The sequence below is a fragment of the Paenibacillus suaedae genome (assembly GCF_032337355.1).
Classification (GTDB): domain Bacteria; phylum Bacillota; class Bacilli; order Paenibacillales; family Paenibacillaceae; genus Paenibacillus_B; species Paenibacillus_B suaedae.
On the sequence record NZ_JAVYAA010000004.1, the window covers coordinates 115,343 to 230,685 of the forward strand.

88 protein-coding genes and 5 riboswitches (1 of these 93 cut by a window edge) are annotated in these 115,343 nt (G+C 47.9%); of the genes, 54 read left to right on the forward strand and 34 right to left on the reverse strand.

All coding sequences use genetic code 11. The annotated features are described in order from the left end of the window. The first annotated feature begins 205 nt into the window (after window positions 1-205). The gene (locus RQP50_RS17580; RefSeq protein ID WP_394358414.1) at window positions 206-1,441 is read left to right on the forward strand and encodes a stalk domain-containing protein; all 1,236 of its coding nucleotides are present in this window, start codon (window positions 206-208) and stop codon (window positions 1,439-1,441) included. A 408-nt stretch (window positions 1,442-1,849) separates the two neighbouring features. Here RQP50_RS17580 and RQP50_RS17585 read toward each other — a convergent pair whose 3' ends face one another. Together RQP50_RS17585 and RQP50_RS17590 are read right to left on the reverse strand one after the other, a co-directional pair. Then, the gene (locus RQP50_RS17585) at window positions 1,850-2,680 is read right to left on the reverse strand and encodes an alpha/beta fold hydrolase (RefSeq protein WP_315746219.1); all 831 of its coding nucleotides are present in this window, start codon (window positions 2,678-2,680) and stop codon (window positions 1,850-1,852) included. Then, on the reverse strand, window positions 2,677-3,651 hold the full coding sequence (locus RQP50_RS17590) for a MerR family transcriptional regulator (protein ID WP_315746221.1): 975 nt from the start codon (window positions 3,649-3,651) through the stop codon (window positions 2,677-2,679). The genes RQP50_RS17585 and RQP50_RS17590 overlap by 4 nt, the downstream gene beginning before the upstream one ends. Window positions 3,652-3,839: 188 nt before the next feature. Here RQP50_RS17590 and RQP50_RS17595 point away from each other — a divergent pair, with 188 nt between their 5' ends. Genes RQP50_RS17595 through RQP50_RS17605 form a run of 3 tightly spaced genes read left to right on the forward strand, consistent with a single transcriptional unit; the run spans window position 3,840 to window position 5,031 of the window. Next, entirely contained in the window at window positions 3,840-4,499 is a 660-nt protein-coding gene (locus tag RQP50_RS17595) for a TetR/AcrR family transcriptional regulator (protein WP_083545220.1), read from the forward strand. A gap of 20 nt (window positions 4,500-4,519) precedes the next feature. After that, window positions 4,520-4,696 (forward strand): hypothetical protein, encoded by a 177-nt coding sequence (locus RQP50_RS17600; RefSeq protein ID WP_315746222.1) that lies wholly within the window; start codon window positions 4,520-4,522, stop codon window positions 4,694-4,696. A gap of 59 nt (window positions 4,697-4,755) precedes the next feature. After that, the gene (locus RQP50_RS17605) at window positions 4,756-5,031 is read left to right on the forward strand and encodes a hypothetical protein (protein WP_139295376.1); all 276 of its coding nucleotides are present in this window, start codon (window positions 4,756-4,758) and stop codon (window positions 5,029-5,031) included. A gap of 157 nt (window positions 5,032-5,188) precedes the next feature. Here RQP50_RS17605 and RQP50_RS17610 read toward each other — a convergent pair whose 3' ends face one another. Continuing rightward, window positions 5,189-6,637 carry an alpha/beta hydrolase family protein gene (locus tag RQP50_RS17610; RefSeq protein WP_072730260.1) on the reverse strand — a complete coding sequence of 483 codons (1,449 nt, stop codon included), beginning with the start codon at window positions 6,635-6,637 and terminating at the stop codon, window positions 5,189-5,191. A 299-nt stretch (window positions 6,638-6,936) separates the two neighbouring features. On the opposite strand from RQP50_RS17610, the gene RQP50_RS17615 reads away from it, so the two are divergent. Next, complete coding sequence (locus RQP50_RS17615) at window positions 6,937-11,958, forward strand: SpaA isopeptide-forming pilin-related protein (protein ID WP_315746223.1); 5,022 nt, start codon at window positions 6,937-6,939, stop codon at window positions 11,956-11,958. A 129-nt stretch (window positions 11,959-12,087) separates the two neighbouring features. Then, window positions 12,088-12,178: riboswitch (cyclic di-GMP riboswitch) on the forward strand. 128 nt (window positions 12,179-12,306) lie between these two features. Continuing rightward, complete coding sequence (locus tag RQP50_RS17620; protein ID WP_315746224.1) at window positions 12,307-13,365, forward strand: CAP domain-containing protein; 1,059 nt, start codon at window positions 12,307-12,309, stop codon at window positions 13,363-13,365. A 73-nt stretch (window positions 13,366-13,438) separates the two neighbouring features. On the opposite strand, the gene RQP50_RS17625 is transcribed toward RQP50_RS17620, so the two are convergent. The 3 genes from RQP50_RS17625 to RQP50_RS17635 form a co-directional block, all read right to left on the reverse strand. Then, window positions 13,439-14,152 carry a class D sortase gene (locus RQP50_RS17625; protein ID WP_315746431.1) on the reverse strand — a complete coding sequence of 238 codons (714 nt, stop codon included), beginning with the start codon at window positions 14,150-14,152 and terminating at the stop codon, window positions 13,439-13,441. A 107-nt stretch (window positions 14,153-14,259) separates the two neighbouring features. Further along, window positions 14,260-15,177, reverse strand: a complete 918-nt coding sequence (locus RQP50_RS17630; protein ID WP_315746225.1) for an NAD(P)/FAD-dependent oxidoreductase — start codon at window positions 15,175-15,177, stop codon at window positions 14,260-14,262. 75 nt (window positions 15,178-15,252) lie between these two features. Beyond that, window positions 15,253-15,540, reverse strand: a complete 288-nt coding sequence (locus tag RQP50_RS17635; protein WP_028533490.1) for an alpha/beta-type small acid-soluble spore protein — start codon at window positions 15,538-15,540, stop codon at window positions 15,253-15,255. Window positions 15,541-15,703: 163 nt separating this feature from the next. On the opposite strand from RQP50_RS17635, the gene RQP50_RS17640 reads away from it, so the two are divergent. The 8 genes from RQP50_RS17640 to RQP50_RS17675 all read left to right on the forward strand — a co-directional run bounded on the left by RQP50_RS17640 (window position 15,704) and on the right by RQP50_RS17675 (window position 24,112). Further along, window positions 15,704-16,816: an SGNH/GDSL hydrolase family protein gene (locus RQP50_RS17640; protein ID WP_072730254.1), complete on the forward strand. Its 1,113-nt coding sequence runs from the start codon at window positions 15,704-15,706 to the stop codon at window positions 16,814-16,816. A gap of 212 nt (window positions 16,817-17,028) precedes the next feature. Beyond that, on the forward strand, window positions 17,029-17,787 hold the full coding sequence (locus RQP50_RS17645) for a glycosyltransferase family 2 protein (protein ID WP_315746227.1): 759 nt from the start codon (window positions 17,029-17,031) through the stop codon (window positions 17,785-17,787). A 5-nt stretch (window positions 17,788-17,792) separates the two neighbouring features. Then, window positions 17,793-18,566 (forward strand): glucose-1-phosphate cytidylyltransferase, encoded by a 774-nt coding sequence (gene rfbF, locus RQP50_RS17650; protein WP_315746228.1) that lies wholly within the window; start codon window positions 17,793-17,795, stop codon window positions 18,564-18,566. Further along, entirely contained in the window at window positions 18,563-19,651 is a 1,089-nt protein-coding gene (gene rfbG, locus RQP50_RS17655) for a CDP-glucose 4,6-dehydratase (protein ID WP_315746229.1), read from the forward strand. The genes rfbF and rfbG overlap by 4 nt, the downstream gene beginning before the upstream one ends. Next, on the forward strand, window positions 19,648-20,877 hold the full coding sequence (locus RQP50_RS17660) for a class I SAM-dependent methyltransferase (RefSeq protein WP_315746231.1): 1,230 nt from the start codon (window positions 19,648-19,650) through the stop codon (window positions 20,875-20,877). The genes rfbG and RQP50_RS17660 overlap by 4 nt, the downstream gene beginning before the upstream one ends. A 3-nt stretch (window positions 20,878-20,880) precedes the next feature. Beyond that, window positions 20,881-21,792 carry an NAD-dependent epimerase/dehydratase family protein gene (locus tag RQP50_RS17665; RefSeq protein ID WP_315746232.1) on the forward strand — a complete coding sequence of 304 codons (912 nt, stop codon included), beginning with the start codon at window positions 20,881-20,883 and terminating at the stop codon, window positions 21,790-21,792. A gap of 152 nt (window positions 21,793-21,944) precedes the next feature. Next, window positions 21,945-22,628: a response regulator transcription factor gene (locus RQP50_RS17670; protein WP_072730249.1), complete on the forward strand. Its 684-nt coding sequence runs from the start codon at window positions 21,945-21,947 to the stop codon at window positions 22,626-22,628. A gap of 38 nt (window positions 22,629-22,666) precedes the next feature. Then, window positions 22,667-24,112, forward strand: a complete 1,446-nt coding sequence (locus RQP50_RS17675) for a sensor histidine kinase (protein ID WP_394358408.1) — start codon at window positions 22,667-22,669, stop codon at window positions 24,110-24,112. A 164-nt stretch (window positions 24,113-24,276) separates the two neighbouring features. Here RQP50_RS17675 and RQP50_RS17680 read toward each other — a convergent pair whose 3' ends face one another. Further along, window positions 24,277-28,839: a S8 family serine peptidase gene (locus tag RQP50_RS17680; RefSeq protein ID WP_315746234.1), complete on the reverse strand. Its 4,563-nt coding sequence runs from the start codon at window positions 28,837-28,839 to the stop codon at window positions 24,277-24,279. Between the two features lie 348 nt (window positions 28,840-29,187). Here RQP50_RS17680 and RQP50_RS17685 point away from each other — a divergent pair, with 348 nt between their 5' ends. After that, window positions 29,188-29,946: an exodeoxyribonuclease III gene (locus RQP50_RS17685; protein WP_315746235.1), complete on the forward strand. Its 759-nt coding sequence runs from the start codon at window positions 29,188-29,190 to the stop codon at window positions 29,944-29,946. A 99-nt stretch (window positions 29,947-30,045) separates the two neighbouring features. Here RQP50_RS17685 and RQP50_RS17690 read toward each other — a convergent pair whose 3' ends face one another. Continuing rightward, window positions 30,046-30,816, reverse strand: coding sequence for an AraC family transcriptional regulator (locus tag RQP50_RS17690; protein ID WP_315746236.1), 771 nt, complete (start codon window positions 30,814-30,816; stop codon window positions 30,046-30,048). A 279-nt stretch (window positions 30,817-31,095) separates the two neighbouring features. On the opposite strand from RQP50_RS17690, the gene RQP50_RS17695 reads away from it, so the two are divergent. Further along, window positions 31,096-31,548 carry an SRPBCC family protein gene (locus RQP50_RS17695; RefSeq protein WP_072730245.1) on the forward strand — a complete coding sequence of 151 codons (453 nt, stop codon included), beginning with the start codon at window positions 31,096-31,098 and terminating at the stop codon, window positions 31,546-31,548. A gap of 50 nt (window positions 31,549-31,598) precedes the next feature. Here RQP50_RS17695 and RQP50_RS17700 read toward each other — a convergent pair whose 3' ends face one another. After that, window positions 31,599-32,369: a YheC/YheD family protein gene (locus tag RQP50_RS17700; protein WP_072730244.1), complete on the reverse strand. Its 771-nt coding sequence runs from the start codon at window positions 32,367-32,369 to the stop codon at window positions 31,599-31,601. Window positions 32,370-32,502: 133 nt separating this feature from the next. Between RQP50_RS17700 and RQP50_RS17705 the strand changes: the two genes are divergently transcribed. Beyond that, window positions 32,503-33,477: a CapA family protein gene (locus RQP50_RS17705; RefSeq protein ID WP_315746237.1), complete on the forward strand. Its 975-nt coding sequence runs from the start codon at window positions 32,503-32,505 to the stop codon at window positions 33,475-33,477. A gap of 91 nt (window positions 33,478-33,568) precedes the next feature. Here the strand turns inward: RQP50_RS17705 and RQP50_RS17710 are convergent, their stop codons facing one another. Next, on the reverse strand, window positions 33,569-35,383 hold the full coding sequence (locus tag RQP50_RS17710; RefSeq protein ID WP_315746238.1) for a hybrid sensor histidine kinase/response regulator transcription factor: 1,815 nt from the start codon (window positions 35,381-35,383) through the stop codon (window positions 33,569-33,571). Window positions 35,384-35,725: 342 nt separating this feature from the next. Between RQP50_RS17710 and RQP50_RS17715 the strand changes: the two genes are divergently transcribed. After that, complete coding sequence (locus tag RQP50_RS17715; protein ID WP_083545217.1) at window positions 35,726-36,913, forward strand: serine hydrolase domain-containing protein; 1,188 nt, start codon at window positions 35,726-35,728, stop codon at window positions 36,911-36,913. A 156-nt stretch (window positions 36,914-37,069) separates the two neighbouring features. Here the strand turns inward: RQP50_RS17715 and RQP50_RS17720 are convergent, their stop codons facing one another. Beyond that, on the reverse strand, window positions 37,070-37,486 hold the full coding sequence (locus RQP50_RS17720; protein ID WP_315746239.1) for an Lrp/AsnC family transcriptional regulator: 417 nt from the start codon (window positions 37,484-37,486) through the stop codon (window positions 37,070-37,072). A 134-nt stretch (window positions 37,487-37,620) separates the two neighbouring features. On the opposite strand from RQP50_RS17720, the gene RQP50_RS17725 reads away from it, so the two are divergent. From RQP50_RS17725 to RQP50_RS17740, 4 genes are all read left to right on the forward strand, one after another. Continuing rightward, window positions 37,621-38,379, forward strand: coding sequence for an MBL fold metallo-hydrolase (locus RQP50_RS17725; protein WP_315746240.1), 759 nt, complete (start codon window positions 37,621-37,623; stop codon window positions 38,377-38,379). A gap of 270 nt (window positions 38,380-38,649) precedes the next feature. Further along, window positions 38,650-38,886, forward strand: a complete 237-nt coding sequence (locus tag RQP50_RS17730) for a DUF6953 family protein (protein ID WP_021252737.1) — start codon at window positions 38,650-38,652, stop codon at window positions 38,884-38,886. A gap of 127 nt (window positions 38,887-39,013) precedes the next feature. Then, window positions 39,014-39,664 (forward strand): ribonuclease H, encoded by a 651-nt coding sequence (rnhA, locus tag RQP50_RS17735; protein WP_315746432.1) that lies wholly within the window; start codon window positions 39,014-39,016, stop codon window positions 39,662-39,664. Window positions 39,665-39,865: 201 nt separating this feature from the next. After that, complete coding sequence (locus RQP50_RS17740) at window positions 39,866-40,078, forward strand: cold-shock protein (protein ID WP_021252735.1); 213 nt, start codon at window positions 39,866-39,868, stop codon at window positions 40,076-40,078. Between the two features lie 93 nt (window positions 40,079-40,171). On the opposite strand, the gene RQP50_RS17745 is transcribed toward RQP50_RS17740, so the two are convergent. Continuing rightward, window positions 40,172-41,131: an NAD-dependent epimerase/dehydratase family protein gene (locus tag RQP50_RS17745; RefSeq protein ID WP_315746241.1), complete on the reverse strand. Its 960-nt coding sequence runs from the start codon at window positions 41,129-41,131 to the stop codon at window positions 40,172-40,174. Window positions 41,132-41,419: 288 nt separating this feature from the next. On the opposite strand from RQP50_RS17745, the gene RQP50_RS17750 reads away from it, so the two are divergent. Together RQP50_RS17750 and RQP50_RS17755 are read left to right on the forward strand one after the other, a co-directional pair. Next, entirely contained in the window at window positions 41,420-44,482 is a 3,063-nt protein-coding gene (locus RQP50_RS17750) for a copper amine oxidase N-terminal domain-containing protein (RefSeq protein WP_315746242.1), read from the forward strand. A 235-nt stretch (window positions 44,483-44,717) separates the two neighbouring features. Then, a riboswitch (cyclic di-GMP riboswitch) is annotated at window positions 44,718-44,803 on the forward strand. Window positions 44,804-44,908: 105 nt separating this feature from the next. Beyond that, window positions 44,909-44,994, forward strand: a riboswitch (cyclic di-GMP riboswitch). Window positions 44,995-45,055: 61 nt separating this feature from the next. Beyond that, the gene (locus RQP50_RS17755; RefSeq protein ID WP_315746243.1) at window positions 45,056-45,709 is read left to right on the forward strand and encodes an anthrax toxin lethal factor-related metalloendopeptidase; all 654 of its coding nucleotides are present in this window, start codon (window positions 45,056-45,058) and stop codon (window positions 45,707-45,709) included. 76 nt (window positions 45,710-45,785) lie between these two features. Here the strand turns inward: RQP50_RS17755 and RQP50_RS17760 are convergent, their stop codons facing one another. Continuing rightward, the gene (locus tag RQP50_RS17760) at window positions 45,786-50,759 is read right to left on the reverse strand and encodes a MucBP domain-containing protein (protein ID WP_315746244.1); all 4,974 of its coding nucleotides are present in this window, start codon (window positions 50,757-50,759) and stop codon (window positions 45,786-45,788) included. 151 nt (window positions 50,760-50,910) lie between these two features. Further along, window positions 50,911-50,998: riboswitch (cyclic di-GMP riboswitch) on the reverse strand. Between the two features lie 432 nt (window positions 50,999-51,430). On the opposite strand from RQP50_RS17760, the gene RQP50_RS17765 reads away from it, so the two are divergent. The 4 genes from RQP50_RS17765 (at window position 51,431) to RQP50_RS17780 (ending at window position 54,440) form a co-directional block, all read left to right on the forward strand. Next, window positions 51,431-52,354 (forward strand): ABC transporter ATP-binding protein, encoded by a 924-nt coding sequence (locus RQP50_RS17765; RefSeq protein WP_315746245.1) that lies wholly within the window; start codon window positions 51,431-51,433, stop codon window positions 52,352-52,354. Beyond that, on the forward strand, window positions 52,344-53,042 hold the full coding sequence (locus RQP50_RS17770) for an ABC transporter permease (RefSeq protein WP_315746246.1): 699 nt from the start codon (window positions 52,344-52,346) through the stop codon (window positions 53,040-53,042). Before RQP50_RS17765 ends, RQP50_RS17770 begins: the two co-directional genes overlap by 11 nt. A gap of 236 nt (window positions 53,043-53,278) precedes the next feature. After that, window positions 53,279-53,479: a cold-shock protein gene (locus RQP50_RS17775; protein ID WP_005543633.1), complete on the forward strand. Its 201-nt coding sequence runs from the start codon at window positions 53,279-53,281 to the stop codon at window positions 53,477-53,479. Window positions 53,480-53,789: 310 nt separating this feature from the next. Then, window positions 53,790-54,440: a TVP38/TMEM64 family protein gene (locus RQP50_RS17780; protein WP_072730236.1), complete on the forward strand. Its 651-nt coding sequence runs from the start codon at window positions 53,790-53,792 to the stop codon at window positions 54,438-54,440. Window positions 54,441-54,579: 139 nt separating this feature from the next. Here the strand turns inward: RQP50_RS17780 and RQP50_RS17785 are convergent, their stop codons facing one another. Next, window positions 54,580-55,398, reverse strand: coding sequence for a hypothetical protein (locus tag RQP50_RS17785; RefSeq protein WP_315746247.1), 819 nt, complete (start codon window positions 55,396-55,398; stop codon window positions 54,580-54,582). Between the two features lie 339 nt (window positions 55,399-55,737). Between RQP50_RS17785 and RQP50_RS17790 the strand changes: the two genes are divergently transcribed. Further along, window positions 55,738-56,052, forward strand: a complete 315-nt coding sequence (locus RQP50_RS17790; RefSeq protein ID WP_021255722.1) for a YbjQ family protein — start codon at window positions 55,738-55,740, stop codon at window positions 56,050-56,052. Between the two features lie 141 nt (window positions 56,053-56,193). On the opposite strand, the gene RQP50_RS17795 is transcribed toward RQP50_RS17790, so the two are convergent. After that, on the reverse strand, window positions 56,194-56,403 hold the full coding sequence (locus RQP50_RS17795) for a cold-shock protein (RefSeq protein ID WP_021255723.1): 210 nt from the start codon (window positions 56,401-56,403) through the stop codon (window positions 56,194-56,196). Between the two features lie 283 nt (window positions 56,404-56,686). Between RQP50_RS17795 and mug the strand changes: the two genes are divergently transcribed. The 8 genes from mug to RQP50_RS17835 all read left to right on the forward strand — a co-directional run bounded on the left by mug (window position 56,687) and on the right by RQP50_RS17835 (window position 65,868). After that, window positions 56,687-57,202, forward strand: a complete 516-nt coding sequence (gene mug / locus RQP50_RS17800) for a G/U mismatch-specific DNA glycosylase (protein WP_315746248.1) — start codon at window positions 56,687-56,689, stop codon at window positions 57,200-57,202. A gap of 205 nt (window positions 57,203-57,407) precedes the next feature. Further along, window positions 57,408-57,581: a hypothetical protein gene (locus RQP50_RS17805; protein WP_005543625.1), complete on the forward strand. Its 174-nt coding sequence runs from the start codon at window positions 57,408-57,410 to the stop codon at window positions 57,579-57,581. Between the two features lie 190 nt (window positions 57,582-57,771). Then, the gene (locus RQP50_RS17810; RefSeq protein WP_315746249.1) at window positions 57,772-58,224 is read left to right on the forward strand and encodes a MarR family winged helix-turn-helix transcriptional regulator; all 453 of its coding nucleotides are present in this window, start codon (window positions 57,772-57,774) and stop codon (window positions 58,222-58,224) included. A 112-nt stretch (window positions 58,225-58,336) separates the two neighbouring features. After that, window positions 58,337-60,163, forward strand: coding sequence for an ABC transporter ATP-binding protein (locus RQP50_RS17815; protein WP_315746250.1), 1,827 nt, complete (start codon window positions 58,337-58,339; stop codon window positions 60,161-60,163). 67 nt (window positions 60,164-60,230) lie between these two features. Beyond that, complete coding sequence (locus RQP50_RS17820; RefSeq protein WP_394358415.1) at window positions 60,231-62,042, forward strand: ABC transporter ATP-binding protein; 1,812 nt, start codon at window positions 60,231-60,233, stop codon at window positions 62,040-62,042. A 284-nt stretch (window positions 62,043-62,326) separates the two neighbouring features. Next, entirely contained in the window at window positions 62,327-63,526 is a 1,200-nt protein-coding gene (locus RQP50_RS17825) for an iron-containing alcohol dehydrogenase (protein WP_315746251.1), read from the forward strand. Between the two features lie 258 nt (window positions 63,527-63,784). Beyond that, on the forward strand, window positions 63,785-65,422 hold the full coding sequence (locus RQP50_RS17830) for a formate--tetrahydrofolate ligase (RefSeq protein ID WP_072730321.1): 1,638 nt from the start codon (window positions 63,785-63,787) through the stop codon (window positions 65,420-65,422). Between the two features lie 140 nt (window positions 65,423-65,562). Further along, on the forward strand, window positions 65,563-65,868 hold the full coding sequence (locus RQP50_RS17835) for an MTH1187 family thiamine-binding protein (RefSeq protein ID WP_021255730.1): 306 nt from the start codon (window positions 65,563-65,565) through the stop codon (window positions 65,866-65,868). 108 nt (window positions 65,869-65,976) lie between these two features. Here the strand turns inward: RQP50_RS17835 and RQP50_RS17840 are convergent, their stop codons facing one another. The 3 genes from RQP50_RS17840 to RQP50_RS17850 all read right to left on the reverse strand — a co-directional run bounded on the left by RQP50_RS17840 (window position 65,977) and on the right by RQP50_RS17850 (window position 71,016). Then, window positions 65,977-67,794, reverse strand: a complete 1,818-nt coding sequence (locus tag RQP50_RS17840) for a glycerophosphodiester phosphodiesterase (RefSeq protein ID WP_315746252.1) — start codon at window positions 67,792-67,794, stop codon at window positions 65,977-65,979. A gap of 280 nt (window positions 67,795-68,074) precedes the next feature. Beyond that, on the reverse strand, window positions 68,075-69,340 hold the full coding sequence (locus RQP50_RS17845; RefSeq protein WP_072730229.1) for a Glu/Leu/Phe/Val family dehydrogenase: 1,266 nt from the start codon (window positions 69,338-69,340) through the stop codon (window positions 68,075-68,077). Window positions 69,341-69,903: 563 nt separating this feature from the next. Next, a complete protein-coding gene (locus RQP50_RS17850) occupies window positions 69,904-71,016 on the reverse strand; it encodes a citrate synthase/methylcitrate synthase (RefSeq protein ID WP_315746434.1) in 1,113 nt (370 codons plus the stop codon). Window positions 71,017-71,128: 112 nt separating this feature from the next. On the opposite strand from RQP50_RS17850, the gene RQP50_RS17855 reads away from it, so the two are divergent. From RQP50_RS17855 to RQP50_RS17865, 3 genes are all read left to right on the forward strand, one after another. Continuing rightward, the gene (locus RQP50_RS17855) at window positions 71,129-72,004 is read left to right on the forward strand and encodes a LysR family transcriptional regulator (protein ID WP_021255734.1); all 876 of its coding nucleotides are present in this window, start codon (window positions 71,129-71,131) and stop codon (window positions 72,002-72,004) included. 95 nt (window positions 72,005-72,099) lie between these two features. Continuing rightward, the gene (locus tag RQP50_RS17860) at window positions 72,100-72,807 is read left to right on the forward strand and encodes a response regulator transcription factor (RefSeq protein ID WP_315746253.1); all 708 of its coding nucleotides are present in this window, start codon (window positions 72,100-72,102) and stop codon (window positions 72,805-72,807) included. Next, window positions 72,788-73,897, forward strand: a complete 1,110-nt coding sequence (locus tag RQP50_RS17865) for a sensor histidine kinase (RefSeq protein ID WP_072730226.1) — start codon at window positions 72,788-72,790, stop codon at window positions 73,895-73,897. The genes RQP50_RS17860 and RQP50_RS17865 overlap by 20 nt, the downstream gene beginning before the upstream one ends. Window positions 73,898-73,934: 37 nt before the next feature. Here RQP50_RS17865 and RQP50_RS17870 read toward each other — a convergent pair whose 3' ends face one another. Then, a complete protein-coding gene (locus tag RQP50_RS17870; protein WP_072730225.1) occupies window positions 73,935-74,249 on the reverse strand; it encodes a hypothetical protein in 315 nt (104 codons plus the stop codon). Between the two features lie 276 nt (window positions 74,250-74,525). Between RQP50_RS17870 and RQP50_RS17875 the strand changes: the two genes are divergently transcribed. From RQP50_RS17875 to RQP50_RS17885, 3 genes are read left to right on the forward strand one after another with little or no spacing between them, the layout of a single operon-like run. After that, on the forward strand, window positions 74,526-75,488 hold the full coding sequence (locus RQP50_RS17875; RefSeq protein ID WP_315746254.1) for a D-alanyl-D-alanine carboxypeptidase family protein: 963 nt from the start codon (window positions 74,526-74,528) through the stop codon (window positions 75,486-75,488). A gap of 35 nt (window positions 75,489-75,523) precedes the next feature. Continuing rightward, entirely contained in the window at window positions 75,524-76,297 is a 774-nt protein-coding gene (locus RQP50_RS17880; RefSeq protein WP_315746255.1) for an ABC transporter ATP-binding protein, read from the forward strand. After that, window positions 76,269-78,215, forward strand: coding sequence for an ABC transporter permease (locus RQP50_RS17885; RefSeq protein WP_315746256.1), 1,947 nt, complete (start codon window positions 76,269-76,271; stop codon window positions 78,213-78,215). The genes RQP50_RS17880 and RQP50_RS17885 overlap by 29 nt, the downstream gene beginning before the upstream one ends. A gap of 202 nt (window positions 78,216-78,417) precedes the next feature. On the opposite strand, the gene RQP50_RS17890 is transcribed toward RQP50_RS17885, so the two are convergent. Together RQP50_RS17890 and RQP50_RS17895 are read right to left on the reverse strand one after the other, a co-directional pair. Next, window positions 78,418-79,407 (reverse strand): glycoside hydrolase family 130 protein, encoded by a 990-nt coding sequence (locus tag RQP50_RS17890; protein ID WP_021256311.1) that lies wholly within the window; start codon window positions 79,405-79,407, stop codon window positions 78,418-78,420. Between the two features lie 296 nt (window positions 79,408-79,703). After that, a complete protein-coding gene (locus tag RQP50_RS17895; RefSeq protein WP_268626525.1) occupies window positions 79,704-80,744 on the reverse strand; it encodes a LacI family DNA-binding transcriptional regulator in 1,041 nt (346 codons plus the stop codon). Between the two features lie 364 nt (window positions 80,745-81,108). On the opposite strand from RQP50_RS17895, the gene RQP50_RS17900 reads away from it, so the two are divergent. From RQP50_RS17900 to RQP50_RS17945, 10 genes are all read left to right on the forward strand, one after another. Then, entirely contained in the window at window positions 81,109-81,678 is a 570-nt protein-coding gene (locus RQP50_RS17900) for a hypothetical protein (protein WP_315746257.1), read from the forward strand. Window positions 81,679-81,727: 49 nt separating this feature from the next. Then, the gene (locus RQP50_RS17905; protein WP_315746258.1) at window positions 81,728-83,275 is read left to right on the forward strand and encodes a methyl-accepting chemotaxis protein; all 1,548 of its coding nucleotides are present in this window, start codon (window positions 81,728-81,730) and stop codon (window positions 83,273-83,275) included. A gap of 130 nt (window positions 83,276-83,405) precedes the next feature. Further along, window positions 83,406-85,061: an extracellular solute-binding protein gene (locus RQP50_RS17910; protein ID WP_315746260.1), complete on the forward strand. Its 1,656-nt coding sequence runs from the start codon at window positions 83,406-83,408 to the stop codon at window positions 85,059-85,061. Between the two features lie 8 nt (window positions 85,062-85,069). Beyond that, complete coding sequence (locus RQP50_RS17915; RefSeq protein WP_315746261.1) at window positions 85,070-86,911, forward strand: cache domain-containing sensor histidine kinase; 1,842 nt, start codon at window positions 85,070-85,072, stop codon at window positions 86,909-86,911. A 113-nt stretch (window positions 86,912-87,024) separates the two neighbouring features. Next, a complete protein-coding gene (locus RQP50_RS17920) occupies window positions 87,025-88,719 on the forward strand; it encodes a response regulator (protein WP_315746262.1) in 1,695 nt (564 codons plus the stop codon). A 163-nt stretch (window positions 88,720-88,882) separates the two neighbouring features. Next, window positions 88,883-89,839: an ABC transporter permease gene (locus RQP50_RS17925; RefSeq protein WP_315746263.1), complete on the forward strand. Its 957-nt coding sequence runs from the start codon at window positions 88,883-88,885 to the stop codon at window positions 89,837-89,839. A 90-nt stretch (window positions 89,840-89,929) separates the two neighbouring features. Next, window positions 89,930-90,853 carry a carbohydrate ABC transporter permease gene (locus RQP50_RS17930; protein ID WP_021256303.1) on the forward strand — a complete coding sequence of 308 codons (924 nt, stop codon included), beginning with the start codon at window positions 89,930-89,932 and terminating at the stop codon, window positions 90,851-90,853. A 48-nt stretch (window positions 90,854-90,901) separates the two neighbouring features. Next, window positions 90,902-92,371: an extracellular solute-binding protein gene (locus tag RQP50_RS17935; RefSeq protein WP_315746264.1), complete on the forward strand. Its 1,470-nt coding sequence runs from the start codon at window positions 90,902-90,904 to the stop codon at window positions 92,369-92,371. Window positions 92,372-92,829: 458 nt separating this feature from the next. Further along, window positions 92,830-93,042, forward strand: coding sequence for a hypothetical protein (locus RQP50_RS17940; RefSeq protein WP_262866387.1), 213 nt, complete (start codon window positions 92,830-92,832; stop codon window positions 93,040-93,042). Window positions 93,043-93,065: 23 nt separating this feature from the next. Continuing rightward, a complete protein-coding gene (locus RQP50_RS17945) occupies window positions 93,066-93,188 on the forward strand; it encodes a hypothetical protein (protein WP_315746265.1) in 123 nt (40 codons plus the stop codon). A 112-nt stretch (window positions 93,189-93,300) separates the two neighbouring features. Here RQP50_RS17945 and RQP50_RS17950 read toward each other — a convergent pair whose 3' ends face one another. The 10 genes from RQP50_RS17950 to RQP50_RS17995 form a co-directional block, all read right to left on the reverse strand. Further along, window positions 93,301-94,872 carry an FAD-dependent oxidoreductase gene (locus RQP50_RS17950; protein ID WP_315746435.1) on the reverse strand — a complete coding sequence of 524 codons (1,572 nt, stop codon included), beginning with the start codon at window positions 94,870-94,872 and terminating at the stop codon, window positions 93,301-93,303. 290 nt (window positions 94,873-95,162) lie between these two features. Then, window positions 95,163-97,031, reverse strand: coding sequence for a bifunctional metallophosphatase/5'-nucleotidase (locus RQP50_RS17955; RefSeq protein ID WP_315746266.1), 1,869 nt, complete (start codon window positions 97,029-97,031; stop codon window positions 95,163-95,165). A 308-nt stretch (window positions 97,032-97,339) separates the two neighbouring features. Continuing rightward, window positions 97,340-98,392, reverse strand: a complete 1,053-nt coding sequence (locus tag RQP50_RS17960; RefSeq protein ID WP_072730214.1) for a ribonucleotide-diphosphate reductase subunit beta — start codon at window positions 98,390-98,392, stop codon at window positions 97,340-97,342. A gap of 439 nt (window positions 98,393-98,831) precedes the next feature. Further along, window positions 98,832-101,183 carry a ribonucleoside-diphosphate reductase subunit alpha gene (locus tag RQP50_RS17965; protein WP_394358409.1) on the reverse strand — a complete coding sequence of 784 codons (2,352 nt, stop codon included), beginning with the start codon at window positions 101,181-101,183 and terminating at the stop codon, window positions 98,832-98,834. A gap of 763 nt (window positions 101,184-101,946) precedes the next feature. After that, window positions 101,947-102,867, reverse strand: coding sequence for a response regulator (locus RQP50_RS17970; protein WP_072730212.1), 921 nt, complete (start codon window positions 102,865-102,867; stop codon window positions 101,947-101,949). Between the two features lie 15 nt (window positions 102,868-102,882). After that, window positions 102,883-104,136, reverse strand: coding sequence for a sensor histidine kinase (locus RQP50_RS17975; protein WP_083545226.1), 1,254 nt, complete (start codon window positions 104,134-104,136; stop codon window positions 102,883-102,885). Between the two features lie 108 nt (window positions 104,137-104,244). Next, entirely contained in the window at window positions 104,245-104,895 is a 651-nt protein-coding gene (locus RQP50_RS17980) for an amino acid ABC transporter permease (protein WP_072730211.1), read from the reverse strand. Continuing rightward, window positions 104,895-105,566: an amino acid ABC transporter permease gene (locus RQP50_RS17985; protein WP_021262607.1), complete on the reverse strand. Its 672-nt coding sequence runs from the start codon at window positions 105,564-105,566 to the stop codon at window positions 104,895-104,897. The genes RQP50_RS17980 and RQP50_RS17985 overlap by 1 nt, the downstream gene beginning before the upstream one ends. Before the next feature lie 100 nt (window positions 105,567-105,666). Further along, the gene (locus tag RQP50_RS17990; RefSeq protein ID WP_072730210.1) at window positions 105,667-106,473 is read right to left on the reverse strand and encodes a transporter substrate-binding domain-containing protein; all 807 of its coding nucleotides are present in this window, start codon (window positions 106,471-106,473) and stop codon (window positions 105,667-105,669) included. A gap of 31 nt (window positions 106,474-106,504) precedes the next feature. Beyond that, window positions 106,505-107,233 (reverse strand): amino acid ABC transporter ATP-binding protein, encoded by a 729-nt coding sequence (locus RQP50_RS17995; protein ID WP_072730209.1) that lies wholly within the window; start codon window positions 107,231-107,233, stop codon window positions 106,505-106,507. 168 nt (window positions 107,234-107,401) lie between these two features. Further along, window positions 107,402-107,573: riboswitch (M-box (ykoK) riboswitch) on the forward strand. Window positions 107,574-108,198: 625 nt separating this feature from the next. Between RQP50_RS17995 and mgtA the strand changes: the two genes are divergently transcribed. Continuing rightward, on the forward strand, window positions 108,199-110,880 hold the full coding sequence (gene mgtA / locus RQP50_RS18000) for a magnesium-translocating P-type ATPase (RefSeq protein WP_315746268.1): 2,682 nt from the start codon (window positions 108,199-108,201) through the stop codon (window positions 110,878-110,880). Window positions 110,881-111,124: 244 nt separating this feature from the next. On the opposite strand, the gene RQP50_RS18005 is transcribed toward mgtA, so the two are convergent. The 3 genes from RQP50_RS18005 to namA all read right to left on the reverse strand — a co-directional run. After that, on the reverse strand, window positions 111,125-113,704 hold the full coding sequence (locus RQP50_RS18005; RefSeq protein WP_315746269.1) for a transglutaminase-like domain-containing protein: 2,580 nt from the start codon (window positions 113,702-113,704) through the stop codon (window positions 111,125-111,127). A gap of 186 nt (window positions 113,705-113,890) precedes the next feature. Continuing rightward, window positions 113,891-114,916 (reverse strand): carbohydrate-binding family 9-like protein, encoded by a 1,026-nt coding sequence (locus RQP50_RS18010; protein WP_315746270.1) that lies wholly within the window; start codon window positions 114,914-114,916, stop codon window positions 113,891-113,893. A gap of 363 nt (window positions 114,917-115,279) precedes the next feature. Next, window positions 115,280-115,343 carry the 3' end of an NADPH dehydrogenase NamA gene (gene namA / locus RQP50_RS18015; protein WP_072730206.1) on the reverse strand. Its footprint extends 947 nt past the window's final position, so only the last 64 of its 1,011 coding nucleotides appear in the window; its start codon lies off the right edge, out of view; its stop codon occupies window positions 115,280-115,282.

The following is a 115,343-nucleotide window of genomic DNA, read 5'->3' on the forward strand; positions in this document are numbered from 1 at the left end:
TTTGATGTAAATAGAGACTGATTTGCAGATGTGGTGCGACAGGCTTGCGAATGGACTGGAACATTAAGGAAGTACAGGAATTCTATTGAGAAATAAGTTAAAATAGATCCGAATGAGAGAGTAATAGAGCAATCGCTCTCATAATCTTGTAAGAAATGAGGGAGCTTTCTTGAAAAAGCGATTTCTTATCTGTTCGCTGTTGTCTATGCTGTTGACCTCTACGCTGCTTCTTCCGCAGCAAGCAGGCATCGCAGAGGCGGCTGGGAACAGTCAATCTATGAAGACGAAGATTATGCTGGATAACTATCCGCTAGATTTTCAGGCAGAGCCCATTATTGTACAGGGGAATACGATGGTTCCATTCCGTGGAATCGCAGAAGCGCTCGGCATCGAAGTGCTGTGGAATGCGAAAGATAAGACGGTAACGGCGAATCAAATGGCTGCTGATGGGAAGAAGGTAGTCGTTCTGCAATTGAACCAGAAGACAGCCAAAGTGAATGGACAGGCCGTGCAGTTGAATGCAGCGCCGTTCGCCCGTACCGGAACGACCTATATTCCGCTCAGCTTTTTCAGTAAGCAGTTCGGTGCACAGGTATCCTGGGATCAGAAAACGAAAGTCGTCTCCTTGCAGTCACCGCCAAAGAAGATGTACAGTATGGCCTTTTATGCGGTAAAAGCTTTCGGCGAGCGCCAGTATATCCCTCAATTTGATACTGTGGGATTTGGCTGGGCAAGGCTTCAAGAAGATGGAACGATCACAACGAGCGGTAAAGACTTCTATTGGCCCCAAGCTGCAGGAGAAATAACACCTGAGGGGATAGTGGATCAGGCAAAGCAGGAAGGAACTAGTCCGTATCTCATGGTATTTGCTTCAGATCGGAAGAACGAGCTGACGAAAATGCTAGAGGATTCGGCGCTTCGCGATAAGGCGATTACGGATATTGTGCAGCTTGCAACGGACAAAAATTTCTCCGGCATCGTGCTTGATTTTGAAGGGTTGGGCTTGTCTGGAGATATTGGGAAGGCAAAGCGGGACTTTAATGAGTTCGTTACACGTTTGGCCCAGAAGACTAAGGCATCTGATCTCAAGCTCTCTCTTGCGCTTCATCCATTGAATGGAGCCTATCAAGGATATGACTATAAGACATTGGCCACAGTAGCAGATGATCTCATTATTATGGCGTATGAATATACAAAAGGGAATGTACCAGAGCCATTGGATCAAGTAAATGGGGCGATTAAGCTTGCTCTGAAGGAAGTACCGAAGGAGAAGCTGGTATTAGGCATTTCTACTTGGAGTGAGAACGAGAAAACGATTAGCAGCGTGATTGGACTTGCGAAGCGTCATCAACTGAAGGGAACGGCATTTTGGAGATTAGGACTCATTGGGGAATCCTCTAAAGCACAGATCGACAAAAATATAATTCCGTTGAAATCGTAACAGGAAATCGAGCAAGCACTTATCATTTTTTATTGGAATAGAGCGTGTTGTACAACACAATCCTATAAATTCCTTATGGGGGTGTTCCGAAAGTCATGACTTCGGGGCACCCCTGTTTTTAATGATGGGTGTGCTTCCGGCATGTTGTGTTGTATGAAATGCAAGAATGTTGAGCTTAATAGGGCCGATTTCGGGTCAATGCTGCACACTGTGCAACAAGAGCCTTTTTGAGCGGGTCATATTTGTCCTCTGCCACGGAAAAATGCTACATGCTATACAACATAACCTGTCTATTTCCTACGAACAGATTTCGTAAGTTGTATTCTATACAACTTATTGGCATTCTAACAACCAGCGTTACTGTGTGCCTCTCTTGTTACAAGTAGATCTGCTTCCACTTATCATGCCTCATTTGATCTTGTCGATAAAGGAACGAATAGATGCTGCCAGCCGATCAGGGCATTCTTCCATAAGAACGTGGCCGAATCCGTCATATATTTCTGTGCAAATGCCGGGTATTGTCTGTTCATATTGCCGGAACACCCGCATTGGAATCATCTTATCGGTTGAGCCATAGATCAGCATCGTGGGAATGGCGATCTCCGAGGCTCGAGGCGCGATGGCGCCTGTATCGTCGTCAGCCAATGTCTTGGCAATGACATAAGGAATATTCGGATCCTGATAGGGCTTCGTCCAGCTGTCCATAAATGCAGGGGTCATATGCTCCAGTGGCAAACGAATCATCCGAGCAAGCGTACCCGGCTTCAACTGGCGCTTCATCGCCCCACGAAATATACCTTCCATCCAGCCTTTGCGGGCAGCCCATTTCACAGGTGAGGCTACACCGCGGCGGAAGCCGTCGGGAGCGACGAGGGTCAAGCTGCGCACCAGATGAGGAGCCTGCAAGGCTAAGTGTACCGCGATTTCACCGCACATGGAGTGGCCGACAAGATGGACAGAACCGCAGTCTAGCGCTTCAATAACAGTCTGAATTCGCTTAGCTTGTGCTCGTTTGCTGTATGCGGCTGTCCGCGGCTTATCGCTGAACCCAGAACCAAGCAAATCAGGACAGTAGATGCGATATTGTGATGCTAACTGCTCGGCTACGATGCGCCAGCAATAATGATAGGCTGCGGTGCCATGGAGCAGCATGACAGGCTCCTCGTGATTCATGCCATAGGAAGCGATATGTATATGTCCATCAGCAACAGGAATACGCTGTGCATCAACCATGGTCATGTTGATTCACCTCCAGCCGTCCACTTAGATTCACCGGCCATATATGCCAATGTCCGCGCAATCATATGTTGCGCTCGCGCCTGCGGAGCAAGCGATGGATTGAGTGCAGTAACCAGCTCCCACCATTGCTGAACACGCTCTGAAGTCATTGCCTCCCCATGCTCGAGGAAGGAGCGCACTAGATCCAGTGTAATAGGCGGTGTGGATCCGGTGACGAGCGACACGTAATCAAGCGCGGCTTGCTGCATCTTTGTACTGCACTCGTTCTCTCCAGCTTCGATTAGGGCAAGGACTGTGTTCGTAATTGTCACATATTGCTCTCCCCACGGGGAAGGGTCAAGCTGTTGGCTTGATATCGCATCCCAATATGGTTTAAGCTTCTGATTTATTTCTTGGACAAAGGCAGGGTCGTCCAGCATGGCACTCATCCTTGACCATGCGTGAAGCTGATCCTCAGTCAGCTCCTGCTCCTTCGGGACGAACCCAATACAAGCGGTAAGAACTTGCTCTCGCCAACGATCGGGCAGCTGCTTCGCACTTAGTGCATGCTGCATCTTGCTAGCGATAAATTGCTGCCGCTGCCGACTGCTTTTATGGACAATGTCTGCAATGTCGTGCAGATAAGCAAGTGGAGCTCCCCGATGCTGCTGCTCTTGGGCATGAACAAGAATTTGCTTCATTCGTCCTAAATGCTCGATCTGCTGCTCTATAGCCTCCAGCTGCCACTGGATTGAAGTGGACACTGGCATATCATGCTGCAGCATTTGCTTGATTTCCTGAACAGCAAAGCCAAGGTATCGCAGTAATAAGATAAGCTCCAGCTGGGCGATATCTTCATCGTTATAGTAGCGATATCCGGTGGAGTTGAGCTTTGAAGCTGGCAGCAGTTGAATTTCATCATAATAACGAATCGTTTTAACGGTTGCGCCAGTCCGTTTTGATACTTCCCCGATTGAATAGTATCCTTCCATCCTGATGTCTCCCTTCTCTCTATTACGAGTATAGAGTCTCCCGTCACGGGAGAGTCAATCGTTTTCTTGGTAATGGATTCGGGATAGCAGAAAGAACAGACTCAGGAGAACATTGACGGAAGGCTGTGATTATGACATTATACTTATAGATACCAACGGTCGGTATTAAAATGGAGGAGGAAAACAGTATGGCAAGAAACAAATATCCAGAACAGACGCTGGAGCAGATTATGGCGGTATCTGCAAAACTCTTCATGGAAAAGGGTTATGACAAAACGAGTATTCAAGACATTATTAATGAAGTAGGAATGTCCAAGGGAGCGATCTATCATCACTTTACGTCCAAGGAAGAGATTTTGGAGGCGGTTATGAACCAGCGCTCAGATCGTGCAGCAGACATGTTCCAGACCTTAATACAGAGTACTCAAGCACCGAATGCCCGCGAGAAGCTCATTTCCTTATTGGAAGCTCTTGCAGTCGATCACGATGCGCACTCTCTTGATGCTCTCCTATGCTCACAGATCCATAATCCACAGTTTGTCGTAAATGGGATCAAGGATTGCGTACTGCAGGATGCGAAGCAGCTTGCTTCTATTATGAAGCAAGGGATGGAAGATGGATCGATTAGGACGGAATATCCCGATGAATGCGCAGAAGTGTTCTTGCTGCTGTTGAACGTATGGATGAACCCGGTACTGTTCATGCGAGACATCGAGGGAACCATTCGACGTCTCCAATTTCTGCAGCTAATGATGAAGCAATTAGGCGTGGATGTTGTCAGCGACAGCTTGATTCAGAAAGCGATGGAGCAATACAAGAACATGGGGGCTTTCCTGAATGTAGAGTGAAAGAGGAGATGACATTGCAAATGCATGTAGGATTTATAGTTGGATCTGTCATCGCGAGTGTGGTTCTAATAGCGGGAATCATCGGACTCGTGCTGAGCAAGCGGCGTGGCGATACAAGCACTTGGGCAACCTGGGCGGTTCTGTTTGGCGTATGTGCTTTAGCAAGTGCAGTTATTAACTTAGGAATTGCAAAGTGAGAATGAGGGGTGCCTGTGATGAAGATAAGGAAGAAATTGGAGATGGGGAGAGCGTGAAAATGAGAAATAAGAGGCTGCTTGAATCAACGAAGAGGCTGTCCGACAGCACCTACAAGAGAGCAATGAATCAGGCTTATCAAGCTGCACACCCATCTCGGAAGGCGGCATACAGAGGTGCTATAATAAGTGGTGGTATCGGACTGCTGCTGCTGACTGTAGGAGGAGTCGTACTTGGGCTTGGTCAGACGGGATGGGGATTAAGCTTGCTCGGCTCCGGAATTGTGGTTGCAGGTATCAATGTATGGAATGTCCGCCGAATTTCAAGTAAGGGGTAGAACAACTTTTTTTGCACAAATAGATACCAACCGTCGGTATATTACTTATGATTAAATCGGACTCTTACCCTGTAATTGATTTTTTATCTTCATTAGACTGGGGCCGGGAAGGGAAGGAAGACTGCCTTTCCCGGCCTAGTAGCATTACTATTGTGTATCAATGAAACGTAACTTCGGGATATTCACTGCTGGCGCCTTTCATCAGCGCTCCGCCAGTACCCTTCAGGTTCTTATTGAAGAAATCCAGAACATAGTGATTGACGACAGATGCCCCTCTGTACCCATCGATTGTTCCTGTAATACCGGCGTATTGCAGGAGATTCGAATAGAGCTGCAGGTCGGTGAAATTATAATGCTTTGCACCTTCCAATTGAATGATGCTTCCACCGTGCTGCTTTACTTTCTCCATTATGGCAAGCTCTTGTGCAATGATGCTGCTCATCTTCGTATCTGTAATAAGCCCCTTACGCTGCTGCTCCTTCATCTCGGTGAACTTATCAGCCTTCAGGAATAGGGCGGGCTTGTCGGCTAGTCTATTGATGTCTAATTCATAGAGAGAGCCATCCATATTGACCGCCGCCTTGACGCGGGGGTTCGTGTTCAAGACGTTAAATGCGGTCGCGCCCCCGAAGGAATGGCCCATGACACCAATCTTGTCCATGTTGATGGCGCCCGTAAGTGGGCTTGGCATGTGACCAGTATTCAAGCCATCCAACTGGCGAATGACGAAATTCACATCCTCCGTCCATACCGTTCCGATAGATTTGCCTACCGTATAGAAATTATCCATGTTGAAAGTAGTTCGATAGTCTGTATTTGTGCCATCTGGAAACGCTGTAGCTACTGTGCTGTACGGATGGTCGATGGAAGCGACAATATAACCGTGGCTGGCCATCTGTTCGGCTTGAGACACATGAAGCAATCGGGTTGTCCCCATTCCATGATTGATGATTATTAATGGATAGGGAACGGAAGTAGGCTGTACTGCTGCTTCTTCATAGGCATTGCTGCGGATGTACTTCCAATAATCGAATATCGGTTCAGGGAGCCTGATAAATGATGATAATCCCTTTTTATAGGACGCGAGCATCTTTGGATCCTCAGGAAAGACAGGTACGGTCTTCTGCACATTATCTACTTGTGCGGGGTACCAGAATTGCACAAGGATTTTACGTTTATCTCCACCATTCTCTGTATAGATCTCCTCTCGACCTTCATCCGTTAGCGACATCGCAAATGTGCCTACTTGATAGGGGCCCTCCAGTTTCGGCAGCTGAAAAACAGGCAAGCATGACGACAACAAGACGGTCAATGTGATTACGACGCAGGATAGGCCAAATAAAGTATAGCGCACAGATTTCCACAGATTGAACGTGCTAGATGACCGTATACTTTTCCAACATAGACTCCCCGTTACTACGATAGTTAGGTTGTACACGCCGAACATCTGCCATCGATAACCCTCTTGCCACAAGTGCAGCGTGAGAATGGACATGCTGATTGTACTGGCTACGATGCCGGTTAGCCGGGGCAGTTTGTGTGTAAATAGAGTACTTATCAATAATGCAAAGCAAGAGAAAGCCAGCAATATTTCATAGAGCCGCATAACGTTCCTATTCCTCCCGTTCTTCAGAGCGTACTTGCCTCTGTCTATTGAGCGTAAAGGGTGAAGATTAAGGAGAGGTCGATCGTTCGTTTAAAATTCGTTTAAAGAGTGAACCGCGTATGTTTCAGTTTTTGTTCAGAATCATGGATTATTGTGTAAGTAGACTCTCGCCTAATCGTTGAAGCAGAAGCAGCTATACATAGAGCCGGTAAGGAAGGGGGGAGCTGCACTTTATTAACCGATTACGGGAAATGAAGTTGAAGCTCGAACTAAAGCTGAAGAGGTGAATGTTACGAGACATGAAAGAACGTAGAAAGACCTTATATGTATTTTTAGTAATTGCGTTGCTATTAAATCTTGTGTTCCCACCTACTATGGTGAGTGCATTTGATGGATTGCTAGATGATAGTTCTAATCGTACAGCGCAGAGTGTAACAGATGCGACTTACGGGAATGCCCCTAGTGTGACGAAGGCAACTTATGGGGAGATAAATGAAAATATTATAACGAAAGTAACCATAAAGGATAAGGCTGGTAATAATATTACCAAAGTCCGCCCTGATATCGGCGATAAGGTACAAATCATTTTTGACTGGAAGCTTGAGGACGGACATAAGTATGGTACTGGCTCTACATTCAAGTTCAAATTGCCTGATCAATTTGGAGTGGATCGGGAATTAACTGGTGATCTTGAAGGTGGAAGTGATACTGTTGGTACTTACGTTGTAACGAAGAATGGTGAGGTGACATTCACCTTTAATGATGAAATTAATAATGGTCAAGGCCTGGCAGGTTTTTTTGAAGTTTGGCGGGAATTTGACGAAAGCAAATTTGATGGAGGAACCAAGCAAGAAATCAAGTTTGATGATATCGGATTTTCCTTCGTCATTAATTTCAAAAGTAAAAATGAAAGCAATATGACCAAATCTGGCTTACCAGATAAGACGAGGAATCCGAAAAATATCAATTGGAATATCGAACTGAATCGAAACAGTGAAAATATTATAAATGCAGTATTGGGAGATGAGCTTCCAAATGGCTTAGTATTAGACAAATCCTCCATCAAAATATACGAAATAAACGTTCGTCGTGATGGTGGTGAAGCGATAAAGGGAGCCGATGTTACTAACAAGTTTACGATAAATCCTGAGGATTCCAAATTTAGTATTGCTTTTGGCGATATCGATCAGGCTTATCGAGTTGAATATGCAACGATAATTACTGACTTGTCTGGCTATAAAGATGGAACAGACTATCGAACAAAATCATTTAAAAATTCAGCGCAGCTGACAGGAGATACGCTTCCCAAGCCATATGAAGTTACAAAAGAAGTGGAAATTACATTCAGCAAACCGTTAAACAAGAAATCAGTTCATTACGATTCTAGTACACAGACGATTACATGGACAATTGAGTACAACTATAATGAGCGAACCATTGATCAAAAGGATGCGTGGATTAAGGATTTCTTCGATAAGAATAATCTCCAAAAGCTGGATGAAACATCGTTTGTCGTTAAAGAGATGACAATCAAGGATTCAGGCGCAGCTGTGGAGAAATCGGTTCCTGCACTTGAACAAGGGAAAGATTACATCGTCGGACCAACAGCGAACGGTTTCGAGTTGAAATTTAAAAAATCGATTAGCAGTGCCTATAAAATTGAATACAAAACGAAATCTGTTAACCGTGTGTACAACAGCACAGAAGTTACGAATCGTGTGGAAATACATGATGGTACAACAGAAGTTGGAAAACAACCAATTGATCAGGTCATTTTCAGCAAATCTGACGGTATTGTTGACTTTAAGAATAAAGAGGTTACTTGGACATTAACAATTAACTCTGATAGTAAAAAAATGAATAAAGTTAAAATTGAGGACACGTTCAGTACGGATGTATTTGATTTTGTACCAAGCAGCGTTGTAATTGAAGAGGTTGGTACACAGAAGAAGCTGGTAGCAGGGCAAGATTACACCGTAACAAAGACGGCTGCAGGCTTTGAAATTCTCATCGAGAAAATCGAAACAAAGCATAAAATCACATATGCAACAAAGTTTGATCCTAATAAATTCACCAAGGAAGAAATCAACACAGCAAAACTTGTGGATTGGAATGAAAAAGCTCCTCAGGTTCCTTATATCAAAGTAACTGGAAAAGCGAAACCGGATAAATATACGGTTGCAAATGGAGACAAAACAGGCAGCTACAATGCGATAACAAAAGTGATCACATGGCAAATTGACTTCAATTACAATTTAAATGAGATTAAGGAAGCGGTCGTTAAGGACTTTTACACAGAGGGGCAAGATTTTGTAACGGGTTCCTTGAAGGTGTATGAATTAAATCTTAATGGCGGAGAAAATGACGTTAAGCAAGGAACGGAAATCTCCGATTATACGTTCCAAAATGTAAGTGAAAACGGTCAAGACGGTATCGTCATTATCTTCACGAAGAAGCCGATCAATACGGCATATCGTATTACGTATGATACTAGTTTGAAAGGTAAACAGGTATATAAAACTTATAAGAATAATGCCAAAGTGTATGATATGGGCGATGCCGGGAAGAAAGTATTCGAGAAGTCGGCAGAAGTTCCACCGGCATTTGGCGGAGAGTATGTATCCAAGAAAGGCGAGCAAGGGAAAGGTGAGAAATCTGATCTTGCATTATGGAAAGTTTTCATTAACCGAAGCCAGTCCTTTATTGACAAAGGTGCGGTTCTAACAGATACCTTGTCAAAGGGTCACACATTGGATCAAAAATCGATTAAGCTCTATAAGCTTGGAGCGGGAGAGGCAGGAGCACAGACTGGCGGAACACTGGTTGAGCCTCTGGACAGCGTAGCGAAGCTTGAATTTAACGGGCAAACCTTCACGCTTACGTTCCTTGACAGTCTGGAAACATCGTACCGATTGGAGTATCAATCCTATATTGATGCTAATGACGGTGATGTCATTACCAATGATGTGTCTTTTAAGGGGCAAATAGTTGGTCAAGGTAACAAAGAGGCACAAATTCAGGTGAGCCTCTCTGGAGCTGGAGGAGGAGCAATTCCTTCTGGACGCGGTAAATTAATTATTAAAAAAGTAGATGCAAACAATGAAAAAATCACGCTGCCAGGAGTTGAATTTGAACTCTATGATCAATCGGGAACTGTCTTACTAGAGAAATTAGTTACTGATAAGAATGGTGAGGCAACATTTACAGATAAGAGATTTAGAAAATATAAGCTCAAAGAAGTAGAAGCACCAAAAGGGTATTTTATTCAAGGTGATGGTTGGAGCTCTGTTTCGTTCAAAAAAGACGGGCAAATAGAAGTCATCAAAAACACGAAAGGCGTATGGGAATTCGAGTTGACCAAGGTCGATGCGGATTATCCATCCAAGGGGCTGCAGGGTGCCATCTTCAAGCTTCAATTAAAGGATGAACATGACGTGTATCAGGATGTTCCTGGTAGAACGGATGAGCAGACGGATAAAAACGGGAAGCTTAGGCTGAAAGAACTCCAACCCGGAGGCAAATACCAACTTATTGAGGTAAGGGCTCCTGAGGGATATAAGTTGGATTCAAATCCAAAGCCAATACAATTTGAGATTAAAAAGGATCAGACAACATTAGCAACGCGTACGGTTGAGAACACATCACTTCCTGGCTCCATTACTGTAATTAAGAAAGATGAAGCTGGCGGTGCGTTGCTCTCTGGTGCGGAATTTGTCCTTAAAGATGCGAAAGGAAATATCATTGCTACGAGGCAAACTGTTGCAGATGGTATCCTGAAATTCGAAAATTTAAAGAGCGGCACCTACTATTTAATAGAAAAGACAGCGCCAGAAGGGTATGTGCTCAATACTCAGCCCATTACAGTTGAAGTCAAGAACGGAACGGACACACCGATTACCGTCTTGAACAAACTGGTTCCAGGAACGGTGAAAGTCATTAAAGTGGCGGCAGGCACGAATACTACACTCCCTGGTGCAGAATTCCGCATCCTTGATGCACATAAGCAGCTAGCCAAGGATCAAACAGGCAAAGAATTGACACAGTTGGTAACGGATGAACATGGCCAATTGATCATTATGAATCTGAATCCCGGCCAATACTTCGCGCAAGAAACGAGGGCACCGGTAGGGTATGTGTTGAACGGCGATTTATTCGAATTCACAGTAAGCAAGAAGGCAGAACCTGAAGTGAAGGTACCGAATACACGTGAGCCTGAAGTGCCTAAGACCGGAACTGCTAAGTTGGTTAAAGTTGATGTGGCCAATGAAGAAAGTAAATTGCCAGGTGCGGAGTTCCGTTTGCTGGATGCGAATAAGCAGCCAGTCAAGGATCAAGCAGGCGTGGAATTGCCGCTGCTAATCACGAATGAGCATGGCGAAGTCACGATTCCTAACCTGTATCCGGGCAAGTATTATGCAGAAGAAACGAAGGCGCCAGTCGGATATGTGTTGAACACGGAATTAATCGAGTTTGATGTGAACGCTGGCAAGGAAGCAGTAGTCATTGTGCGTAATACACTCGCTTTGCCGCCGACGGGTTCAGTGAAGCTGATTAAGATTGCTTATGACAATAAAGAGAAAAAGCTGTCTGGTGCCAAGTTCCGCCTTCTGGATGCGGAGAAGCAGCCGGTTAAAGATGAGGCAGGAGCAGAGCTTCCGATCTTAACGACGGATACAAACGGAGAAGCATCCCTTCCAGCCTTGAAGCCGGGTAAATACTTCTTCGAGGAGACAGAGGCACCGAGCGGCTATATTCGCAATACTACATGGATTGGGTTCGAAATTACGAGAGGGCAGTTGACTATCGTTACGGTCGAGAATGTTCGTTATACCGATGGAGGGGGAGGGGGCAAGACGGATCCTTATGAACCGTGGGAGCCAAGCAAGCCAGACGACAAGACACCTCCTAAGACAGATCCGAACATTCCAACGGTCCCTGGGCAGATCGTCGATCCTACAGTTCCCAAGACGCCAACAACGCCAACAACGCCAACAACGCCAACAACGCCAACAACGCCTGGAACGACGACTGACCCTGATCAGCCTACGGTACCTGGTGAGACGACAGATCCCGATACAGGAAATACGACGGAGCCGGGTGGAAGCATGGGCAATCCAGACGGTGACAAGGATGATGAAGGAAATCCTGATGATGCAGATCTAGGAGGCAAGACGGATTCGAAGAAGCCGAATCCTAAGCCGGGCAGCAAGCTGCCGCAAACTGGTGAAGAAGCGCCTGCATCGCCAATCGTCGGTATGATTCTCATTACTGCCGCAGCACTCATGTGGATTGCTCGGAAGCGATTATTTGTAAGACGTTGATGTGATGAACCGCCAGGGAGAGTTCCTTGGCGGGTATCCTACTATTCTGTCCACATACAGAAGATTACAATCGTTCAGGAGTGTACAAGCAGTTCTGTTGCATGTTACCATAGACATATAACGGTTACATTTGGATAATGGCAAACCCTCGCGAAAGCAGGGGACGCAAAGCCACGGGTCTAATGCATTTACACAATGCGATGACAGCCGGGTTGCCCTAATTGCGACAATACGAGCGTCTATTTAAGTGCGCCGCCATTAGGGTGGCGCTTTTTTTGTATAACAAGAAGCGCCCCTGGTGTTCATCTCATTCGAGCGGATAACGTCAAAGAATGGGAGATGGTAAGGATGCGGACACGTTGTACGGAAACGACTGACAACAACGCAAACTGGCAAGTAGAAGAAAAACAATCATTGGTAGGCAGCAAGCGAAGAATTGCAATAGGGCTTAGTGCTGCATTGCTGTTCGGCATGTTCATGCCACGGACAACTCTCTATGCAGCGGATGAAACTAGCGGAAGCGGGACTGCTGCATCAGAATTGTTGAATGTACAGGCGGCAGGAGTCAAGGTTCAGGGCATTTCGCTCGGTATGAGTGAGAAGCAGCTCTTCGAGCGGCTGGGCCAACCAGCACGCAAAGACGTAAGCGAGTACGGGTTCGAGTGGTACATCTATAACAAGGATTATAAGCAGTATGTGCAGGTCGGTGTGCTCAACAAGAAAGTTGTAGCTCTATACTCGAATGCTAAGGCTGATTATGGCAGCATTGGATTTGGTTCGACGAAGCAGGAAGTTACAGCAGCCTACGGGTCTTCCATCAGCCGAATTAAGAAAGGCAATACCATCTATAACTACAAGGATAACGGCGGAACATACAGTATGCACAAGGTAGGCGATGCTTATGCGACGGTGTTCTATGATGTGAGTCAGCGCGGCACGGTAACAGCTGTCCAATTCATTGCTGAAGCTGTGGAGTTGTCGTTCAAGGGTTACTTCGGTACGCCTAGCGAGCAATTGCGGACAAGCTTCGAGCAGCAAATATTCGATCTAGCGAACGCAGTTCGCGTACGCAATGGCAAGAAGCCGCTGCAATGGAACGATAAAATCGCAGGAACAGCACGCAAGCATAGCGGTGATATGGGAGAAAGAAGCTTCTTCGATCATAATAATCCGGATGGCAAGTCGCCGTTCGATCGAATAAAGGCAGACGGAATCGTATATAAGTCCGCAGGAGAGAATATTGCCGCTGGCCAGACGAGTGCTATCTTCGTTCATGAGAACTGGATGAACTCGGAAGGGCATCGTGCCAACATATTAGGAGATTATTCGCGAATGGGTGTAGGCGTATTTTTCGGAGGTAAATCGAAAGTCTACTACACGGAAAACTTCTATACGCCACGAAGCTAGCAGGCCGTGGTAAAAAGACGCCTTCAATCCCACAGAAACAGTGGTGTTGGAGGCGTCTTTGATTGTTACGGCGTTATGGAGTCTTCTCCATGACAGCCTTCACAATAAGCCGGTGTGTAGCTGTGTCGATTGGATCACAGGTGATAAGTGTCAGCTCCCGATCCGTTGGATTCTGATCGAGAACGGACAGATCTTCTGGGGTTACGACGGATTTTGATTGCACGGTATACGTGTAGGTCTGATCTGATGTTTCCAATTGAACTTTATCGCCTTTTTTCAACTCATCGAGCCTGTTGAAGTGTCTGCCGAATGTCAGACTGCGATGGCTCGCCAATACAAAGTTGCCGATCTCGCCCGGCACTCGGCCGGGGACAACGATTCCACTTCCAACCTTGAGAGAAGCAGGTGTGGCTCCCTCTACCATAGGCTCTCGCAGATCGATTTTGTCGATAGATATTGCTCCATATACAAGGAGGCCGTCAATGGATTTAGGCTCCCGTTTTTTTGGTGTGATTGAATCGGTTTGTGTCTTGGAGGTAACTTGAATGCTGTCTTGCGGCAAGTTGTCCCACTCAGTAAGGAGCCGAAGCTCCCTTTGTTGTTCGTTGTATTGGTTCCACTTCGGATATAGGATAAGAGCTAACCCAGCAAGGAGAAACAACAGAGCCGTGACACCGAGCAATCGGGACATGATTTGATTCTTCTTCGTAATAAGAGGCACCCCCTTGACGCGGTATGTTCGTGCCTCTATTGTACCGCATGCTGCAATATATTTTCCATGACCCACCAAGACGATGAGATGAGGTTCCTTAGGGAATACGATAGCAGTCAGCAAAACTCAATTGCAGCAAGCAGTTGCCGGAATTCGAGGCCAGCAGCCTAAGGTGGTGAGGATCATTCCTTAGGGGAAGCCTGCTGAAGGATTGCTTTATGCATCCAAATGGCAGCTTGTGAACCTTCCGCCATCGCAATCGTAACCTGTTCCGAATGCACACACACATCTCCTGCCGCCCATACGTTGGGAACATTGGTCATTTTCGTACGTGGATCCACCATAATGTGTTTATTTTCATGCCGCTCTATCCCAAGCTGCTCTGCGAGGGAGGACTTCACCTCATTGCCTCCGAAGGCAACAAATCCACGCTCTCCATCAATGATCCTTCCATCGGAAAGTCTCACGCCACTGAAGATACCTTCTCCCTTACATACTACTTCTTCAATCTGTGCTTCAATTACTTCAATTTGCTGAGCATCCAATTGGTGCATTTGATCAGCAGACAAGGGCTTCTGCTCGTGATTCACATAGACGATGTCACGGGTCCAATACAATAGCGTTAGTGCCATATCAGCTCCGGTAGAGCCAGAACCAAGCACAATGGTTCGCCTACCGCTCACTTCATAACCATCGCAATCAGGGCATACATACACCGTAAGGCCTAGGCAGGGCATGAGATTGGGCAAGGATGGAAGCCGATCCATGATTCCAGTGGCGAGCAGGAGTGTACTTGCTGTGAAGAGGCCGTTCTCTGTTGTCGTCACGGTGAAGCCATGCTCGCCATTAGGTGCGAGACTCGTCACGGTATCTTCAAGCAGATGTATGCCTAACGATGTGGCCTGCCGTTTACCCAAAAGACGAAGCTGAGTACCGGACACTCCCTCAGGCCATCCGAGCACATTATGGTAGGAACGGCATATCGTCGATCTGCCATAACCACTATCGATCACCAGCACGCGGTGTCGGTATCTCCCCAGCTGAATGGCAGCTTGCAGCCCGGCAATGCCGCCACCAATAATAATGCTCTCATAGCACATAAGCAGACACTCCTACCGTTTCTGAATGATTATTTCATGAAATAATGCCTGGCATGCCAAGAAAGAGATCTTATCTTACTTCCCCTGCTGCTTCGTTAAATTCTCCTGAGCAAGGCGAATCATCTCCCGCACCATCGAGCCGCCGATTCGTCCGCCAACGCGACCTGCATCTTCCGTTGACAACTGTCCATTGTACCCTTCTTGCAACGGCACGCCCAGTTCCTTAGCTACCTCATATTTGACATCATTCGGCCGGTTCGGATCTACTGCAAATCCTTCGCGGCGCATGACCTCGGCTTTAAAAGCATTGACACTGTTCTCGGCACCTGTAACAAGCAACTTTCGACGACTTCTTCGGGACATAATGGTGTTCCTCCTGTGTCTTCAAAATAGATACTCTCCATACATTCCCCCTCCCAATCGAAATTATGTAAGAAATGAAGAGGAGTAGGAATATACTATGGAGAAATAATCCAGTGAGTAAGTGTCTGTTTGGGTAAGCACACCATTCGAGAGGAGCTTGCAAATGGATTCGGAATATCAAGATGTACAAGTGAAGGAAGCAGAGTTGACTGTGGAGCAGCAGAGGACGAACACATCCGATGTGGTCTGGCATTCGCCGCTTGAAGCACCGTTTGCCATTGCTGGATTCCACTGGCTGTCTATGGAGGGAAGATATCGGCGACTCCCCATCTCGCCCGAACATAAGATTCCAGAGGGGGTCGAATGGCTGGCGAATCATACAGCAGGCGGTCAGATCCGCTTCGTGACGGACTCTTCGAAGCTGTTCCTGCGGGTGAAGTTATCTGGCCCACACGACATGTATCATATGTCGGCGACGGGGCAGTGCGGCTTCGATTGCTATGTGGAAGCGGATGGACATCTCCACTACCGAAGTACGACGGCAGGATGGAATCCTAGAGATTCTGAGTATGAGTCTGTCCTATTTTTCCGAGATGAAGCACAGAAAAGGCTTGTCGTTCTGAACTTCCCGCTGTATCAAGGGGTAGAGGAGATTATGGTCGGGTTGAAAAGGGATGCCATCGTGGAGTCCCCGCCTGCCTATGAGGATCCAGGCAAGGTTATTGTTTACGGAACCTCCATCACCCAAGGGGCATGTGCCATGCGTCCTGGAATGTGTTACACGAACATTCTTAGTCGAAGAATCAATCGTGAATTCATTAACTTAGGCTTCTCTGGCCATGGAAAAGGAGAGGCCGAGCTAGCTCATATTATTGCATCTATATCCGATCCAGCTTGTCTTATTCTGGACTACGAAGCGAACAGCGTCTCGCCAGAACGATATGCGGAGACACTGCCGCGATTCGTACGGATTTATCGTGAAGTGTATCCAGAAGTTCCGATTCTTATATTATCGAGACTTGCATTCTCCTTCACACGCTTCGATGAGGAGGACTCCAGACTGCATCAAGTGCGCAAGCACATGCAGATGACGCTAGTGGAATCCTTGCGGCAAGCAGGGGATCGTCATATCTACTTCTGTGATGGTGAACAGCTTCTTCCACAGCATGCTCTTGAATGCTTCGTGGACGGCACTCATCCTACCGATCTAGGGTTTGTGCAGATGGCTGATGGACTGGAGCCAGTACTGCGAGAAATACTGGCAAGCAATTCTTAATATAGCCTTACACAATAAGCAGGGAGCTAGTTGCATACGGAATGATTGAGAGGTGGCCCAACCAAGGGCCGCCTTTTTTATCGTATTAGGCGTTGATGGAAGAAGCAGAACCGGACAATGGCGATGAAAAAAGGTATGTATATAGGAACGATTATGAGAGGCTTCTATTATTTGAGATTCATATAGTAATAGGAAAAGGAGGTATGGAAAACATGAGAACTGTAATCTCTCACTTCTACAATGAGGAATATTTACTGCCGTGGTGGCTGAAGCATCATGCTTCACTTTTTGATCATGGAGTTCTCATCAATCGAGGGTCGACGGATCGCTCTGTTGAAATTTGCCGACAATTAGTTCCCCATTGGGAGGTTCGAGATTCCAAAGTCCCTACATTTGACGCAGAACAGGTTGATATAGAGGTTATGGAAATCGAGGAAGAGTGCATGGGCTGGAAAATGGCGTTGAATACAACGGAATTTTTATGTTTCCCTGATAAGAATAAGTTCTTTTCTTCGCTGGATGAGATGGGCAGCAGTATGTACTCTCTTCGTACGATTATGCTAATTGATGACCCTAACTACGGATATGATGAGCCGGATCCAGCCAAGCCTTTAGTAGAGCAGCGCCATCATGGTTTTATTTTGCCTGATACCGGCCGATTCATTCATAAGTACCCTCGGGGTAATTATGCTCCAGGAAGACACTTCTCTTCCCATCCGTTTATCGATTACCCCTTCAATGATAATCCGTATCCAGCCATTGTTATCAAGTTTTTCTATAGCCCATGGACAGAGGAAACACGGCTTCGAAAGTTACAAATTGGACCAACCCTTTCGGAAGGCAGCATTTATCGAAGCATGGGGCTTCAGCATCTCGTTACCCGCGAAGAATTAGAGCGGAGATATAACAGTTATGTGAACCAAACGACCGATTTAAGTCGCCATCCTGATTATCAGCGTCTATGGAGGTGAGCTGTATGAAGGCAGTCATACTTGCAGGTGGATACGGAACGAGAATCGGTGAGGAGACGCAGGTCAAGCCGAAGCCGATGATCGAGATTGGCCCCCAGCCGATACTGTGGCACATTATGAAGCTGTACAGCCATTATGGAATTCGTGAGTTTATCATTTGTCTGGGGTACAAGGGGCACGCCATTAAGGAGTATTTCATCCATTACTATATGCGGCATACGGATTTTACGTTAGATATGGGTAGTAACACTGTTGACTATCATGGGGACAATGCTGTTCCGTGGAAGGTTACACTTATCGATACTGGTGAGGGGACTGAAACGGGAGGACGGATTAAGCGAGTTCAAGCGTATGTTGGCGACTCTACCTTTTGCCTCACCTATGGAGATGGAGTTAGTAATGTAAATATTGCTGAATTGATTGCGTATCATCAATCCCATGGGAAATATGGGACAGTAACGGCAGTTCAACCCCCAGGAAGATTCGGTTCGCTTGCCTTGGCGCAGCAGCAGGTCATCGACTTTACAGAGAAGCCTGCAGGGGATGGCGGCTGGATAAATGGAGGCTTCTTTGTATTGGAGCCTGACGTGTTCCCATATATTCTTGACGATGCTTCCGTATGGGAGACGGATGTATTAACTGAACTAGCACGTCAGGGGCAGCTTATGGCTTATGAGCATCATGGCTTCTGGCACCCGATGGACACAATGCGGGATAAGAAGAAATTGGTGGACTTGTGGGAACGGGGACAAGCGCCATGGAAGGTGTGGCAGGCATGATCAATGAAACTTTTTGGCAGGGAAAGAAGGTTCTTGTTACGGGACATACAGGCTTCAAGGGATCCTGGTTGACGATATGGCTGTCCATGTTGGGTGCGGAGGTTGTCGGATATGCCTTATCACCGAGTACGAAGCCGAATCTGTATGATGCTGCCGATATTCAAGCAGTGTGTAGGCACTCCGTTATCAAAGATGTGAATGATTATTCAGCTCTGCTGAAGGTGATGTCGGAGCACGAGCCGGAGATTGTGTTCCATTTGGCTGCACAGCCGCTCGTACAAGCGTCCTATGAACATCCGGTAAGCACCTTTCACACGAATGCAATGGGAACGGTGTATCTGCTGGAGGCGGTTCGTCATACAGCTAGCGTTCGTGCTGTTATCAATGTAACGAGCGACAAGTGCTATCGCAATACTGGGGAAACGACGCTTTCATTTCGCGAAGAGGATCCGCTAGGCGGTCATGATCCTTATAGTGCAAGCAAGGCATGTGCCGAGATCATTGCAGCAAGCTATCGGGATTCCTATTTTCGCAGCGAGGATGGACAAGGGCCTAGAATGGCTTCCGTTCGGGCAGGCAATGTCATTGGCGGCGGGGATTGGACAGAATCTCGCCTTCTGCCGGATGTAATAAGAGCTTGTTCCGCCTCTGAACCACTGCTTGTTCGGAACCCAAACGCGGTACGACCGTGGCAGCATGTGTTGGAGCCCGTGCACGGTTATCTGCTTCTCGCGGAGAAGTTGTGGGACCATCCGCAATACGCAGATGGATGGAACTTCGGGCCGCTGGAACAGCCAGACACAACCGTTCAAGATATCATTCAAATGGCAGCAGAGATCTGGCAGGTAGACATACAAGTGGTGCTAGAACAAGCAGCCACTCGCTATGAAGCTCCCAGACTATCTCTGGATAGCAACAAGGCAGCACAGCTATTAAACTGGCATCCGAAGTTGTCTATCAGGGAGGCTGTGGCATGGACGATGTCCTGGCATCAGCAGCATCGTGCAGGAATGAATGCTAGACTGCTATCAGAGCGGCAGATCGTCGATTATGTTCGCAGAGAAGGAGGAAGAGAAGGCGAATGAACTCACATTGTCGGATATGCGGTACACAGCTTGTGCATACCTTTATTGATTTAGGACAATCTCCACTTGCAAATGCCTTCCTAACACCAGAGGAATTGGGGAATGCCGAACCCCATTATCCGCTCCATTCGTACGTATGTGATACTTGTTGTCTCGTACAGCTTGATCAGTTCGCGAGCCCGGCTAGTATATTCAAGCATTACTTATATTTAAGCTCCTATTCTACAAGTTGGCTGAAGCATGCAGAACAATATACAGACATGGCGATTCGCAGATTTCAACTGAACGGTGATTCACAGGTCATCGAGATTGCGAGCAATGACGGTTATTTACTGCAGTATTTCCATCAGCAGGGCATACGAACACTGGGCATAGAACCAGCAAGCAATGTGGCTCAACTTGCGAGGGATAAGGGAATCCCGACGAAGGCAGAGTTTTTCGGACAACGACTGGCGGAAGATCTCGTTAAGGACGAGGGGATTAGCGGGAATCTAATCGTAGCGAACAATGTGCTGGCTCACGTTCCGGACGTCCAGGATTTTGTCGCTGGTCTGAAACGGCTGCTCCATCCGGAAGGCACCATAACGATTGAATTTCCGCATGTACTCAATCTTATTCGATATAAGCAGTTCGATACGATATATCATGAGCACTTTTCTTACTTCTCCTTGTTCTCGGCTCAACAGCTATTCTCCATGCATGGCCTCCAAGTAACAGATGTAGAAGAACTTTCTACACATGGGGGGTCATTGCGCTTGTATATCATGCATGAGGACAAGGACAGATTGGCCGCAGCAGCTGTGCAGAAGGTTCTGGAACAGGAAAGGCAGAACGGACTGCATGACTGGCGGGCATATACCGCGTTCGCCCAGCAGGTAGAACAGATGCGGGAGGATATTGTCCGATTCATGATGGAAGCTCGCAATCAAGGCAAGCTGGTAGCAGGTTATGGGGCACCGGCGAAGGGCAATACACTGCTTAATTATTGCGGGTTCCATACGGCATGGCTTCCATTTACGGTGGATCAGAATCCATATAAGCAGGGGCTATATTTGCCTGGTTCGCGAATTCCTATTCGCAGTCCCGAGGAGCTGAAGCGAGTACGTCCAGATTATGTACTTATACTGCCTTGGAATTTGAAAGAAGAGATTATGGAGCAGTGCGCTTATATCCGAGAATGGGGCGGGAAGTTTGTCATCCTTGTTCCAGTGATTGAAGTGGTGTAAAGGATGGATAAAATACTGGTTACGGGCGGCAGTGGGTGGATCGGCGGCTTCGTCGTTCAGATCCTGCTCCAGAAAGGGTATGACGTTCATGCTATATATCGGAGAGCGCATAGAGCGGATCTCTTCTGTACGTGGCATCAGATAGATTTATGGGATGAGGAAGAAGTGAAGGCCCTTATCGAACAGGTAAGACCAACACACCTTATGCACCTTGCCTGGGATGCCATTCCGCCGCAATGTTATACTTCTCTGAGCAACTATAACTGGATGCAATCCAGCAAGAAGCTTATTGATCATTTCATTCAATGTGGCGGACAAAGATTGATCGTTGCTGGCTCTTGTGCCGAATATGAATGGACGCCGGGATTATTGTCAGAGGTCAATTCTTCATTATCAAAGAAGACTTTATATGCGGTATGCAAAAATTCGCTGCGTGCTTGGCTGGGGTCTTATACGGAACAACGGGGGATAAGCAGCGGCTGGGCACGTATTTTTCATTTATATGGCCCTTATGAGCAAGGGAACCGTCTCGTATCTTCCATCATTCGTTCACTGCTGGATGGACGAGAGGCGGCTTGCTCACTAGGCAAGCAGTATCGAGACTTTCTGTTTGTTAAGGATGTGGCGGATGCGCTGGTGTCTTTTCTCTTCAGCAAGGTGGAGGGCGCATTGAATATCGGTTCAGGGAAGCCGGTTCAGGTGAAGCAGATCGCCCTGATGATTGCCAAGAAGTTGGGGCGTGAACGTTTGCTTCGATTCGGGGCACTCCCTGATCCCGTAGATGAACCCTTGTATGTTGGCGCTCATGCTGGGCGTTTGAAGCAGGAATTGCAATGGCAGCCTCAGTATAGTTTGTCGGCAGGAATAGACGAAACGATCGAATGGTATAGGAACATCCAGAAGGATATTCGCTAAATTCACTTGATCGATCTATCGTAGTAGTGAATGGACTCCATGCATTCGCGCAGCCTCAATAAATTTTAAGCGAACGCTCAGCTGCATTTCAGCTAATAATAGGATAATAGAAGGAACAGGGAATATATCGCAGCAGTGAGGGAGAGGCGTGGATGTATCGGAGCAGAGGGATTCGAATTCTCATCGTAGATGATGAACCGAATATTTTACAATTTCTTGAGCTGGGCTTGGTAAATGAGGGGTTCGATGTGCAGGCTGCACAGGATGGCGTGACTGCTGTAGCCCGATTTACTGAGTTCCAGCCTCATGTCGTTATATTGGACGTGATGATGCCGGGGATGGACGGGTATGAGGTGTGCCGTATGCTGAAGAAGTCAGAAGATGTGGCGATTATTATGCTTACGGCGAAGGATGAGGTGGATGACCGTGTGAAGGGCTTGAATCTGGGGGCAGACGATTACATGGTCAAGCCATTCAGCTTCGCTGAGCTATTGGCACGAATTCAAGCACGGATTCGCAATCAGTTCCCGACGATGTTCGGGGGTGTGCAGGTAGGGCCATTCGTGATCGATGACAAGCGCAAGGAAATGAAGTATAGCGGCAGAGTGCTGGCGCTCTCGCCAACGGAGTATGATCTGCTCAAGTTCCTCGTGCTGAATCGTGGCGTGGTATTGAGCAAGTCTGTCATCTTGGATCGGGTATGGGGTTATGACTTTGGGGGAGAGGACAATATTGTCGAGGTGTATATCCGATCTTTGCGGGAAAAGTTGAACGACAAGGAACATCAGTTAATTCGAACGTTGCGTGGAGCTGGTTATCGGGTAGATATCCCATGAGGAATCGATGGCGTTCCGGTCTAGAGAGGATCATAAACTTGTATTCACTACGTACCCAATTGCTGTATCGTTCTTTGCTTGTCATTGCTATCTTGCTGGTGATCGTCGGCATGCTGCAGTATATATTTATGCGCGAGGTTGTGTATCAGAATAAAGCAGCGAGTCTTCAAAGTCATGCAATGAGCATTCCTGGATTCGTCTGGAAGCGGGTGGGACAGTATCATCGTCAGCTTGAACAGTCGGGACAGCGTGTACCCGAACCCTCAATGCCGATGCTGCTTATGTCGGATACCCATGTGGCCTTCATTGATCAAGCAGGAGGCTATCATTCACTGCCGAATGGGCAAGGTGAACTTGCCACCGTACAATTGAATGCTGAGGAGTATGAGAAGGCAAGAAGGGCTCCTCTGGGCAATCCATCCTACCACATTGCAAATGATTCGAACGGAAAAGAACAGTTGGTTGTACTGCATCCCGTCTTATCAGCTCCTGGCAGGGAAATAGGGACGGTACAGATTAGTGCGCCAACGGCTCCGCTTAACGACTTGCTCATGGGGCAGACGCTTACTTTTCTCATGATAGCGGCTATAGCGATGTTACTAGGGGTAATTGTGCTGCTTCCAGTCATCCGAAGGACGCTGCGACCGCTGTCTGCAATGGTGAATACAGCTGAACAAATTGATGCAGGCAATCTGGATAGGCGCTTCTCCACCGCGCAGGGACAATCTGAGGTGGATCGTCTAGCCGATTCCTTCAATAGCATGCTGGAGAGGCTAGAGACTTCCTTCGACGCGGAACGGGAGATGAAGGAGCAGATGCGACGCTTCGTTGCCGATGCATCCCATGAGCTTCGTACACCGTTGACTTCGATCCATGGATTTCTAGAGGTTCTGCTTCGTGGGGCGGCCCAGCATCCCGAACAGCTGCATAAGGCATTAACAAGCATGCATAGTGAGTCGGAGCGACTAAGTAAGCTGATTCATGATTTGCTTCTACTAGCGAAGCTGGATCGAGATGGGGTGCCTTCCATTGAACTGGTTGAAGGATCTCTCGATGGAGTCATTCGCAGCATGGAACCGCAGCTTGTAATGCTGGCAGGGAAGAGAACGGTGGCGATTACGCTAGAGCCTCAGCTGTTATGCAAGCAAGATCCCGATAAGATGAAGCAGGTTGTGCTCAATCTGGTGCATAATGCGGTTCAACATACGGATGAAGAACTAGGGCACATTCACGTCGAGGGTATAAAAAATGAGAATGGAGTTCAGCTATCCGTCTCTGACAATGGGTTGGGTATTGCTCCTGAGCATCTTCCTTATCTGTTCGATCGATTCTATCGCAGCGAAACTTCGCGGAATCGTAAAAGTGGAGGTTCCGGACTAGGTCTGGCTATTACGAAATCAATTGTTGAAGCACATGGCGGAACGATAGACGTTGTTAGCCGAATAGGCGAAGGCAGTACATTTCGGATATGGCTGCCTCGGTAAATGGATATTGGACGGGGCTTATTGGTTGATTATCTAACTTGCCCTGCTTATTGAGCTTCAGTAGCGGTAGGATGGACTGATAATGATTAATTCTATGAAAAAAAGAAGCAGAATCCTCCGCGAAGTGCGTAGGAATTCTGCTTCTTGTACATAGGCCGCTAAGCTTACTTCTGATTCAGTACACGATACAAAATGATGGCTGCTTGTGCACGAGTGGAAGTTCCAGTTGGATTGAACGTATTGTCATCAGAACCTTTGATGAGCCCTTTGCTGACTGCATATGCAACGGCAGCCTTCGCATCTTGTGAAATACGAGCCTCATCCTTGAACCCAAGTGATGCATTCGCTTGGGAGAGATCGGTCTGCAGTGCTTGCGCTAGCAAGACGACCAGCTTCTCGCGTGTGATTGGATTCCGTGCCCCAGGCTCAGCAATTCGCTGCTCCCATGTCTTGCCGTTGTTCGTCAAGCGATCAAGCAAGGAGACAAATTCAGCCTGAGTAATGACATCGTTCGGTTTGAACGTGTCTAAGCTGTCTTTACCATGCAGCAGGTCATGGGCGGCGATTACTTCGATTTCATCCTTCGCCCAATGTGCAGCAATATCGCTAAATGGTCTTACATGCTCTGCGATGGTATAGGTACCGTATTGAGTTGCTTCGAACGTGACCGATTTTTTGTCGGCCGCTTGTGTTCCTGCCAATGTGTATTTCCAAGTGTTAGCCGTATCTTGCGCGAGTGCATAGACACCTGCCCTGCGAGTATCCTTCGCGGCATCTGTCAGCTTGAGTGTAATCCCAAGCGTCACACTCTTCGCATCTTTAGGGCCGCGGATGGTGAGCTTTGGAGAGGTGTAGGTAGCTTCGCCACGCTCTTTTGCGAACCCTTTATCCTTGTGGTCAGACAGGGAAAGCACAAGCTCAATTCCGTTCGAGCCGATAAGATCAGCTGCCGATTTATTCGGGATGATAATATCAAATTCAGTTCCTGACAGGAGCAAGTCCTTGCCTGAATCCTGCAGTTGCATCGCAGTCGACTTGTCCAGCGTGAACGCAACTTCACCGTATTCCTTCATGCGAACATCGCTAATATCGAGTTGAACCTGCTTGGCGTCCTTGTCCTGCAGCAGCTTTTTCACGGCATCTGCATTTATCGCGAACACCGCGTTTGCAACTCCATCCTTCTTCGTCTCCGTCAGTGATCCCGCCTTCAGTTGCTTGCCTGATGGAACCTGAACAGGCGCAGTTGAAGATGCAGAACCCCCTGATAAAGAAGATGAAACTGGCGGCGTTGGCCCTGGAGTCGGAGCTGGCCCTGGACTTGGATCTGGTCCTGGATCCGGCCCTGGCCCTGGATTCGGCTCGGATGGATTGGCGATTTCTATCTTAGAAGATAAGACCTTGTCTATTGGAATTAATTCGTTGTTCTCATTATACAGCAGCACATTTTCAAGGTTAAACCCATAAGTTCCTTCTTGATTGCCAGAGAAGACGAGCGTTGCAATATCGCCCTCTTTCTCAGACGCCCCCCCACTTAGGCTGACGCTGTAATTCAATCTGATCTTGCCTCCAGGTTCTTCAACTCTATCCTCTTTAATGATCAGAGGCGTACCTGGATAGTGCTTATCTTGATAAGTAGCCATCGTAACGCTTGGTTCCACACCCAACAACGTTACCTGGCTGTCATAAGTAAGACTGAATGAAGCAGAGTATACAGCTTCTGTAACGGAATAATTGATCTTGACGTCAAATGGATTTCTAGTCGGCACTTTAGAGCTGCTGCTTCCCGCATAGACGATATCTTTATTGTCGAACACGATACGCTCAGCAATATACCCAAAACCATTTTTTGCAGCGTCATATATCATTAGAATGAATTCATTGCTGCCTGGATTCAACGGAACCTCAATTGCAAATGTTCCATCACTGTTCATCTTGCCGATATGCTGCTTGTCCAATCGATCAAATGCAACTGTGGTAATATATTCATTAATCTTGTCAGGGAATAAATCTTTGAATAAGTCCTTCGTAATTTCCCCTCGGATAAATCCCGTGCCTGGATTCTCTTGGTTCCTGATAAGAGGGGGATCATCCAGAGTAAATTCCGGTGCTTCGCGATCAATAACGAAAAATGATTTCTGGTCTTCAAGCTTCTTATCGTTGATAGATGGAGTGAACTCGTACCGCCCATCCGGCAAGGAGACAGCTTTCCCGCCTTTCCATACCGTTCCATTCCAATTCCGATATCCATAGACACCCGGCTTGTGAAGTTTGCCTTGGCTGTCATAAAAATCGCCCATGTATGTTCCATATACCGCGTCTGTTACTGAAATCTTGAAATCAGCCAGATCTGTTGTTACATCGAAATAAGCATCTGCTGTCTGAGCAGGAGAAAATTTGCCGCCTGGTGAGAAGTACATAGGATCCGCAGTAAGGTTTGTAATTGGTGCAATTCCATAGTTATCCCCAACAAACAGGCTGACAGGAAGGTGCAGCTGGTGATGGGTTGTTTGCTCAGTTAAGGTGATGCTGCCTTCATAGCTGCCGGTAGTATTTTCTGGAACCGTTACCTTAACCCGTAGGCTTCCTGAACCATTTGCAGGTACAGTTACCGTATTCGAGGTGAACTGCAGGTTGATACCTTTGCTTGTTCCGCTCCAGGAGCTGCTGATTGTATAGGTTTGATCCGTATTTGCAATATCCTTAACGACAATTTCTTTGGAGTGGGTGCCTGCTGGAACCAATCCAAAAGATACACTCCCTGTCTCATACGGGATACTTTGGCCATCGCTTGTTGCCTTGGTTGTTGCTTCAACGAGAGCAATGGCTGTAGCTTGAATAACTTGATTGAGATCCACTCGTCCAGCGCCCTGTTCGGTTACGGAGTATAATCTATGATCGCGATCTTCTATGGTTTTAGAATTATTCATCAAGAGAGCTTTCAGTTCGTCTGTTTCTATCTTGTGATGATACTTCTCCAGCAGCAGGGCAGCGGCGCCAGCGATGTGTGGGGCGGCCATACTTGTACCATTATTAGCTTCATAGCCTTTCGACGCATAGTCTCCATCCCACGCTGGTACGGAAGAACGTATCGCAACACCTGGAGCAGTGATGTCTGGTTTAATCATATAGTCCGGAAGAAGAGGCCCGCGGGAGCTGAAGTCCGCTAATAGATCCTCCTCTGGTACGGTATCAAAGGTAACCGTGGTTATCCCTTTATCAATGTTTCTCTTTAGTGCTTGACCCGCAGCTTGTGAGAGGGTGTAGGTAGGAACGTATTGATCTGGTAATTCAAGAGTTGCTCCCAGCTCCCCAGGTTCGTTGTTGAAAATGATAAGCGCTGCAGCTCCAGCCTTCGCTGCATTTATTGCTTTGTCCCGGAAACTAATATCGCCGCGCGAGACGAGCACAAGCTTGCCGGATGCTTTGATATATTTGTAGTCCTCAGGCTTGCCGAGGTTGGCATATACCGCCTCGAATGATGTGTTCTTATCAGTGATTTCTGGTGCATGCGTAGACAGTTTGGCGTACAGCAATTGTTGAATGCCTGGAGCCTGGAAGAAAGGTGTAATCATTGGAGGTGTAGAAGCTCCTACGGATATTGGAAGGTGAGCTCCGCCAGGCGAGCCAAGCGTTCCAGAATTAGGACCTTCGTTGCCTGCTGCCATTACTACGGTTACACCAGCGCGTACTGCATTGTTGACGGCCACTGAATCAGCCGTATAAGCGTTGTTGAATGTTCCGCCTAGCGACAGGTTGATGACGTCCATCTTATCTTTAATTGCTTTATCAATACCAGCAATAATATTCTCTGTATATCCACTGCCGTATGGTCCCAGTACCCGGTATGCATATAAGTCAGCGCCAGGAGCGATGCCTCTGACCCATCCCGTCTTTCCGTTCGGGTTGTTAGGGTCGCCACGGCCCACAATCGTGCCGGCTACATGAGTTCCATGTGATGTATGGTATGGTTTTCCGTTTCTAGGCAGCTTCGAAAGATCAGGGCGGGTTTCCATCGGATCACTGTCGTTATCAACGAAGTCCCAACCACCCTTAAAGGCATCCTTTAAGCTAGGATGGTTATAATCGACACCTGTGTCTATAACCCCAACCTTAATGCCAGCACCCGTGACGCCAATGTCCCATAATACATTCGTACCAATGTAGGGAGCGCTTACATCCATAAGTGGCTTGAATACACCCCCGTCGTCAACAGGTATATTATATTCCAAGTTTGGATAGATGGCTTTCACGTTAGGAAGCTTCGCTAGGCGATCCACTTCATTAGCTGGAATGCTCACGGAATATCCATTGAGTGCGGCCGTATACTCATGGCGGATTACCGCTTTCGAGTTTATCCGGGCTTGCAATTTAAAGGTGTTTTGCTCGAGTTTAATTTTCTTTTCTTGATCGTCAGCAGAAGGAGCAGAGCTTTGCCCTTGCTCCGCTTGGGATAAGGCTACGGGTTCTGTGTTTAATTCGACGATGACGGTTATCGGCTTATTGCTGTCGGACTGAGGAACAAAGTTGTTGCCTGTTTTGGTTGGTGATTCGGGTTGGCCAGGAAGTTGGAGCTGTGGAGACAGGTTGGAATTGACCTTTGGTGTAACCTGTTCTTTCGAAGTAATTTCTTGCGCATAAGTGTGTGATGAGGCTGGGAATAGCATGGCGGCTACCATGGCGATGCTAAGGATTCCCGCTAATTTTCGACGTATCGTATGTAATTTCAAGCTGCAACCTCCCTTTTGAAATGGTTAGTGCTGTGCCTGCGCTCTATCAATGATGCAAACGATCTGAATTCAGACCCCCTTATAAAAGTAATATGACCCATATGTTTCCACTAAGGTTAGTGACTATTTTACCTCACGATTCATAGTTTAAAAATGGGTATTTTGGCCTATTAAAAGAGGTTCAATATAGAAAAATAGTATTATAGAATTTGTTATTGGGCAGAGAATTGTGGTAATTTATCCCAATATACTCTTACTTGATTGGTCTACGGGCCGTACTAGATTATGGTACACTACATAGTATAGTACCATCTAAACTATTGATAGCTAAGCAAGGAGATATAGAAGATGAAGCTTATATCCTGGAACGTGAACGGGTTGCGCGCTTGCGTGAATAAAGGTTTTATGGACTACTTTCAAGAGATGGACGCAGATATTTTCTGTGTCCAAGAGACGAAACTGCAGGAAGGGCAGATTGAGCTTGATCTTGGGGAGGAATATTCGCAGTATTGGAATTATGCGCTCAAGAAGGGATATTCCGGCACAGCTGTATTTACGAAGAAGAAGCCTCTGACGGTTCGCTATGGCATTGAGGAGAATGAGGAGCCGGAAGGCCGCATCATTACGCTTGAATTCGAATCTTTCTTCTTAGTCAATGTGTACACGCCGAACTCGAAGCGTGATCTCTCCCGTCTGGAAGAACGACTAGAGTGGGAAGAGCGATTCCGCGGCTATTTGCAGCAGCTGGATGCGTGCAAGCCGGTCATCGTATGTGGCGACTTGAACGTTGCTCATCAAGAGATCGATTTGAAGAATCCGAAGTCAAACCAGGGCAATTCCGGATTCACAGCAGAAGAGCGGGAGAAGATGACCATCTTACAAAACGCAGGCTTCACAGATACGTTCCGGCATTTCTATCCGGATCGGACGGACGCGTACAGCTGGTGGTCGTACATGCCGAAGGTGCGTGAACGGAATATCGGGTGGCGCATTGATTACTTCCTCGTATCTTCGAGATTGAACGATTTTTTAGTAGATGCTCGCATCGATTCGGACATCATGGGTAGTGATCATTGCCCGGTTCATTTGATAATAGAGGATATATAGCTGGAGAACATAAGCTAGAAGCAGGAATGAAACCATTGGAATTATGAATCAATAACAGAAGGCCGGAGACCCATACAGCGAGGGGAATCCGGCCTTCTCCTATGTTGCGTGAAGAACACGCTTCGTATATTCTTCTGGTGTAGCACCGATGATAGCCTTGAAATCCTTGATAAAGTGGGATTGATCATAGTAGCCAAGATCTATGGATAGTCTCGTCAAATCTTGATAAGAACCGTAGTCGATTGTTTCTGCGGCATCGTGCAATCGATACAGTCGAATGACCCATTTAGGCGTCACACCCACATATTGCTGGAACAGTCTTTGCAGCTTGCGCTTATTCACCTCAAATTGTTCACATACATGATCGACCTTCGTAATATGGCGATCGCCCTGAATACGGTCAATGATGCGATTGAGATAAGCCACGTTGTTGTCTCTAGCGGGAAGATGCGCTAGGAAGAAGGCTTCTGCTGCCGCGGCCATATCCTCATCCTCGTCCTCGGATAGGACAGCCTGTTCAAGTAGACGCGGATCAGCTTGGAACACATCTTCAAGACGCATTGAACGGCCCGTAATCTGGGAGATGGGCAGGCCCGCGAACGGATAAAATCCACCTGGCCTGAATTTGATGCCTAATACCTTTCCCTTGCCCTCCAGACGATGAGAATAGCGGTTCTGCGCAACTCCATAGATAGCCGTGTGACCATGCTCAATGACCATATTAACGCATGGGTTTGGAACAATCCCTTGTTCGTATGGAGGCTGATCGGTTAGATCCCAGCGAATGATCCAGAAGTGCTTAATAACATCACGCAATTGGTCAGAGGGCACATGGCGCGCAAGCGTGAATTTCTGTTCGCCTTGCTTCATGTTCAAAATGCCCATGCTAGGCTTATGGATTGTGGGTTGCATAAGTACGATGCGAATCACTCCCGAAATCAAGATTGAAGGACGATGGACTTGTTGATTGAGCAAGCCCCTGTTATGTGCCAACCGTTACAATGTGCCTAATTCCTGTGGACTGTCGCGTTTTTACAATACAAGCTTACGGGCAATATCTATAATCATAGTAGCAATAGATGGGAATCACCGCAATGCTGCTTAGTCTGGGAACGAGCAGTCAGTCATTTTGCGAAGGAGTGAAGGCAAATGGAAGCATTAAAGTATGAATTTTATATTGGAGCATCGCCTGAGATTGTATGGAATTCGATCGCGTCTCCAGAAGGGACGCGTAAAATTTTCTTCGGCAGTGTACTGAAATCGACCTTTGAAATTGGAGCTCCTTATGAATATGTAGGTCCAGGCAATGAAGGCGACGAGACGGTGCATGTGTATGGGCGCATTTTGGCCTATGAACCGAACAAAGTGTTGAGCTATACAGAGCATCCAGGGCCCTCTTATCGTGAGAATCATGCGGAGCTGGAGACTCGGATTACCTTCACGATTGACGAGGTTGGCGGCTGTACACGGTTAACATTGGTCAATGACAACTGGACGGAAGGACATCCATCCTATGAGAGTACGAAGGGACATTGGTGGATGATACTAAGCAATATTAAGACACTGGCTGAAACGGGAAAGACATTGGATTTTGGCTGGTAGAATGGCAAAGAGAGTCGACGTTATGTCGGCTCTCTTTTGCTTTCCATAGGCTAGACGGATTCACTTTCCTGGTAGAGTTTTTCGATGCAATCCCAGCATATTTTCTCTGGCTTCATATTCACTTCGATGATCCATGGCTTTAATTGTTGATCGATGCCGATATCAATACCGAGTATCCTCACTCCGGGATATCTGGTCTCAATCACTTCACTTGTACGCGCACTGATCCGATTCAATTGCTCTTTCACATTGCGCAGACTGACCCAATTGGTATGCGAGGATAATAACTTCTCAATCGACATGGAGCTTCCGCCGCTGCGAATATTTGTCACAATTTTGTTAGGCTGGGCAACACGGCCGAGAATACCTTCGTTCTTCCAGCTATCGTCTTCCTGCTTCCTGACCATAATGCGCAGATCGAAGGGGCGATCTTCCCATTTCATCAAATCAATTCCCTGCTGCACAATATATTTTTTGCTTGTCTTCTTCGCCAGAATGAAGGGATACAATTGTTCTTCCGAATGGAAAGTATGCTGCTTCGTTCCGTGATGGACATGGAACTGTTCTGATCCAGAGGAATCCATTGATTTGCTTACCTTCATGACCCCTTCACCGAAGGCGCCTTGATTCGGCTTTACATAGATTGTTGGATACAGCGATAGCATGAATGATAAAGAGTCCTTATCCAGCCTCAATGTCTCTGGTAAATGCCCGCGCAGCTCATGATCCTTCATCAATGCGAGATGATGTTCCCACTTTGGTCCCTTTGGCTCGACTAGAGAATGTGTTTTAGCTGCTGTCTTTCTCGCCTTTCTCTTCATGGAGTCTGATCCTCCTCCTGTAGGTGTTTACCCTATCCTATTCGTCTGACTGGGACCTTGCCCGTATTGTTCGCGTTATTTTTACACATTGTTGGGTAGCTGAATAAACTATGGGCAGGAAGGGGTGAGCGACTTGACGGTAATCAAGATTGCCGCGGTAGGAGATATATTGATGAAGAGTGAAATCATTGGATCAGCGAAGCAGCCTGACGGCTATCGATTTGAACCGATTTTTGAACAAGTAGCTCCTTATATACAGGAGCATGATTTTGCGATTGGCAATTTAGAGATGACATTCTCGGGTGCAACCTGGCATGATGACGGCATCTTGAAACAGAAGGGGAGCAATCGTTGGAAGGAGCAAAGGCATCCTGTCACACGGTATCCGATCTTTAGCTGTCCAGATGAATTGGCACCTGCACTGAAGCGATCAGGATTTGATTTCTTCTCGACTGCGAACAATCATTGCATGGATGGGGGCGGGAAGGGGTTAGTCCGAACACTTGAAGTTCTTGATCGTTATGAATTGAAGCACACGGGTACCTATCGTTCGAGGAGAGATGCGCACACATCCATGATCATACCTGTAAAGGGAATCAAGCTAGGCATTGCCGCGTATACGCTGGGTACAAATTCAATCCCTGTCCCAAAAGCGTGGCAGGTCAATCGCCTGAATCCGAGCAGGATGCTTGCTGATGTTAAGGCGTTGAGAGAGCAAACAGATCTGGTCATTGCCTGTTTGCATTTCGGACAGGAATATCGAACAACGCCGACGGCAAGGCAGCGAAGGCTCATGCAATTGCTGTTCCAACACGGTGTAAATGTGGTGCTGGGCGCTCACCCACATGTCCTTCATCCCGTCATCTCCAAAAAAATGAAGGATAGGTACGGTCGCACTCGGCTCCGGGTGGCGGCTTCTTCGCTAGGAAATTTCCTGACAACGAGATTGAAGAAGAACCCAAAGACGCTGCAAGGGATGATCCTATCGTTAACGATTGAGAAGAACAAACAAGGAATTACGGATATTACCAAGATCGATCAGAGGCTGACAACCGTACAACGAGTAGAAGAACAGGGACGAACCGCGTTCTCGATCATCCCCGATTAATGGACTGACCCCTAACGGGCGTGTCAGTTGAGGTCGAACAGTAAAATAAGAAGGGGCAATTATTGCTCCTTCATTCGCGTTGCTGGGGTCATTAGCAAAGATTCTCCTGTTTTCCTTTTAATACAGCCTCTTCCCGATTGCCTACATTCAGCTTGGAATAGAGGATGGAACAATAGTTTCGTACAGTGCCTTCGCTTAAGAAGAGCTTTTTCGCGATTGACTTGTATCTAAGGCCCAATGATAGATGGTGCAATACTTGGTGTTCACGCTGTGTAAGTCCATATGGATTGTCTTGAATATGACCTGCGCTATTTTCTATGTTGCTCGTCTTTGATTGCTTCATGCCTGCAAATACTTGCTCCGCAATGCCTTCCGCGATCCACGTCCCGCCGTTGTTAATCAATTTAATGGCCTCAATCAGTTCTTTAGGATGGACTGACTTCAGCATATAGCCGTTGGCACCGTGCTTAAGGGCCGTCATCGCTTGCCCGACGTCCGGAAAAGTAGTCAGAAATGCAATTTTTAAGTCAGGCCACCGCTGCTTCATCGTTTGAAGGGCGGTAATCCCGTCCATTTTCGGCATTTTTACATCCATAAGCACTAGATCTGGATGGAATCGCTCGCACTGTTCCAGTGCTGCCCGCCCATTGGAGGCCGCCCCGACCACTTCGAATTCAGGGTGCTTGGTCAATAACACATGCAAGCTATGCAGAATCGATTCCCGATCGTCTACGATAAGAACGCGCACTGCAGCGTTCGGCGCTGGCATGATGAGAGGCGCCTTACATACGACTACCGTACCTTCTCTAGGCACGGAATGAATAGACAGATTCCCGCCCAATGCAAGCAGACGATCTTTCATACCCGAAAGTCCATAGCCGTATTGTACCTGCTCCATCCCTTGGCCATTGTCCTCGATATGCAGACGGAGCCATTCTTCATCGTAATATAGCGAAATATCTATGGAGGTGGCTTGTCCGTGACGTACAGCATTCGTCAGGGCTTCTTGCAAGCAACGGTATAGGCAGTGACTGACGTGCTTCGTTACAGGGCACTCTGTTCCCAACACGCGGAGTTTTACCTTGATGCCTGTCGAGGTATAGAAGTTGTTCGACAGCTGATTTATCGATTCGCTTAGGGTTCCATCCATCTGATCGGGGGATAGCTCATGCAGATGTGTGCGTATATCATCGAGCCCTTTGCGAGCCCGTACTATTATTTCTCCATATTGCTCGCCGTGTGATGCAGGAATGGCGGGACGCATCGATTCCAATCCCATAATGACGGATGTTAACGTGTGTCCGATTGTATCGTGGAGCTCGTGGGACAGTCTGCTCCGCTCCTCGATCAAGGTAAGCCTCTCTACTTGGGTCACATGATGCTCGAGCACGCGATTCTGCTCTTGAATGATGAGACCTTGCTTATGAGTGAGTGCCAGCAATTGAAAAGCAAAGCCTAGAAAGTAGGCTAACCCGTTGTTCGGCAGGTATCGGAGTAAAATCTCATCCATTGCTGAATTAACGGCCATGCCGAGACTAAAGGGAATACAGATCACAACCAGGGGAGCGGTCCACCATAGCGAATTGCGGCTGCTTAAGAAGCCGAATACAAAGGCAGCCATAAGGAATTGCCATGAGGCTAAAGGCAAGTAGGCACTTATCCAAATACTAAAAACGCCGACAAGCAAGATTTCCGCAAGCATGTGCCATTGTCTTCCGAAGCGCAGCAGCAATGGAAGAGGATAGACGAGCAAGGCTAGCGTACAGAGCATCCACATCGCGTGAGGGAACTCTTCACGGAACGCTAGTACGATGACTGACGCGCTGATCAGCCAATAGAATCGAGTGACAAGAATCGCCCAATCGTACCACGCCCGCTGCTTCGTCCACGGTATTGCTATATTCAATGTTAGCACCTCATTTCATAGTCCCGATAGATTCTGCAATGTATTGATAACAACTATGACGACAGTCAAGAGGCAATTACGTCATCCATGTTACTAGAATTTAACGGCAGAACGGGATGATACAGCGCTTGTCACATCATGACATTTTGTCATATGAACCCCATGTCATGCCCCTTTGCGCGAGCATATTGCCTAGTAATTTGTCATAAGTGACATTTCGTTACTACGAAATATGACATTTTTCAGATAGCTTGAGATTAATTCGCGGGCATTAAGCTTCTGAATCTACCGAGTGCATGATGTATGCCGCGATTCTACAAGAAAAGAAGAGGAGAGGATTCTATGTTATTTCAAAAATGTTTATTGGCGAGTTTTTCTGTGCTGCTTGCAGGATCCATGCTGCTGAATACTTCGGCAGCTCGGGCACAGGATGTGAGAAACAATTGGGCTTCGACACAAGAAAGTCAAGTAAACCATCTACCAAATGAGAAGCATTCACTTGTCCAACAGACGATGGATGACCTTGTGAAGCGTAAGGAAGTTCCCGGTATCCTAGCACAGGTTGTAAAGGATGGACAGGTGTGGTCGTATGGGGCGGGCCAGGCAAGTATTTATAGTGATCGTAAGATGGATCCGGAATTCCATTACCGTATTGGCAGCATTACGAAAACGTTCGTCGCAACTGTAATGCTTCAATTGGCGGAGGAGAACAAATTGAGTCTGGATGATTCCGTGGAAAAGTGGCTTCCAGGCGTGGTTCAGGGGAATGGATATGATGGGAGCAAAATTACGATTCGTCAGCTGCTGAATCATACGAGCGGCATTGCCAATTTTACAACGGAAGACTTCATTAAGCGGATCGTAGTAGAGAAGCCTTATCAAACGTATTCCGCGGATGAATTGATTCGGCTTGGCTTGGAGCAGAAGCCGCTATTCGAGCCCGGCAAGGGATGGAGCTACTCCAATACGAACTATGTATTGGCGGGAGTTATTATCCAGAAGGTTACGGGTAAAACGTACGGCGAAAATATCGAGGCACGCATTATTGCAAAATTGGGGTTGAAAAGTACCTCCGTTCCAGGCACGCTGTCCTCTTTGCCAGATCCACATGCACGGGGCTATATCACATTGGAAGGCAGAGGATACGTCGACATCACGGAGCTCAATCCTTCATGGGGGAACGCAGCGGGCGACATGATTTCGACCGCCAAGGATCTGAATGCGTTTTTCAGTGCACTGCTAGGCGGCAAGCTGTTGTCAAAAGAATTGATGACTCAAATGCTGGATGGTGTGGATACCCCTATCGGTCGGTATGGCTTGGGCATTTATGAAGTAACGAAGAGTCCAAATGGAGAGTCGGTGTGGGGCCATAGCGGGGGTATTCATGGATTCGGTTCACAAAGCGGGGGAACGCTTGACGGCAAGCATGTCATGAGTGCTAACGTCAATATACTTCAGTTTGCAGGATCCTCGACTAATCCCCATGACGAAATCTTTCGTGCCGAATTCAAAGGTGCCGATAAGCCGTAAATAATCATTGTCATGTCTGATAAAAAGGACAAAGAATACAGCCGTCTTAAAGACGGCTGTATTCTTTATGTTACTGTCAGCATTGGCTGACAAGAAAGTTAGAATGTTTGACGATGTATGGCGTTAAATGATGGGTTGAAGATTTGTGAGTTCTATTTAAGGGTTTTTCTTAATGACAATCGACAGTCTGTAATTCGCATATTGATTCAATTCCACGAGGAATGCATCCAGTTCCTCATTGGAGGGGAAGCGGCACTCCATCATATAGCAGCATTCGCCGCTAATTTTATAATTATGAAGAACATAGGTCTGCTGTGTCTCGACAAAGGACAAGAATGGGCGATGATCCGGCTGCTTTGTATAGATTTGAATAAATGCTTGTACGGGGTACCCAGCCTTGGCTTGATTCAATTGAATCGTATAGTGTTCAATAACGCCTTCGTCTTCCAGCTTCTGTACGCGATTCGCCGTTGCTTGACCTGTCATATGAATCTTCTGTCCCAGTTCCTTCATCGAGACTCGTCCATTGCGGGACAGTTCTTCAATAATGCGTTGATACGTAGAATCCAGCATCGTAACAACCTCTTTCATTAATCAAGTATTTGACGCTTAACGCTTGATTCTGTATATGTCTTCCTATCTCCAATCATATTATCCTATTCGTAGGAAGAGAAAAAGAGGCTTGCTTGCCACAGGAGGAGTGCAGAATGAACATTACCCAAATTCGCAATGCTACGCTGATTATAGAGTACGGAGGTCAAAGGCTGCTGGTTGATCCATTTTTGGCCCCTAAGGGGACTTACCCAGCATTCCCAAATACACCGCATGCGGAGCTTCGCAATCCGCTTGTTGAGCTGCCGACTCCTATTGAAGAGATTATTCAGGTGGATGCCGTCATTATAACGCATCTTCATCTTGATCATTTCGACGACACGGCAAAATCGGTGTTGCCTAAAGAGATTCGCATTATTGCCCAAAACGAGCAGGATGCTCAATCGATTCGCGATGCGGGCTTCCATCATGTCGAGGCGATGAATGAACATACCTCCGTAGGAGGAGTTTGTTTGCAGCGCACAGCTGGTCGGCATGGCACTGGAGAAATTGGAGAGCGGATGGGCAGGGTATCCGGCTTCGTCTTGTCGCATCCAACAGAGAAGACCTTGTATGTCGCGGGAGATACGATCTGGTGCGATGAGGTGGACGCTGCAATTCAACAGCACAAGCCTGAAGTGATTGTGGTAAACGGAGGTGCAGCTCAATTCCTTATCGGGGACCCAATCCTCATGACTAAGGAAGATATTTATCGGACGCATCAGGCATCGCCGGAATCCATTATCATTTCATCGCATATGGAGGCGGTGAATCACTGCTTGCTGTCGAGGCAGGAGTTGCGTAGTTATTCTCAAGAGAAAGGGATTGCGGATCAAATCTTCGTTCCAGAAGATGGCCAGGTCATAACGTTGTGATGTATATGATGTTATCTTTCGAGATTAGACAATGGTAATTGCACGTACAGCTTGGAAGTTATGTTCGAGAATTGTTCATTTACGGTGCCTTGAAAATCGTTACGAAGAAAACTGGATAACGGATTACGGATAAAGAGTGGGGAAAGCTGTCGGATACCGACGGCTTTTTTATTAGGGAAAATTTGTGGAGCACATTAGGAATATGATGCGGGCTCATTTATAATGAAAACAGGCATGCAAGTATCGATACGAATTAGGAGTGGAATGTTGGTGGAATACACAGCTCAGCAAGTAGCGGAATGGATGATCGATGAAATTAGAACGAAGGGTGTCGCTTATCAGAGCGATGTCATTGAATATGTGAAGGCGCACTTCGGGGAGCATTTCGTATATGTGAATGAGAATGGGAATGCTTCGCTCGACAAGGAAGTGAAGAAGGCGTTCCGTAAGCTGCATCGCGGCAAAGTCGCATGGGACAGAGATGGATTCTGCTGGGGATGGACGTAAGCTTGGCGTAAAGAGATGGAGCAACTAACGCTGGATCACGAGGAACAACATGTTCCTCTGTATTTCTGGTGGAGTGGCAGCTGTCGCTGTCAATAGAGAAGCAGAAGGTGAAGGAGCGGTACGAGTTATGGCGCAGCAGAAATACTATGTGGTATGGGAAGGAAGTAAGCCAGGAATCTATACGAGCTGGCCGGAATGCCAAGCGCAGGTGAGCAATTACAAGGACGCGAAGTATAAGTCCTATACCTCCAAGAGCGAAGCGGATAAGGCCTATCGGGAAGGCTGGAAGAAGCATTGGGGTCAAGGAGCTGCCAAGAAGGGAGCGGCTGGGAAGTCTGCTGGTGGTGCTGCTGCTTCCGTATCCAAATCGGAGATTGATTATAACAGCATTTCCGTAGATGTAGGGACGAGGGGGAACCCAGGCCCGATCGAGTATCAGGGTGTAGATACGAAGACAGGAGAAGTAATCTTTGCGAATGGCCCTATACCCAATGGAACGAACAACCTAGGCGAGTTTCTTGCCATCGTGCATTCTTTGGCTTACCTCAAGCAGCAAGGCAGCAATAAGACCATATACAGTGATTCGCGAACCGCGATGAAGTGGGTACGCGAGAAGAAAGTGGCGACAACGCTTGTTCGCAATGAATCGACGCAGGAAGTGTGGAATTTAGTAGACCGGGCGCTTCATTGGCTGCAGACGAATACCTACAGCAATAAAATCCTGAAGTGGGAAACCGAGCATTGGGGCGAGATTAAGGCCGATTACGGGAGGAAATAGCCACTTCTCAACAGAGCTTTTGTACAGGTTGATTCAGAATTGGAACGGAGATCCACTTTTTACACAGATTAATCTGGAAGTATGGTATAATGGAACCATACTGATTCGGCTGTAGTCGCAATATCGTGCCCCGAACGTGACGTTTGGGGCTTTTATATTTACAGTCGGCGTATCAACATATCATGTGAGGAGAGATGGGGTTTGTACAGCTCGCGGAAGAAATCACAAGAGGATGTGCCGATGGAAATAACATCGGTGTGGATATGTTCGAGTGAAGATTGCAATGGATGGATGCGAGATAATTTCACTTTTTCAAATGAACCGACATGCCCGCAATGCAAGTCTGCAATGGTCAAGGGTGAGAAGAAGATAGCCGTTCTTGCCAACACGAGTCCAGTTCAATCCTCCAAGTAAGGGTTGACGGGGTTACTTGTGCATTAAGTTTATTCGTTATGAAGGGACACGAATTTTCGTGTCCCTTTTTGTATTTTAAAAGTAGATTATTACTTAATAAGCCCTATATTGCTGCCGAGTCATCAGATCACGAACTGCATCCGTAACCGATTCCTCCATGGAATAGAGGGTTTGGAATCCTTGCTGGCGAATTTGCGAATCGTCCCAAATGCGGTTGGTCGTTAATGTGTCCCATGCAAAAGGCGACATAGGATACGCTTTCCGTTGTTCCTCAGTCAGTTCAGCGGGGATATGGAGAAGGGAAGCGCGCTTTCCTGTAGCGGCATCGATGGCCTCTTTCAATTGCATCCAAGTCGTATCGAATCCTTTCAATACATAAACCCCATTATCCTGCCCGACCTCACCATATGTACCAAGCCACTCCATCGCACGGCCGATATCGCGAGTATCGACGAGAGACACTTTCGTTGAACCACCGCCGACGATTGGATACTGATCGCGGGCATGTGCCACGAACTTTCTGGCGAAGAATGAGGATTGATCGCGTACTCCAATCGTGCTTGCCGGACGTAATATTACCGTCTTCATTCCATTACGGAGGCCAGCTTCTTGTACGATCTCCTCCCTTGCTAGTGCTAACTGCTGTATCGGGTACATCGGTTGAGTATCATATCGTTCATCAATTGGCTCAATGCTGCGGAAATCATAGACAACAATGGTGCTCAACTGAACGAAGCGGGCTACTCCTTGCGCGGCTGCAGTTTCTGTCAACCATTTCGTCAATTGAATTTCTACGGGTGCGTCTAAGCGTATCGTCGAATTCAGCTTCGCATCTGCTGTGCAGTTGTAGACCACATCATGTCCTTGGATGACAGAAGCCAGTTCTGTACGATCCTCCATATGGAGTTGGATGACTTGAGCGCCGCTCCGCTTGAGCCATGAGATATTGCTTGTATGCCGTGCGACGGCGGTAACCTCATGCCCAGCATGTAGCAGCTGCTCTACGACATGACTTCCAATGAAGCCGGTGCTTCCAAATACAATTGCTCTCAAACGTGTTCCTCCTCCTAAGCCTTGCTCCATCACATTCCGTAATTATGAATTCAACATGCGCATGCTGTGCTGTTATCATAATCGAACTGCTTTTCTAATAAAAGTACGGTTAATTTATATAGTAACTATCCTGTTGAATAGTAATGGAAGCCATGCGAAAAAAAAGGCAAGCCCAAATTTGAATGATTGCAACTTAGAGCGAAACCTTTCTCTAGATTGCCACGTTAAGAAGGCAACAGGAAGACATATATTGGATTATCATGTTTGGTGAACGAGGAGGAGGAACGGGTGAAAAGGATACTGTCAGGGATTGTGGCAGTCGTCATGCTGCTGCTTGTCATTCCAACACAGCTGCAAGCAGCTGCATCCATCAGCATTTACATGGATGGGGTGAAGTTGATTACGGATCAGCCACCGACAACGCTTCAGGGTCGAACGATGCTTCCGATGCGCGCCATATTCGAAGCGCTTGATGCCAAGGTGTTGTGGGATCAGAGAAGGCAAATGGTGACGGCCATTAAGGACGATACTACCATTGTGCTGAAGATTGGCTCCAAGGCAGCGACCATAAACGGCTCCGCTGTTGTACTTGATGTACCGCCGCAGACATTGCTGGGGAGAACCATGGTGCCTGTACGCTTCGTCAGTGAGGCAATTGGGGCAGAGGTAGGCTGGAATCAGCGATCACAGAGCGTTTATATTCGGACACTCCCTGCAAACAAAACGGTAGCCCCAGTAACAAGTGTCAGCGCGCAAACGGCTGGCAAGTATGGAGATGGCCGTGATGTGGAGGTCAGCTTCTTGAAATCGGCAACGGAATCAGCGGTGGATCACTATCGCGTATTTGTAGTGAAGGCCGCGAATGTCTATGGATTCACCTTGTCGCAAGCATTGGCTGTTCCTACAGGTCAATATACCGTGGCGTTCCCGATTGGCGGGCCACAACAAGTGCCGCTTACATCCAACACTCGCGATGTAGATGGAGACCTTCTGAAGAAGAGTCAATCCTACGTGGTGTTAGTGCTTGCGGTAGGCAAAGGTACGAACAAGTCGGCGTTATCTTCAGCTTCCCAAACCCTAACATTAACGAACACAACAGTGTCCGCTGTAAGCAATGTGCAAGTACGCGATGTGGCCGATTACGGAGATGGCCGAGATCTTCAGGTCAGCTTTGCACGACCGCAGTATGATGATTACATCGCGAATTATCAAATCCACGTTGTGAAGACAAGAGATGCCAATCGGTTTGACACGGCTGCTGCAAATGCTGTGCCTAACTCATTCTACACGACAATCTCCAAATCTGGTTCCAATTCTACGTTAGCGACAACGCTCTCCTCTTCCTCAAGAGATGTATCCGGTGATTATATTCGCAGCGATATTTCATATACCGTATTTGTACTCTCTGTAAGCAGCAATAGCAAGGTGTCTCCGCATGCGTTGTCTGCAGGTTCATCCTCTATTACGCTGGATCGTCCGATCGCGGCGCCGTCCATTACAAAAGTGGATGATGTGGGCAATTACGGGGATGGACGTGACTTGCAGGTTAGCTTTATTCGCTCCGGCGATGAATCGAAGGTGAGCTATTACCGGATCTTTGTAGTCAGAAATCGAGATGCCGGAAGCTTCGATCTGTCCGATGCGAACCGAGTTCCGTCCGGCAGATATTATGATGTTGCGCGGAATGGATACAACATAACGACGACATTGCCGTCCAATGCCCGAGATGTACAGGGATCTTATATTGGCAATGGGGAGACGTACCGCGTATTCGTAATGGCAGTAGCCAAGGATGGCAATGCTTCTGCACTCTCCGCAGCATCTTCTGCGATCGTACTCAACAATAAAGGGAATGTTCAGGCATCTAAGAATGTAACGGTCAGTGATGTCAGCGATTATAATGATGGCCGTGATTTGCGAGTTAGCTTCGAGCGGGCATCGGATGAGTCGGATATTAGCCAGTATCGAATTATGGTCGTAAAGTCCTCAGATGCCAATCGATTTACACTGTCCGGTGCAAATGAAATATCTAGATCAAATTATATCGCTGTCAGTACAACGGGACGACATCAAAGTATTGTGGTGCCTTCCAATGCCCGTGATGTGGATGGCTCTTCTATTCGAAATGGAATCAGTTATCAGGTATTTGTCTTATCTGTTGGGAAGGGCAGTTACTCCAATGCCTTATCCAATCCGTCTTGGCCGATTACACTGGAGAATCGTGCTGTGGTATACTCCGCTACGAATGTGGGTGTACAGGATGTTAGCGATTATCGTGATGGCCGAGATCTACAGGTAGCATATACCCGAGCAGTAGATGAGTCGAATATAAGCCAATATCGAGTGCTGGTCGTAAAATCGGCGAATGCAAGTCAGTTCGGCGTCTCTGCGGCTAGTGAAGTACCGCGATCCAATTACACAGTTGTCAAAACGAACGGAGCGAATCGTACTTTGACGTTGTCCCCGGATGCTCGTGATGTGGATGGTTCATCCATTAAAAATGGTGTTAGTTATCGAGTCTTTATTTTGTCAGTAGGAGACAATGACGGCGGAACAAATGCATTGTCAGCACCTTCCCCAAATATCGTCTTGGAGGATAACCTAGGGGCAGACACAGTTACTAATGTTGCTGTGCAAGGAACAAAGAACAACGGCAATAGCCGGGATGTGGAAGTGAGCTTCTCGGCACCTGCTAATGATTCCACAATTGCCGAATATCGAATTCTAATCGTTCCGTCGGAGAAGGCGGAGGGCTATAAGCTATCTGCTGCAAATACCGTATCGGCAATCAATTATAAGAAGGTATCTAAGCAGGCGGGCGTTGTGAAGGAGATGCTGCCTGATGCTGCACGTGATGTGTACGGCAAGCAGCTCTCAAAAGGGATGGCATACCGAGTATTTATCTTATCTGTGTCCGAAGGGAGAGGTGCATCCAATGCACTCTCTGCTCCTTCCGAGGAGTTTAAGCTGCTTGATCCTGCGGTTCCGGCAGCGGCGAATGTAACTGCTGTCCTGGAAGGGGAAGGAGCAATCCTCAAAGTATCATTCGATAAGGCAGCAGATAGCAAGGGCATCGCCTATTACGCGATAATGGCAGTTCCTTCTGGATACGTAGATAGCTTTACATTGACGGAAGCCAATCGGGTACGCAACGGAGGATATCGTGTGGTGAAGGTATCGGAGGAGGGTATCCTGACGCTTACTTCTTCAGATAAGGACATTACAGGATCCGCACTTCGAAGTGGTGTTGCCTATCGTATATTCATTCTGTCGATTGCAGATGGCCGACAAGCAACAGCCAATAATTTGTCCAAGGCATCTAATGAAATCATTCCTGGTGAAGCCTTCTAGAGCATACGAAGTAAATCTATAGGCAGTGATGGAGTAGGTAGATTCATAGAGGAAGGGGCTCCGATTGTATCGGGGCTCTTTGTTATGGGACAATGCGACAAGTTCAGGCATAGGGAGGAAAAAGGACTCGATTTTCTTGTAAAATTTTGCCGTTACCTGCTTGACTTTCGATTCTAGCAGCATTAATCTAGTGATATAGAACTAATAGATTTATTTTCCATTTCAATAGAGTCTATATTGATAAAGGCAAACCCATCGAAAGATGGCGACGCAAAGCTATAGGGGCTACGGCGAATCTCGCTAAGCCAGCCAGTTACCGATTATAGAGGAATAGCGGCAACGTCCATGTACGTTACGATCCCTTCTTATTTCGGTAAGTGGGGATCTTTTTTTATTGCTTGCAAACTTCATATCATGCACTCCGTATTTGCACAAGGGCAAAGCCATTGAAAAATGGTGACGCAAAGCTATAGGGGCTACAGCGAATCTCGCTAAGCCAGCCAGTTACCAATCATGAAGCAGGGCAGTGTTGAATCGGTTATTCAGCTGTTCGCTTCGGGAGGAGAATGTATTGTGAAATGGGACAAGCGTGTTGTCGCATTTATTCTTGCTGTTATCATCGTATGCCCATTATTCGCAGTTCCGGTTCAAGCGCAGGAGCAGACTATTCTGGACAAGCTGGTTGTATTGCCTAACGGCGATTACAATCGAAGTGAGGCAGCTGCAATGAAGCAGCGGCTGGAGAAGATTCCGACATCGGTCTTGAATGCTCTATATAGTAAAGGAGTTAAGATTAAGCTTACACAAGGAGCCATTACGGACGAGCCAGAACTTGCTTACCTGAAGGGAGTAGTACCAAGAGGGTGGGAAGGCACTGGATTGACATGGGACGATGTTCCTGGAGTGAGCGAGCGAGTTGTGGCGGTTCGCATCGGGTATAGCGAGAAAGGGAAGGGGCACAATTCGTTTAATCTGGAAATTCACGAGACGCTGCATGCGGTTGACCGACTCGTTTTCAATGAAATTAGTGGTACTGAAGAATTCAACACCATTTTCAATAAAGAAGCAAGTGTAAAATATAAAGGTGATGGCTATGTTTCGACGTATCCAACGGAGTATTTCGCTGAAGCTGCTAGCTTGTATTTGTTTAGCGATACGACAAGGGGCGATTTGAAGAGCAGCATGCCGTTAACTTATGAATTTATGGCTAAGCTATTTGCGAGCTAAGAGCCCTACATAGAAGAAGCGCCTCCTCGACATGCGTCGAAGAGGCGCTTTGCTGCATATTCGTGCTCAGTCGCGATTATGGGTACACGACATCAGCGTTTACTTTCTCCCACGATTCGAATTCATCCTTGTTGCGGTGGTAGTCATGGTAGTTCGTCGCTTCCATCACATCGGAATAGTACCAATCCGTAGGGGCGATATCCGGCCATTTCTTCGCGTCTTTGTGGACATCATCGTTGTGCACTTTTCGGTTCAGTACGCTGTTGATGAACGCCATTGCTTCGACACGAGTGATGTACTGATTTGGCTTGAACTTGCCATCTGGATAACCCTTAATCCAGCCTTTGTTGGCTGCCGATACAATGTATTTCTCTGCCCAATGACCGCTGATATCGGAGAACAGTGTATTCGTCTGCTCATTCAGCTTATCGAATCTGGAAGCAATTGCGGCGAACTCTGCTCTCGTAATCGGTTTTTCTGGCAGGAAAGTGCCATCTGGGTACCCAGTGATAATCCCTGCATTCTCCATCGTGGAGATGTGTCTGTTCGACCAGCGCTTTTCGGCTACATCCTTGTAAGAGTTGGTGCCCCTCAAGAAGTTGGCTCGTGTAGTGTTCTCCATTAAGCGGTAGAAGATAGCAGCCACTTCTTCGCGGCTGATCAGTTTTTTCGGCTTGATTTCCCCATCCGGATATCCATTGATGTAATTGTAATGATATTGCGTTTCTAACTTCGGCACCGGTGGCAATGGTGGAACTGGTGGCAATGGCTTGGAGCTTGGATAATAGGAGGTACTGCTGCCGCCACTGCTGCTGCCTCCGCCACTTGAGTTTTGCGTGTAATAGAAGATGTACTCTTGTCCTTCCTTATCGGTGAAGGTGTAAGTGTCAGTGGATTTCACAGGTGTGTACCCCGATATGGACAGTGCCGTAAGTTCGACCTTCTCCCCGGCTTTACCGCTCTTCGTCGTTGGATTTACGAGCTGCTTGCCTGTTCCTTGCTCCACATATTTAATCGTTACTTGCTGATCAGGCTTGCTGATTGGATTCTTGATGTAGAGGATCGTGAACGTCTGTGAAGCATCCGCAGTGAAGACATAGTTGTAAGTAGACTGTTCTGGATTATATACAGCGTCTGTCACTGTGATCGGTGTTGGCTTCAGTGTGATGTGCTCTCCGGCTTTGCCTTTCAACGAAGTTGGTTCTGCTACCGGTGCAAGAGTCTCCTTATCCAGATGCTGTACCGTCAGCAGCAATGCCTCTACAGGATCGCCCTTTTTGTAGTAAATCGTGTACTGTTGTTCTGGAGTTCCGTCAATCGTAATGTCATGGTTGAATTTTAAAGGCTGATAAACAGCGTCTGCTACGGAGATTGGCTCAGCTGTTACATGAACAACTTCGCCAGACTTGCCGCTGACCGTAGTAGGTTCCTGCAGCACTGCGTCAGTGCCTTCTTCAAGGTGATGAACAGTTACGAAATAGGTTGGCAGCTCTTTCTTGCTGTAGGTGAAGGTATAGGATTGTTCCTCTTGGTCTGTAATGGTGTATTCATGCTGATAGGAGTCAGGAACGTAAACTACGCCATCAATCGTAATATCTTCTGCTTTAAGTGTAACCGTTTCTCCGATCTTGCCGCTTGTTGAAGTAGATTCCTTCAGAACCGCACCAGTAGCCGCCTCTTTATAGTGGACGTGAACAGTACGTTCTACAGGAGCATTCTTGGTGTAGAAGAAGGTATGCTCTTGGTTAGCCTCAGCCGTGAACGTGTACTTTACTTCTGGATTGACTGGAGTGTAGCCTGTGACTTCTAGTGCAGTCAGTGTTATTGATTCTCCAGTTTTGCCGTCTTTCGAAGAATCTTTTGCGATAGGAAGCTCGGTATCTTGGTCAATGTAGTGGATGGTTACTTTTTGTGGATTCGCGGTGTAGAAGAATTTGTACGTGTCGTTTTTATCTGTGAATGTGTAAAGCTCTCTTTCTACCTCAGGCGTATAGCCAGGAATCTTCTTGGCTTCCAACCCAAGCTTCGTACCGGTAGGCCGGTTATAAGTTTCGGAATCTGCAAGTGCTTCTTTGGTTTCTTTACTCAAATACTCCACTGTCAGTGTCTGTTTGCTTGGCGTATACCAGAATGTGTATACATTGTCCTCGGCCTTGAACGTATAGCTATCTTCAGCTTTGTCAGCTGTAAAGCCTGGAATGTTTAGTGACTTCAACGTTATCGTCTGGCCAGTGACACCTTGTTCAGATGTTGGGGCAGCGATTTCTCTTTGCGTAACGTTGCTGACATGCTTGATAATTACTTTTTGAGTGTTTGCTTTGTAGAAGAAGGTAACCACGTTATCCGAAGCTTTTACGGTATAGGCTACTTCTTCCTTCTCAGGCGTGTAACCCGGAATGTCGATAGCTTTTAACGTAATGGACTCTCCAACTTTGCCTGTGCGAGAAGTGTCGTCGTCAGCGATGGATTTGCCCGTATCCTTATCGACGAACTTGATGGTGATAGGGAGATCCGTCTTCTTGTAGAAGAAGGTAACGACGTTGTCCGCAGCTTTGACGGTATAGGTTACTTCTTCCTTCTCAGGCGTGTAACCCGGAATGTCGATAGCTTTTAACGTAATGGACTCTCCAACTTTGCCTGTGCGAGAAGTGTCGTCGTCAGCGATGGATTTGCCGGTATCCTTATCGACGAACTTGATGGTAATAGGGAGATCCGCCTTTTTGTAGAAGAAGGTAACCACATTATCCGCAGCTTTTACAGTATAGGTTACTTCCACCTTCTCAGGCGTGTATCCCGGGATGTCGATAGCTTTCAACGTAACAGACTCGCCAATTTTACCTGAATGAGAAGTGTCATCGTTAGCGATGGATTTGCCGGTATCCTTATCGACGAACTTGATAGTAATAGGGAGATCCGCCTTTTTGTAGAAGAAGGTAACCACGTTGTCCGCAGCTTTGATGGTATAGGTTATTTCCGTCTTCTCAGGCATGTAACCCGGAATGTCGATAGCTTTCAACGTAATGGACTCGCCAATTTTACCAGAGCGAGAAGTGTCATCGTTAGCGATGGACTTGCCGGTATCCTTATCAACGAACTTGATAGTGATAGGGAGATCCGCCTTTTTGTAGAAGAAGGTAACCACATTATCCGCAGCTTTGACAGTATAGGTTACTTCTTCCTTCTCAGGCGTGTAGCCTGGGATGTCGATAGCTTTCAACGTAACAGGCTCGCCAATCTTACCTGAGCGAGAAGTGTCATCGTTAGCGATGGACTTGCCGGTATCCTTATCGACGAACTTGATGGTAATAGGGAGTGCTGTCTTCTTGTAGAAGAAGGTATACTCGTTGTCCTTGGCCTTAAATGTGTATTGAACTTCGGCGTTCTCAGGCGTATATCCTGGGATGTCGAGCGCCTTCAACGTAATTGTCTGTCCGTTGGTACCGGAGAGCGAAGTATCGTCGTCAGCAATGGATGTGCCAGAGTCCTTATCTACATACTTAATCGTTAACTTTTGTGGAGCTAGCGCATATCCGAACCAAATGGTTTTATTAGGCTCCTGAATCGTTAACGTTTCTTCAGTAGGGTCAGTACCCTTTTTCAATACATAGTTATCAAGCTTCGGAGCAGGAACCTTATATTTCGGCCCTATGTCCAGCGCATCCTTGCCGTTGATGGTGAAAGACCCACTGTACAACTGCTCTGCAAGATCCACACGTTCGACAACCTTGCCGTCTGCGTTAATAGGCTCGCCTTGATCATTTACCCTGTAGCCTTTCACAAGAATGGAGCCTTTGCCGAAGCTGACTTGCGGCACTTCAAAATCTTTTGTTGTACGCTGTCTATTCACATCTGTGTATTCCATGGTAGTTCGTCCGTTTGTCGGGTAATTGACATCGGCACTTGGATTTTTGGAAGAGTCCATTTTGATGGTATATGTCAGGGTTGCTGGACTTCCCTCTACGATGTTGCCAACGTCCCATACAAACGTTTCTGAAGTTGCATCCCATTTCACCGTGCCTTGAGATGCTGTATAGTCTTGCTTTTCAACAGGTGCATTACCTTTGAAAATAAGGTTAAACATTTCACCCATCGGATCCTTGACTATAGCATTTTCAGCCGCGTAAGAAATTTTCCCTGCCAGTTCAGAGAAGACCTTCTCCAGCTCTGCGCTGTCAGACGGGTAATAGTTGTTTGCTGAAGCGCTGTTCTTTAATACATATACAGCGTTAGCATCACTGCCGACCTCGAGCCCGATCGAATAAATGGTGATTCCTGCATCCTTGGATGTTTTGGCTTGAGATATCGTAGGAATTCCATTGTCCTTAACCGTATAGTTATCTATCTTGTATCGATCTCCGAACAAGCCAGAGGATAATTCATAGCTGTTGCCAGAACCGATAGTCTTGGTGTAGTCAAAGTTGGAAAGTACAAAGTTATACTTGTTGTCGGGCCATGAATAAGGAGCGGCCTTTTTTGCAGGAGAACTGAACGTTGGCGCACCGTCGCTAAGCAGCACAATAAATTTATTTTTAGCTGAACTCTTTGTAGTTAGTAACTGATGTGCTGTGTTGAGAGCGCCTTGTATGTTTGTCCCTCCGGAAGCCGAGATACCCTTAATATTGTTCAGGAGCTTTTGTTTGTCATTCTGGCCAAGAAATCCGGATGATGTGTCCTCTGCGCTGGTGCTAAACGTGACAAGAGCAATTCTTGTTTTGACGTTGGACAAAAGCAGTGTGTTTACAAATTTATCCGCTGCTTTTTTGGCATTGTCTAACCGTTTGTAGTTTTTCATACTGTCTGACTTGTCTAAGACAAGTACGACATCGGTATCACCGGCTTCAACGTTCTTTCCTTCGGCGGTCAGAGTAATCTGCCACTCTCCTGGCGTCCCGGTAGGCTTCGCTGTCTTGCTTAATTTCACAGCACCTGGCTCTGGCCAAATTGGATCTCGTGCGGCTGCATCTGCACTTTGCAGTGTGTGAGGAATAAACCCGAAGAACACGGCAAATACGCACAGCCATGTTACGGCCAACTTTACTCTACGTTTCATTCAATTCGCCACCTCATTTTTTCATTTTATTCCTCCCCTACCGAAGTGAGTCCATGCCTCCTCATTCTTATTTATATAGCTCAACGGACAGTTAATTCCGCCAGAACTTCACATAAATAAAAAAAGTCCAGCTGCAAGTAACAGAATTGTTAGTTGCAGCCGGACTATCATAGGTCGTAGGACCGTTAGACTCCGAAGCTTTGCGGCCTAATCTTTCGATTAGTGTGCCCTATGTGATTGATCAATCATAACACCTCTTATCCAAGCGAAGATGACTGTAATCATAGGCATAGGGAACTATCAAGCTCAATATAGGTTACGAGGAACAATTTGTCAATGATAAGAAAATACTAGTTTGTATACATACTACAAGTATTAACCTACTAGAGTTGATTCATACCTGATAATCCATCTATATGCCTCCAACTTAATAACTATTCATCGCTATCAGAAGGAAATAACGGATTGAAACGCTCCAATGCCCGTACGATAATGAGTAGAGCAGATAATCTAGCAATCGGCTTCAGGAATACCAAGGTGTGTCGAGTGAGACTGAATGAAGAGCAAATAGAGCTTAAGATTTTTGTAAGGATTGAGTAAGGAATTAGAGAGGAATGCCTCATACAATAAAGTCACCGGGAAGCACGCATTGAGCGGGAGGAGATACTGGCATGACGTATTTATTACGTACACATCATTTGACGAAGACGTTCCTAGACAAAGAGGTTGTCTCGAATGTGAATATGAACATCCGTCAAGGAGAGATATATGGATTTTTGGGTCCGAATGGGGCCGGTAAGACAACAATTATGAAAATGATTACGAACTTAATTAAGCCTTCGATGGGCCAAATTGAAGTATTCGGGGAAGCGCTAGCCCCTAAGTCGTATCATCTGCTGGCTCGGATGGGGACAATTATCGAATATCCTGTATTTTATGACAAGCTGTCGGCACGAGAGAATATGGAGCTGCACTGCGAGTACATGGGGTATCACAACATGAAGGCCATAGATGAAGCATTGGAGCTGGTGAAGCTCAACCATGTGGGTAATAAAGCAGTTAAGGATTTCTCGCTTGGAATGAAACAGCGGCTAGGGATCGCCAGAGCGATCGCAACGAAGCCGGAGCTGCTTCTGTTGGATGAACCTATTAATGGGCTGGATCCGATAGGGATTAAGGAGATACGCGATTTGCTTCTCATGCTGAGCAAACAATATGGTACAACGATATTGATATCAAGTCATCTGCTGGGTGAAATTGAGCTTGTTGCAGATACGATTGGTGTCATTAATAAGGGTCGATTAATTGCAGAAGTGTCTATGGATGAGGTTCGTATGAAAAATAGCGAATATATTGAGATTGTGACGAATGATTGCACGCGAGCTGCGTTCCTGCTCGAAGATAAACTAGGCATACACAATCTACGAGTCATGGACGAGCGCATAATTCGAGTATATGATCCGAATATCCAGCAGGGAGTGCTGACGAAGGAACTGGTCATGAACGATATTTTAATAGAATCGATCCATAAGAAAAACAGCTCTTTAGAGGAATACTTCTTATCTTTGTTGGATGGAGGCGATCATGTTGCGTAATTTGATAGCTTTGGAGCTTCGGAAGCATCACATAGGAGGGTATATTCGAAACGCGATTATTGCAAATGTTGTCGCGATCGCCATTTTATTCTTAATGTTATACAGTCCTAACATGATGGAAGAAGTTGTTTTCGCGGATTACACTGCCCTTTTTGTGGGTGTGGATTCATTTGTACGAATGATCTTTATCGTCTTTGCAGCAGTATTGATATCTCGGTTCATTATTGATGAATATAAATCAAAGACAATAAACATCCTATTTATGTATCCAATAAGTCGGAAAAAGATCCTCCTCAGCAAGTTGGCCATTATCGCCATCTTCACATTTAGCAATATTATTGTGTCTGAAATTGTGCTCAACGCGATCTTGTTGACAGCAAATGCATTTGTACCCATTATACAAGAGCCCCTGACTTTGTCGATAATTGGGGGAGGGGCATTGAAGTTGATCATGAATGCAATTGCTGCAAGCATTATGAGCCTCATTCCGCTGTATTTCGGCATGAAAAAAAATTCGACACCGACGACGATCATGTCTTCCTTGCTCATTGTTTCCATCGTGTGCTCGAATAATGGGGGAGTCTCGCTGAATTCAATCATTATCGTTCCGATCATCTTGGCACTGATCGGTGCATTCTTAATGTACATGACAATAAAGAAGGTTGAGCACGTAGATGTGGTTAATTAGTTGAATACGCTGACGTTGTCTGAGCCTGAGAAGACTTGGACAACGGGAAATTAAAACAAATTAAAAAACAGGAATTGCTATTTGGGTAACCATGTGGTAAGATGACTATATTCAAATTTGACCTGATTCACATATTGCAGAGGGTTATTTTGAAGCTAGAATAACCTTGTCCAATATGTGAATTTTATTTATTTATGTAAATAAGAGGTCATGTAAATTTTAGGAGGTATTTGTTCATGCAAACAGGTACAGTTAAATGGTTCAACGCAGAAAAAGGTTTCGGTTTCATCGAAGTTGAAGGCGGCAACGATGTATTCGTACACTTCTCCGCAATCACTGGCGACGGCTTCAAAACGTTGGACGAAGGCCAACGCGTTGAGTTCAACGTAGTTGAAGGCAACCGTGGACCACAAGCTGAGAACGTTGTAAAGCTGTAAGACACGAAATTACAATGCCCCAGACCTAAGGTTTGGGGCATTTATTAATTTTATGCGGCAGGGATGCCGTATGAATAGCAAAGAGCCGTCCTCAGGGGCGGCTCTTTGTGTTTCTGCTTCGCTTTTGTTATATTCGCAGCCACGCCATTTATTTGTCGATCTTTTTTGTTGTAGAGGCAGTATAGCGGGGATGAAGTATGTTATGCTATTGTTCGAAGCGAGCTTATGGCGGCTTCCTCTCGTATGACAATGGCAATCATATTGAGCCATTTCGGACAGATAAATATAGAGGCTGGTGGATACGTACAACATGGAACTATCCGAGATAACTTCTTATTTTACCGAAGAGCATTTGAAGGCGTTGTTGGAGCAATTCCGTTCCTTCGGGCCGCTGCCGGGCATATTACTGACGTTCATGAAGTCCTTTATCCCGCCGCTGCCTACCCTCGTTATTGTAGGTGTGAATGCTGCAGTATATGGGTTGTGGCTCGGATTTCTCTATTCATGGATTGGAATCGTGAGCGGCTGCATGCTGACGTTCCTCATTGTGCGCAAGGCAGCAGGCCACCCGTTGCTCGCTCGCTGGGCTGAGAAGCCGAAGGTGAAGAAGAGCATGCTGTGGGTGCGTCATAATGCATTCAGTTATGTCTTCTTGCTTAGTATTTTCCCAGTAGGTCCCTTCGTTCTTATTAATATGGTCGCGGCTGTTGCGCGCATGCGAATCCGCTCCTTCTTCATTGCGATTCTCTTTGGCAAGGCGCTCATGGTATTCTCCGTATCCTATATTGGTCACGATATACAACGATTTATTGATCATCCGCTGCAACTTATTTTTGTCGTCCTATTTATAGGCCTGTCTCTGTTGATTAGCAAAAAAATTGAAGCACGCTTCACGCGGCATACTTCTGATGAAGAAGAGCACACAGACACTGCCTTAGAACAGCATAAGCAGTCAGTGTAGAACGGCGATTAGGGTCTCGGCTGGAGTTGCTCCCTTCTGTCTAATCCCCGTCGCAGCTGCATGTGAATGATGATCCCCGGATAACTCCGGGGATTTTTATTTGCGACCATCTGGCGTGAACCGTAGAGCCTGTATTATGTCATGAAGTGAAGGTGCCTTTTGCTTTGTTTACAATTTCCGTAATACGTGACTCGTGCTGCTCCAGCTTCTTTTTGGACTGATCGATTTGACGAATTAGGGAGACGAGGGATGTTAGCGACTGAAGTGAACTTTTGGCGTCTCCCTTCTTAATTGCTTGATTGAGCGATGACCATAGTGGCGTAGTGCGTTTCTGTAACTCACTAACCGTGCTTCGTTCTGATTTCATTTGGGCATTCACGGTATTGATGCCTGCCAGAATATCACGTACGCGTTTTACGAATTTCGATTTGCTCTCACGTGCCTTCTTTACTGCTTCTACCTTTGTTTTAATGTCCATTCTTGCTAATTGCACTGCGGCCTTCACAATATCGCGCTGCTTGCGCAGCATTTCTTTTTTGTCGTCTTTTTTGGAGCCCATGCGGGATAGCTGATCGTTCAGGAGCTGGTATGAAGCGAATAGCGGTTCGTAGCGTTGTCTTGTTTGCTTTAGGGAGGCTTCCAGTTTATTAATCTTGTCGGTATCCCAGTGTTGAAGCTTACTGCGTACATTAGTCAGGTTTTCTTTGTTTTTGGCTTGCATCTGCTTCAGGGTGCTGTCTCGCTGCAGGCTCTGATTTTGCAAGGAAATGAGCTCGCTGTACATGGAGTCTATGGAGCTGGCTTGGGTTAGGGTAGCGGATTCAGCTATCTTGGTCAATGCGTTCTTCGCTGTGGGGGATAATTCCTTGTTTGCTGCATGCGATACAGCGGATAGCAATGGCTGTAGAAGTAACACGGCGAGCAGCACTGCTGAGACTTGCCAACCTCTCTGTTTCATTTGTAAACCTCCTCTTGGTCGTTAACTTCAGGACAACAAAAAACCCGCAAGAAGGGCATGATTGCCCATTCCTACGGGTGCTTCCGTCGCAAGAAATTACGATATATTATTTACATGTAAAATATAACCAATTGAATAGCATCTTGTCAAGGTAATCTGGTTATCTGTTCGGACGAGAAGAGTACCATAGATGCATGTTGCAATAATGTAAGTAAATTCGAGTGGATTGTCATATTAATCAATAGGTACTGTGAATGGCTCGTTGTATACTGGATACTATAGAAAACAGTGAATGCATGAAGAGTTTAAAGTCACCCTACCCTTAGGAGGAATGAAATGATGATCGTAACGACAACACCATCGATTCAAGGCAGAGAAATTGTAGAATATATAGATATTGTAACGGGAGAGACAATCATGGGAGCCAACGTCGTAAGGGACTTCCTTGCCTCTGTGCGTGATGTAGTAGGCGGCCGCTCTGGTGCATATGAGAGCAAATTGAAGGAAGCGCGTGTCATTGCGATGGAAGAAATGAAGGATGCGGCAAGACGACTTGGCGCCAACGCAATTGTCGGCATTGACGTGGATTATGAAGTGGTGCGAGAAGGCATGTTGATGGTTGCAGTAAGCGGTACGGCAGTCGTTGTTCGTTAGTACAAGCGCTAGAACATAATAAGAATAAATAAGAGGTCTGTGTCTCATTGTGAGCGCACAGACCTTTCGCTGTAAAAAAATGCGGCCAGCCTCAGTCCATAGACGGATGAAGCCAGCCGCGGACGTCGAAGCTGAGCGATTCTACTTCGTGTGGGCATAATTGGTGTTGTTCGTTAGTGTAGGGAGCATACGCGACGATTCAACCATTGTAGACTGGCAGATCGGGCAAATGGGGGTGTCGTCGAATGTGAAGTTCTCCCGCATCCAACAGGAGCAGCCGTCCTGACTGCATTGCCAGATGGATGTTTGCTCCTCGGGGACTGGCTCGGGTTGTTTTTTTGCATAGTACATGGTAGAACCCTCCTTTTATTTGTGCGCGCTGATGAGATGGGATAAATAAAAGCGCGGGCTGAATGAAAAGAACTGCCCCTATGGACAGCCCTTCTATTCACGGTTGACTCGGCAAGTTCCAAGTATGTCTGCAAGCGCAGTCGGTACAGTGAAAACGAATGTTATGCAGCTCACGAGCGTTTTCGCAAGTTGCCGCTCTTCTATTATGTGAGGCAACTTCGAAAAATATGCGAAATTTTCTAATTTCTCATGATGTTGTAAATAAGTGAAGGAGGTCATGTCGATGGATTCCATTCCCGATCATCTTGCACCGCATCTGCGTATTGTGTTCGTTGGCTTTAATCCCAGCTTGAGATCAGGAGCGACGGGGCATCATTATGCGAATCCACGCAATCGATTCTGGCAGATCATTTATCGAGCAGGTCTGACTCCAAGGTTGTTCCGGGCAGAGGAAGATGGCGATCTGATTGAATTAGGCTATGGGTTTACGAATATTGTAGCCCGTCCGACTAGAGAGGCTGCGGAGATAACGGCAGAGGAGTATGCGGAAGGGCGACAGCTGCTTCGTCAGAAAATTGAGATGTATAAGCCGAGGGCTGTATGCTTTGTTGGTAAGGGTGTGTATGAGAAGTACAGTGGGCGTGCGGGCATCAATTGGGGAGTACAGGCAGATCCGGTTGTAGAGGGCGTATATGAGTTCGTCGCCCCTTCATCGAGTGGACTTGTCCGTATGAAGCTGGATGAGATTGTAAGCATCTATGCAAAACTAACAGAGGCACTTGATTTCGGTGGCAAATGATTGGGCTTATATTTCATGCAGGGGACTAACAGGGAGTAAAAGCGAGCATTATTACAAGCGAACCGTTCTGTTTCATGAAGATGATGCTTCTTGCGGTCAGATGCGGCAGGAAGAGGGAACACCACATTTTTCTAACAAGAGTCTACTCCTTATACTTAAATAGGCTTAAATTGTGCACGTACAACAAGCGAGGAGTGACTTCTGTTTGAGTTACGAACAAATGTTAGATAGACGAAATGAACTGTTAAAGCGGAATATCCAGCAATACATTGCACAGGACAATCAGCACGGACTGAATTCACAAGAGCAATACTTGATGAATCATATGATTAAGGAGCTTCATCAGAACATGCATGATCTGCATGCTAGCCATAAATAAGGCAGTATGTAGGACTGTTGATGATATACGGGAATCGGGAAGAGAGCGTCTGCGTGAGCAGATGCTTTTTTTGCGCAGGTTACGTACGGTTGAGGGGGTTGTCTGCTGCTTGAATCCGATTCAGCTCTGTGGTAGACTACTGTCACAAAATAAGTAGTCGGCTAAATAAATGAATGGGAGTTTATAGGCAATGGAAGATACGTATTTGGATTCGTTAGAGGTGTTGCTGTCACAGGTTGTGCGGGCATACAACAATGAAATGATGAAGAAGGTGCAGGATGTGGGCATCCATCCTGGGCAGCTGCCAATGCTGTTTCTGCTTAGTGATCAAGATGGGCGGAGCCAGAAGGAATTAGTGGAGAAGGCGAAGATTAAGCCAGCAACAGTTACGGTGATGCTGAATCGTTTGGAGAAAGCGGGGCTCATCGAACGCCGAGCGGATGAGGAGGACTTGCGGGTATCCCGCGTATATTTGCTGCCAAGAGGCAAGGAGGCCGTAGGGCATGTGCAGAAGGCGGTGAAGGAAGTGGAACAGCAATGTTTCAAAGGATTCCGCGAGGAGGAGAAAATCCTGCTGCGTCGTTTCTTGCTGCATATGCATCACAATCTGTCTGCTCATGATGAAGAGGGGTTAGGCGAATAGAATAGAGACCGCTGTTGGCTGCTGAAGGAGTTTTCTACAATAAGCTCCGAGCTACCCCTACTGCAGTTTGTATCATTAGTTGCCAAACTAACGTGAAAGGTGCGCTGTATTCATGAAACAGTTATTTGCTTATATCTTGCCTTATCGAAAAGCGGCTTTATGCGCGATGCTCCTCATGCTCGTTGAGGTCATATGTGATCTGATGCAGCCGACGCTGATGTCCCATATTGTAGACTATGGTGTAGTGAATCGGGATATGGGATATATCGCAAGAACAGGGCTCATGATGGTCGGCATCGCTTTTGTCGGTATTGCGGGTGGAATGGGATGCGTTTATTTTGCGAGTATTGCTTCACAGCATGTTGGCGCAGATATCCGCTTAGCCATGTTCAAGAACATTCAGACCTTTTCCTTCGACAAGTTGGATCAATTCCATACTTCCTCTCTGATTACGCGCTTAACGAATGATGTCGTACAGGTGCAGAACGTCGTGCTGATGATGCTGCGCATGATGACTCGCTTTCCGCTATTGTTCATGGGTGGGATCGCGATGGCGTTCGCGCTGAATGCGCAGATGGCCCTTATATTTGTTGTAACGGTTCCATTGTTGTTCGGGGCACTTATTCTTATTTTCCGCAAAGGTATTCCTCTATTCAAAAACGTCCAAACCAAACTCGATCGATTAAATGGTGTAGTGCGCGAAAATTTAGCAGGCATACGTGTTATAAAAGCATTCGTTCGCTCTTCGTATGAGCAGGAACGGTTTGAGAAGAGGAACGCTGACTTGTCAGAAGTAACGGTGAAGGCTGCTCGAATTATGGCGCTTATGATGCCTGTTATGATGCTGGTTATGAATTTCAGTATTGTAGCTGTTCTATGGTTCGGTGGAATCAAGGTGGACGGCGGCAGTATGCAGGTGGGAGAAGTCATCGCCTTTACGAACTATATGATGCAAATTCTGTTTGCGCTTATGATGGTGGGGATGATGCTTATGATGCTGTCTCGGGCTAAGGTGTCTGCAGACCGAATATCTGAAGTGTTAAATACACAGACGGATATTTCAGATATCGCTGCTGTTCGTAACGTTGGACTGGAAGTGGATCATGGGTCAGAGCATGCAATGGAACATCTAACAGAACATGAATCAGAACTAGCAACGGATTCAGCGGAGCACACCACAGCTTATTCTAAGGCACATGGCCAGCTTGTCTTCGATCAAGTTTCTTTCAGCTATACAGGTGGAGGAGGGCAGCCTGTCCTGAAGCGGATTTCTTTCACGGCGATGCCAGGGGAGCGGATTGCGATTCTTGGCTCCACCGGTGCAGGCAAATCAACACTGGTGAACTTAATTCCACGATTTTATGATGTAACAGAAGGACATATTCTGCTGGGTGGGACAGATGTTCGGCATATCCCACTGCGCAAGCTGCGGCAGCGGGTTGGTATGGTGCTTCAGGAATCGATCCTGTTCTCCGGGACAATTCGGGATAATATTCGCTGGGGGAATGCAGCAGCTTCCGATCAGGAAGTGCAGGCAGCTGCTGAAGCTGCACAAGCGGCTGAGTTCATTCAGAAGCTGCCAGAAGGTTACGATACGATGATTGGACAACGAGGCGTCAATCTGTCCGGTGGGCAGAAGCAACGCCTGTCCATTGCGCGAGCGTTGTTGAAGCGGCCGTCCATACTTATTCTGGATGACAGTACAAGTGCAGTGGATACAGGTACGGAGGCTCGCATGCAGAAGGCGTTTCGAGAGCAGTTGGAGGGCACGACCTGCCTCATAGTAGCCCAGCGAATCAGTTCCGTGCTGGACGCGGATCGCATCATGGTGCTTGATGACGGATGTGTGGTTGGCATAGGTACCCATGCAGAGCTGCTGGATAGCTGTGAAGTGTATCAGGATATTTATCGTTCCCAAGTCGGAGAGGAGGCGGTCTAGCGTGTCAGAGCAGAATTCCCGTATAGGACGGGAGCAAGAACGCAGTTCCGCTGACCATTCTGTCAAAATGATGGGCCACAAAGGGCCTGGATCAGGGGGCATGCACCTTATGGGCCCTCCTAAGAGGGCTAAGCAATCCAAGGCGACTATCATTCGACTGTGGCAGTATTTGCGTGCGGAACGCATGCCGCTGCTGGGAGTCTTCCTGCTTGTCGTCGCCAGCTCCGTGTGTGCGCTGATTGGTCCTTATTTGATCGGCAAGTCTATTGACAGTCTAGGCATCGACTCAGGGACAACCGACTTCGCCTTGCTCGGATCACTTGTGTCTTGGCTGCTTATTGTGTATGCCCTAGGTGCATTAACCTCATGGATGCACACATATATGATGGCAAGCATCTCGCAGCGAACCGTTCAGGCGATTCGCAAGGATGTGTTCGTCAAGGTGCAGACACTTCCGCTCAAGTTCTTTGATGAGCGGCCGCGCGGAGATGTGATGAGTCGCCTGACCAATGATGTCGAGAATATCAACAACTCTCTGTCACAGAGTACGATTCAGATTTTCACCAGTGTCATAACGGTAACTGGCGCTATCGGCATGATGATTGCACTAAGTCCTGTACTGACATTGATTAGCTTAATTGTCGTACCGCTGGGGCTGTTTGTGACCCGCAGCATAGCGAAGCGAACGCGTCGATTTTTTACGGATCAACAGCGTGAGCTAGGAGAAATGAATGGATATATTGAAGAGATGATTTCAGGTCAGCGGGTCATCAAGGCATTTGGCCGCGAGGAAGAAGCAATTGCAGCGTTTGAGAAGAAGAATATTCAGCTGAGACATGTGGGTATCCACGCACAAGCCTTCTCTGGCTTCGTTCCTCCTCTCATGAATGCGATTAACAATATTAGCTTCGCATTAGTTGCGGCGGTTGGCGGCTATATGGCAGTTCAAGGCGTCATTACGATTGGAATTATTACAGCATTTCTCAATTATTCGAAGCAGTTTGCTCGTCCGATTAACGAATTGGCAAACCAATATAACATGTTGCAGGCAGCGATTGCTGGCGCAGAGCGTATTTTTGAGATCATGGATGAACAGCCGGAGTATGCTGATCAGCAGACGACATTGCCATTAGAAGGCATGAAGGGGGAGGTTGTCTTCCAAGATGTATCCTTCGGATATAAGCCGGATGTGCCGGTGTTGAAGGAGGTTATGCTAACTGCACGACCCGGTCAGACAATTGCACTTGTTGGTCCAACCGGGTCTGGGAAGACAACGGTCGTGAACTTGCTCATGCGCTTCTATGATGTTGATCAAGGCTCAATCCTTATTGATGGGCAAGATATTAGAGACATGGACAAGGAGGAGCTGCGTACCTCGATTGGCATGGTGCTGCAGGATACCTATTTGTTTGCCGGAACGGTTAGGGACAATATTCGTTATGGAAGATTAGAAGCAACGGATGAAGAGGTGGAGCAGGCCGCCAGACTTGCCAATGCACATTCGTTTATCGTGCGTTTATCTGACGGATATGACGCTGTGCTGACGGAAGACGGAAGCAACCTGAGTCAAGGGCAGCGTCAGCTGCTGACGATTGCACGGGCTATCTTGGCGAACCCAGCTATTCTCATATTGGATGAAGCGACGAGCAGTATTGATACGAGAACAGAGATGCATATTCAGAAGGCGCTTCAGACCTTGATGAAGGGACGTACGAGCTTCGTTATCGCTCATCGGTTAAGCACGATTCGAGAGGCAGATCAAATTCTCGTTATCGAGCAAGGTCGTATTATCGAGCGTGGAACCCATGCAGAATTGCTGAAGCGGGAAGGGTTCTACTATCGATTGTATACGAACCCCCTTATTCAGGAAGTATCCTGATGCCAGTGATATCGAATGTATGACAGCAAATGAAAACTAATGTGAGTTATGGAAGAAAGGTTGGCAAATACAGTACAGATAGTGAAGATAGCTTAATCATTTGGGAGAGCTTCCTGATCCATCCAGGAGGCTCTTGTTTGTATACATATATTATGGAAAATCGATTCGTCTATCTTTGGTAGCAGGTTGATCAAGGGCTCTAAGGATGTTACGATCATACTTCCGAATCCATGCGAGGTGTGCGTAATGAGCAAGGTTCAAGATAAAGAAGAGGTGAGAAAGGTATGTTTACACATAGATTTGCACCCTATCAATATACAGGGTGGGGATCAGCAGCCCAACTGCTGTCCGAAGTGGAGCGTCACGCACCGAAGCGGATATTGTGCGTGACGAGCAAGTCGGTATTTCGCAACGGTACGGTGGAGCGTGTACTTCAGCCGCTTCGTGAGGCAGGCTATGATATTGATATCTATACGGATACGATGCCGGAGCCGCCGCTTGCGGCAGGAGAGGCACTCGTTCGCTATACACGTGAAGGTAAGTTCGATCTTGTCATTGGCTTAGGCGGGGGAAGTGCGTTGGATTTGGCTAAGCTTGCGGCAGTTCTATCGCAGCATGAGGGAGCAGTTGCGGATTATTTGAATTTGAGCGGGACTCGTCCATTATCTGTACGCGGCCTGCCGAAGATTCTAATCCCGACGACATCAGGCACAGGCTCGGAAGTAACGGATATATCCGTGCTGTCATTGGAGACAACCAAGGACGTTGTTGCTCATGATTACTTGCTGGCTGATGCGGCGATTATTGATCCAGAACTCACCGTGAGTGTACCACCGAGAGTCACTGCAGCATCGGGCATGGATGCATTAACCCATGCAATCGAGGCTTATGTATCTGTACATGCAAGTCCGACAACGGATGGGGTGGCGCTGCATGCAATTCGCTTAATTAGCCGTTCGCTCGTTCGGGCGGTGAAGGATGGAACGAACAAGGAAGCACGGACTGAAATGAGCTATGGCAGCTATTTGGCTGGCCTCGCCTTCTTCAACGCGGGCGTGGGCGGTGTTCATGCGCTTGCTTATCCGCTCGGGGGACAATTCCATTTATCGCATGGCGAGTCCAATGCAGTTCTGCTGCCGTATGTGATGAATTATATTCGTGGTGCCTGTATGACGCGTCTTCGCCATATCGCAGAGGCAATGGGCGCGGATGTTCGTGAATTGTCCGATGCAGAGGCGTCCTGCCTTGCCATTGAGCGGATGAAGCAGTTGATCGAAGAAACGGGAATCCCGCAGACGTTGGATGCCTTCGAGATCCCTCGTGACGCACTGGAGTCACTTGTACAGGACGGCATACAGCAAAGGCGACTTCTTGCGCGCAGTCCTCTGCTGCTAACAGAAGATGATATTCGTCGTGTGTATCTGTCTGCCTTCGAAGGTGTGCTGGCCGAGGCGGCGCCGCTTCAGCAGAACCATGATTCGTAGGTAATTCATATTGGAATCTATAGGGTCTGCTTGGGAAGCTCTCGCATATTGCGGGGGCTGCGCAAGCAGGCCTTTTTGCGATGTGCTCTTGCGATGCACTTTTGTAATGTACTTTGGCTGCCTTTATTTCCGTTGTGAGGAACGTGCATGTACGCAACAGGCTGGACGTGTATAATAAAGATGATATGTTTACCAGGAATGGACACTAACTATTCTCAAGATGGAACACGACCGGATACAGGGGGAGAGGGCATGACGATGAAGCGAATCGTAGATGTTGCAGCGCAATTGGGCATTCCGCAAGAAGATGTAGAGCAGTACGGGAAGTACAAGGCTAAGCTTGGACAAGATGTATGGAATCGCGTAGCCGATCGGCCGAACGGGAAGCTCATTCTCGTAACAGCAATGAATCCTACACCGGCTGGTGAAGGGAAGACATTGACGACGATTGGATTGACCCAAGGTCTGAATCGAGTTGGACATAAGGCAGTTGCGGCATTGCGGGAGCCTTCGCTTGGCCCTTGCATGGGAATGAAGGGCGGCGCCACGGGAAGCGGCAAGGCGCAGCTCGTGCCGGCTGAGGATATTAACTTGCATTTTACCGGTGACATTCACGCGGTGTCATCTGCACATAGTGTGCTTGCGGCATTGTTAGATAACCATATCCATCAAGGGAACGCTCTGCGTATACACCCTTCCCGAATCATATGGAAGCGGGCGGTCGATATGAATGATCGTGCCCTTAGAAGTATTGTCGTAGGTCTTGGAGATGGCAATGGCGTTGTTCGTGAGGATGGATTCATGATTACAACTGCCTCAGAAGTTATGGCGGTTCTATGTCTGGCGGAAGATATGGATGATCTGCGCAGTCGCCTAGGACGCATTGTAGTGGCATTCAACGAAGAGGATGAGCCAGTTACCGCTGCGGACTTGAATGCAGTTGAAGCGATGTGTGCATTGCTCAAGGATGCCATTCATCCGAATCTGGTGCAAACAGGCGAAGGGGATCCAGTGCTGGTGCATGGTGGCCCGTTTGCGAATATTGCGCACGGCTGCAGCAGTGTTCGTGCTACTCGCCTCGCGTTGAAGCTGGCAGATTATGTAGTAACGGAAGCGGGCTTCGGCGCTGATCTTGGTGCGGAGAAATTCATGGATATTAAGTGCCGCCAGACAGGCTTGTTCCCGTCGGCAGCCGTGTTGGTCGTTACGGTGAAGGCAATGAAATATAACGGTGGCGTATCCAAGCAGGAGCTGGCCAGCGAAAATGTGGCGGCGGTTCGTGCTGGCTTCGTGAACGTACAGCGTCATATTGAAAATATAAAGCAGTTCGGCGTGCCTCTGGTTGTCGCTGTGAATCGATTCGCGACAGATTCGCCTGCTGAGCTGGATGCGGTTATCGAATTGTGCACACAATCGGGAGTGCGCGCGATCCTGTCTGAGGCATGGGAGAATGGTGGCGAAGGATGCCGCGCATTGGCGCAGTATGTTGCCGAATTGGCCGATTCTTCTGATGCCGAATCGCAATTCCAGCTGCTGTACCCGGATGAGTACTCCATTGAGGAGAAGATTGAAGACGTCGTTACGCGTATATATCGCGGGGCAGGTGTACATTATCAGCCTGCGGCGAAGCGGGCTCTGCGCAAGCTGGAGCAGCTTGGAGCAAGTCGCCTGCCTGTATGCATGGCGAAGACGCCATATTCCTTCTCCGATCGAGCAGGCCTGCTTGGCGCACCAGAGGCGTTCACCGTTGAAGTGAAGGATGTTCGTTTATCTGCTGGAGCTGGATTTGTCGTGGTGCACACGGGGCAAGTGCTTACAATGCCGGGAATGCCGGCACGGCCTGCTGCTGAACGCATCCATGTGGACGCAAATGGGTCTATTTCGGGATTGAGCTAGGTTGGATGGGAACGAACCTGTGCATGTTCTCCTCTATTTATAGGAGAAGGTAAATGGAGATAATTATTGTAGGAATCGTATTGAGCTCTCTTTCGTGAAGGGATATGATGGAGATAGGTTCAAGAAAGGGATGAACGTATATGGCGATAGCTGAGATTACAGTAATTCCAGTCGGCACAGGCTCTACAAGTTTGAGCAGTTACGTGGCGGGAATGCAGAAGGCGCTGGAGAGTGTTGAGGGCATCACCTATGAGCTAACTGCGATGGGAACCATTATTGAGGGGCCATTGGATCGATTGCTCGCAGCGGTGCAGGCACTTCATGAAAGTCCATTCGAGGCAGGAGCACAGCGAGTGTCAACTGTGTTAAAAATCGATGACCGCAGAGACAAGCCGTCCTCGGTTGCTCAGAAACTGCAGTCCGTACGAGAGAAGCTGCAGGACTGATAGGCAAATCGTTCAAATAGAGATAAGAACAACACCCGGTAGGTAAGCGGATTTCGCTTCTTTACCGGGTGTTTGTGTGTAAATGGGAATGGAGCCTTCTTGTTATTGTCACTGCTCCTCGCTCTCTACCATGTGCAGTACATTAATGGTCTCTTTTGCATCAGTGGCAATGTCTGTAATGATACCGTCAGCTCCAAGGGTATAGAAACGCTCTACACTCTCTGTATCATTGACCGTCCAGACGTAAATGGGCTTGCCGCTCATTTTCGCTGAACGAATGAGTCTTGGCCGGGCAAATGATTCTTCGACAACGAAGAAATCTGCTTCGAAGCGATTAAGCGGAGCGAAGGTGGCGAATATGACATACCCGACCGTCAGATCCGGTGCTGCCTTCTTCACCTTCTGAACCAGTTCGTAATCTAGGCTTTGCACAATAATTTGTTGTTCAGCCTTATGTTTGCGTATCGTGTCGACGAAGGTAGAGACCAAGTTCTTCTCATGACCATGTGTCTTGAGTTCCACGTTGAGCTTGATTTTCCCTCTCGTTCGCTCGAGTACCTCGTCGAGGGAGGGCACGAAGTCACGGAACTCCCCTGCGCGCAGCGGAATTTGCTGCAACTGAGCGAGTGTAAGATCGAACACATTCACATTTTTGCCGGATAACCGCTTCAAGTTCTCATCATGGATAACTGCCAGCTTGCCATCCTTCGTCTGAAGAATGTCAAGCTCGATATAGTCAGCCCCTGTTCGAATGGCGCCTTCGAAGGCACCCATTGTATTTTCCACACCGGCAGTCACATCGCCGCGATGAGCCATGATGATGAATTTATCATTAGCCTCTCCCCAATCGGTCAATAAGGTCGTTGCTCCCCAGCCGATGGCGATAAGAATAAGAAGTCCGAATGTCGCCAGTGCAGGGCGGTAACGCCGCACAAGTGAACGCTGCATGTCGCGACCTTCCCAGACAGTGGCATCGACTCCATCTTTATCAAGGTTCACCTGGTCTTGGCCTTGGTATCGCACATAGAGCAGTGTAATGACGGTAATGAACAATGGTGTCATAACTAGCGTTGCAATATACAGGCCTAGGCTGAGTGTGATGCCGAGCGTAATAGCTATGGCAGCCCCTTCGCTATCTACATCAGGAAGCAGAAGTCCAACCAGGATGAGAATACAGATCAGGAGAATGAATAGGAGTAAGAAGATAATGACCCATTCAATCACGGCTCTAACTAATGACCACTTGCTGCGCCAGAACAATCGGCCGCTCTCGCGGACAGCATTCCAAAATTGATTCTTGCCTTCCAATACCATAATCGGCAGGGCATAAATGCAAATCAAATTGAGAATAAGAACGACCAGCGCGACAATGACTAGGACGATGGTTCCGATACTGGTCTTCATTAACTCGCCGGTAATAAAGTTCGGTATCGCAACGCTTGGCAGCAGTGATCCTCCAATACCAGCATCAAGCAGTGGGAACAACAGCAGCAAATAAAGAGCCAGACCAAATATCCCGATGCGCCATAAGCCTGGCAAGCGAGAGATGGCTTTGAACAACACAGGCCTAATTCGTGCGCGCTTCTTTTGAATACCGTAATAGGCAATATAGACGAGAGCAGCAAATTCCGTGTAAATGAGCATCATGGCAATGGGGGCCATGAGCAGCAGGCTGATCAGGCCGTATCTGCTGAACACGAAGCGGAGCAGATCGTGATTCGCGGCCGCATTGAAGCCCCCGACATCTAGTATTTTGTTGAAAAGTATCGATAGAAGCGGGATGAATACGCCAATCGTCAGTAGTTTGTAAACCAATTCAAATAGAAGAAAAGGACGGTGAGCATATTTCCACACCCCTATAATATCCCTTGTCATTCGAAAAGGAATGAATCGGGAACGGCGCTTATTGGTACGCTTAGCATTCATGATTTATGTTTTCCTTTTGTGTCAGTATCGTGCTACACGTTACATTATAGACCATGATCCCATTCTTACCAACAAGACAAGACGGCTGAATAAGGGAGCGCAGGCGGTTAGAAAAATATAGTTGATAGTGTATGTGGAAAGAATATACTCAATTCATGAAAATGGTTTTTATGTGTCCAATATACAGAATCAGCCCTCTCGTGCTTCCGACTGGAAGTGGAGAGGGCTGAACTTATGTTGAAGGGTAAGGATATATTTGACCTTTAGCGCTTGGAATGGATTATACCCAACCTCTTGCACGCATAGCTTCTGTAACGCGTTGAAGTGAAATCATGAAGGCTGCTGTACGAAGATCTGTAGCGTATTCTTTTGCCAGATCACGAACGGCATTATACGATTTCACCATGTTCACTTGGAGCTTCTCCAGAACTTCTTCTTCGCTCCAGTAGTAGTTCATCAGGTTTTGTACCCACTCGAAGTAGGATACGGTAACACCGCCGGCATTTGCCAAGATGTCAGGAATAACAATCGTTCCGTTCTTGTTCAGGATTGCGTCCGCTTCAGGAGTTGTAGGTCCGTTTGCTGCTTCCGCAATGATGCGTGCTTTGACGCGTGGAGCGTTTTCCTGTGTAATGACATTTTCCAATGCTGCCGGGATCAAGATATCTACATCCAGCTCAAGCAGCTGCTCGTTGCTGATATGGTAGCTTGCGCCGTAATCGAGGATCGTTGCTTCGTCCTTCAACTGCTCTACACGATCCAGATCAAGACCGTCTGCATCATAGATACCGCCACGGGAATCGCTGACTGCCACTACTGTTGCACCGAGGTCTGTGAGCAGGCGAGCTGCAATACGTCCAGCATTACCGAACCCTTGAACGGCTACCTTTGCGTTCTCCATCGGAAGTTTAATGTCTTCCAATGCAGATTGGATTGCATATACACAACCTTGAGCAGTCGCTGCGTTCCGTCCAAGGGAACCACCGATGATGATTGGCTTGCCTGTAATAACGCCTGGCGAGTTGTGTCCACGTAAGCGGCTGTATGTGTCCATCATCCAACCCATAATTTGAGGTGTTGTATATACGTCTGGAGCTGGAATATCGCGCTCTGGTCCTACGATGTCAGCAATTGCCTCCATGAATGCGCGGCTGAGACGCTCAAGCTCGCCTTTGCTGAGTGTGCGTGGGTCCACGATAACGCCGCCCTTGCCGCCGCCGTATGGCAAGCCAACAACACCACACTTGAATGTCATCCACATGGAGAGTGCTTTAACTTCGTCAAGTGTTACATCCGGATGGAAGCGAATGCCGCCCTTTGTTGGTCCTACTGCATCGTTATGCTGCGAGCGATAGCCTTCGAAGATACGAATAGAGCCGTCGTCCATTCGAACTGGGAAGTTTACGGAAAGAACACGCTTTGGTCTCTTCAGTAATTCGGTGACATGCTCGGGCAATTGCAATTTAGCTGCAGCTGCATCAATTTGCTTCTTAACGATTTCGTATGGGTTAAGTACTTCTGTTTGTTCGCGTTGTATGGTTTCCATGGGATTACACCTAACCTCTCTGCAATATAGGAACACTTTTCACACATTATACTGACAATGTGCGCTTTTTGAAATACGATTTGTCGCAAAAACGCCCACATCCGTAAAAGAAGATTTTACACAGGGTGATAAATTTTATTACATTAATATAATCTTTTATGGCCATAAAACCTTTTTATAGAAAAATTTTAACAATTTGAAGTGGCTGGTATGTATTTCAAGAGAGGACATTTTTCGCGCTCTATACGGGCGTATTTCAAATAAATATGATAATAACTAGGGGATTGTGCTTGGGGTGTCATCGGAAAATGTCTATATGAAGAGGACAGGCTATAAGGTGCTTAAAAGTTACGTTGGTTAATTAAACCATATTATGATGGGTTCGATCCGCCAAAATAGGATTGGATAATGGAAGTGGTACAAATTTGTGATTGTTCGTCTTTTGGATAAATTACGTGGTTTCGGATAAAAAAGGAGATGCCTGCTCGTCTGATTATTTCCGATCCGACGAAGAGGCACCCAATAAATGTATAAAAACGAGGATAGAGACCAAGGTTTACGCTTTACGATACATGTTCAGTAGTGGGAAACGAGCCAATGTACTTGGCATCGGGACGGTAGATGACATTGTCTTTCGCCTGTTCGATCATATGGGAGGTCCAGCCGACGGTACGGCTTGCCGAGAAGGTTGGTGTGAACAACTCACTAGGCAAGCCAATTGCACGCATAATGGCAGCTGCATAAAATTCGACGTTCGCATACAGCTTGCGCCCAGGCTTATATTCAGCGAGCAGTCGTACAGCAGTATCCTCGACGAACTGAGCCAAATCGAGCCAATGGTCACTTTCCTCCATCTGCGCAATGCGCATTTTCAATGCTTCTGCTCTTGGATCGCGTGTCCGATATATACGGTGCCCGAAGCCCATTAACAGACTACGATTCTCCAACTGTTCACGCAGCCAGTCTTCCGCTCGATCAGCCGTACCGATCGCCTCCAGCATTTCCGTTACACCTGAAGGAGCACCGCCATGAAGCTGCCCCTTCATCGCCCCAAGCGCCCCTGTCAAAGCGGAAACCATATCCGACTCTGTGGATGTGATAACGCGAGCGGTGAAGGTGGAAGCGTTCAGTCCATGTTCCATCGTAAGGATCATATATGTTTCCAACGCGCTGGCATGGATATCGGTCGGAACCTCACCTGTCAGTAAATATAGATAATGGGCTGCATGGCCTAGAGATTCGTTACTCGGTATCGATTCCCATATAGGCAGCCCTTGCTGCTTGCGATACAAGTTCGCGATGATAGCAGGCATCATCGCCGTTAACGCCATCGCTTGTTCAATGTGTGGAGCCCCTTCGTATACAGTTGTTCCTAGTACAGAGACTGCGGTGCGCAGCTGGCTCATCAAGTTCATGTCTGAAGGAAGCTGGTTCAAGCAATGGATGACAGGCTCAGGCAGCTGTCTGCAGCGCACCCAGGCCGCTTTGAAGGATTGCAATTCTGCTAAGCTCGGCAGTGTGCCGTACCAGAGTAGGTAAGCAACCTCCTCGAAGGAATGCCGAATGGCAAGTTCTTTAGCATCATATCCGCGATAAAGCAATATACCGACACTGCCGTCAATGAAGCTCAATTCGGTTTCTGCTGCAACAACACCTTTTAACCCCTTGTCAACCATCATTTCCCTCCTCCTTTAATATGTATTATTATATACATGGTGTTTGATTAAAAATATTGAAACGTTTTTATTGATTTAATAGGGAATCATAATCAATAAGGAGCCGATGACGATGGATTTGAAATGGATACAAACATTTGTGCACGCTGCTGCGCATGAGAATTTCCGTCGCACTTCGGAGGAATTGTTCATTTCGCAGCCGACGGTAACGATCCAGATCAAGCAGTTGGAGCAATACTTGGGCTCGCCTTTATTTAAACGAGTAGGACGCAGAGTAGAATTGACCGAGGAAGGACGGCGATTCCTTCCGCACGCGAAACATCTGTTGTCCGTTCACGAGGAAGGTCTGCAGGAGCTGCATCGCTTCAAGCAGGGCTATACCCGAAGATTGAATCTGGCGGTATCGCCGCTTGTAGCGGCATATCTCATCCCACATGTCTTGAATCGCTATGTGCATGCTAATCCTGATGTAGAGGTTCAAGTTCAGGTGTTGGAATCGAAGCAAATTGCCGATGCGGTGCTGCAGGATCAGGTGGATCTAGGGTTATCTCGAATGTGGGCAAGTGATGCGCGGCTCACCTGTGATATATTGGGGGAGGACGAGGTGGTGCTTGTTGCGCCGCATGATGGGCATGATGCAGAGACTGCTTCTCCGCTCCAGCTCGGAGATTTGCTGGCGAATCATATGCTGCTCACTTATAATCATCCTGAATATTGGGAGCCGCTTGTGCAGGAGCTGCAGACGAGGTATCGATACATTCGCACAATGCTTGTTACCCAAGTTCATGTAACGAAGCGGTTCATTGAAGAAGGGCTTGGCATTTCGTTCTTGCCTGAGATTACGATTCGCCGTGAACGTACGGAAGGAAGATTGCTTCAGGTGGATTGCTCGGAATTGATGCTGCCTACCGCAAGAACGTATGCGGTTATGAAGCACAATGTTACTGAAGGGCAGCGTTTTCTGGAATTTTTCCGTGGATTCATGTAAACAGGAGAGCAGGCTGCTAGTGATTGCCGTTGAACCGGGACGGTATTTAACGGTATGCTAGTGCCAACAATGTTGATAGTGGAAGCAGGAGGGTAATGGGTGTGACAAATATATTAATTGTCGACGATGATAAAGAGATCGCTGGCTTAATCGATATTTACTTGAAAAATGAAGGATATTGCACGCATAAGGCATACGATGGTGTGGAAGCATTGGACATCCTTCAGCATGAACCTATCGAACTGGTCATTCTCGATGTGATGATGCCGAGACTGGATGGGCTTGCGGTATGCCGCAAAATTCGGGAGAACCAAGCGACGCCAGTTATGATGCTGAGCGCAAAGTCGGAAGATATGGATAAGATCATGGGCCTTATGACAGGTGCGGATGATTATATGACGAAGCCGTTCAATCCATTGGAGCTGGTAGCACGTGTGAAATCGCTGCTCCGTCGTGCTTACTTATTGAACTCGCAGCTTCAGTCTCAAGCGCAGCCTGTGGATGTCATTCGCATTCAAACGATGGATATTAATAAGTCGACCCATTCGGTGAAGGTGGATGGACAATCAGTACATTTAACGAGTGTGGAATTCGATATTCTCTACTTAATGGCGAGCAACCCAGGAAGAGTATTCAGTGCGGAAGAGCTGTACGAACGAGTATGGAAAGAGAACTTCAATGGATCGCACAATACGGTGGCGGTTCATATCAGCAAGCTGCGGGACAAGCTGGAATCAAGCGGTGGCAAACTCATTCAGACCGTATGGGGAGTAGGGTATAAGATTGAAGACACCATGGTATAGTAGCCTTCGATGGAAGATGCTGTTCACCTTCGTGCTGAGCATTATATTGGCATTGATAACAGCCTACCTCATGCTCGGTCTAGCTATGGTTATGTACAGTTACTTGCAAATTGATCTGCTTAATGTCTTGTTTCGGGCATTGGAGCGAATGTTCGGAATCGTTCCGCCGCTCATTGTCGTTGGGTTGGCGCTGTTCGTCGGTATCTATTTCTTACTGAATCGCAAATTAATCAAAAATATGGAGCAAATTACAGCAACGGTTCAGCGTATGGCGGATGGCAATCTGGATGCCCGCTGCACCGTCTCCACGGATGATGAAATTGGCAAGCTTGCGGATAACATTAATCGTATGGCCGAACAGATTAAGCTGTCGCTGGAAGAGGAGCGCCTTGCCGAACGTACCAAAAATGAACTGGTTACAAGCGTATCACATGATCTTCGCACACCGCTTACCTCCATCATGGGGTATTTAGGGTTGGTTGAGCAGGATCGATATAGGGATGAAGTAGAGCTGCGGCATTATACGAATATTGCTTATGAGAAGGCTCAGCGCCTGAACGTCATGATTAACGACTTGTTCGAATATACCCGCATGAATGGCGGGATGACGCTGCATACGAAGCCGCTCAATATTGTGGAAATGGCAGGTCAGCTGTGTGTACACTATCGTTATCCGATGGAGCAGGAGGGACTGACCATCTCGATGCACAGCGATGAGGATCAGTACTGGATCGAGGCGGATCCAGATAAGCTGGTGCGTGTATTCGACAACCTGCTTACCAACGCGATGCGCTATGCGCCGCGTGGATCTGCAGTGGGAATATTCCTCCGCAAGCGGGGGACTCGAATTATGATCTCTGTGCATAATAGCGGTGAGCCTATACCGGCTCATGATCTGCCGCATATTTTTGATCGATTTTACCGTGTGGAGAAATCAAGATCGGAGCATTCGGGTGGTTCTGGGCTGGGTCTTGCGATATCCAAGACGATTGTAGAGCTGCATGGGGGAACAATTGAAGCGATAAGCAATCAGGAAGGCACTTACTTTGTCGTTGAGATTCCAAGCTCCGTGCCTCCATTGTATGAATAAGAACCGAAGGCAGGTGAGCCTTCGGTTCTTGTTCTACTTATGCTTCGTTATGGCAGTTGTCGTTATTGCTGGAGTACTTCGACATATGGGAGTCGCCCGATCCGTGACGTGGTGATACATCCCTGTTCATATTTCCCATACGAGATTCACTCATTCGGGATTCACTCATACGAGAATCATTCATATGGGAATCACTCATATGGGATTGTTCCATATGGTGTTGTTGCATGTCGTGAGCTGATGCTGTGCCGGATTCTGTCTCTCCTGCACCTGCGAGTCCCTCGTATACGGTATTGCCAAGCAAGAGGCTTCCTCCCAAGATGAGAACAGCGGCTAAGATGTTGCGTTTCATAAGGTATACCTCCTCAATATGTTACATATTTCACAATCATATGTCTATTATACCTGTTCGAGCCGATTAATCCCCCCTACTAAGGTCTAGAATTAATAAGATTTATACATATGGTAAATTCCACATATCCTTTATACCGTCTTCTTCATATTTTCTTCATCTTTCATTCACTTTTCTTCATTTCTGCTTAGCACATTATTAAGTCCATTCGGTTATCCTGATACCTATCAGGGGAAGACATGCGAATGCATGATAATAGGATAAGGGTGGATAATCGTGAGATTGAATAGGAAAAGATGGCTGTTCGCTGGCTGCATCGCCGCTGCTGGTATTTGGTTCATACTGCAACCTTACTCAGGACAAATCAAACAAAAGATATATAAAGTAGTGTCTAATAGCGTGCACACTGTAACTGGGCAGAATGTATTTGCTTCAGGAAGCCTGGATGCCCAGGCAGCGATCGTCATCAATCAAGATTCAGGTGAAGTTCTATACGGGATGAATGCTGATGATCGGCTCGCACCGGCCAGCACGACCAAAGTGATGACCGCGCTCCTCGCCATCGAGATGGCAGACATGAAGGAACAGGTGACCGTAGGGCAGGAGGTGCTGCTTGCCGATCCGGGGGAGAGCTCGGCAGGGCTGCGCTTCGGGCAGCAATTGTTGTGGAATGACTTGCTGGAAGCGATGATGCTGCCGTCCGGGAACGATGCGGCGAGAACGGTTGCCGTTCAATTGGGACGTCAGGTACGCGCCGATGCATCCTTGGATGCGGAAGAAGCGATCCGCGTGTTCGTTCAATGCATGAATGATCGGGCAGAGCAGCTCGGCCTTCGCAACACGCACTTTATGAATCCGCATGGATTGCACGATGCGAACCATTATAGTTCAGCACATGACTTGGCTGTTATTGCGAAGGAAGCGATGAAGAGCAAAGTGTTCCGCGCTATTGTAGGCCAAACCACTGCTGATGTGAAGCTCATGTCCGCAGATATGGAGAAGATCATGAAGTCGTATACGAATCGGAACCGGCTGCTGCAGCAGGAGAGCGAATATTATTATGAAGGATCGACAGGCATTAAGACAGGATTCACCGATGAAGCCGGATACTGTCTAGTCTCCGCTGCCGAGCGCAATGATCACCGAATGATTACAGTTGTTCTGCATTCCGGTTCGAATAGCGTCTGGACAGATGCGAGAGAACTGCTCGATTATGGCTTTGAACAATATGCAGGATGAATATAGGAATCTCGTAAACAGGAGTGGAATCGAAAATGACAATGGTAGAAGTGAGGAACTTAAGTAAGACTTATGAAGGAAAGGTAGCCTATCAGGCATTGTCCAATATTAATCTAGGTATTGAGCAGGGGGAATTCGTAGGCATCATGGGGCCTTCTGGAAGCGGGAAGACCACCTTAATGAATATGATTGCAACCATCGATGCGCCTTCGTCTGGCCAAGTGTTGATTCATGGCAATAACCCCTTCCAATTATCTCAGGAGAAGCTGGCTCTATTCCGCCGGCGCGAGCTCGGATTCGTATTCCAATCCTTTAATCTATTAAATACGCTGACTGTTAAGGAAAATATCGTACTTCCCTTAACACTGGACGGGGTAGAAGTGGAGAAATTGCACCGCAAGGCGAATGCGATGGCAGAGAGGCTTGGCATTACTGCATTGCTGAACAAGCGAATTTACGAGATTTCTGGAGGGCAAGCACAGCGCGCAGCTATCGCACGCGCCATTATTCACCAGCCGAAGCTGCTGCTGGCGGATGAGCCGACTGGAAACCTGGATTCGAAGTCATCGCGAGCTGTGATGGATACGATGTATCAGCTGAACAAGGAGGAGGGGACGACGATGCTGCTTGTTACGCATGATGCGATGGCGGCAAGCTATTGTGATCGCGTTGTCTTCATTAAGGATGGTCAGCTGCATCATGAAATTACTCGCAGAGGCAGTCAGTCCATGTTTATGCGCAGCATAATGGACGTGCTGTCCGTGATGGGAGGCAATCCGAATGACGTTCTCACAACTAGCTATTCATAATATCACTCGCAACAAGCGCATGTACGCTGCTCATTTCTGGAGCAGTACCTTCTCGGTACTGATGTTCTTCACCTATTCTTTGCTCTTGTTCCATCCCGATTTGAACGGCAAGATTCGATCTTCCAGTGAGACACTAAGCGAACTTGGGATGATGGGACTGCGTGTGTCGCAGGTTCTGCTGATCGTGTTTTCTTTCTTCTTCATCTTATATTCGGTAGGCTCATTTCTTAAGACACGGAACAAGGAATTTGGCATTCTCATCATACATGGGATGTCTCCTAAGCAATTTCGCAAGCTGGTGTTCATGGAAAATATGCTGATTGGCTGCGCCTCCATTGTGGCAGGCGTATTGCTGGGTGTCATTTTCTCGAAATTGATCCTCTCCGGGATATCTGAACTTCTGGCGATTGATAAAGGCTTAACGTTTTATGTACCATTGAAGGCGATAGGGACAACGTTTATCGCATTTTTAATCCTCTTCCTGCTGATATCGATCGTGACTACTCGGATGGTAAGGGTGCATCAACTCATTAATCTGCTCAAGGGATCGGACAAGCCGAAGCCTGAACCTAAGGCGTCGATAGGACTGTCGGTGCTAGCCGTCTTGCTCGTCGGAGCGGGCTATGCGACGGTGTTTTCCTTTGCAACAGGCATCACGTATTCGTTCCTTGTACTCCTGTCAGGGGTGGTGCTGACTGTAGTCGGGACGTATTTTCTGTTCACGCAATTCGCGGTATTTGCACTGCGAATGTTGAAGCGGAGCGAGCGGCTGTATTTCAAGAAGACGAATCTCTTGACGCTCTCTGAACTGGGATATCGGTTGAAGGATAATTCACGCTTGTTCTTTATCGTTGCTGTAATCTCGGCGGTTGCATTTACTGCGATTGGTACGTGTACGGCAATCGGCAATCAAGGGTTAGCGGAGATGACGAACCCGTATGCCTTTACGTATTATTCGTATCAAGGAAATAAGCAGGAACAGGACCATGTAAGTCTGATTAAACAAAAACTGGAACAATCACAATTGCCTTATCGAGTTGGCGCAGCAACCTTGAAATTTGCAGGTAATGATGTCACGGTCATGAAGTTGTCCGATTATAACAAGCTGGCGATAGCCCTTGGATATGAGCAAGAAGCGATTACTGCTGATAATGAAGCATTCCTTGTGCCGACTTCAGTCATGGGGGAGCGAGTATATAGTAAAGAAGGCTTCGAAGAAGTTGTCCAACTGATAGAAGACACTACTCGATTTGCCTTTCAAATTATGAAAGCTGTACCCCATCAAGTGCTGCCGCAGGATTATGGGATCATTCGGCTTGTTGTGGTAACGGATGATGCTTATGAGCAGATACCTGATCGGGATGAGTCAGGCCAGGGATCCTATACGGTATATGGATTTGCGGTAGAGCATTGGAGTAAGCTTGGGGATACAACAGAACAGCTAATGAAGCAACTGAACACAGATCAAGAAGGAGAACAGAGCGAATCCATGAAGTTTCAGTTCAGAGCGCTGTACCCACAGTGGGTAGCGGCCAAGCAGGCAAATGGATTGCTGCTGCTCGTGAGCGTACTCATTGGTGTGGTGTTCTTCACCTTTGCCGCAAGCTTCTTATACTTCCGATTATATACGGATCGCAGTCGGGATCAGCAGCAGACCGAGATGCTGTCCAAGATGGGGTTGACTCGCAAGGAACTGAATCGCGTCGTGACACGACAGCTGCTGGTTATGTTCTTTTTGCCGCTTTTCATCGCAATCTTGCATAGTGGGGTTGCATTTGCAGCGCTGCAGCAGTTGGTTCACTTCTCTGTGGGGGAAAGTACAATCAAAGTGCTCGTTAGCTTCACAGTTGTTCAAATTATTTACTTCTTCGTCATTCGATGGCGCTACGTGCAGCAATTGCGCAGTGCGATGGTGTAAGACTGTACATTCTAAATAATCGTAGACTTCCTTATTGCACATTATTGCAAATTATTGCAAATTATTGCACAAAACCCCCTTGCGCTGGCCGCTATTGCGATCAGATGCAAGGGGGTTTTGATCATAGGTATAGGGGTTGCAAAGAAAGGAAGAGCCCTGTAAGTCGGTGCTGCTCCCCAGCAGTCTTTGCTTACAGTATATCTTACTTCACGCGAGAATTATTCTTCACGAATTCAATAATCTCATCAACATAACCGAATGCAAGAGCAGTAACCGTGTCAGCTGCGCCATAGTAAATCGCGATGCGTCCTGTTGCTGCGTCCACAAGTGATGCGCAAGGGAATGCTACGTTAGGAACGTCGCCTACGCACTCGTACAATGTGGAAGGCTGCAGCAAGTATGGTTCGCTGCGGTATTTTACTTTCCAAGGCTCATCCAGGTCGAGGATCGCTGCGCCGAATGCGTATACGAATCCGTTACAGGAGTTCAGGACGCCATGATAGATCATGAGCCAGCCTTCGCTTGTTTCGATTGGAATTGGACCTGCGCCAACTTTCTTGCTCTGCCAGCCGCCCATTGGAGCCATTACGTGACGGTGACGACCCCAGAATTCCATATCAGGGCTCTCACTGTAGAAGATGTCGCCGAATGGTGTATGGCCTGTATCGGACGGACGGCTCACCATTGCATAGTTGCCGTTAATTTTGCGCGGGAACATAACTCCGTTGCGGTTGTAAGGCAAGAATGCATTTTCGAGCTGATGGAATGTCTTGAAATCATATGTGTATGCCACGCCGATTGTTGGGCCGTGGTAGATGTTGCACCAAGTTACATAGTAGCGGTCTTCGATCCAGCATACGCGTGGGTCGTAGCCTTCGATGAAATTGCCGATTTCCGGATCGTCACATTCAAATGTGAGAGGCTCATGGTTGATGTCCCAGTTAATGCCGTCTTTACTGAAGCCAGCATGCAAGCGCATGTAGCGATTGCGATCGTCGCAGCGGAATACGCCAGCGAATCCGCCTTCGAACGGAACAACAGCACTATTGAAGATACTGTTCGAGTTAGGCAGCAAATCGCGTGGAATTACTGGGTTCTGGCTGTAGCGCCACAATACGTCGCGATGTCCTTCAGGACGTTCTTCCCAAGGCATGTTCGGAATATCTGGACCGATGATCTTAATTTGGCTCATGATGCAAACCTCGCTTTGCGTAGTAAGTATGAAACCTGTGCTGTTCAAGTGCAGGTGACAGATGTTGAGACCAAAAGAATAGGTGAGAGCCTTGTTCTTTATTGATGTCGTGTGCAATGTCAACTGAACTTGTAACACAGCATGTGTCAATTGTCTCTCGAAACGCAATGACAGCGTTTCCGAATAACTAAAGAGTAAAACACTAAGGTTACAATGTCAAGTAAATATTGTGCATTTACCGTGCAAATAATGTGCAAAAACGTGTTACATATCGAATGTAGATGTGCAAATGTAAACTATATCAGACTGTGTACTGAATCGCGCCATTCTACCTCCACGCCGATGCGAATAAGCTCCTTCGGACGATGCGGGTGGTCAATGCGCCATACGATCTGTTCTCCGGCGCGCATGCCGAGCTCTTCCTTCGGTACATGCACGGTCGTGATGGCGGGATGAACAAGCACCGATTCGGCGATGTTGTCGAATCCGGTAATGGAGATATCCTCAGGTACGCGCATGCCGCTTGCCTTCACAATTTGCATGAAGTCGACAGCAATATTGTCATTCACACATACGAAGGCCGTTGGCTTATCCTCCATCCGGGAATAGGCTGCAGACAGTTCCTCTTCATTAAAATAATGACGCTTCATGGAGTTGATGATGCACCAAGATTCATTGACACTGAGCCTTGCTTCAGACAGCGCACGATTGAAGCCTTCCCACCGTTCGCGGTAGCTGAGGCAGGAGCCGATATCGCCTACAAAGCCGATCTTCTTATGTCCACGTGCAATTAGTTGTTGCGTTAGGGCATATACGCTATGGGCATTGTCTACGAGCATAATATCGCTGCCCAGCATGCCGAAGTTGAAGTCCGCATACGTATCGATGAACATCGAGGCAATGCCTGAACGTTCGATTAGCTCATAGTACTCCCTCAAGAAGGGGCCGATCATAATAACGCCAGCAGGCCGCTGCTGCACGAATAGAGAAGGCAGCTTCTGTTCGCGCTCTTCTTCCATGTCAACAATCGTCATCGCCAGGGAGTAGCCAGCTTCCTTCAAGGTTGTATTCAGCCCTTTGATGAAGCTAGACCAATAATGGTTGCCCATATAGTCAGAATGAGTAAGCAGGGACACGATACGATTGGCCGAGATGACTCCTTCCGCAGCTTCGAGTTGATGGAATTTGGTATAGCCGAGTTCGACGGCCTTCTTCATGATGCGGCGCTTCGTGTCATCGCGCATGTCAGGATCGTTGTTCAACGCCTTCGATACGGTATTGCGGGACAAGTTCAGCGCGTCAGCAATATGTTGTTGAGTTACTTTGGATTGTGACATCTATAAATCGCTCCGATTACGAATGGATTGTGTCTAAATTAACGTTGTTACAAGTATATAGGAGGTTTACATTTATGACAAATGTAAAGTTGCAGCTGTGAGGATGGTTGGATAGCGGCATAGACTGCAACTAAACCGACATAATATGAGTATATATTCATATATAGTTGGGTCGTTGGAACGAATTTTGAAATAGGGAGTTGGCATTACAAGCGATCGTTTTTACAATGAGACAGAGAAGTGCGATTTCAGAAAATAACTCTCTGTTTTCATGGCTTTTTTGAAAAAAGATTTTTGTAATCATTCCTTTACCTGTGACCGATAACAAATTATATAAATATTTACATAAAGGAGTTACAGGGAAATGCATATTTCGGTGAAAAGCGAACAACAGGTGCAGCTGTATCGATCCATTTGGACAACAGTCTGGAAGGAGATGGGCTTTGAACTGGAATCCGCTGCACATCCGTTGGAACAGGTCATCGTATTTAACGAGGAAGGGGTTGCTGTAGGAACATTCGAACTGAAGCTGTACAGGGAGAGTGCGCGTATGTTGAACGAGGTCGCGCCATTCGCGGAGCAGCCGGAGGTGATGAGCGCCCCGGAGCAAGTGGCTGAAGTGGACAAGGTAGCTTTGCTGAAGGAACATCGCGGTCATAATATCGATCGGCTGCTATCTTCAATCGTTCATTACTCGCGCAAGCATGGGATCTTGCAATGCGCTTGTCTGCTGGAACCGGTATTCGCGCGTGCGCTGCGCGTATCATTCCATGTACCGATGCGCAAGGTGGGGAAGAAGATGTTCTATAAGGGAGACGATGTCATTCCTACTCTTATTCATGTCGGTGCAATCTGGCAGAATCCAGCCAAGTTCGACTGGTTAATCCCAGAACAGGAACAAGTGGAAGTTCACTCAATTCCTATCACCTGTTAGCCGATATAATAAGGTGTTGAAGTTAACGGAAATGCAGAAATGTTAAGGAATGGTTAACGAACTGACTAGACAAGCTGTTAACGACGATCACTCGATACATAGAAAGTTGGTAGATGACGTGAATGAACTAACGATTCTTGACAGGCGCAACCGCCTGTTTGTCAAGATCATATGGACAATGCTTGCGATTGGAATCATCGGGGATTTGGCTGCAGGTATTGTCGGAACCATGCTGTATGTGCTGATTGGTTTTGGCGCGGTAGCTTGTGGATTAGCAACGTTCTTAACCTATAAGCGCATTGGCGTAAAGTATGTGATGTACTTAATTCCAGTGTTTCTGTGTTCGCTTGTCCTGCTGCTGATGAAGTCGGATCCGAATCCGATCTTCAGCACGTATTTGTTATTCTATGTCGTAATCAGCTTGATGACTTTATATCAGAATTATCGTCCTATCATCTTTACCGGCGTTGTCAGTATGCTAATGACGGTGTACATATTCTATGATCCATTCCTGAATGAGAAGCTGTTCACGCGCGAGCCGCTCCTCTATTTGCTTATGTATCTGCTCTTCGTGACGATTGCACTCAGTGCTTCGGCGGTGTTCAGTCAGAACTTGCAGCGGCAAGTGGCAGAACGGGGATCGGAAGCGCTGAAATCGAAGGAGCAGGCGATAGAATTGCTTGGACAAATTCAATCTTCGGTTACGATGCTTAATGAATTCAGTCATGAGCAGAAGCTGCGTGCAGAATCGACAGGAACGATCTCGCGTGAAGTTACAGAGACATTCGCGCAAATATCGACAGGCTTCGAACAGCAGACGATTAGCCTGCAGCATATCGGAAGCTCTGTGGAATCCGTGGAGCGCTCCGTAAGTCACGTTGCGAACGGGACGAATCAATTGGAGCAGGTTGCATCAATTACACTGCAATTGGCCGAGCAGGGCAGTGGTCAGATTGACACCCTTGTCGGTGAGATTGACCGTGTGAAACGTACAGTGGAACAGACTGTGCAAGTGATGGACGCACTGAATGCGCAGACGGAGCAGGTCGGCGATATTGTCAGTACCATTAGTGATATTTCCGCACAGACGAACTTGCTGTCATTGAATGCGGCGATTGAAGCTGCGCGAGCAGGCGAGCATGGCAAGGGCTTCGCAGTGGTGTCGGGAGAGGTTCGCAAGCTGGCTGACCATGCGAAGAAAGCGACTGAGGATATTGCAACTATATTGGAAACGATACGAACTCAGATCAGTGCCGCAGCAGAGCAGGTACAGCGTGGACAATCTGCCGTCGTATCCAGTGTAGAGGCTACGGGGCAAGTGGAGCAGATTATGCGTACGATTACGGATAACACCGACCAGGTGAACCGTCAGTCGGAAGCGATGCATGAAGCCGTTCGCGACCTTCAGACACAGTACTCCAATATGGCACACGGTGTTGTGACGATTACGAACAGCACGGAGGAGCATATGGCTTCTGTAGAAGAAGTATTGGCGAATATGGAGCAGCAGCATATGGATATTCAGGTGCTTGTTGATGGATACAGCCGATTAGACAAGCATGTCAGTGATTTGAAGCGTCTGTCCGAAGAAGAATAAATAGATGAAAAAAAGGGCCTATCAGAGAGTACAATCTGATAGGCCCTTTCTGTATGATTAAGGGAAAGCAGGTAGGTATAATCTTCCGCCCAGATTGATGGAGGTCAGGTATGGAGAGGGGAATGCAAATATGCAGATGAAGCAGCGGGGAGAAGCGAGCAGGACTAGAGTTATGCTGATTAAAATGTATACGCTTACAATTTGTAGGCTAGCTGTTGTGCTGCGGCCGATTCTTGTGTACAAGAAAGGCGGGATGATGGCAGGAGCTGTATGCTTATTGCTGCTGATTGGATGCAGTGGGCAGGTAGGGCAGTCGAAGGTGGCGGAACAGCGTTCCTTGCTGCCTAAGGTTACGGTTGTATTGAATAGTCTTGGCATAGGGTTCCCAGAACCGTTGACGGAGAACGACAATCCGTATGTAACCGACATCGAGGTGAAGACGGGTCTTCAAGTAGAAGTGATCATCCCCCCATCACATCGGTATGAGGATCGCGTCGGTGTCATGATGATGTCGAACCATACACCAGACTTGATCAGCATCACGGATGCGAATTGGGTCTCCTTCTACGCACGGAAGCAGATGCTAACACCGCTTGACCACCTGCTTGCCCGATACGCGCCGAAGCTGAAGGAACGGATTCCTCCTGAAGTGTGGGAGCAGGTGTCCTTTAACGGCCAAATATATGCGATTCCGAGCCTGCATGAGGGAAGGGGGCAGGAGATGATGTATATTCGCAAGGATTGGCTGGAACAGCTCGGACTTGAACCACCAACTACTCTTGCGGAGATGGTAAATGTGATGCGTGCCTTTACCTCGCTCCGTTCGGATGACAATGGGTTGCACGATATTTATGGTACCAGCTTCATTGAAGAGTTGGGCCGCACCTCACCGTGGTTCGGTGCATATGGTGTGCAGCTCAATCAATGGATGGAACGGGATGGTCAGCTCGTATATTCCAATGTGCAGCCAGAGATGAAGGAGGCCCTTGCCTTCATGCGAACAATGGTTCAGGAAGGGCTCGTAGATCCATTGTTCCCGATTCAAACACAGCGTGGACTGGAGAGGCAGGTTGTGGATGGGAAGCTGGGTCTGTTCACGGGAACATGGTACGATACCCGCGGAGTGCTGGAGAGGAGCAAGGCGCGGGATCCGCGTGCAGAATGGATCCCCCTTCCTTTCCCGAAGGGCCCTGGAGGAAGTGGAACCTTTGCGCTGCCTCAAGTACGAAGCTATCAAGTAATCCCTGCTACCAGCTCTCACGCGGTGGAGGTGCTGAAGCTGCTTAACTATATCGGCGAGGAGGGGAGGGATACCCTCAAGCTTGGATTCGAGGGAGACGTGTGGGCTTGGAAGGAGGGGAAGAGGGTGACCAATATGGAGCGCCATAATCAGGATCATTATCGCGGACTTTATGCTAATTTGGCAGATATGCCTGATGAGGATTACACCCGATCCCGGCTGGATTCGTTAGGAATTCAATACCAGTTGTACGATAATCTTCGATTTACATCCATGCATGCACGTCCGAGCGCTTTCCGTTCTCTGCCGACACCAGCGATGACAAGATATGCACCGTTGTTGTTGAAGAAGAATGATATGCTCATCGACATTATTCTTGGCAATCGACCACTTGAGGACTTCGACAGATACGTGTCGGAATGGATGAATGAAGGCGGGCGTGATATGACGAAGGAGGCCAATGACTGGTATCACTTCAGTCGCAACCAGATTGGAAGTGAGCCGCCATTCATTCAGTCTGAACGCAGTTCGAAGCACGGAGGATGAGTGCTAATATGCTGAAAATGATACGTGACCAAATTCGACAACGGATTCAGTGGCGATTAACCATCTATTTTGTACTTATTCTGATCCCTCTGCTGTTGACCGGCTGGTTCTCCAACAAGCGCTCTCAGGAGCTGCTTCTGTCAGAGACGACCGCTCGTACCGAAAGTGCAATGCATGCCCTCATGGACAATATTGAGCTCGTGCTTCAGAACGTGGAAGAGCTGTCCGCGGTGCTATCAACCGATACGGAGATGAACGATGCGCTTGCACATACGAAGAGGAAGCTGGAGCCGAAGAATGTCATGGTATTCGCCGATCTGAAGCATAAGCTGGCCAACTTTCTATCAATTCATCCAATGTTCTCGCAAATTGCTGTATATCACGATCATTCCAACTCCGTGATTTCTACGCTCCATGGCGTGCTTCCGGTTGATCGTGCGGATGAACGCATTTGGCTTCGACAGCTGCTTAATGGACTGGGGACAGGCATTGTATTCATTCAGCCGGACGAACGAATAGGGGCGGGGAAGCCGTTCGGCCAAGCGTTTGGAGCGGATAGTCTGGCAGTCGTTCGAGCGATGGATATTTACAACCCGAATCGAGAACGTCATGCGCTTATTATTAGCCTGAACATGGGGCGCTTGCAGCAATATATCCGTTCTGTTACACCATCGCCACAAGCAGAGCTGCATCTATATACGGCAGATGGGAAATGGGTCACAGGCACGGCTAAGCAGCCTGAATCGTATCAGGATTACTTGACACGTGCAGAAGCGAATGATCAGGTGTTAATTCAAGCAGCTTCGCCTTATTACGGCTGGACACTGACACTGGCTCAGCCGAAGAGGGAGCTGTTCGCCCAGTCCTACCAGCTGGAGTATTACGCGGTGTTTATGATTGCGCTGAGCATTGTCATTGCCCTCGTTATGGCTTATAGCATCTACACGAGCATTGCTGCTCCTATGCGGAAATTAGCTCGGGGTATGAGGGCGATGACGAGCGGCAACTTAGATGTGAGGTTGACTTCGACGCGACAGGACGAATTCGGTATCGTGACCCACCTATTTAACCACATGGCATCGCAGCAGCAGCACCTCATTCACGATCACTATGAACAGAGCTTGCGGCTTGCCAATACAGAGCTGAAGCTGCTCCAATCCCAGATCCATCCCCACTTCTTATATAACACCCTAGATTCGATCTATTGGATGGCCCAGCATGCTGAAGCTGAGGATATTTCCGAGATGGTACTTCACTTATCCCGATTCTTCAGGCTAAGTCTAAGTAAGGGAAAGGATGTAATTACCGTGAAGGACTGTCTGGAGCATTTGCACGCTTACATACGAATCCAGCAAATCCGGTTCTTAGACCTATTCCATATGGAGTACGATATTGAATCGTGCGCAGAGGAACTTCCGCTCGTGAAGCTGCTGGTGCAGCCCATTGTCGAGAATGCCATCATACATGGCTTGGAGAAGTCCTCCCAGCAAGCAGAGATGTTGCTGCGCATTGTAGTCCGAGTAGAGGAGGACACAGAAGGGAGAAGACTTACAATTAGGGTTATCGATTCTGGAACGGGTATGACGGAGGACATGCGCGCTCAATTGCAAGCTGAACTGTCTGCTGTATTGCGGCAGCCGACAGAGCATGGTGTGGTGGCGAACGGCCACACAGGTGCTGGTTATGGACTTCGAAATGTCGCGGCACGAATCCGCTTGAATTACGGTCAGAATGCAAACATTCATATTGATAGTGTATGGGGTGATGGGACAACGGTAACACTCTTGCTCCCCTTGTCCGAGCCATACGTGGGGAAACAAATTGAAGATCGGTCGAGGACGGCAGGTTAATGCTTAATGCTTAATGCTTAATGCTTAATGCTAGGCAGCCTTCAGTTGCCCCTTCGCTAGTTGATGAAGTAAAGAATGCCTTCATTTCGAATCGTCACCGAGGAGGAGATAAGATGAACCTATTGATTGTGGAGGATGAGCTGCGGCTCCGTCAAAGCTTAACTGAGCTTATGCCTTGGGAGAGGGCAGGGATTACGGAAGTAACGGCAGCCGCTACCCTAGAAGAAGGGAAGCGGTGGCTGAAGTTGAAGCGTCCGGACATTCTGCTTGTAGACATTCAGTTGCCGGACGGAGATGGCTTATCCCTCGTGAGGCAAGCGTCGGAGTGGAATGTTGAGGTGAAGGCGGTGGTGCTCAGCGGTCATGATCACTTCCCTTATGCTCAAGAGGCGCTTTCCATGGGGGTGAAGCAGTATCTATTGAAGCCGGCGGGACAGGATGCCATCCTGCAAGCAGTTGCAGCAGCAGTCTCGGAGCGCCGCCAAGACATTCAGCGGCGGCACGATGCCGATATGCTGCGTAAGCAATGGCACAACTACTTGCCGATACTGCGTCAGCGCATCTTGCGCCAAGGGCTGGATGGCAGCTTGTCGACGGCCTCGCTGCTAAGGAGAATGACAGAACTCGGTATCGACTTACAGGAAGACGAGCGCTACGCAGTGATGGTAATCGATCCTGATCCTTACCCGCAGGAGCGGGTGCAGGCATTTGGAGGAGATCAGGGTCTAATGCACTTCGCGGTCGGCCAAGTCGTGGAGGAAACGATGACAGGGATGGAATATGGTTCTATGCTATTATGCCGCGAAGCAGACGGTCCGCTCGCCATCCTATTTCGCTATCCATCCGCTGCGCTCTCTAGGGGCATGGCAGAGGAGCATAAAAGGGTAGAAGCATCTCAAGCAGCAGAAAGTCATTGCGAGAGATCGGATGGAGAACTGATGATTGGCATTCATGCACTGGCAGGCAAGATGCTGGAGTATATCAAGACTTCATTGAAGCTTACGGCGAGTGCGGGCATCTGCTCGGCGTGCGGGCGGCTGGCTGACGTGCCGCGGCTGTATAAGGAAGCGGACTTCGCGCTCCGTCAGCGGCTCGTTCATGGTGGCGATATTGTCATTCCGTACCGCAATCACGGACTGAGAGTGGCTGAAGATGCTTCGGCCGTAACGATACATACGGAGCAGTGGGAACGGGAACTGGACATTGCCTGGAACACTGCCGAAGAGCAGCAGGCAGCGGAACTGGCCGAAGCTTGGATTCGCGCAGTATGTGCGATTCCAGAGGCAGAGGCATTTAAGGAGCAGATGATGTTCCTGCAATCGTGGATTATTATGTGGCTGCGCAGGCAGGGGTGGTCGATGGCGGAGGTAATGGGAGAGGATGCAAGATGGTTCCGTCACACCGCCGAACTGCGAACGAAGCAGGAGTGGAGTGAGTGGATGCGAAGTGTCATGCGGCGCATTGGCGCGGAAGCAGGCATGGTGCGTCGTCGCGGCGGCAATCGCTTGGTATCGGAAGTGAAGGAGCTAATCGAGAGTGAACTTCATACAGAGCTAACCCTGCAGGAAGTGGCGGATCGGCTGTTTATTAATGCCTCGTACTTGAGCAGGCTGTTCAAGCAGGAGATGGATCAGCCCTTCTCGTCTTATCTCCTTATGCGCCGCATGGAGCGAGCCAAGGAGGCACTCTTTCAAGGGGAGCGGGTATATGAGGCAGCACAGGCGGCGGGATTCCGCGATGTCAGCTACTTCACGAAGGTATTCCGCAAATATTGGGGGGTTACGCCGAGTGACTGGAAGCGGGGTTAACGGGCTGCATAGGCTCAGTTGAACCTGACCTCACGATGGAAATCATTTTACCAGAAGAAGTCATGGCTCTCCCGTGTTCGATTGCAGCCAGATGCCGTAGGCTAGTAGCAGATGCAGCAAACAATGAATGCCAAGTGCTCATGCCACGGAAAGGATGGGAGCTATGGATAAGCTGGAATTGGACAATGCTCCACGTTTGTTTTCACGATCATATGGGCGAAAGTTGTGGAGAGACATTCGGAAGGACTGGGACTTATACATTGCACTTTTGCCAGGGATCGCCTTTCTTCTCCTGTTCAAGTATACGCCGATGTATGGGGTCGTGATTGCGTTTCAAGATTTCAACATTTTTAGCGGAATAGAGGACAGTCCTTGGGTAGGGTTCTCGCACTTCGAACGACTATTTCAATCGCCGAAGTTCGTTCAAGTGTTTTGGAATACGATTATCATTTCGGTTCTGAAAATTGTACTTCTCTTCCCACTGCCAATTCTGCTGGCAATTCTGTTGAATGAGCTTACGAAAATGTGGTTCAAGCGTCCGGTACAAACGATCATTTACATGCCTCATTTCCTGTCATGGGTTATCGTTAGCGGACTCTTTATGGATCTGCTCTCCATCAATGGGGGGCTTGTGAATCGAATCATTGAGTGGTTCGGCGGAGAGCCGATCAAATTCTTCCTCGACAACAGTGTCTTTCGCTGGCTGCTCGTCGGCACGGCGGGCTGGAAGGAAGCAGGCTGGGGGACAATCGTATACTTGGCCGCCTTAAGCTCTATCGATCCACAGCTGTATGAAGCAGCCAAGATCGATGGGGCAAATAAGTTCAGACAAATTCTGCATATTACACTACCAGGGCTTGTTCCCGTCATTCTCCTTATGTTCATCCTACGGCTCGGGAATATGCTGGAGGCTGGGACGGAGCAAATTCTCGTCATGTACAATCCCGTCGTCTACAATGTGTCGGATGTTATCGGCACGTATGTATATCGTACGGGTCTAGGCGAGCAGAATTACAGCTTCTCAGCTGCTGTGGGGCTGTTCGAATCCATCGTAGGCTTCGTGCTCATTATTGGTGGAAACGCTCTCAGCCGGCGCTATTTGAATCGGGGGATCTGGTAATGAGAGAAGTTCAGCATACAGCTCTCTTGATGTCGCAAGTCGCCGCTTATTTGGAACCTGAATGTAAGAAGGAAGGAGGTCTGGCATAACATGAGACACCAATTGACTGCTTCGCGGAGAACAAGAACGGCCATTCGAATGTCGGTAGGGGAGCGCATCTTCCATGTGTTGAACTATCTGTTTTTTGCCCTTGTGTCGTGGACGACATTGTTCCCATTTCTCAATTTGATTGCGAAGTCGCTCAGCAGTGAGGAAGCGGTTATGTCAGGGAGCGTGTCCTTGTTCCCGGTTGATATTCAGTTCGGAACGTACTTATATGTGCTGCGCGACTCTCAATTCATGAATGCTTTCCTCGTATCGGTCACAATTACCGTGGCGGGAACGGCTCTCGGTCTGTTCATGACCGCATTAGCCGCATATCCCTTATCCAAGCCGCGTCTGCGCGGACGCAAAATATTCATCTTGATGTATGTGTTCACCATGCTGTTCAGCGGTGGTCTTATTCCTACGTATTTGCTCATGCACCGATTGAATCTGATCGATACACTATGGGTGCTCTTTCTGCCGAGCATGGTTAGCGTGTTTAATATGCTGATTATTAAAAACTACTTCGAGTCTCTGCCCGATGAGCTGGAGGAATCGGCCAAGATGGACGGAGCATCGAATCTGACAATCTTGTTCCGCATTACGGTTCCATTGTCGCTGCCAGTGTTCGCTACCATTGCACTCTTCTTTGCGGTAGGCTTCTGGAATGATTACTTTGCCTCGATGATCTATATCAATACGGCAGAGTTGAAGCCGCTGCAATTGTACTTGAAGGAACTGCTTGCGCATTCCAATATCACATATCAGGATGGCGGGCATGTAACGAATATTGATGCGGTCATGAACACGACGCCTCAGGCTATACAGGCCGCTTCGATTCTTGTTGCAACCTTGCCCATATTGCTGGTATATCCGTTCCTGCAAAAATACTTCGTGAAAGGGGTGCTGATTGGTTCCGTAAAAGGGTAATGCGGTGAAGATATTTCGGGGGACATCCAAAAGAGCGGAGGTATGTTCATGCAACGTAAACAGGTATGGATATCATTGATTTCGATTGTAATGGTCTTGTCACTTCTCGGCTGCAACAGCGCCGGTTCAGGGCAGGGTGCGTCAGGAGGAGAAGGCGGCAAGCAGCTCCGTCAGCTGATGCAGTTCGATCGCTTCGAGCCGAATAGCGATCCGGTAGCCGTGTACTTGAAGGAGAAGACGGGATATTCCGTGAAGTATGAGATGCTTCCTGCGGAAAATGCCGACGAGAAGCTGAACCTGCTCATGGCGAACAAGGAGTCTTATGATATTATGAAGCTCGCTTCGGCCCAATACTATCAGCTTGTATCGTCTGGTGCGCTGGAGCCGCTGGATGATCTGATTGAGAAGTATGGAACGAATATGAAACAGGTTATCGGCCAAGATTCTTGGAATGGCGCCCGTTATGACGGCAAAATTTACGCTATACCAGAAACGGGCGGAGGCGGAACCTCTTCGAATGCGCTCGTCGTCCGCCAAGATTGGCTCGATGAGTTGGGCTTGAAGATGCCGACGAATCTGGATGAACTGGTGACGGTGCTGAAGACATTCAAGGAGAAGAAGAATGTAATTCCGCTGACGGGAGGCAAGATCCCTGTACATCCGGATATTGCCAGTGTGTTCGGCTTAACGACGGCTTGGTTGGAGCGGGACGGCAAGATCATTCACGCGGTTGAAGCTCCAGAGATGAAGGAATACTTGAAGTTCATGAATACGCTGTACAAAGAGGGACTAATCGACTCCGAGTGGGGCATTAATACGGCGGATAAATCGATTGAGAAGATGGCAAGCGGCAAGGCTGCCATGTATAGTCCAGGGTGGTGGATTGCTCCGAACTTGGAAAATGCGCTCGCAAAGAATTTCCCAGATGCGAAGCTTGCGATTGTGCCGGTATTGAAGGACAAATCGGGGAAAGCGCGAGTAGGCACGCCGGGCAATACGATTAATTATTACATTGCAATTCCGAAGTTCGCGAAGAACAAGGAAGAAGCGGTAAAGTGGCTCGACATGAAGTTCGATAAGGATATTTTCAAGGGGATCGCTATCGGTGAAGAAGGTGTACATCACAAGTTTGAAAATGGAGCCTACTCGCCGATTCTGCCGAAGTTCGCAGATGAGCGTACAAATGCAAGCTCATTCTTGACGGGTGTGGACGAGAAGAACTATCCGATCTACTGGCAGGCGAGATTGAAGAAAAACCCAATCGTTGAGAACTACTTCAACACATTCCAGAAAAATGCGGAGGGCCTGTTAATCGCTGATCCACTCGGTTCAGCGCCTCCAATGCCGGATATCTCGAAGAACGTGCAGCGGTTGAACAAGTATCAAGAGGACACGTTCATTAACTATATTAGCGGAACGGAACCGCTCGACAATTATGACCAGTTCCTCGCGGAATGGCATGCACAGGGTGGTGCAGATATGGTGAAGGCCGCGAATGATTGGTATGCGAAGCGTTAAGCATGAAAACTGAGACCTGTGTACACAAGCAAAGGGGATGGCCCGAGATTCAAGGGCCATCCCCTTTTATGGATGATGGGGAAGCTTATTACTGCGTCCTCACGATGTGAACGAGAAATCGATGAAGAAGGAAGTTCATCGACCGAAGAAGTTATTTCATTCATTGAAGGAAAATGGATTAATACATGAATCAAAGAAATACAAAGAAAACGGGAGATCGTAAATGTTGCGATTCGCCCGTTTTTTGGATGTTCCACGGAAGCGAAATCGCCGCTCAAGGCTGAATTTGGCCGAATACGGCGGCCTGGGGCTGGGCTGTTGCACAAAATCCCGGCTTTGGTACATATAAGAACAAATATTCCTGCTAAAAAATAGAAATCATTCCATTTTTTGGGTAGTGTTACGCTTTATTTACAATACTTTGAATTTCTTAAGTGAATCCGAGGTGAAATACAGCTATGAAAAATAGAAATGTAACAGGTATTGTATTGGCCATAATTTATTGTATTGTCCTTTTTGTGATTTTAACTGATGCCCCCCCTGGTGAAGCTCCAAATAATCCGCTATGGGTATACTCAATGATTCCACTTGGAGCTGTTGTAATTACCTTCCTCTTTGATTATGTCATCAAGTTCGATTTGTTCGATTTTTTCAGAAAAAAGAAAGAATGAAAAAGAATGAGTGGAGGAAAAAAATGATAGAATCAAAAATTGCCAAAACATTTTTTGCAGGAGTTCTGCTCTCTACATCCATTTCAATTCCAGCCAAAGTAGATGATAATAAAGTAAAGTATGAAAACCTGCAAACCGGCCAATAAAAGAACCCTCCAAAACTAGAATTCTGGAGGGTCCTTTTATTTATGTCATTAGGTTGATTAAGTCCTGGTTCCTATGCTGCGGGAAGAATCGATGCGATGCTTCCTTGGCTGCTTATACAGGCCTTGTAGAAGGCCATTGCAGTACAATGCCGAGCTGCTGCAGCTGCTTCTGGAAGGCGCTAAGGTGCTTCTCGTCACTGCGCACAGCGCGCGGTACTATGCCTTGATTCAGCGCATAGGAAGCCAGTGCGCCAGCTGATTCGCCAATGTTCCATTCTGCTGGATGCACGCGGTAACAGCCGTTGGTAATATGCGTCGTTCCGATATTTTTGCAGGCGGGAATCAGATTGTCCATGCGAACCGGAAGCAAGCTCCCTAACGGGATTTGGAACGGCAAAGAAGAGATATCGATATAGTTTTTGCCTCCGGTCGAAGGATGAAGGTCAATCCGATAGCATCCGATGCCGACGGAATCAGCAAATGTCTCAGCGGGCTGACCAGGACGGCAATCGGTAGCAATATGCTGCTCAAGCACAGTGAATTCTGCTTGAATCCGTCTTGACTCCCGTACATATGGATACATGGCGAATCCGTCTGCTGTGCCGGCGACATCCGGCCGCAATCGTAGGCCCGGATAGCCGACGCCTCCGTCGGGACGCGGTGCTTCTGTCTGCAGCCAGTACAGAAGCGATAGGCTGAGCTGCTTGGCATCGAATAGGCTCCGCTGCTTCTCTTCTTCGCTTACATCGATAATCGAACCAAGCCAGTAGTCATTCTGCGGCCAATTGACGACCGACACCGGAGTAGGGAGTACTCCTGACGATTGATCATATAGCGACGGGTTCGTAATTTGCCGATAATGGAACAGTGGGAACTTCCCTGTCTCCCAGAAGAGGGAGTAGGTAATGGGTTCCAGCGTCGTTGGCTTGACTGCCGTCCAGCTTAGCAGGCGATCTGGCCAGAACGAAGGTCGATATTGGCTCCAGAAGTCATAGCGTGCAGGCTTCGGAATTGTATAATCTCCGTCCTTGTCATAATCAACGGCGTAGCAGTAAGTGAAGCCCTGCATATTCTGCGGTTCAGGGTCGCCCGATACGGCGTGCGGTTCACCCGTATCACGCTGCGATTCTGCGCCCGTGACATACTCTGTGCCCGAGAGGGCAAGCAAGTCTCCGCATTCGGTTGCGTCGAGGAAATACGCCCCAGTTAGCACATATTCGTTGCCCGCTGCATCCTGAGCGGTTACCGCACGGATGCGGTCGCCATCAACCTCGGTATTGGTGGCGCGGCATTGCCTCAGAATGGTAAGCTGTCCGTTGTTCACATAAGGGAATAACATTGACTCCAGCACAGACAGAGCTACGCGTGGATCATGGCAGAGGCGGCTTACAAGGCCGCTCCCGGGGTTCAGCTCCGGGTTCGAGCGGGCGTTCATGGCCAGAGGGAGATGTTCCCGGTAGTACCGGCGTATTTCATTGCGGAATTGCCTGTATGTCTGCGTGCATCCGAATTGTTCGATCCACGGGTGCTCGTCTGGCGGAACCAGTTGGCTTGTCAATTGGCCGCCGATACGGGCGGTCTCCTCCGTCAGTACCACTGTCTTGCCTAATCGACAAGCGGAGAGAGCAGCTGCACAGCCTCCTACACTTCCACCAATAATAACGAGCTCGGCGTTCTTCTCCATATTCGGTGAGGGTGACACTCGATCAGCTCCTTCGCAATATTTTCCAATTAATACTTACCCCAATCAGTATAGGAAAGAATCATACTGCTTCCCATAGAATCTGATTGCTATTGTTGGTAGATTTAATGCTAGTTGACTGAAGTAGGGAGAGTATGCGGATTGGTGTCTAATTTTCCAGGCCGGTTCGTTGCATAAAAAAGTAGACACGCGAGGCGGAAAGAGGGATGCGCCAACACGTGTCTATGTTCAGAAGGGGGGATTCCTCATGCCATAAGAAATCCGTAATTTCGTTATTGCTTAATGCGTTGTTCGATTTTTGCTGTAATGTCTTTCTTTTCTTTCATGTATTGCTCCACGACTTCGTAGAGGGTCACGCCTGTATCAAGTGATTTTTTATCCTTAAACATGGCATAACCGTCGCCACCGGCGATTAAGAAGTCATTTACAGCTACGCGGTACGTTTTGTCAGCTTCCACCGCCTTACCGCCAACCTTCACATCCGATACACGGCTTCCTTTTGGCTTTTTGATGTCGAAGGAGAATGTGATACCAGCAACTTGAGGGAAGCGGCCGGAACCAGCTTCGATCTCGCTAACGCCATTTTCCAAGGCTGCTGTCAAATCACTGCCCTTCGCCTCAACAACAGCAAGTGTATTCGGGAATGGAAGCACATCATACAAGTTGCGCTTCGTAATATCGCCCTTCATGATGGTTGTGCGAATACCGCCTGAGTTCGTAATGGCCAGATCGGCTTCGAATCCAGGCATTGTACGAGTGCGCGCCAGCATGGCATCTGCTACTAAGTTGCCCATAATCGTCTCCTGCTTCCGCACTCTTGCACGATCGCCGTCTAGATCTACGCTTGCAGTAGCAATTTTCTCGTTCAATAGGGAGTCGGTTTCTTTCTTCAGAGATTCAACAATGGCAGCTACTTCTGGGTCTGGCTTCGTCGCTTCATCGTACTTGATCAGTCCGCCGGAGAAATGAACCAAATCCTTGCCATGGTAGTATAGATCAACACGGCCAAGCGATTTCGCATATTCCCAGTCCTGCACAATATACGTACCGTTGACGAGTTCAGGCTGATCCACTGGTGTATGCGTATGTCCGCCTACAATGATGTCGATGCCTGGAACCTGCTTGGCCATTTCACGGTCATAGGATATTCCTGTATGGCAGAGGACGATGACATGGTCAGCTTCCTCGCGCAGCTTCGGTACCCATTCCTTCGCGACTTCGATCGGATCCTTGAAGGTTAAGCCCTTGACGTTGTCAGGATGCGTAACGATTGGTGTATCTGCAGTGACCAATCCAAGAATCGCGAATTTCTTGCCGCCGACCTCTTTTATGACGTACGGCTGCAGGAGGTTCTTCCCTTGTGCATCGAATACGTTCGCAGCGAGTACAGGGAATTTGAACATCTTCGTCAGTTTCGTAAGCTGCTCGTAGCCGAAGTCATACTCATGGTTGCCGGACGCCATGAAGTCATAACCAAGCGCGTTAGCCAGCTTTGTTGCGGTTTCCCCTTTGGACAGGTTCACATAAATCGTACCTTGAATCATGTCGCCTGCATCCAGCACCATGGAATTCGGGTTCTCTGCACGAAGCTCCTTCATCAACGTAGCGAGCTTAGCGTAGCCCATTTCCTTCGCTTTCTCGTCTTCTAACATATGTCCATGCGTATCGTTCGTATGTCCGAGCGTAATATGTGTCGTAATGGCATCGCCGAGTGCTGTGAAGAACTGCTCGCGTGTCACCGTATCTCCTGTCACTGCTACATCAAGTCCTGCCTTCTTCGCTACAGCTTGCAGTGTCGCAGCAGGAACCGGACGATGGAGCTCTTTCCATTGCGCTGCATCCACGATGTTGTTCTGCTTCGCCCAAGTGAGTGCTTTGGCTGCCCAGCCTTGGATGGAAGGATCAATGGCTTTCACTTCTTTTTCCTTGTCTTGTACGCGGGCAATCATCGCCACTGCTTCAGCAAGTGTGACTGGGCGATCAAGCGCCAGGCCATCATTGGATCCGGTTATGTAGCTTTTCGATTGCATCCATTCCAGGTGGTTAATTGGGTTCACAGGTGCTGCAAATAATGATCCAGCGAATAGAGTACTAATCAATGTTGTCAGAACTGCGGCAGTACCTAGCTTTTTCTTGTTCATAAACGGACCTCCATGCTTGCTTCATATTTGAAATGTATATGTAATAGATATGAGTGATATATGTATCGTAGGACACGGGGGTTGGGAGATTGTTAACTAGAACTTAAGAGATTGTAAATTAGATAAAAAACACCCTTATCTCATGACAGACAAGGGTGACTGTAATATACAAAGTATAAACATCCGGCGATTCAGATATGCCGCTCGCTCGCGTCTCTGTATTTCCTAATCAGAATTCAAGACTACATTTCTAATCCAACACATACGCTGGTTTCTAACAGACACTCAAGCAGCAAACAGTCACCAGCCTACAGCTCGTCGAAGCCGTTGTCATCGCCGACCTTGCCGTAAGTGCGGGACTTCGCTTCAAAGAAGTCGGTCTTCGTGGCATTCAAGGCTTCGTCCGAGAAAGGCTTAATCCACGGCATGCAGTTTACGTCAACGCCTTCATACAGCTTCTCCATACCGATAAGGCTTAACCGGCGATTGGCAATGTGCTTAATGTAATCCGACAATTCACGCAGATCGATGCCGCGTACCTGCTTGAGCGTATAATGGGCCCAGTTGGTTTCCAATTGTACAGCATGGTCAATCGTATCGTACACAAATTGGCGGTTAGCCTCGGTATTCAACTCTGGGAAGTCCACAAGCAGCTGTTTGAACACCTCACCGAAGAAGTAGCAATGCTGGTTCTCATCACGCTGAATGTATGAGATCATTTGGCTCGTCGCCATCATCTTCTGATCCCGGGCTAAATTGTAGAAGAAAGCGAACGTACTATAGAAGAAGATCCCTTCCAATATCAGATCCGCTACGAGTGCTTCAAAGAACGTCTGAGGTGTTGAATTATCGCGGAATGTCTGATAAATGTCCGCAATGAATCGGTTCCGTTCAAGCAGTACACGATCATGCTTCCAATATTCGAAGATATCCTTCTGCTCTTGCTCGGATACGAGAGAGGACAGTACATAGGAATACGATTGGTTATGCACGACTTCCTGCTGCGCAATGATAGCCGATATGGCTTCTAGCGATGAGTCAGTGAAGTAGTTCTTCACATCACCGACGAACATCGTCTGCATGGAATCGAGCACAGCAAGCAGCGAGATATTGATTTTAAATGCATGCTTCTCTTCCTCGTCTAACAGCGGGAATTGCTGCGCATCCTTCGCCATCGGAATTTCATCCGCAATCCAATGATTTTGAAGGAGTACTTTGTACAATTTATACATATGCGGCATACGAATGTCGTTCCAATTCAATATGCCGGAGCATTCGCCTAGAATAATTCGTGTCGATTGATTCGGTGCTTCTGTATTGAAGATGAGCTGCCGATTTAGCTCACGATCTAACAATGTCATAGAACTCTTCCTCTCTATACACCTTATTCCCCGTGCACAATCATGCACAAATTGGTTGCTGTCAAAGTCAACCAGTAGGAAAGGGCTGTGCTGCTGTATGTAACGTTCAGTAGCCCTTCCCGATCTTATGAACGGATTTCCGTAACAGTGCGTGTTCAAAAAGGCCAGTTTTCGGCACCGAAGCTTATGCTTCCGATGTGCGTTTTTTCAAAACGCCTCAATTGGATGAAGCTAGGGCCTGAGGAGCGGAGTGTACGTTTTGGGTACATGAGCACCTGAGATGTTTCCGCAGGAAACATACTTCGTAAGCATCTGTTTAGGCCCGGCTGAATTCAAGATTCGATGCCGAGTCCACTTCATGATTTACTTCGTGATCAAAAGCGGACTTTTTGAACAACCTCTAACAGTGATTCGAGTCCGTCGCTGGACGATGGGTGCGTTACGAGCTGCACGCTTCGCATTCTTCCACGGTTAATGCTTGACTGCGCACGTAATACGTTGACTTCAGCCCAGCCTTCCATGCATGAAGATGGAGAGAAAGAAAGTCTACTGCGCGAATATCCGGACGTACATATAAGTTGAAGCTCTGTGCTTGATCGATATGGCGCTGACGTGCCGCTGCCATACGAATGGACCAGTTCTGGTCGAGACGGAAGGCTGTCTTGTAATACCACATTGTCTTCTCCGATAGATCCGGAGCAGGATTGGCAATCTTGTACGTCGTCTTCTCCTCATAGCTAAGCAGGTCATAGACTGGATCAATGCTTGCCGTTGAGCCCGCAATAATGGAAGTAGAACCGTTCGGAGCTACCGCCATCAGCCATGCATTGCGCATGCCGTTCGCCTGTACCTTATCCGCAAGTTCTTGCCACTGTTCGGTCGTCACGAATTTGCCTTGGCGGGTGCCTGTTGTATATTCTCGATAGGAGAAATAGCGGCCGTTCTCCCATTCCGATTGAGCGAAAAGCGGATATGCTCCTTTTTCCTTAGCAAGCTCCATGCTGGCCTGAATCGCCAGGTAGTTGATCTTCTCATAGAGCGCGTCATTATATTGCACGGCTTCTTCGGACTCCCAAGCGATGCCCTCTAGGGCAAGCAGGTGGTGCAGGCCGAAGGTTCCAAGTCCAATTGCGCGATAGCGGCGGTTCGTATGCTGCGCCTGAAGCACCTCAATGCGATTAATGTCGATAACATTGTCCAGCATGCGAACCTGAATCGGAATGAGCCGCTCCAGAATATCGGCACGCACAGCACGCGCTAGATGGACTGAGTTCAGATTGCATACGACAAAATCACCAGGGATCTTGCTAATAATAATGCGAGACTGTCCATCCTGAGTGGTCAGTTCCTCTTGCTCAACGAGGGTAGGAGACATGTTCTGCATAATTTCCGTACACAGGTTGGAACTGTAGATCATGCCATGCGCCTTGTTCGGATTCGCGCGGTTCGCGGCATCCTTATAGAACATGTACGGTGTTCCTGTCTCTAGCTGCGACTTCAAGATACGCTTCATAATGTCGATCGCAGGCAGTGTAATGCGCGGCAGGTTTGAATTCGCAACTGCCTCGGCGTATTTATCGCGGAACTGGCCTTGACCACGCTGCTCGTCGTAGAAATCTTCAAGTCCGAGTGGGCGTCCATGGTTATCCTTCCAGCCCATGATCTTCTTCACTTCGTGAGGGCAGAACAGATGCCAATCCTCCCGGTTCTCCACCGCCTCCATGAACAGATCCGGCAAGCTCACCCCATGGAAAATATCATGCGCCCGCATGCGCTCATCCCCGTTGTTCAGCTTCAAATCGAGGAAGGACAGAATATCCTTGTGGAACACGTCCAAGTACACTGCGATCGCGCCTTTGCGTGTGCCCAATTGGTCGACGCTGACGGCTGTATTGTTAAGCTGGCGAATCCAAGGGATAACACCTGAGCTTGTATTTTTATGTCCGCGAATATCGGAGCCGCGTGCCCTGATCTTGCCTAGATATACGCCGATACCGCCGCCCATCTTGCTGAGGCGGGCTACATCGGTGTTGGACTCGAAGATGCCCTCCAGCGAGTCGTCTACCGTGTCGATGAAGCAGCTGGATAATTGTCCGGCCACCTTCTTGCCTGCATTCGCCATCGTCGGTGTAGCAGCGGTCATGTATAGATTAGCCATTGCCCAGTATGCTTCCTTAGCCAGTTCTACTCGGCGCTCTGCCGGCTCCTTATGCATTAAGTACATAGCAATGATCATATAACGTTCCTGCGGCAGCTCCATCGTGCGGCCTTCGAAGTCAGTGGCGAGATACCGCTCTGCTAATGTCAGAAGTCCAATGTAGTCGAAGATAAGATCGTGCTCCGCTTGAATGGATTGTCCAAGTTCTCGAATTTGTTCGGGTGTGTAAGCTTCCAGCAATTCTTGACGGTAAATACCAAGATCGCATAGCCGAGAGATAAGCTTGTAGAAATCTCCGTAAGGCTTATCCGGATAAGACTTATAGTTGCGATGGAGGGCTGCCTCTTTATATAGCTTCGTTAATAAGGAATGTGCGGCAACGAACTTCCAATCCGGTTCTTCCTTCGTCACCAATTCCAACGCAGTCATCATGCTGGCTTGGGTAATATCTGCAGCCTGTACGCTGCTGCTGCGCAGCTTCGACAGCAAACTGCGGTACCAGCGCTCACGATCAAGCTGAGGGTAGGGAGCCATCATTCGCTCTCCGTAGCGCTTAATGCGATCCGCATCGAACGCAAGGGAGCGATTGTTAGGCTTGTGAACGGTGTGGACGATAGGTGTAGTCGTCTGCATTCGTGAGTATTCCTCCTCGAATATCGAATTGAGATGGAGCTTAGCTATCTATGTCGGAGTCGTTCAGAAGAAATAAAACTTCAAGTTGAGTGCTGGTTATGTATCCAAGATAAAGGGCTGATAATAGGCCTGAATGAAGCACTCCTCTGTCTAAGCGCATAAGAACAGCGCGTGCGCCATACATGGACGCACACCTTCATCATTCTCGACAATCCGATATGGCTTATACAAGTTGCCATCTACCTAGCGATTGTTAACAAGCTCCAAAAACGAACCTCGAATACAGCGTAAGGGTTATCCGTTGTTGCTGTTCTCGAGGTCATTTGCATTTTATGCGTATTGGTAGTAGTAATTTCTTAACAATCACAACATGTAGATATTCTTTTGTAAATATACTACAACATATAGGGTAAGTAAATAGGCGCAAGGTGATAAATGTCACTGGTTCTGGAGTGTTATATTGGCAATATTCCTTGCCAGCAGGCTTGTCCGAGGGATGTAAGCGGGGGACAAAAAATATTTTTTTACTGCGATTCCTTGCTGAGGGGAGGATGGAGGGGGATGTTGTGATATCATATGGAATAAAACCTGTTTGTCCGCGTGCAGTGGACAAAACAGATTGCAGTTGATGTCGAATAAAGAGGGAAAAAGGGCGGCAGCCAGAGTTTGTGCGACATTTCATTTGAATGCATTATCGATGTACTGGCTGCACGTATGTATGGGAAGAGGGTGGAACTGTACTCTCTTTTTTCCGCTGAATCGATCACGGAGTAGAGGCACATTCGATATAAAATACATATAGAAATTTTCTTAGATTTAGTTTGCAGGAAGTGGACTTGCGGGACTCCTCCAGCTCTCGCATGCGCAGGCGTACTTCTTGAAAATCGAACAACCGCGCCGCGAAGTATTCAAAGGTGGGGTTGCCGTAATCGCTCAATCCGATAGAGGACAAGTTAGTAAGCGCTTGCAAAGTTAATCGTCTAATTCGCTGTTCTATTGCACGCACATCGCGCTTGAGATGATCTCCTGCAGCTTGACCGTGCGATGTTACTTGTTCGTAGATCGTTTTAAGTGGCGGCAAATCTTGAAGCAGTCGTTGTTCCTGTTCTTGTCCCTTCAGCCATTTTACAATCCGAATCATATCAGGAGCACCAGCTTCTCCGACAACCCCTAGTTGCAGGAGCAGTGATCTGGCTTGCTGTTCTATATTCTTCTCCTGTTGCACAGGTGCTTGCCCCTGCCATGCATGCAGGGCTTCCGTTCCAGATACTTCGAAGACGCGAAGTGAATTTCGGATAGATTGCATGGATTTCTCCAATCGCAAATGGTCGGATACACGCCGAAGAACAGACAACACCTCCAAGCGATTGATAGGCTTTTGGATGAATGTGTCCACCCCTTGTTGGTAGGCCTCGCCGATCATTTCCTTGTTTTCGACTTGGGAGATCATGATAAAGCGGCCGTTATAATCATGTTCCCGCAGTGACTTTACCGTCTCAATTCCATCGCGGCCCGGCATAAGCAAGTCAATGATGACAATGTCTGCATGGCTGACAACCTCTGCCGATACATAGGAGCCATCACCGGCTTCGCCAACGACTTCGCCAAGGCCACTTTCGCTAACGATCCGCATAAGCATTTTACGAATAGCAGGGTCATCCTCGACAAGATAGAATTTTAACAAGTGAACACCCTCCTCTCAAGTTAAATGCTCTACAGGAATCCGAATTTGAAAACATGTATGTCCGGGAGTGCTGGTTACGTCAATGTCGCCCTTGAATAGCTGGACGATGTCAGTGGCATGCGATAAGCCAATGCCTGTTGAAGAGTTACCCTCAGCATCGAATTTAGTTGTATATCCGGGATGGAAGATCAGTTCAAGATCGTCTGCCGAGATGCCAGGCCCGTCATCGATGATAGAGAACAAGAGGAGCCCGTCATGCAAATCAACCTGCAAATCGATTCGACCTTCCTGTGGTATCGCTTCAACAGCATTGGATGCAATGTTGTTCAACACAGAGAGAAGCGGATAGATCTCGGTGGTAGAGAGATTCATGTTGCAGCTGGAATGTAAATGGATCTGCTTTCCGAGCAGCAGGCCGTAGTTAGTATTTGCCCTTACGACCATGGCGCATAATTCAGCAATCTGAATGCGTTTGGAGAGCATGCGTTCCTGATGAATGATTTTGAATAGGCCAGACAGAATGCGCTCGGAGTCTTTCTTCAGCTCATGTACATGCTTGGCAATCTGCAATGCTTGTGCTGCATTTGCATAGAGCCGCTGCTTGAGCGATTGATACAGCCGATAGCTTTCGCGCGTAATTTCTTCAATATGGGACATGGACTTGCGTAAATAGAACGCTTCTTCGAACAGATCGGAATTGATCATCATAAGACGTTCCAATTCCAGACGACGCTGTTCTGCCTGTGCACGAACTTGTCGAATGGCCAGCATATTGCACAGACCTACGGCGAAGAAGCTGCGCAGCAGGCCAACGAGAATGATGAGCAGGTATTCCTGATAGCTCATGTTGGACGGAGTGCCCGAGGCAATGCGAACGAGCAGCTCCACACCATTGGATGCCATATCGGCAAGTGCGCCGTATATCGCGACCTTCACATGATATTCCACATTCGCTTTCAATTTGAGCAGGAAGATGATGGCGGCGAAGGTGACGTAGTAAAAAAATACAGGCATGTGCTGTGCAAATCCAAGAGGAATGGGGATATCATAGAGCAGCAATCCAAGCGCGATCCGGAATACTACAACGAATGCCCCTACTGAGATACCCGTGGCAAGCACGGGAACCGAGAACCACAGCAACCCGAAAAAGAAGGCCATGATGCCGAGCGAAAAGCGAAAATCACCGCCAAATGGGTTGATTTTCATCTCACCGAGCAGCCCTGTGGACAATAATATGATGCTCCAAATAAGCAGCCTCTGGTCACGCAATCGAATATGAACACTCCTTTCCGCAAGCTCCGACACTGCACCTGCCTTCGGGGCCTCTTCTTATCGTACCGGAAAAGAGGGTATGTTGTCTTGTAGAATTATCCATATTCAGGAATGTTTGTGCTCCAGCCTGCGTGAGGCGAGGGATAACAAGTAATTGACTATGCAATAGAGCAGGGCGGCAAACAAGAATGTTGGAATGACGTAATTGATATTTTGCCCATTAATGATCTGCACATGGTTCATCAATTCCGGCAGGGCAATGACGACGGCGAGTGAGGTATCCTTCAATAGCGAGATAAATTGGCTGACGATGGGCGGAACCATTCGCCGAAGCGCGATGGGAAGAACAATATGCCTTAGCGTCTGAGTCATTGTCAGCCCGGATGAGCGTCCTGCTTCGAGGAGTCCTTTTTCAACTGAGTTCAACCCACCCCGCACGATTTCAGAAATCATGGCCGATTCAAAAATAACAAGAGCGACTATGGCCGCTGTAAATTTATCAAGCTTAATACCGATCTGCGGCAGGGCAAAATACGTAAAGAAGATGATCAGCAATAGGGGCAGGTTACGAATGATCTCCACCACGATGGCAAATAGCTTGCCTAGAATGGGGACTTGGGCATATCGAACGGTTCCGACTATGACGCTGATGATAAAGCTAATGATAATGGACACTATGGCGACTTCTAAGGTGATAAGGGCGCCTTGCAGCAAAAACTGCATATTAACAGGGGATAACGCTCCAATGAAATCCATTATGCTTCGACTCCCTTCACACCTTGATATTTAAGTTCCAAATAACGGATACCGAAGCTGAGCGGAATCGTCAGCACCAAATAAAACATCGCGGCAAAAATATAGGTGCTAAACGTGTCGAATGTATCGGAATTGATTAAGTCAGCTTGATACATGATGTCTGTAGCGGATAGAACAGTGAAAATAGACGAGTTTTTGACCAAGTTCAAAAATTGGTTGCCGAGTGGCGGAATAACCAACTTGACGGCCTGCGGCAGGATGACATGCCACATTGCTTGCGTATAGGTCAGTCCAGAAGATCGGGCAGCCTCCATCTGTCCTTTGGGGATTGCTTGAATTCCAGCACGAATCACTTCCGCGATGAAAGCAGAAGTATACACGGTCAAGGCGGTAAGACCCGCCACAAATGGGATAAGGACGGTGCCAATTACGAGCGGAAGCCCGACCAGCGTAAAAAAGGCAATGAGCATCAGTGGGATGTTGCGAATAAATTCAACATAGATCGTACCAAGCCATTGAAGCGGCTTGACGGGTGTGATGCGAAATACCGCGATGATTGCACCTAGAATAAAGCTTGCCACGAGTGAAATCAGGCTGGCAGCCAGCGTGCCTCCCAGCCCGATCAAGTAGCGATCCAGATGCTCGCTAAGAATCGAAAAGTTGATAAACATCAATGTTCCTCCCTCGTTGGTAGGCTGGATGAACCCGAAAGAGGGGATGAGCGGCCAGCGCTTATCCCCTCACCGGAATCCGTGCGGACATGACGGTCTGTTAGTTTGGCTTTTTGCCGATCCATTTCTCGTATATTTTGTCGTATTCACCGTTCTCCTTCAGCTCTTTCAAGGTGTCGTTCACGGCTTTAACTAGTTCTGCTTCTCCCTTGCGAATGCCGATGCCATAAGGCTCTTCTGTAAATGTCTCATCCAAGACACGGAAGTTGCTGTCCTGCTTAGCCATTCCATACAGCAGCGCGTTGTCAGTCGTCAACGCATTGCCCTGCTTAGCCTTCAAGGCTGTAAATGCCTCGGCATAATTTTCAAACTCTAGAATTTGCGCGTCAGGTGCAGATTCGCGAATGTTTTTGGCGGATGTAGAGCCTTTGGCTGTGAGTACCTTGGAATCATTGGTCAAATCCTTAATGGAGTTAATGGGGCTGTCAGCAGGGACAAGCAGGGACTGGCCGGCTGTAAAATATACATCCGAGAAATCAATCTCTTTTTTGCGCTCGTCGGTTATCGTCATGGTTGCAATAATGAAGTCTATGTCGCCATTTTTGAGCATCGGAATCCGTGTCTTCGATGTCACCTCCATGAACTCGATCGCATCCTCATTGCCCAGCACCTTTTTGGCAATTTGTTTCGCAATATCAATGTCCAAGCCTTGCACTTTTCCGGTGGCAGGATCCTTCAGTCCAAATAGGTTCAGGTCATACTTCACGCCGGCAATAATTTTGCCCCGATTTTTGATTTTTGCAAGGGCGTTTTCTCCTTCAGAGGCTTGATTTCCGCAAGCAGATAAAGCGCTTACAATAAAGGCGGCTACAATTGTCATGCTCATCAATTTCATCCAACGTTTCATGGGACATACACTCCTTTTCATCGCTTATCATTTAGTGATTCAGTATCCGGCTAAGAAATAGCTGGGCACGCTCTTCGCGCGGTTTTGTAAAAAAGGAAACAGGCTCTGCTTCTTCGACAATCCTTCCCTGATCCATGAACACGATGCGATCTGCTACTTCCTTGGCGAAGCCCATCTCATGGGTAACGACGACCATCGTCATGCCTTCCTTCGCAAGCGTTCTCATAACGTCGAGCACTTCTCCGATAGTCTCAGGATCGAGTGCCGATGTAGGCTCATCGAACAGCATAATTTTGGGCTTCATCGCGAGTCCTCGCGCAATGGCAACACGCTGCTGCTGACCACCAGACAGCTGAGAAGGGTAGGCGTTCGCTTTATCAGCAATGCCAACTTTGTCCAAATACAGTCTTGCTGCTTCCTCTGCTTCTTGCTTGGACATGCCTGCTACCTTTATCGGGGCGAGTGTAATATTGTGCAGCACCGTTTTATGCGGATACAGGTTGAAGTGCTGGAAGACCATGCCGATATTGCGCCGAAGTCGATTAATGTCAGTAGACTTGTCGTTTACGCGTATCCCGTCGACAATGAGCTCGCCGTCGGTAATCGTTTCGAGCCGGTTAATGCAGCGAACCATCGTGCTTTTCCCCGAACCGCTTGGGCCGATGACGACAACGACTTCCCCTTGCTTGATCGATAAATTAATGTCCTTAAGCACATGAAAGCTGCCGTAATGCTTATTGATTTGATGGAAATGTATCATGGGCCTCCTCCTTTCGCCGATCTATGGATTCGGATGCGGTATAGCACACAGCGTAATGGAAAAACAACTGAAAATGACGGAATCCTACAGCATGAGTGTAAAATATTTTTTTGAGTTATGCGGTTGACAAACGAGAAGTGCCGTAATACATTGTATGAGGAAAAACAATCTAAGCTTTGTTAGGTGAGGCTCCTATACGAACAGAGGCCACTGCCCAGAAATATCGAGAGATGCCCATGGGTAGAACAGGAATTGTCGGATTAAGGCTCTTCTTAAGGTGGCTAAGGGAATGAATCCCTTTACGTTGTATAGTGCTGAAGCTCGACGAGGAGGGCTGGAACGGGATAGGCAATATCCCAGTTCTTTATTTGCGCATGCGAAACCCTTCGGCGAGCCGAAGGGTTTTTTTCGTATGATGAATCAATTAGACAGGAAAAGGCGGTGATTACGCATGGACGGAAGCCCGAGTCCGAAGACACAATTGCATAGCTTTGTGAAACCTTGGAACGGGAGAACCTTGATTCTCCTTGCTTTCCTATGCGTTATTCACTTGCCGACACCGATACATGGGATGGCTTATTTTGTGATGTGAGGAAATGGAAGTGTAGTTCAGAAGTGCTGCACTCCGTTACTTTGCGATGAAATTCGTTCAACCCGACCGTAACGGCTGTATACTTGTGGAGAATGACAGCTTCGATTGGCGATCGAAGATCATATCGGCAGCAGGAGTACTCGTATGTGCGTTTGTACATGGAGTATTCAGACCTTGGATAGTCGAGGTCTGCTGGTATGGATCATATCCACAAGCAAGTGACATCCGTGAGAAAATGAGGGATTTCCCCTCTTGTGCGGAAGAAGTATGCGCATGCAGACAGCAAGGAAATGAAGGTTCGGGTCATGCAGACCTCCCTGTAGGCAGGGAGGTCTTTTTGCGTACTTTGGTGCATGAGAAGGAGGAATTCACTATGGAAATGAAGGTTAATCAAACTAAACGTAAATGGCCTAAATATGTGTCGCGCAGAGATGCAGATAAGGAAAATGCGAAGCTGGAACAGCGTCTCATTGAGGCATCGGAGTCTCATGTCGATGATGTGCTGGAAGAGTTGAAGACGAAGCCATACGGCTTGGACGAGATGGAGGCGATGCGCCGTTTGGAGGAGTACGGCCCTAATCAGGTTGCGTATGAGAAGCCGCCTGCTTGGTACATTCAGCTGCTGCGATGCTTCAAGAATCCGTTCATTCTTGTTCTGCTCGGTCTGGACGTATTCTCGGCGCTAACGGATGATACAGAGGCCGTTATTATTATTTCGACAATGGTTACGATCAGTATTATCATTACGTTCACGCAGGAATTCCGCTCTTTGCGCACAGCGGAGAAGCTGAAGGCGATGGTGAAGACGACAGCCGCAGTTATTCGCGGCGGGCAGAGCCGTGAGATTGATATGGAGCAGCTCGTTCCTGGAGATATGATAAGGCTCGCGGCAGGCGATCTCATTCCTGCAGATATCCGCCTTCTGTCTGCCAAGGACTTGCTTGTTATGGAGTCGGCGTTGACGGGAGAAGCAATGCCGGTAGAGAAGCGGGATATTGGGGTCTTGCTTGTACAGCGCCGCATTAAGGCGATTAAGACAGCTAAGCAGGCGTTGGAGCTAGATAATATGGCATACATGGGGACGACGGTTGTCAGCGGCTCCGCGACGGCAGTTGTCATTGCGACAGGCTCGCAAACGTACTTCGGCGCGATGGCGCATAGCTTGGTCGGAGCACGGCCCATGACGAGCTTCGAGCGCGGCATCAACAGTGTCAGCTTCGTGCTTATTCGCTTCATGCTGGTGATGGTGCCGATTATCTTCTTCATCAACGGATTCTCGAAGGGCGACTGGTGGGATGCGCTGTTCTTCGGATTGTCAGTCGCAGTAGGGTTAACGCCGGAAATGCTGCCCGTCATCGTGACGTCGAATCTGGCGAAGGGTGCGATGGCGATGTCACGCCAGAAGGTAGTCGTGAAGCGTCTCAACGCGATTCAGAACTTGGGCGCGATGAATGTGCTGTGTACGGATAAGACAGGAACCTTGACGCAGGACAAAATTATACTGGAGAAGCATTTGAACATCCATGGGGAAGAAAGCGAGCAAGTGCTTCGGTACGCGTACTTGAACAGCCGTTATCAGACAGGGCTCCGCAATCTGCTTGACCATGCGGTCGTAGAGCGGGCAGAAGAGCGAGGCCTTGCGGGTCTGGATCTGGATTATATGAAGGTTGACGAGATTCCATTTGACTTCAATCGCAGACGGATGTCTGTGGTCTTGTCTAGAAAGCAAGGGGAACATGTTCTGATCTGCAAAGGCGCAATGGAGGAGATGCTCTCAATCAGTGAATCCATGCTTGATGGCAAACAGGTCGTTGGCTTGGAGCAGGATATGAAGCAGGAACTGCTGCGCAAAGCGAATGAAATGAACGAAGATGGGCTTCGCGTCATTGGTGTAGCGATTAAAGTTCTGCACGATGGAAGTTCCCGTGAATCCTACAGTGCTGCTGATGAGCAAGGGCTGGTATTCGCTGGCTATATCGGCTTCCTGGATCCGCCGAAGGATAGTGCGGCCCCTGCAATTGCAGCGCTGCTTGAGCATGGGGTAGCGGTGAAGGTGCTGACTGGAGATAACGATGCGGTGACGCGCAAGGTGTGCCGTGATGTGGGCATCGACACAGGTCGTATTGTGCTAGGCAAGGAAATTGATGAGTTGAGCGATACGGCGCTTGCGGAGCTGGCTGACAAGACGACGGTATTCGCGAAGCTGAATCCGATGCAGAAGGCGCGGATCGTTCGTGCCCTGCAGGCGAAGGGGCATACGGTCGGATTTATGGGTGACGGCATTAACGATGCAATCTCTTTGAAGGAAGCGGATATTGGCATATCGGTTGATACTGCGGTGGATATTGCGAAGGAGTCGGCAGATATTATTCTGCTCGAAAAGTCTCTTATGGTGCTGGAGAAGGGGATCATCGAAGGTCGCCGCACGTTCGGCAATATGATCAAATACATCAAGATGACGGCCAGCTCGAACTTCGGCAACGTGTTCAGTGTACTCGGCGCAAGCTTGTTCCTGCCGTTTCTGCCGATGCTGCCGCTGCATCTGCTCGTGCAGAACCTGTTCTATGATGTGTCGCAGCTGTCGATTCCGTGGGACAACATGGATAAAGAGTTCTTGAAGAAGCCGCGTACGTGGGACGCGAAGTCGATTGGCCGCTTTATGCTGTTCATTGGGCCAACAAGTTCAATCTTCGACTTCCTCACTTATGGATTGATGATGTTCGTCTTCGCTGCGAATTCACCTGCAGATCAAGCCCTATTCCATTCCGGTTGGTTCATTGAGGGGCTGCTGTCGCAAACCTTGATCGTGCATATGATCCGTACGGAGAAGGTACCATTTATCCAGAGTCGGGCGAGCCTTCCTGTCATGCTGCTGACGGGGCTCATTATGCTGGCAGGCATTATGATTCCGTTCTCCGAGTTCGGAGAAGGGATTGGCTTAGTGCCGCTACCATTGTCGTATTTCCCTTGGTTGGCAGCTATTCTGCTCGGTTACTGCATTTTGACGCAGTCCGTCAAGAAATGGTATATCCGCCGCTTTAATGACTGGTTGTAAGGATCGAGACTGTAAGAACTGACTGTAAGAACTGACTGTAAGAACTGGCTGCAATTCAATTCGATTCAATCTCGAACCTTGCTATCCTTTTCGATAAAAGCAAACAGATCGAGTTCAGCAGCTTCAATGCTCGAACTCGATCTGACATCATACCATCTACGATTTCTACAAGGGAGGCTATCAAAGTAACAGAGCTAACCATGTACGTGATAGCGCCTCCGTCACTTCGTCTAACTCGGTACCGTTACTGCATATTGTTTACGGTCTTCACGATATCCGATCCCGTGCCAAGCTTGTAGCCTTGGAGCTGATAGCGGATGCGGTGCTGATGATCCACGACAACAACGAGCGGGTATTCTTGCCCGTTCCATTCCGGCAAGGAAGGGAGCAGAGCTTGCAGAGCCCCTCCATCTTCATCCACGCTGTATGTTGTATGCTCCGGCATGCCCTCAAGCTTGAATTCGCCGCGATTGCGCTGCGTTTCTACCATAAGCGCAATCCGGCCTCCCCATTGATCGAGCTCTGCCTTGAGCTCACGCAATTCTCGCGCGAGGTGCTTGGAAGGCTCCCGTTCTGGATCGAGCCATGCAAGGACGATTCCTTGCTCGGGAATATTGAGATCCGCCTTCGCGGTCATGAGTTCCCACTGATTGGCCGTCACTGTACCGAGTACCGGAACATGAATCTCTTCCTTACGGAACACGATAGGCACCGATGTTGTTGTCCCGTCTTGCACCGAGAAGAAGGTTTGGCGAACTAGCACCGTTCCGTCGCTAAGGCGAGTTCCCGTTGTCATTCGATAGTCGCCGCTCAGCACCTCGTAAGGCTTGTCGTACATATCTTTTTCCCCAAATGGGAAGGTCAAGGTACGGTAACTACCCTTCTCGAATCGAGAAATGGTGAAATTCAAGTAATAGGCAGCTTCTTGATCTCCTTCTCCTCGTGTAAATACGACGGAACCAGTAGCGGCAGCATCCATAGGCGCCTCGACGGCATCCTGATGGAACAGGGCATCTTGCCACGCGCCATCCATCCAGAATTGCGGACGTGTATTCAGCGGCTCAAGTCGCGCTGGGATTCCGATGCTGCGCGCGATTGCCACGAAGCATACATCCCGGCTTACGCGATCAGCCAGCTTCAATTGGAATGCGCCGACTGGCGTAATCATGCCATTGTAGCGATCGATACAGCCTTCAAGTGTTATGTCATTGGCCAAGCGCTCAACCAGCTGCTGCGGATTGGCTGTATAGGCCGCCTTCTCCTCAGCCGTTAGATTGGCTTGGAAGAATGAGCGATAAGGCTTGATCATTTCATAATAGGCACGCGGACAGAGCACATAGGTTGCGAATAGTTCTTCATCCTTCACCTGCTGCAGATAGGGAAGGGCACCCTCCAAATGATCGCACAGTGTCTCGCTCATCGTGTCTTGTGTATCCTTCTCGTGCAGCGATTCGAGCAGTCGCAGCGGCCATTCGCCATGCTCCGGTGTGCAGGATTTGAGGAAAGACGCTATTTCATGACTGTTCCCACGTGCATGACGAAGTACCGTCCATACACGATCTGCAGGCAGGGAGAGCTTGCGCGCTAATTCCCCAGCCTGTTCTTCATTTATAAATGTAGCTTCGTATGCGGCACGTGTTGCTGTACCGTGCTGGACGCGGTTATCGTTCGCCTGACGTTCCTCGTCTGTCATCCGATCTTCACTCTTGTCTGGAATCTCTGGCGGCGGCACCATATTGAATTCTAATACTTCGTGCTCCGGTGGCTCAGACTGGAGCGTTACGGTGAAAATATCCGCATCTCCGACCGAAATATGGCGGAAGCCGTAGCCTTGCTCGTTGCGTACGTGGATAAGCAGGTCGCCATATCCCGTTGTGAATGCTACTTGTCCATCCGCGTCGGTTGGCAATGTCGTAACAGAGTAGAATTCAGCGAAATTGTACATTTGGAAATGAACTTCGGCCGGTGTTGCTTCTCCTTGTTCATTCACGACTTGTATTGTAATGGTCTTGCGCGGCGCATAATTGCCGAGCAGGTTGATCTCGGTATACCAAGGGTGGCTGGAACACGTTTCCTCGGGCCCGTTATAATCAGCAGGAACGCGCGTATGCACAAGCATGGCGCGGCGTGAAGGAGCCTTGAACCAGCCTTCGTTCAGGCGTCCCTCCGGCTCACATGCACCGAGGAAGTACCATGTGCCATCAGCCCAGGCTTCCACCCATGCGTGGTTCGAATCGCAATGCGCCCAGCGCGGCGTGTAGCATTGGCGCGCCGGAATGCCGACACTGCGCAGTGCGGCGACGGCTAGTGTCGATTGTTCCCCGCAGCGGCCTAGAGCCGTACGCATCAGGGTTAATGGAGATACGGTACGTTGATCTGTGCCGACATAGGTTGCTTTCTCATGACACCAATAGTTCGTTTCCAAAATCGCATCGACCATGGATTTATCCTTCACACGATCAACAAGCTCTTGATAAATCACTTCGCGGTTGTCGTCGATATTCTCATTGTTGACCCGGTAGGGGAGGACAAAGTTCATGAAGATGTAATCTGGAATATCTTTTCCCCAAGGAAGCGCCTGACGTGTTGCTAGAGTGCGGCGCACATGAGCTAAGAAGAAATTCCCGTTATAGTCAGCCAAGTCGTGAATTGGCATGTAGGCGTACAAGTATTTCAAGAGTAAACGTTCTTCGCAGGTCAGTTCTTGATTGAATACACCGAATAGCTCTTCTGAACGGTGCTTGGCTAATTCTTGTTTATAATGAAACTTATCTTCGATCTGTTGAAGGAATGTGCTATCTGCGTAGCCAGTTGTACTCGTCATCTTGTTCATCAGCTCCGTGTGTGGAATATCTGTGATGCAGTGATGGTTCATGTATGATTGTTAGTCCGGTCGAACTTGGTCATTGGAACATCGATTACTGGTTATTGGTTATGTTATCGATAACTACAAGAAATGCAGAGAACGGATGTGCCGAAGGCTTGGAGCATGCATGCTGCAGCAGCAAACCTATTCGCCCCACACCTTCCCATCCTCTTGAATGCGAATCCACTGCAGTCCGTCCTGTGACTTGGCAGACATGAGGAAGGTTCCGCTTGTTGTCTCAATGACAGGTTCAATGCTGCACACCTCTTCGTTCGTTAACACTGACAAGGTGGAGGCATAATGTCCATGCGCTGCATAATGCTGACGCTGGCGGTAATAGAGCTTGCGCAGCTCCCACTTGATCAGCTCATCTTGCGTAAGTTGGAAGATGGGTTCTGGCTGATTCGCCTCGGCGAAGACGACGAAGCCCCACAGCTCTGGATAATGCATATTAATAATGCCTTGCGGGCTCCATACCCAGTTATACTCTGGATAAGGGGCGTTCGTATCCGGATTGATTGTCTTCACGTACTTTCCGTTCTGCACTTCAGCACGCCACTCGACACGGGAGAAGTTAATGCGCCAATATTCTTCATGACGCGGCAGGCGTCCCTCTGGCGCACATTCCTTCAGCACGCTCCAAGGCATGGCCACTTCAATGCTCCAACCCTTGTTGTCTGCATTCGGATTGTTCACTTCGCCATCAATATGAACGGCAGTGCGAATGCCACGAATATCCCAGGAATTAATAGGCGGACCGCCATCACGATATGGCTTCGGAAGCAGCAAGTCCCATATCGTGTTGAAGGCGTTCATTTCGAACTCATAGTAGTTATGCGTGTCGCCGTCGGGATCAATGAAAATCTCGAAATCATTATCATAGAAAATGACAGAATCTCGCTCCGTCAATGTTGCCCATATTTGATCTTCTTCCATTTCGGCTCCGAAGTATAAATACTCATCATCCCATAACATTTTGACCCGTGTGCGCTTGAACGGCCGTGGCTTCAAATCTCCCTCAATATCGACAAAGTCGTCTGTCCACGGGGCATTCGCCCAAAAAGGCTTGTCCAATCGTCCATCAAGCTGTAACGGTTCTGCTGCACGGTGGCAAATGTAATGCTTTGGCTCGAACACGATATTCGGTTCAGGAACGCCGCTTCTATCCATCTTCCATCCTCCTCTAGATGAATGCATGTGGTAGGTGTTGGAGAACACACAAATACGTAAATATGGCAATGAAGAACAAACTTATCCTTATACTAGATGGATATAATCGGATATTCAATAGGGAAACGCGATTTTCGGCGAAAAAAGTTATCGGTATCACAAAATGTCGAACATGTCGGTTTCGCTGTTGTATCTGAAGATAAAAAAGAGAGCATCCATGAAGAATGCCCTCTTCGTAACTGAGTATATTTTCTATCCATAGTAACAACGATTGCTTATGCTTGCTTCATGAAGAAGGCAACAGGCTGAGTTAGAAAATGCCACCTCTTCTATATCGGGGCACTATCTATGTTATCTTGCGGTTTACCAAGCGCGTTCGTAAGACTTCGGCTTAGGCAGTTCAGCACGAAGTGCTCGTGCGGCCCGC

What these genes read in the sequence shown, in the direction of transcription:
- RQP50_RS17905 (WP_315746258.1), top strand. Translation starts at nt 81,728, where the DNA reads ATGGTTAACGAACTGACTAGACAAGCTGTTAACGACGATCACTCGATA.
- RQP50_RS17895 (WP_268626525.1), bottom strand. Translation starts at nt 80,744, where the DNA reads ATGTCACAATCCAAAGTAACTCAACAACATATTGCTGACGCGCTGAAC.
- RQP50_RS17635 (WP_028533490.1), bottom strand. Translation starts at nt 15,540, where the DNA reads ATGTCCCGAAGAAGTCGTCGAAAGTTGCTTGTTACAGGTGCCGAGAAC.
- RQP50_RS17835 (WP_021255730.1), top strand. Translation starts at nt 65,563, where the DNA reads ATGGCGATAGCTGAGATTACAGTAATTCCAGTCGGCACAGGCTCTACA.
- RQP50_RS17615 (WP_315746223.1), top strand. Translation starts at nt 6,937, where the DNA reads ATGAAAGAACGTAGAAAGACCTTATATGTATTTTTAGTAATTGCGTTG.
- RQP50_RS17860 (WP_315746253.1), top strand. Translation starts at nt 72,100, where the DNA reads ATGGGTGTGACAAATATATTAATTGTCGACGATGATAAAGAGATCGCT.
- rfbF (WP_315746228.1), top strand. Translation starts at nt 17,793, where the DNA reads ATGAAGGCAGTCATACTTGCAGGTGGATACGGAACGAGAATCGGTGAG.
- RQP50_RS17815 (WP_315746250.1), top strand. Translation starts at nt 58,337, where the DNA reads ATGAAACAGTTATTTGCTTATATCTTGCCTTATCGAAAAGCGGCTTTA.
- RQP50_RS17890 (WP_021256311.1), bottom strand. Translation starts at nt 79,407, where the DNA reads ATGAGCCAAATTAAGATCATCGGTCCAGATATTCCGAACATGCCTTGG.
- RQP50_RS17880 (WP_315746255.1), top strand. Translation starts at nt 75,524, where the DNA reads ATGACAATGGTAGAAGTGAGGAACTTAAGTAAGACTTATGAAGGAAAG.
- RQP50_RS17595 (WP_083545220.1), top strand. Translation starts at nt 3,840, where the DNA reads ATGGCAAGAAACAAATATCCAGAACAGACGCTGGAGCAGATTATGGCG.
- RQP50_RS17985 (WP_021262607.1), bottom strand. Translation starts at nt 105,566, where the DNA reads ATGTTTATCAACTTTTCGATTCTTAGCGAGCATCTGGATCGCTACTTG.
- RQP50_RS17645 (WP_315746227.1), top strand. Translation starts at nt 17,029, where the DNA reads ATGAGAACTGTAATCTCTCACTTCTACAATGAGGAATATTTACTGCCG.
- RQP50_RS17980 (WP_072730211.1), bottom strand. Translation starts at nt 104,895, where the DNA reads ATGGATTTCATTGGAGCGTTATCCCCTGTTAATATGCAGTTTTTGCTG.
- RQP50_RS17955 (WP_315746266.1), bottom strand. Translation starts at nt 97,031, where the DNA reads ATGAACAAGAAAAAGCTAGGTACTGCCGCAGTTCTGACAACATTGATT.
- RQP50_RS17945 (WP_315746265.1), top strand. Translation starts at nt 93,066, where the DNA reads ATGATAGAATCAAAAATTGCCAAAACATTTTTTGCAGGAGTTCTGCTC.
- RQP50_RS17915 (WP_315746261.1), top strand. Translation starts at nt 85,070, where the DNA reads ATGCTGAAAATGATACGTGACCAAATTCGACAACGGATTCAGTGGCGA.
- RQP50_RS17610 (WP_072730260.1), bottom strand. Translation starts at nt 6,637, where the DNA reads ATGCGGCTCTATGAAATATTGCTGGCTTTCTCTTGCTTTGCATTATTG.
- RQP50_RS17960 (WP_072730214.1), bottom strand. Translation starts at nt 98,392, where the DNA reads ATGACATTGTTAGATCGTGAGCTAAATCGGCAGCTCATCTTCAATACA.
- RQP50_RS17660 (WP_315746231.1), top strand. Translation starts at nt 19,648, where the DNA reads ATGAACTCACATTGTCGGATATGCGGTACACAGCTTGTGCATACCTTT.
- RQP50_RS17820 (WP_394358415.1), top strand. Translation starts at nt 60,231, where the DNA reads ATGATGGGCCACAAAGGGCCTGGATCAGGGGGCATGCACCTTATGGGC.
- RQP50_RS17920 (WP_315746262.1), top strand. Translation starts at nt 87,025, where the DNA reads ATGAACCTATTGATTGTGGAGGATGAGCTGCGGCTCCGTCAAAGCTTA.
- RQP50_RS17790 (WP_021255722.1), top strand. Translation starts at nt 55,738, where the DNA reads ATGATCGTAACGACAACACCATCGATTCAAGGCAGAGAAATTGTAGAA.
- RQP50_RS17775 (WP_005543633.1), top strand. Translation starts at nt 53,279, where the DNA reads ATGCAAACAGGTACAGTTAAATGGTTCAACGCAGAAAAAGGTTTCGGT.
- RQP50_RS17690 (WP_315746236.1), bottom strand. Translation starts at nt 30,816, where the DNA reads ATGAAGCAAGGCGAACAGAAATTCACGCTTGCGCGCCATGTGCCCTCT.
- rfbG (WP_315746229.1), top strand. Translation starts at nt 18,563, where the DNA reads ATGATCAATGAAACTTTTTGGCAGGGAAAGAAGGTTCTTGTTACGGGA.
- RQP50_RS17760 (WP_315746244.1), bottom strand. Translation starts at nt 50,759, where the DNA reads ATGAAACGTAGAGTAAAGTTGGCCGTAACATGGCTGTGCGTATTTGCC.
- RQP50_RS17830 (WP_072730321.1), top strand. Translation starts at nt 63,785, where the DNA reads ATGAAGCGAATCGTAGATGTTGCAGCGCAATTGGGCATTCCGCAAGAA.
- RQP50_RS17700 (WP_072730244.1), bottom strand. Translation starts at nt 32,369, where the DNA reads ATGAAGAGAAAGGCGAGAAAGACAGCAGCTAAAACACATTCTCTAGTC.
- RQP50_RS17720 (WP_315746239.1), bottom strand. Translation starts at nt 37,486, where the DNA reads ATGCTGGATTCTACGTATCAACGCATTATTGAAGAACTGTCCCGCAAT.
- RQP50_RS17665 (WP_315746232.1), top strand. Translation starts at nt 20,881, where the DNA reads ATGGATAAAATACTGGTTACGGGCGGCAGTGGGTGGATCGGCGGCTTC.
- RQP50_RS17825 (WP_315746251.1), top strand. Translation starts at nt 62,327, where the DNA reads ATGTTTACACATAGATTTGCACCCTATCAATATACAGGGTGGGGATCA.
- RQP50_RS17850 (WP_315746434.1), bottom strand. Translation starts at nt 71,016, where the DNA reads ATGGTTGACAAGGGGTTAAAAGGTGTTGTTGCAGCAGAAACCGAATTG.
- RQP50_RS17620 (WP_315746224.1), top strand. Translation starts at nt 12,307, where the DNA reads ATGCGGACACGTTGTACGGAAACGACTGACAACAACGCAAACTGGCAA.
- RQP50_RS17600 (WP_315746222.1), top strand. Translation starts at nt 4,520, where the DNA reads ATGCATGTAGGATTTATAGTTGGATCTGTCATCGCGAGTGTGGTTCTA.
- mgtA (WP_315746268.1), top strand. Translation starts at nt 108,199, where the DNA reads ATGGAAATGAAGGTTAATCAAACTAAACGTAAATGGCCTAAATATGTG.
- RQP50_RS17925 (WP_315746263.1), top strand. Translation starts at nt 88,883, where the DNA reads ATGGATAAGCTGGAATTGGACAATGCTCCACGTTTGTTTTCACGATCA.
- RQP50_RS17715 (WP_083545217.1), top strand. Translation starts at nt 35,726, where the DNA reads ATGTTATTTCAAAAATGTTTATTGGCGAGTTTTTCTGTGCTGCTTGCA.
- RQP50_RS17965 (WP_394358409.1), bottom strand. Translation starts at nt 101,183, where the DNA reads ATGCAGACGACTACACCTATCGTCCACACCGTTCACAAGCCTAACAAT.
- RQP50_RS17900 (WP_315746257.1), top strand. Translation starts at nt 81,109, where the DNA reads ATGCATATTTCGGTGAAAAGCGAACAACAGGTGCAGCTGTATCGATCC.
- RQP50_RS17605 (WP_139295376.1), top strand. Translation starts at nt 4,756, where the DNA reads ATGAGAAATAAGAGGCTGCTTGAATCAACGAAGAGGCTGTCCGACAGC.
- RQP50_RS17580 (WP_394358414.1), top strand. Translation starts at nt 206, where the DNA reads ATGCTGTTGACCTCTACGCTGCTTCTTCCGCAGCAAGCAGGCATCGCA.
- RQP50_RS17685 (WP_315746235.1), top strand. Translation starts at nt 29,188, where the DNA reads ATGAAGCTTATATCCTGGAACGTGAACGGGTTGCGCGCTTGCGTGAAT.
- RQP50_RS17840 (WP_315746252.1), bottom strand. Translation starts at nt 67,794, where the DNA reads ATGAATGCTAAGCGTACCAATAAGCGCCGTTCCCGATTCATTCCTTTT.
- RQP50_RS17910 (WP_315746260.1), top strand. Translation starts at nt 83,406, where the DNA reads ATGCAGATGAAGCAGCGGGGAGAAGCGAGCAGGACTAGAGTTATGCTG.
- RQP50_RS17630 (WP_315746225.1), bottom strand. Translation starts at nt 15,177, where the DNA reads ATGTGCTATGAGAGCATTATTATTGGTGGCGGCATTGCCGGGCTGCAA.
- RQP50_RS17590 (WP_315746221.1), bottom strand. Translation starts at nt 3,651, where the DNA reads ATGGAAGGATACTATTCAATCGGGGAAGTATCAAAACGGACTGGCGCA.
- RQP50_RS17935 (WP_315746264.1), top strand. Translation starts at nt 90,902, where the DNA reads ATGCAACGTAAACAGGTATGGATATCATTGATTTCGATTGTAATGGTC.
- RQP50_RS17585 (WP_315746219.1), bottom strand. Translation starts at nt 2,680, where the DNA reads ATGACCATGGTTGATGCACAGCGTATTCCTGTTGCTGATGGACATATA.
- RQP50_RS17995 (WP_072730209.1), bottom strand. Translation starts at nt 107,233, where the DNA reads ATGATACATTTCCATCAAATCAATAAGCATTACGGCAGCTTTCATGTG.
- RQP50_RS18005 (WP_315746269.1), bottom strand. Translation starts at nt 113,704, where the DNA reads ATGACGAGTACAACTGGCTACGCAGATAGCACATTCCTTCAACAGATC.
- RQP50_RS18010 (WP_315746270.1), bottom strand. Translation starts at nt 114,916, where the DNA reads ATGGATAGAAGCGGCGTTCCTGAACCGAATATCGTGTTCGAGCCAAAG.
- RQP50_RS17930 (WP_021256303.1), top strand. Translation starts at nt 89,930, where the DNA reads ATGAGACACCAATTGACTGCTTCGCGGAGAACAAGAACGGCCATTCGA.
- rnhA (WP_315746432.1), top strand. Translation starts at nt 39,014, where the DNA reads ATGGCGCAGCAGAAATACTATGTGGTATGGGAAGGAAGTAAGCCAGGA.
- RQP50_RS17885 (WP_315746256.1), top strand. Translation starts at nt 76,269, where the DNA reads ATGACGTTCTCACAACTAGCTATTCATAATATCACTCGCAACAAGCGC.
- RQP50_RS17640 (WP_072730254.1), top strand. Translation starts at nt 15,704, where the DNA reads ATGGATTCGGAATATCAAGATGTACAAGTGAAGGAAGCAGAGTTGACT.
- RQP50_RS17670 (WP_072730249.1), top strand. Translation starts at nt 21,945, where the DNA reads ATGTATCGGAGCAGAGGGATTCGAATTCTCATCGTAGATGATGAACCG.
- RQP50_RS17940 (WP_262866387.1), top strand. Translation starts at nt 92,830, where the DNA reads ATGAAAAATAGAAATGTAACAGGTATTGTATTGGCCATAATTTATTGT.
- RQP50_RS17795 (WP_021255723.1), bottom strand. Translation starts at nt 56,403, where the DNA reads ATGTACTATGCAAAAAAACAACCCGAGCCAGTCCCCGAGGAGCAAACA.
- RQP50_RS17725 (WP_315746240.1), top strand. Translation starts at nt 37,621, where the DNA reads ATGAACATTACCCAAATTCGCAATGCTACGCTGATTATAGAGTACGGA.
- RQP50_RS17780 (WP_072730236.1), top strand. Translation starts at nt 53,790, where the DNA reads ATGGAACTATCCGAGATAACTTCTTATTTTACCGAAGAGCATTTGAAG.
- RQP50_RS17845 (WP_072730229.1), bottom strand. Translation starts at nt 69,340, where the DNA reads ATGGAAACCATACAACGCGAACAAACAGAAGTACTTAACCCATACGAA.
- RQP50_RS17810 (WP_315746249.1), top strand. Translation starts at nt 57,772, where the DNA reads ATGGAAGATACGTATTTGGATTCGTTAGAGGTGTTGCTGTCACAGGTT.
- RQP50_RS17770 (WP_315746246.1), top strand. Translation starts at nt 52,344, where the DNA reads ATGTTGCGTAATTTGATAGCTTTGGAGCTTCGGAAGCATCACATAGGA.
- RQP50_RS17990 (WP_072730210.1), bottom strand. Translation starts at nt 106,473, where the DNA reads ATGAAACGTTGGATGAAATTGATGAGCATGACAATTGTAGCCGCCTTT.
- mug (WP_315746248.1), top strand. Translation starts at nt 56,687, where the DNA reads ATGGATTCCATTCCCGATCATCTTGCACCGCATCTGCGTATTGTGTTC.
- RQP50_RS17950 (WP_315746435.1), bottom strand. Translation starts at nt 94,872, where the DNA reads ATGGAGAAGAACGCCGAGCTCGTTATTATTGGTGGAAGTGTAGGAGGC.
- RQP50_RS17855 (WP_021255734.1), top strand. Translation starts at nt 71,129, where the DNA reads ATGGATTTGAAATGGATACAAACATTTGTGCACGCTGCTGCGCATGAG.
- RQP50_RS17695 (WP_072730245.1), top strand. Translation starts at nt 31,096, where the DNA reads ATGGAAGCATTAAAGTATGAATTTTATATTGGAGCATCGCCTGAGATT.
- RQP50_RS17785 (WP_315746247.1), bottom strand. Translation starts at nt 55,398, where the DNA reads ATGAAACAGAGAGGTTGGCAAGTCTCAGCAGTGCTGCTCGCCGTGTTA.
- RQP50_RS17765 (WP_315746245.1), top strand. Translation starts at nt 51,431, where the DNA reads ATGACGTATTTATTACGTACACATCATTTGACGAAGACGTTCCTAGAC.
- RQP50_RS17870 (WP_072730225.1), bottom strand. Translation starts at nt 74,249, where the DNA reads ATGAAACGCAACATCTTAGCCGCTGTTCTCATCTTGGGAGGAAGCCTC.